This window comes from Nonomuraea sp. NPDC002799 (assembly GCF_053592075.1).
Genome location: NZ_JBSFVA010000039.1, coordinates 1 through 84,579, shown reverse-complemented (window position 1 = coordinate 84,579; position 84,579 = coordinate 1). Strand labels below are relative to the sequence as shown.

59 protein-coding genes are annotated in these 84,579 nt (G+C 70.5%); 28 read left to right on the top strand and 31 right to left on the bottom strand.

Annotated features, from left to right (window positions below):
* Window positions 1-1,319 (bottom strand): HAMP domain-containing protein (locus ACWD0F_RS43045; RefSeq protein WP_449887510.1); only part of this gene is annotated, 1,319 nt, incomplete at its 3' end.
* Between the two features lie 280 nt (window positions 1,320-1,599).
* Window positions 1,600-2,946 (bottom strand): PP2C family protein-serine/threonine phosphatase, encoded by a 1,347-nt coding sequence (locus tag ACWD0F_RS43040; RefSeq protein ID WP_449887508.1) that lies wholly within the window; start codon window positions 2,944-2,946, stop codon window positions 1,600-1,602.
* Between the two features lie 223 nt (window positions 2,947-3,169).
* Here ACWD0F_RS43040 and ACWD0F_RS43035 point away from each other — a divergent pair, with 223 nt between their 5' ends.
* The 4 genes from ACWD0F_RS43035 (at window position 3,170) to ACWD0F_RS43020 (ending at window position 11,085) form a co-directional block, all read left to right on the top strand.
* Window positions 3,170-4,405 carry an FUSC family protein gene (locus ACWD0F_RS43035; RefSeq protein ID WP_449887506.1) on the top strand — a complete coding sequence of 412 codons (1,236 nt, stop codon included), beginning with the start codon at window positions 3,170-3,172 and terminating at the stop codon, window positions 4,403-4,405.
* 166 nt (window positions 4,406-4,571) lie between these two features.
* Window positions 4,572-6,611 (top strand): hypothetical protein, encoded by a 2,040-nt coding sequence (locus ACWD0F_RS43030; protein ID WP_449887504.1) that lies wholly within the window; start codon window positions 4,572-4,574, stop codon window positions 6,609-6,611.
* Window positions 6,612-6,672: 61 nt separating this feature from the next.
* Complete coding sequence (locus tag ACWD0F_RS43025) at window positions 6,673-7,182, top strand: GNAT family N-acetyltransferase (RefSeq protein WP_449887502.1); 510 nt, start codon at window positions 6,673-6,675, stop codon at window positions 7,180-7,182.
* 261 nt (window positions 7,183-7,443) lie between these two features.
* The gene (locus tag ACWD0F_RS43020) at window positions 7,444-11,085 is read left to right on the top strand and encodes a CARDB domain-containing protein (protein WP_449887500.1); all 3,642 of its coding nucleotides are present in this window, start codon (window positions 7,444-7,446) and stop codon (window positions 11,083-11,085) included.
* A gap of 104 nt (window positions 11,086-11,189) precedes the next feature.
* Here ACWD0F_RS43020 and ACWD0F_RS43015 read toward each other — a convergent pair whose 3' ends face one another.
* Both ACWD0F_RS43015 and ACWD0F_RS43010 read right to left on the bottom strand, forming a co-directional pair.
* Window positions 11,190-11,387, bottom strand: coding sequence for a DUF397 domain-containing protein (locus ACWD0F_RS43015; RefSeq protein WP_449887498.1), 198 nt, complete (start codon window positions 11,385-11,387; stop codon window positions 11,190-11,192).
* Window positions 11,388-11,398: 11 nt separating this feature from the next.
* Entirely contained in the window at window positions 11,399-12,220 is an 822-nt protein-coding gene (locus ACWD0F_RS43010) for a helix-turn-helix domain-containing protein (protein ID WP_449887496.1), read from the bottom strand.
* Between the two features lie 151 nt (window positions 12,221-12,371).
* Here ACWD0F_RS43010 and ACWD0F_RS43005 point away from each other — a divergent pair, with 151 nt between their 5' ends.
* Window positions 12,372-12,962, top strand: coding sequence for an ATP-binding protein (locus tag ACWD0F_RS43005; RefSeq protein ID WP_449887494.1), 591 nt, complete (start codon window positions 12,372-12,374; stop codon window positions 12,960-12,962).
* Here ACWD0F_RS43005 and ACWD0F_RS43000 read toward each other — a convergent pair.
* The 4 genes from ACWD0F_RS43000 to ACWD0F_RS42985 are packed head-to-tail and all read right to left on the bottom strand — an operon-like array spanning window position 12,874 to window position 16,347.
* Window positions 12,874-13,296, bottom strand: coding sequence for a carboxymuconolactone decarboxylase family protein (locus ACWD0F_RS43000; RefSeq protein WP_449887492.1), 423 nt, complete (start codon window positions 13,294-13,296; stop codon window positions 12,874-12,876). The genes ACWD0F_RS43005 and ACWD0F_RS43000 overlap by 89 nt on opposite strands.
* A complete protein-coding gene (locus ACWD0F_RS42995) occupies window positions 13,293-14,129 on the bottom strand; it encodes an NAD(P)-dependent oxidoreductase (RefSeq protein ID WP_449887490.1) in 837 nt (278 codons plus the stop codon). Before ACWD0F_RS42995 ends, ACWD0F_RS43000 begins: the two co-directional genes overlap by 4 nt.
* Window positions 14,126-14,863, bottom strand: coding sequence for an SDR family oxidoreductase (locus tag ACWD0F_RS42990; protein ID WP_449887488.1), 738 nt, complete (start codon window positions 14,861-14,863; stop codon window positions 14,126-14,128). The genes ACWD0F_RS42995 and ACWD0F_RS42990 overlap by 4 nt, the downstream gene beginning before the upstream one ends.
* Window positions 14,860-16,347, bottom strand: a complete 1,488-nt coding sequence (locus ACWD0F_RS42985) for an aldehyde dehydrogenase (protein WP_449887486.1) — start codon at window positions 16,345-16,347, stop codon at window positions 14,860-14,862. Before ACWD0F_RS42985 ends, ACWD0F_RS42990 begins: the two co-directional genes overlap by 4 nt.
* A 69-nt stretch (window positions 16,348-16,416) precedes the next feature.
* On the opposite strand from ACWD0F_RS42985, the gene ACWD0F_RS42980 reads away from it, so the two are divergent.
* Window positions 16,417-17,106, top strand: a complete 690-nt coding sequence (locus ACWD0F_RS42980) for a hypothetical protein (protein ID WP_449887484.1) — start codon at window positions 16,417-16,419, stop codon at window positions 17,104-17,106.
* Here ACWD0F_RS42980 and ACWD0F_RS42975 read toward each other — a convergent pair.
* Genes ACWD0F_RS42975 through ACWD0F_RS42950 form a run of 6 tightly spaced genes read right to left on the bottom strand, consistent with a single transcriptional unit; the run spans window position 17,098 to window position 21,779 of the window.
* Window positions 17,098-17,643 (bottom strand): hypothetical protein, encoded by a 546-nt coding sequence (locus ACWD0F_RS42975; RefSeq protein WP_449887482.1) that lies wholly within the window; start codon window positions 17,641-17,643, stop codon window positions 17,098-17,100. The two genes, ACWD0F_RS42980 and ACWD0F_RS42975, sit on opposite strands and share 9 nt — an antisense overlap.
* A gap of 2 nt (window positions 17,644-17,645) precedes the next feature.
* Window positions 17,646-17,831 carry a ferredoxin gene (locus ACWD0F_RS42970; protein ID WP_449887480.1) on the bottom strand — a complete coding sequence of 62 codons (186 nt, stop codon included), beginning with the start codon at window positions 17,829-17,831 and terminating at the stop codon, window positions 17,646-17,648.
* A 2-nt stretch (window positions 17,832-17,833) separates the two neighbouring features.
* A complete protein-coding gene (locus ACWD0F_RS42965; protein WP_449887478.1) occupies window positions 17,834-19,171 on the bottom strand; it encodes a cytochrome P450 in 1,338 nt (445 codons plus the stop codon).
* On the bottom strand, window positions 19,168-19,959 hold the full coding sequence (locus ACWD0F_RS42960) for an SDR family oxidoreductase (protein ID WP_449887476.1): 792 nt from the start codon (window positions 19,957-19,959) through the stop codon (window positions 19,168-19,170). The genes ACWD0F_RS42965 and ACWD0F_RS42960 overlap by 4 nt, the downstream gene beginning before the upstream one ends.
* Before the next feature lie 13 nt (window positions 19,960-19,972).
* Window positions 19,973-21,178, bottom strand: coding sequence for a cytochrome P450 (locus tag ACWD0F_RS42955; protein WP_449887474.1), 1,206 nt, complete (start codon window positions 21,176-21,178; stop codon window positions 19,973-19,975).
* Window positions 21,179-21,188: 10 nt separating this feature from the next.
* Entirely contained in the window at window positions 21,189-21,779 is a 591-nt protein-coding gene (locus ACWD0F_RS42950) for a TetR/AcrR family transcriptional regulator (protein WP_449887472.1), read from the bottom strand.
* Window positions 21,780-21,945: 166 nt separating this feature from the next.
* On the opposite strand from ACWD0F_RS42950, the gene ACWD0F_RS42945 reads away from it, so the two are divergent.
* From ACWD0F_RS42945 to ACWD0F_RS42895, 11 genes are all read left to right on the top strand, one after another.
* Window positions 21,946-22,206 carry an SAV_915 family protein gene (locus tag ACWD0F_RS42945; protein WP_449887470.1) on the top strand — a complete coding sequence of 87 codons (261 nt, stop codon included), beginning with the start codon at window positions 21,946-21,948 and terminating at the stop codon, window positions 22,204-22,206.
* Window positions 22,206-23,534 carry a diaminopimelate decarboxylase gene (gene lysA / locus ACWD0F_RS42940; protein WP_449887468.1) on the top strand — a complete coding sequence of 443 codons (1,329 nt, stop codon included), beginning with the start codon at window positions 22,206-22,208 and terminating at the stop codon, window positions 23,532-23,534. Before ACWD0F_RS42945 ends, lysA begins: the two co-directional genes overlap by 1 nt.
* Before the next feature lie 155 nt (window positions 23,535-23,689).
* Window positions 23,690-25,561: an amino acid transporter gene (locus ACWD0F_RS42935; RefSeq protein ID WP_449887466.1), complete on the top strand. Its 1,872-nt coding sequence runs from the start codon at window positions 23,690-23,692 to the stop codon at window positions 25,559-25,561.
* A gap of 141 nt (window positions 25,562-25,702) precedes the next feature.
* Window positions 25,703-26,725: a helix-turn-helix transcriptional regulator gene (locus tag ACWD0F_RS42930; RefSeq protein ID WP_449887464.1), complete on the top strand. Its 1,023-nt coding sequence runs from the start codon at window positions 25,703-25,705 to the stop codon at window positions 26,723-26,725.
* 233 nt (window positions 26,726-26,958) lie between these two features.
* Window positions 26,959-27,048: a K(+)-transporting ATPase subunit F gene (kdpF, locus tag ACWD0F_RS42925; RefSeq protein WP_336203760.1), complete on the top strand. Its 90-nt coding sequence runs from the start codon at window positions 26,959-26,961 to the stop codon at window positions 27,046-27,048.
* A gap of 20 nt (window positions 27,049-27,068) precedes the next feature.
* Complete coding sequence (gene kdpA, locus ACWD0F_RS42920) at window positions 27,069-28,709, top strand: potassium-transporting ATPase subunit KdpA (RefSeq protein WP_449887461.1); 1,641 nt, start codon at window positions 27,069-27,071, stop codon at window positions 28,707-28,709.
* A 1-nt stretch (window position 28,710) separates the two neighbouring features.
* Window positions 28,711-30,810 (top strand): potassium-transporting ATPase subunit KdpB, encoded by a 2,100-nt coding sequence (kdpB, locus tag ACWD0F_RS42915; RefSeq protein WP_449887459.1) that lies wholly within the window; start codon window positions 28,711-28,713, stop codon window positions 30,808-30,810.
* A complete protein-coding gene (locus tag ACWD0F_RS42910) occupies window positions 30,811-31,662 on the top strand; it encodes a potassium-transporting ATPase subunit C (protein ID WP_449887457.1) in 852 nt (283 codons plus the stop codon).
* A complete protein-coding gene (locus ACWD0F_RS42905) occupies window positions 31,659-34,205 on the top strand; it encodes a DUF4118 domain-containing protein (RefSeq protein WP_449887455.1) in 2,547 nt (848 codons plus the stop codon). The genes ACWD0F_RS42910 and ACWD0F_RS42905 overlap by 4 nt, the downstream gene beginning before the upstream one ends.
* Complete coding sequence (locus ACWD0F_RS42900; protein WP_449887453.1) at window positions 34,202-34,870, top strand: response regulator; 669 nt, start codon at window positions 34,202-34,204, stop codon at window positions 34,868-34,870. Before ACWD0F_RS42905 ends, ACWD0F_RS42900 begins: the two co-directional genes overlap by 4 nt.
* A 118-nt stretch (window positions 34,871-34,988) precedes the next feature.
* Entirely contained in the window at window positions 34,989-35,387 is a 399-nt protein-coding gene (locus ACWD0F_RS42895) for an ATP-binding protein (protein ID WP_449887451.1), read from the top strand.
* Window positions 35,388-35,414: 27 nt separating this feature from the next.
* Here the strand turns inward: ACWD0F_RS42895 and ACWD0F_RS42890 are convergent, their stop codons facing one another.
* Genes ACWD0F_RS42890 through ACWD0F_RS42880 form a run of 3 tightly spaced genes read right to left on the bottom strand, consistent with a single transcriptional unit; the run spans window position 35,415 to window position 37,047 of the window.
* Window positions 35,415-35,843 (bottom strand): YbaB/EbfC family nucleoid-associated protein, encoded by a 429-nt coding sequence (locus ACWD0F_RS42890; RefSeq protein WP_449887449.1) that lies wholly within the window; start codon window positions 35,841-35,843, stop codon window positions 35,415-35,417.
* A gap of 2 nt (window positions 35,844-35,845) precedes the next feature.
* Window positions 35,846-36,727, bottom strand: coding sequence for a hypothetical protein (locus ACWD0F_RS42885; RefSeq protein ID WP_449887447.1), 882 nt, complete (start codon window positions 36,725-36,727; stop codon window positions 35,846-35,848).
* On the bottom strand, window positions 36,718-37,047 hold the full coding sequence (locus ACWD0F_RS42880) for a hypothetical protein (RefSeq protein WP_449887445.1): 330 nt from the start codon (window positions 37,045-37,047) through the stop codon (window positions 36,718-36,720). The genes ACWD0F_RS42885 and ACWD0F_RS42880 overlap by 10 nt, the downstream gene beginning before the upstream one ends.
* Window positions 37,048-37,333: 286 nt before the next feature.
* On the opposite strand from ACWD0F_RS42880, the gene ACWD0F_RS42875 reads away from it, so the two are divergent.
* The 5 genes from ACWD0F_RS42875 to ACWD0F_RS42855 all read left to right on the top strand — a co-directional run bounded on the left by ACWD0F_RS42875 (window position 37,334) and on the right by ACWD0F_RS42855 (window position 56,754).
* Window positions 37,334-39,841, top strand: coding sequence for a polysaccharide lyase family 8 super-sandwich domain-containing protein (locus tag ACWD0F_RS42875; RefSeq protein WP_449887443.1), 2,508 nt, complete (start codon window positions 37,334-37,336; stop codon window positions 39,839-39,841).
* A gap of 265 nt (window positions 39,842-40,106) precedes the next feature.
* Window positions 40,107-40,445, top strand: a complete 339-nt coding sequence (locus tag ACWD0F_RS42870; RefSeq protein WP_449887441.1) for a hypothetical protein — start codon at window positions 40,107-40,109, stop codon at window positions 40,443-40,445.
* 336 nt (window positions 40,446-40,781) lie between these two features.
* Window positions 40,782-53,600 carry a hemopexin repeat-containing protein gene (locus ACWD0F_RS42865; protein ID WP_449887439.1) on the top strand — a complete coding sequence of 4,273 codons (12,819 nt, stop codon included), beginning with the start codon at window positions 40,782-40,784 and terminating at the stop codon, window positions 53,598-53,600.
* Window positions 53,601-53,670: 70 nt separating this feature from the next.
* Window positions 53,671-55,434: a hypothetical protein gene (locus ACWD0F_RS42860; RefSeq protein WP_449887437.1), complete on the top strand. Its 1,764-nt coding sequence runs from the start codon at window positions 53,671-53,673 to the stop codon at window positions 55,432-55,434.
* Window positions 55,435-55,446: 12 nt separating this feature from the next.
* Window positions 55,447-56,754 carry a hypothetical protein gene (locus ACWD0F_RS42855; RefSeq protein WP_449887435.1) on the top strand — a complete coding sequence of 436 codons (1,308 nt, stop codon included), beginning with the start codon at window positions 55,447-55,449 and terminating at the stop codon, window positions 56,752-56,754.
* Between the two features lie 156 nt (window positions 56,755-56,910).
* Here the strand turns inward: ACWD0F_RS42855 and ACWD0F_RS42850 are convergent, their stop codons facing one another.
* From ACWD0F_RS42850 to ACWD0F_RS42840, 3 genes are all read right to left on the bottom strand, one after another.
* The gene (locus ACWD0F_RS42850; RefSeq protein ID WP_449887433.1) at window positions 56,911-60,762 is read right to left on the bottom strand and encodes a S8 family serine peptidase; all 3,852 of its coding nucleotides are present in this window, start codon (window positions 60,760-60,762) and stop codon (window positions 56,911-56,913) included.
* A gap of 204 nt (window positions 60,763-60,966) precedes the next feature.
* Entirely contained in the window at window positions 60,967-63,819 is a 2,853-nt protein-coding gene (locus ACWD0F_RS42845) for a helix-turn-helix transcriptional regulator (RefSeq protein ID WP_449887431.1), read from the bottom strand.
* A 98-nt stretch (window positions 63,820-63,917) separates the two neighbouring features.
* A complete protein-coding gene (locus tag ACWD0F_RS42840; protein WP_449887429.1) occupies window positions 63,918-64,802 on the bottom strand; it encodes a M23 family metallopeptidase in 885 nt (294 codons plus the stop codon).
* A 624-nt stretch (window positions 64,803-65,426) separates the two neighbouring features.
* On the opposite strand from ACWD0F_RS42840, the gene ACWD0F_RS42835 reads away from it, so the two are divergent.
* Both ACWD0F_RS42835 and ACWD0F_RS42830 read left to right on the top strand, forming a co-directional pair.
* A complete protein-coding gene (locus ACWD0F_RS42835) occupies window positions 65,427-66,383 on the top strand; it encodes a GAF domain-containing protein (protein WP_449887427.1) in 957 nt (318 codons plus the stop codon).
* 3 nt (window positions 66,384-66,386) lie between these two features.
* Window positions 66,387-66,767: a hypothetical protein gene (locus ACWD0F_RS42830; protein WP_449887425.1), complete on the top strand. Its 381-nt coding sequence runs from the start codon at window positions 66,387-66,389 to the stop codon at window positions 66,765-66,767.
* Between the two features lie 4 nt (window positions 66,768-66,771).
* Here the strand turns inward: ACWD0F_RS42830 and ACWD0F_RS42825 are convergent, their stop codons facing one another.
* The 5 genes from ACWD0F_RS42825 to ACWD0F_RS42805 are packed head-to-tail and all read right to left on the bottom strand — an operon-like array spanning window position 66,772 to window position 76,235.
* Window positions 66,772-69,456, bottom strand: coding sequence for a hypothetical protein (locus tag ACWD0F_RS42825; protein WP_449887423.1), 2,685 nt, complete (start codon window positions 69,454-69,456; stop codon window positions 66,772-66,774).
* Between the two features lie 18 nt (window positions 69,457-69,474).
* Window positions 69,475-70,623: a cutinase family protein gene (locus tag ACWD0F_RS42820; RefSeq protein WP_449887421.1), complete on the bottom strand. Its 1,149-nt coding sequence runs from the start codon at window positions 70,621-70,623 to the stop codon at window positions 69,475-69,477.
* On the bottom strand, window positions 70,620-73,934 hold the full coding sequence (locus ACWD0F_RS42815; protein ID WP_449887419.1) for a hypothetical protein: 3,315 nt from the start codon (window positions 73,932-73,934) through the stop codon (window positions 70,620-70,622). Before ACWD0F_RS42815 ends, ACWD0F_RS42820 begins: the two co-directional genes overlap by 4 nt.
* Window positions 73,931-75,232, bottom strand: coding sequence for a hypothetical protein (locus ACWD0F_RS42810; RefSeq protein ID WP_449887417.1), 1,302 nt, complete (start codon window positions 75,230-75,232; stop codon window positions 73,931-73,933). The genes ACWD0F_RS42815 and ACWD0F_RS42810 overlap by 4 nt, the downstream gene beginning before the upstream one ends.
* A complete protein-coding gene (locus ACWD0F_RS42805) occupies window positions 75,222-76,235 on the bottom strand; it encodes a hypothetical protein (protein ID WP_449887415.1) in 1,014 nt (337 codons plus the stop codon). Before ACWD0F_RS42805 ends, ACWD0F_RS42810 begins: the two co-directional genes overlap by 11 nt.
* A 291-nt stretch (window positions 76,236-76,526) precedes the next feature.
* On the opposite strand from ACWD0F_RS42805, the gene ACWD0F_RS42800 reads away from it, so the two are divergent.
* A complete protein-coding gene (locus ACWD0F_RS42800; RefSeq protein WP_449887413.1) occupies window positions 76,527-77,462 on the top strand; it encodes a hypothetical protein in 936 nt (311 codons plus the stop codon).
* Between the two features lie 91 nt (window positions 77,463-77,553).
* On the opposite strand, the gene ACWD0F_RS42795 is transcribed toward ACWD0F_RS42800, so the two are convergent.
* The 3 genes from ACWD0F_RS42795 to ACWD0F_RS42785 all read right to left on the bottom strand — a co-directional run bounded on the left by ACWD0F_RS42795 (window position 77,554) and on the right by ACWD0F_RS42785 (window position 79,857).
* The gene (locus tag ACWD0F_RS42795; RefSeq protein ID WP_449887411.1) at window positions 77,554-77,862 is read right to left on the bottom strand and encodes a hypothetical protein; all 309 of its coding nucleotides are present in this window, start codon (window positions 77,860-77,862) and stop codon (window positions 77,554-77,556) included.
* Window positions 77,863-78,102: 240 nt separating this feature from the next.
* The gene (locus tag ACWD0F_RS42790; protein WP_449887409.1) at window positions 78,103-78,744 is read right to left on the bottom strand and encodes a hypothetical protein; all 642 of its coding nucleotides are present in this window, start codon (window positions 78,742-78,744) and stop codon (window positions 78,103-78,105) included.
* A gap of 45 nt (window positions 78,745-78,789) precedes the next feature.
* Window positions 78,790-79,857, bottom strand: a complete 1,068-nt coding sequence (locus ACWD0F_RS42785) for a DNA polymerase III subunit beta family protein (RefSeq protein WP_449887407.1) — start codon at window positions 79,855-79,857, stop codon at window positions 78,790-78,792.
* A gap of 216 nt (window positions 79,858-80,073) precedes the next feature.
* On the opposite strand from ACWD0F_RS42785, the gene ACWD0F_RS42780 reads away from it, so the two are divergent.
* Complete coding sequence (locus tag ACWD0F_RS42780; RefSeq protein ID WP_449887405.1) at window positions 80,074-80,787, top strand: spermidine synthase; 714 nt, start codon at window positions 80,074-80,076, stop codon at window positions 80,785-80,787.
* A gap of 95 nt (window positions 80,788-80,882) precedes the next feature.
* Here ACWD0F_RS42780 and ACWD0F_RS42775 read toward each other — a convergent pair whose 3' ends face one another.
* Together ACWD0F_RS42775 and ACWD0F_RS42770 are read right to left on the bottom strand one after the other, a co-directional pair.
* A complete protein-coding gene (locus ACWD0F_RS42775; protein ID WP_449887403.1) occupies window positions 80,883-81,830 on the bottom strand; it encodes a phytanoyl-CoA dioxygenase family protein in 948 nt (315 codons plus the stop codon).
* Window positions 81,831-81,926: 96 nt separating this feature from the next.
* Window positions 81,927-82,739 (bottom strand): alpha/beta fold hydrolase, encoded by an 813-nt coding sequence (locus ACWD0F_RS42770; RefSeq protein WP_449887401.1) that lies wholly within the window; start codon window positions 82,737-82,739, stop codon window positions 81,927-81,929.
* On the opposite strand from ACWD0F_RS42770, the gene ACWD0F_RS42765 reads away from it, so the two are divergent.
* Window positions 82,738-82,878 (top strand): hypothetical protein, encoded by a 141-nt coding sequence (locus ACWD0F_RS42765; protein ID WP_449887399.1) that lies wholly within the window; start codon window positions 82,738-82,740, stop codon window positions 82,876-82,878. The two genes, ACWD0F_RS42770 and ACWD0F_RS42765, sit on opposite strands and share 2 nt — an antisense overlap.
* A gap of 242 nt (window positions 82,879-83,120) precedes the next feature.
* Window positions 83,121-83,528 (top strand): PPOX class F420-dependent oxidoreductase, encoded by a 408-nt coding sequence (locus ACWD0F_RS42760; protein WP_449887397.1) that lies wholly within the window; start codon window positions 83,121-83,123, stop codon window positions 83,526-83,528.
* Window positions 83,529-83,601: 73 nt separating this feature from the next.
* Here the strand turns inward: ACWD0F_RS42760 and ACWD0F_RS42755 are convergent, their stop codons facing one another.
* A complete protein-coding gene (locus ACWD0F_RS42755; RefSeq protein ID WP_449887395.1) occupies window positions 83,602-84,213 on the bottom strand; it encodes a TetR/AcrR family transcriptional regulator in 612 nt (203 codons plus the stop codon).
* Window positions 84,214-84,579: the final 366 nt, after the last annotated feature.

The window sequence follows — 84,579 nt, the reverse complement described above, 5'->3', positions numbered from 1 at the left end:
GCGAACGCGCTGAGCGTGTCGACCATCGTGTTGATGGTCTGCGCCAGCGCGGCGACCTCGCCCTTGGCCTCGACGGTGATCTTCTGCGACAGGTCGCCCCTGGCCACCGCCGTGGCCACCTGGGCGATGCTGCGGACCTGGCTGGTCAGGTTGGAGGCCATGACGTTGACGTTGTCGGTGAGGTCCTTCCAGGTGCCCGACACGCCCCGGACCGTGGCCTGGCCGCCCAGGTTGCCCTCGGTGCCGACCTCGCGGGCGACCCTGGTCACCTCGTCGGCGAACGCGGAGAGCTGGTCGACCATCGTGTTGATGGTCTCCTTCAGCTCCATGATCTCGCCACGGGCGTCGACCCGGATCTTCTGCGTCAGGTCGCCCTTGGCCACCGCGGTGGTCACCTGGGCGATGCTGCGTACCTGGGCGGTGAGGTTGTCGGCCATGACGTTCACCGACTCCGTCAGCGCCTTCCACGTGCCGGACACGCCCTTGACGTCGGCCTGGCCGCCGAGCCGGCCGTCGGTGCCGACCTCGCGGGCGACCCTGGTGACCTCGTCGGCGAAGGAGGAGAGCTGGTCGACCATCGTGTTGAGGGTGTTCTTCAGCTCCAGGATCTCGCCGCGCGCCGATACGGTGATCTTCTGCGACAGGTCGCCGCGCGCCACCGCGGTCGCCACCTGCGAGATGTTGCGGACCTGGTCGGTCAGGTTGTCGGCCATGAAGTTCACCGAGTCGGTCAGGTCACGCCAGGTGCCGGCCACGCCCTTGACGTCGGCCTGGCCGCCGAGCTGACCCTCGGTGCCGACCTCGCGGGCCACCCTGGTGACCTCGGCGGCGAAGGAGGAGAGCTGGTCGACCATCGTGTTGACGGTGTTCTTCAGCTCCAGGATCTCGCCCCGGGCGTCCACGGTGATCTTCTGCGACAGGTCGCCCTTGGCCACCGCGGTGGTCACCTGGGCGATGCTGCGGACCTGGTCGGTCAGGTTGCCCGCCATGGCGTTGACCGACTCGGTGAGGTCCTTCCACGTGCCCGACACCGCCGGCACGTCCGCCTGGCCGCCCAGCCTGCCCTCGGTGCCGACCTCGCGGGCCACCCGGGTGACCTCGGAGGTGAACAGCGAGAGCTGGTCCACCATGCCGTTGAACACCGAGGCGATCTCCCCGAGCAGCCCGTCGGCGTCGTCGGGCAGGCGGGTACGGAAGTCGCCGTCCCTGACCGCCGTCAGGCCGGCCAGCAGTTGGCGCAGTTCGGGCTCGCCCACCTCGTCGCCGCTGGTGGTGGCCCGTGAACCGCGAGACTTCGTGTCGTTCTTGTCCACCTTCATGGCTCCTGTCAGATGGACGGCCATCGCTGCACAGCGGAGATGGCGCACCAAGGTGAGACGATCCCGGCGAGCTCAATGATCATGGGATCGAGATTCGGACATTGAAGGACATTACCGCCCCAGATTGTCTCTGGAGAGTACTAGATCACGTGCGGTCATGGCCTCAGCCAGAGCAAGCGACAGCACTCAGCGCTGAAGACGTGTCTCAACCGTTGCCGTCCCTCAGGCGTTGCCGTACGGAGGGAGCTTCCACGCGGCGGCGCGAGGCGGTGGGGGCCCGTCAGGACGCGGGTGGGACACGCAGGGCGAGCAGCGCGATGTCGTCGGCGGGGTCGTGTTCGCAGAAGGCCATGACGGTGCTGCTGATGCGTTCGACGATGGCGTCGGCGTCCAGGCCGTCGCAGGCGGCGAGCAGGTCGCACAGCCGCTCTTCGCCGAACAGGCGCATCCGCGCCGGCGGATGCGCCTCGGTGACGCCGTCGGTGTAGAACAGCAGCGTCTGGCCCGGCCGCAGGGTGAAACGGGCGCTGGTCAGGCCGGCGTCGGAGAAGACGCCCAGGATCGCCCCTTCGGAGCGGATCTCCTCCACGCGCCCGTCGGCATGGCGGAGCAGCGCGGACGGGTGGCCGGCGGTGGTCAGCACCCCGGTGATGCCCGGCCCAGGATCGCCCTCACCGTCGTCCCGCTCGTCGCGGAAGATCGCGCAGATCGCGGTCAGGTAGCGCTGGGGACTGGCCTGCTGGGCCAGCAGCGCGTGGTTGAGCTGGTTCAGCACCCGGGCGGGGGAGATGTGGCGGGGAGCGTCGGCGCGTACGGTGTAGCGGGCCAGCGCGGTGAGCATGGCCGCTTCCACGCCGTGGCCCGAGACGTCGCCCAGCACCGCGCACCAGTGGGTGGGCCCGGCGGCGAACAGGTCGTAGAAGTCGCCCAGCACCCTGGTGCCCTGACCCGCGGGCAGGTAGCGGGCGGCGGTCTGCAGGCCGGGCGGGATGGGCAGCGTCGACGGCAGCAGGCTTTCCTGCAGGGTGCGGGCCAGCTCCGCCGACTGCTCGGTGGCGTCCTCCAGCGCCTGGATCCGGCTCGCCATCCGGCGCACCGTCGCGCGCAGCTCGATCTCGCTGGTGACGGAACGGGCGAGGATGGCCAGAGCCTTCATCTGCGCGCCGGTCCACGAGCGGGGGGCCGCGTCGATCACGCACAACGTGCCCAGCACCTGCCCGTCATCGCCGTGGATCGGGTAGCCGGCCCAGGCGCCGATGCCCAGTTGTTCCGCGACGGCGATCCCGGCCAGCCGCACGTCGTTGCGGGCGTCGTTCACGATCAGCGGCTCGCCGGTGGCCACGACCAGGTGGCAGGGGCTCTCATCGGCGGCGTTGTGCCGCTCACCCACCGGCAGCTCGCCCATCCCGATCGCGCTCTTCCAGGAGGAGCGCTCGTCGTCGAGCACGGTGATGAAGGCACGCGGCACGCCGGTGATGGAGGCGGCCAGCTCGGCCAGATCGTCGAAGGCGGGCTCCGGCGCGCTGCCGACCAGGCCGCTGGCGCGGACCGCGGCCAGACGGGCCGGATCGAACACCTGCGCCGGCAGGCTGGAGACGCTCTTGGGCCGTATCGCCGATCCGCTCACCGATGTCCTTACCTCGTCGCGAGACAACGTCGTGGTCGACGTCTGGATCTGGGACGAGCAACCAGGCGGTGTCGGCTGCTTCACCGCACGCCCTTACGTCCCAGTCTCCTCCATGCGGGAATCAAAGGCGATATCCCCGCTGGATCATCAACCCCTTCCGTCTGACGACTCTCGGCTGGACGCCTCGGTTGCGCCTGGCAGATAAATCATGAAATGTCGCAACATGAGCCATTCCTGGCGCGTCAGCCTCAGCCGTGCCGTGCGGCGTGAGCTCGCCTACATCCGTCGCAACCTGGCCGGGCTGGCCGTCAAGGACTCCGACCAGCGGTTGCAGGCCCGCCAGATCGCCAAGGCGACGCTGGCCGCCGTGCTGGCCTGGCTGCTGGCCAGCCGGCTGCTGCCGCACGAGAGCATCTGGATCGCCCCGGCGACCGCGGTGATCATGGTGCACGCCACCGTGTACCAGACGCTGACCAACGGGTTGCGCCGGGTCGCCGCCGTGGCCGCCGGCGTCATCCTGGCCGCCGGCATCGGATCGTTGCTCGGCCTCAACGCGTTCAGCCTCGTCCTCGTCATCCCCCCGGCCCTGCTGGCCGCGCGCTGGCACCGGATGGGCAAGCACGGCACCGACGTGGCCACCACCGCGGTGCTGCTGCTCTCCTTCGGCGCCGGCTCCCAGGAGCGTTACCTGCTGGCCTACATCGTCGCCACCGCCATGGGCGCCGTCTGCGGAGCCGCGGTCAACACCCTGCTGTGGCCGCCGCTCTATCACCGCCGCCCCGAGGCCGCCTTCCGGCACCTGGCCGATCGGGCCGCCGCCCTGCTCGGGAACGTGGCCGAGGGTCTGCGCCGAGGCTGGGACCTGTCCGGCCTGGCGGAGTGGCAACACCAGGACACTCAGATGCGGGGGCGCCTGGTCGCCGCGCAGAGCGCCGTGGCGGCCGGCGCGGAGAGCCGCCGCTACAACCTGCGCCGCCTCACCGGACCGCGCGCCCCCGACCATGCCCCGTACCTGCGGACGATGACCGCGGTCAGCGCCCACATCGGCGCCATCATCCAGGCTCTGGCCCACCTCGACCACGACCACACCCCGCAGTCCAGCACGGCCGACGTCAGCCACGACTTCGCCCGCGACTACGCCGACCTGCTCGACCAGCTCGCCGACATCCTGACCACCCGGACCCGCCACCGCGACGACCCCGCCCCGGCCCGGAAGATGCTGGCCCGCGCCCACGCCCAGGCCATCCGCATCCACGAGCGGATGAGCGCCAAGATCCAGGCCGGCCAGGTCGACCACCCCGACGGCTGGGCCATCAGCGGAAGCCTCCTCACCGACGCCCAGCGCATCATGACCCTGCTGGCCGACGGACACGACCCCGCCTCCGCCCCTGACGTCCGCTCCGCCACCGCGCGTTCGGCCACCCCCCGTGAGCCCGACCCGGCCGGTGAGACGGCGTGACGTCCGGAAACGAGTCCCCACCCTCGCGGTGAAACGCTCCCGCGCTGCCCGCCTCGCCATGAGCGAGCCGGACGGAGAGACCAGGCTGCGCCCCGGCGGACGGCAGGCATAGATTCGGCGAGCCGGCACAGTGCGGCGCACGAGCACGGAAGGGGATGGTGTGCGGGTGGAGGATCTGTCCGCGGCGGAGCGCCGGGTGCGGGAGGCCTTTCAGGAAGGCGAGGAGGCCGACTTCACCACCGGTGACGCCGACGGGGACCTTCCCGCGGGTGGCGCCGAATGGGGCGCGGAGCGCACCGTCCGGGCCAGGGTGATAGCCGAGCTGCTGCTGCGTGAGGAGTCGCCGCAAACGCACCGGACGGCGGCCATGCGCATCAAGGGCGCCAGAATCGTCGGGCAGCTCGACCTCGCGCATTCCACCATCCACCACTCGGCGCGCTTCCTGTCCTGCTTCTTCGAGCGGACGCCCACCTTCTATTGGGCGCGTACCCAGCAGTTGAGTTTCACCCGATCCTGTCTCCCCGGTCTGCTGGCCGCCAACGTTCAGGTCGCCGGACATCTGCGGCTTGAGGGGTGTGTGTTCAACGGCCTGGTCGAGTTACGCGGCGCGCACATCGCCGGCAGCCTGACGCTCGACCATGCCCACGCGGCCATGCCGGGGCTCGCGATCGACTGCGACCGCCTGCTGACCGACCGTGGCCTGGCCGCGATCGGCCTGCGGGCGGCCGGTCACGTCCGGCTCTCCAACATCAAGGTCGCCGGCACGCTGATCATGGACCGTGCTCGCCTCACCTCCGCCGACGGGCGGGCGCTGACGCTGGACGGGCTGGTCACCGAGGGCAACACGTTCTGCCGGGACATGGTGGTGACCGGCATGGTCAGTTGCCGCAATGCCCGCACCACGGGCCCGTTCTCCTTCACCGGCACCACGATCGACCATCCGGCCGCCATGGCGTTCCGTGGCTCGCGGATCACCGCCGCCGGCGGCCTCTACCTGGGCGGCGGCTTCTCCGCCAAGGGCACGGTCCGCCTCGCCGACTCCCGCGTGGAACGAGAGCTCAGCTTGAACGACGCCCGGCTCGACAACGACGGCGGAGACGCGCTGCAGGCCGGGGAGTTGCACGTCGAAGGCACCATCGAGGCGCGCGGACTCGTCGCCAGGGGCCGGATCGACCTGTCACTGGCCCGCATCACCGGCTCCCTCCGCCTGCCCGGCGCCGACCTGGCCGCGCCAGGGGAGGTCGCGCTGAACGGCGAGGGCGCCGCCATCGACGGCGCCCTGTCCTGCGTGGACGGGTTCCGTACCCGTGGAGCCGTCCGGCTGGCCGACGCCACCATCGGCACAGTCGCCGACTTCAGTGGCGCCACCCTGAGCGATCCGGCGGGCAAGGCCCTCGACCTGTCGGCGGCCACGATCGGCAGCGGGCTGCTCTGCGGGCGCGGCTTCACCGCCGAGGGCGAGGTCGCGTTGATCGGCACCCAGGTTCGCCGGCACGTCTACCTGAACGACGCCACGCTCTCCAACCCCGGCGGCCGCGCCCTGGCGGCCTGGCAACTGGAGGCCAACGAGCTGTACCTGCGTCCCCGGCAGCGGCCGCAGGGCCTGCTCGACCTGCGTCACGCACGCATCGGCGTCCTGCGTGACGATCCCGGCACCTGGTCCCCGCATCGGCAGGACGGCCTGACCTACAGCGCCCTGGACCCCATCCTGCCCGCCCGCCAGCGCCTGGAGTGGTTGCGGGGGGATCCGGAGGCATACGTGCCGCAACCGTACGAGCAACTGGCCGTGACCTACCGCCGGCTCGGGCACGACGAGGACGCCCGCACCGTGCTGCTGTTCAAGCACCGGCGGCGGCGGGCCACGCTGCCCAGGCGCCTGCGCGTCTGGGGCGTGGTTCAGGACGTCACGGTGGGCTACGGTTATCGGCCGATGCGCGCCGCGGCCTGGTTCGCCGCCCTGCTCGTGGTCGGCGCCACGGTGTTCGCGCTCGACCCGCCGCCGCGGGCGGAGGCCGGCAAAGGACCCGTGTTCAACGCCGTCGTGTACGCCCTGGACCTGCTGTTCCCGCTGATCGACTTCGGCCAGGAGAAGGCGTTCCAGCCGGTCGGCGGCGGTCAGTGGATCGCCTATGCCCTGGTGCTCGCCGGGTGGGTGCTGGTCACCACCATCGCCACCGGCATCACCCGTGCCCTGTCCCGGCAATGAGGTCCCGGCAATGAGGTCCCGGCAATGAGGTCCCGGCATCTGACCCCGTTATCCTCGCCGTATGCCCGAACTGGTCGCGCCCACCGTTCGCCTGCACGCCGCCCTGCTGGCGGCGCGCGAGGAGTGGGGTCCCGGCGTCCACGAGGACGGGTTCGGGCTGCGGCCGTCGGATGAGGTGGATTCGCCGGCCGGGTTCGCGGCCTGGGTGGCCCGGCTGGCCGACGAGGAGGATCCGGCGAAGCCGGTGGGGCCAGGCCGGACGCATTGCACCTACCGATGGATCGTCGAGGACGATCAGGTGCTCGGCGCGATCGCGCTGCGCCACGAATCCAACGACTTCGGTCATATCGGCTACGGCGTCCGGCCGTCCGCGCGCCGGCGCGGACTGGCCACCTGGGCGCTGGGCCGGATCCTCGACGAGGCGCGGGCGCTCGGCCTGGACCGGGTGATGATCGCCTGCGCGGCGGACAACATCGCCTCGGCGAAGACGATCGAACGGCGGGGCGGCGTCCTCAAGGACGTCCAGGACACCGAACACGGCCCCATGAGCCGTTACTGGATCACCCTTTAGCCCTGTTCCCCGTGATCTGCCGCGATCCCGCGCGCCGGAGCCGGGCGGCGCCGGGCCGGTCGGAAAGCTGTTCCGCAGGCGTTGACGCGCTCGTAGCACAAATGTAACATTCGGCCAAGTCCACGCAAGAACCGTGCAAAGCTCCGTTATTTTCTCGCTGCTCGTTGCAATTCTTCCGATCTGCCCTGCCTCCGTGCACCTGCCCCCCGTGGGCGCCGCCCCACCCCCCCGTCGTGCCGGACGAGAGATAGAAGAACGCGAATGAGAAAGCTGCCCCGACTGTTATGGCTGGTGACCGCCATGGTCGCCAGCGGCCTGCTCGTCGTGGGGCCGGTCGTCCCGGCCTCCGCCGCGGGCGGACCCAACCTGTCGCCGGGAAAGGCGACCCAGGCCAGCAGTTCCACGGCCCCCTACGGGGTGTCGGCCGTCAACGACGGCGACCAGGCCACCTACTGGGAGAGCGCCAACAACACCTTCCCGCAGTGGGCGCGGATCGACCTCGGCGCCGCCACGAGCGTCGACCAGATCGTCCTGAAGGTGCCCGCGCCGGCCGTCTGGCAGACCCGCACCCAGACGCTCTCCGTCCAGGGCGGCGCCGACGGTGCCGGCTACAGCACCGTCGTGGCCTCGGCGAACTACACCTTCAACCCGGCGACCGGCAACACGGTCACGATCAACTTCGGCGCCGCGACCCACCGGTACTGGCGCGTCGAGATCACCGCCAACACCGGCTGGCCCGCCGCGCAGCTCTCCGAGTTCGAGATCTACGCCACCGCCGCCGGCGGCGACACCGAGAAGCCGTCGGCCCCCGGCAACCTCGCCTTCACCCAGCCGGCCGCCGGCCAGATCAGGCTGGCCTGGACCGCCTCGACGGACAACGTCGGCGTCACCGGCTACGACGTCTACGCCGGTGGCCAACTGCGGGGCAGCGTCGGCAACGTGCTGACCTACACCGACAACCAGCCGGCGTCGGCGACCGTGACCTACTTCGTACGGGCCAAGGACGCGGCGGGCAACCAGTCCGCCAGCAGCAACTCCGTGACCCGCACCGGCACCGGCGACCCCGGCTCGAACCTGGCGATCGGCAAGGAGATGGCCGAGTCCGGGCACGTGCACACCTACGTCGCCGGCAACGCGAACGACAACAACCTGGCCACCTACTGGGAGGCTGACTCCGGCGCGTTCCCGAACACGCTGACCGTCAAACTCGGCGCGAACGCCGTGGTCAGCTCGGTCGTGGTGAAACTCAACCCCGACCCCTCGTGGGGCACCCGTACCCAGAACATCCAGGTCCTGGGCCGTGCGCAGAGCGGCACGGCGTACCAGAGCGTGGTGCCGGCGGCCACCTACACCTTCAACCCGGCCGTCGGCGGCAACGCCGTGCGGATCGACTTCGCCGCGACCCTCGCCGACGTGCAGCTCAAGTTCGCCGCCAACAGCGGCGCGCCGGGCGGGCAGGTCGCCGAGTTCCAGGTGTTCGGCGTCCCGGCGCCGAACCCCGATCTCACGGTCACGAGCCTGTCGTGGACCCCGGCCGCGCCGATCGAGACCAGCTCGATCACGCTTTCCGCCACCGTCAGGAACGCGGGCACCGCCGCCTCCGGCGCGGACAGCGTCAACCTCGACCTCGGCGGCACGCTCGCCGGCACCGTCGCCATCCCCGGCCTGCCCGCGGGCGGCACCGCCACGGTCACCCACACCATCGGCACCCGCCCGGCGGGCAGCTACCCCGTCAGCGCCAGGGTGGACGCGGACAACACGGTCGTCGAGCAGAACGAGGACAACAACACCCTCACCGCGACGTCGCCCCTGGTGGTCGCGGAGGCCCCCGGCCCCGACCTGCAGGTCCTGAGCATCACCGCCAACCCGCCCAATCCGGCCGTCGGAGCGGCGGTGACGTTCGCCGTGGCGGTGAAGAACCGCGGCACCACCGCGTCAGGCGCCACCACGGTCACCCGTCTGGTGGCAGGCGGCACCACGCTCAACACCAGCACCCCGTCGATCGCGGCGGGCGCGACGGTCAACGTGGCCGTCAGCGGCAGCTGGACCGCCACCAGCGGCGGCGCCACCCTCACCGCCACCGCCGACGCGACCAACGTCGTCACCGAGACCAACGAGACCAACAACACCTTCGCGCAGGCGATCGTGGTCGGGCGCGGGGCGGCGGTTCCGTGGGTCGAGTACGAGGCCGAAGCCGCCCGCTACCAGGGCACGCTGCTGGAGGCCGACCCGCTGCGCACCTTCGGGCACAACAACTTCGGCACCGAGTCCTCCGGCCGCAAGTCGGTGCGCCTGAACAGCACGGGCCAGTTCGTCGAGTTCACCTCCGCGAACCCCGCCAACTCGATCGTGGTGCGCAACTCCATCCCCGACGCGCCGAACGGCGGCGGCATCGAGGCCACCATCAGCCTGTACGTCAACGACAACTTCGCCCAGAAACTCACCCTCTCGTCACGTCATAGCTGGCTGTACGGGAACACCGACGGCCCCGAAGCGCTGACGAACACCCCGCAGGCCGACGCCCGGCGCCTGTTCGACGAGTCGCACGCGCTGCTCACGCAGTCGTACCCGGCGGGCACCAGGTTCCGGTTGCAGCGCGACGCGGCCGACACCGCCTCGTTCTACATCATCGACCTGATCGACCTGGAGCAGGTGGCCCCACCGGCGAGCCAGCCGGCCGGCTGCACCTCGATCACGACCTACGGCGCGGTGCCCAACGACGGGAACGACGACACGGCCGCCATCCAGCGGGCGGTGACGGATGACCAGAACGGCGTCATCGGCTGCGTGTGGATCCCGGCGGGGCAGTGGCGGCAGGAGAAGAAGATCCTCACCGACGACCCGCTGAACCGGGGTCAGTACAACCAGGTGGGCATCAGCGACGTCACGATCCGCGGCGCGGGCATGTGGCACTCCCAGCTCTACACCCTGACCGAGCCGCAGCTGGCGGCCGGCGGGATCAATCACCCGCACGAGGGCAACTTCGGCTTCGACATCGACGACAACACCCAGATCTCCGACCTTGCCATCTTCGGCTCGGGCCGGATCCGCGGTGGTGACGGCAACGCCGAAGGCGGGGTGGGGCTGAACGGGCGGTTCGGCCAGAACACCAAGATCACCAATGTGTGGATCGAGCACGCCAACGTGGGCGTCTGGGTCGGCCGCGACTACGACAACATCCCCGACCTGTGGGGGCCGGCGGACGGCCTGGAGTTCAGCGGCATGCGCATCCGCGACACCTACGCCGACGGCATCAACTTCAGCAACGGCACGCGCAACTCCAGGGTGTTCAACTCCTCCTTCCGCACCACCGGCGACGACTCCCTGGCGGTCTGGGCGAACCGGTACGTGAAAGACCCGGCAGTGGACATCGGGCACGACAACCGCTTCGTCAACAACACCATCCAGTTGCCCTGGCGGGCGAACGGCATCGCGATCTACGGCGGCTACGGCAACAGAATCGAGAACAACCTCATCTACGACACCATGAACTACCCGGGCATCATGCTGGCCACCGACCACGACCCCCTGCCCTTCTCGGGACAGACCCTGATAGCCAACAACGCGATCTACCGTGGCGGCGGCGTCTTCTGGAACGAGGATCAGCAGTTCGGAGCCATCACGCTCTTCGCGGCGACCCGGGACATCCCCGGCGTCACGATCCGGGACACCGACATCCAGGACTCGACCTACGACGGCATCCAGTTCAAGACGGGCGGCGGCGCCATGCCGGGCGTCGTGCTCACCAACGTGCGGATCGACAGGTCCAACCACGGCGCCGGCATCCTGGCCATGAGCGGGGCCCGCGGCAGCGCGACACTGACCAACGTGACCATCACGGGCTCGGCGACCGGCGACATCGTGAAGGAACCAGGGTCGAGCTTCGTGATCACGGGCGGGTGATCCGTCCGGCACGCATGCTCGCCTGACAGGTGCCCGGCCATGTGGCGTCCTCCTCAACGGGACACGCTCATGGCCGGGCGCGTGGATCGCCGGGGCCGTTGTTCTCAGTCGAACAGGCCGGTCTTCGCGCCGGTGATGAACTTGTCCCAGACGGCGCGGCGGAGAACCCATGGCTGGACGTCTGGCTGTTCGGTGTCGCGCAGGGCGACGCGGCCGTCGGACAGGTGCTTGGCCTCCAGGCAGTCACCACCTTGGCCGCTGGACGCGGTGATCCATCCGACCGGGTCCGCGATCTCTCTCATGATTCTGTCGTTCAGCTCCACGTCGCAACTCTTTCCTTGATCCGCTGTACTGACAGGTAATCGGGAAGCGCCGCGCTGCGTATGCGTTCGAATCGATCCACGATGCGCTTGATCTCGTCGGGCTTGTCCACAACGCGACCGAGGACGGCTGATTCGACGTACGCTGCGATCGGCACTCCATTCTCCTGTGCCAAGAGAGCCGAACCCACCAGGACTGCCGTGCATAGGGCTTCGTACGGGAGTAGCTGAATGGTGAACCACTCGTTCTCGGCCAGGGCGATCAGGTGTTCCAGTTGTCGTAGGGTCACGGACCCTTCTCCAACCGGACGGTACAGGATGCCCTCGTCCACCACCACGAGGAACTGTGGAGGTGTCGGCCTGTGGAATATGGCCTGCCTCTCCATGCGCGCCTGGACCGCTTCCTCTACCTGCTGCGGCGTGGAGTGAGGCTCGCCTTCGAAGATCGCGCGTGCATATTCCTCCGTCTGCACCAACCCGGGGACGATCAACGGTGCCGTGGTAATGAGTTGGTCGGCCTTCCGTTCGATCGGCGGCCATTGCCGGAACCAGTCGGGCATGCCGTTGCCGCTGATGGCCGGCCAGTGGGTGAGTAGCGCGCCCTCCAGGCCGAGGGCCTTTTCGCAGAGCTCGATCAATTCGCGGGTGGGGTTCTCCTCGCCGCGCTCCACATTGCCGATGCGGCTTTTGCTGTAGCCGATGCGGTCGGCGAGTTGTGACTGGGTCAGCTTTGCAGCGAGTCGGTATTTGCGTAGGTCTGCGCCGAAACGCGCTCGTGGACTGGCGGTCGGGTCGAGCTCTTTGAGTGGCGGCATCACTGCTCCCTGTGCCCAGTCAATTCCAGCCCTGCCGGGTTCGTGCCAGCAGAAGTCTGGGACCGCTCTGGGACTGTTTTCGCCCACAAGGTAGCTCGTGGCAAGCACTGTTGTGAAGTGATTTGCAGGAAGTGGTAAGCCACAATTCCGAATGGCAGTGGGCGACGGAATCTTTAGTGGCATATGTCAGATGCGCATGCATAGGACAAAGGTGGTGATAATGGCAGCACTCGACATGTGGCTGGTCGGCGAGATGAAGTTTCCCGGCCGTCCGGACATAATGAGTGATGTACGGATTTACGCGACTCGGTGGCTTGTTAATGAATGTCCTGAGTCCGCCGAAGACGAAGATCTCCTGGACAATCTGCGCCTGCTGGCCACCGAGCTTTCGGTCAATGCCATGAAGCACACGATCTCCGGCCGATGGAAACGCGGATCGTTCCGGGTCCGCATGTGGGTCGATGCCCGGCGGGTCCGGGTCGAGGTGCTGGACCAGGGGTGGTGGTCGGGACCATGCCTCCGCGACGACCCCGGCGGGACCAGCGGCCGAGGGCTGCGCATCGTGGCGGCCGTGGCCACGACGTGGGGCGTCAGGAGGCGGTGGTTCGGGCGCGCGGTGGGGTTCGAGCTGCCCATCGCCTCGCACGCCTCCGTCACATGCGTTCTTCAGGGGATACGCCGGAGGCCGGGTCATCCGCGTGCTCGGAGCCGGTTCTGGCGGCCTTCTCGTGCCGGGCGATGAGGGTGTCGATCTGGACGCTGAGTTTGGCGCCCAAGGGCCAGCCGATGTAGTGCGTGAGGAAGATGGCGATCTCACGGAGCTCGTCGGCGGTGAGCTCGGCGTTGGCGAGCGCCGCCGGGATCTGGATGTCGAGAACGTCGTTGAGGCCCTGGGCGGACAGGCTGCCGATCAGGAGGAGGCGGCGGTCCCGGATGGACAGGCCGGGACGGGCCCAGATGTCGCCGAACAGATGGTCCACGGTGACGCCGAAGAAGTCGCCGGGAGCGTCGCCGATCTCCCAGCCGTAGACCTGGCGCATCATCTCCAGGCCCCGCCGCCGTTGCTCGTCGGTCATGACGGTTCCTCCGGGGTGAGGCCGAGGCCGGCGGCCAGGCGCTGGTAGGAGAGTCGGGCCAGCGGGGTGTCGACGCCGAGTTCGCCGGCGAGTTCGAGGGCCAGGGACAGGTCCTTGTGGCCGAGTGCCCGGACGTGGCACATGATCTCGTGCAGCGGGTCCTCGGGGGACAGGGGAGCGGTGGAGCGGCGGATCATGATGGCGCCGGGGCCGCCGGTGACGGCGTCGGAGTGGCGGACGATCCGGCCGAGCCGGCCGAGCGGGACCCCGGCCGCCTCGGCCAGGCGCTGCGCCTCGGCGGCGGCGGCGAAGGAGGCGAAGTGCAGCAGGTTGCGGGCGAGCTTGGCGTGGGTGCCCGCGCCGACCGGGCCCATGTGCAGCACCAGGTCGGCCCAGAGGCCGAAGGGCTCCAGGACCTGCGCGAACGCGGCCTCGGTCGCGCCCACCATGACCGCGAGGGAGCCGGCCGCCGCGCCCATGAAGCCGCCGCTGACGGGGGCGTCGACGACCTCGACCCCGTACGGCCGGGCCGCGCCGGCCAGCCTGATCGCGGTCGCGGCGCGGATCGTGGAGTGGATGGCGATGATGGTGCCGGGGGCGGCCGCGGGGAGCAGTGCGGCGGCGACCTCGTCCACCTGGGCGTCGTCGCGGACCATGAGGGAGATGAGCGCGGCGCGGGCCACGCCGGCGACGCTCCCGGCCGCCCGTGCGCCCTTCTCGACGAGGGGCGCCATCGCCTCGGGACGGACGTCGTAGACGATCAGGTCGGGTCCCGCGAGGTGCCCGGCCATGGGAGCGCCCATCTGACCGAGCCCGACGAAGCCGTACTTCATGCCCGGAACACCTCGCCGCCGTCGACGTTGAAGATCTGTCCCGTGATCCAGGACGCCTCGTCCGACAGCAGGAACAGGCACATCCCGACGAGGTCGTCCGGGGTGCCCATCCGCTTGAGGGCGAGCTTGTCGCGCACGATCTTGGCCGACATCCCGCCGGGGACGACGGCCCGGTGGGCCGCGGTGTCGATCGGGCCTGGCGCGATGGCGTTGACCCGGATGCCGAGTGAGCCCAGTTCGTGCGCGAGCTGCTGGGTGAGGCCGTTCACGCCGGCCTTGGCCAGGCCGTAGAAGCCGGAGTACTGCCAGGCGGCGGTGGAGGACTGGTTGACGATCGCGCCGCCGCCGCGCTCGGCCATGCGGGCGTGACAGGCGCGGGCGCACAGCAGCGCGCCGTCCATGTTCACGGCCATGAACCTCCGGTAGTAGTCCCAGTCCACGGTGAAGAGGAAGTCGAGTCTCATGGTGCCGAAGATGGCGGCGTTGTTGACCAGGAAGTCGATCCCTCCGTACGCCGCCGTGGCCGCGGCGGCCATCGCCTCGGTGGACGCGGGATCGGACACGTCGGTGCGGACGAACAGGCCCTTGATGTCGTCGGCGACCACCGCGCCCTGCTCGGCGACGTCCGCGATGACCACGCTCGCGCCTTCGGCGGCCAGCGCCCGCGCGTACGCCTCCCCGATGCCCTGGGCCGCGCCCGTGACGATGGCCACCTTGCCGGCGAACCGTCTCATCCCGCCCCTTCCGCGATCGCCTTGGTCTCCAGGTACTCCTCGAAGCCGGCGACGCCCATCTCGCGGCCGACGCCCGACTGCTTGTAGCCGCCGAACGGCACGTCGGCCGCGTACCAGATGCCGCCGTTGACGCTGACCGTGCCGGTGCGCAACCGCCGCGCGACCCCGCGCGCCCGCTCCGGGTCCCCGCCGTGCACGGCGCCCGACAGCCCGTACGGCGAGTCGTTGGCGAGCCGTACGGCGTCGTCGTCGCCGTCGTGCGGCAGGATCACCAGCACCGGGCCGAAGATCTCCTCGCGGGCGGCTCTGGACCGGTTGGTGAGGCCGGTGATCAGCGTGGGCTCGATCCAGAAGCCCTTGTCCCGGTCGGGCCGGCCGCCCCCGGTGGCGAACGAGCCGCCCTCCCCGGCCGCGAGCTTCAGATAGCCCTCGATCCGGTCGCGCTGACGGGCGGAGATGACCGGCCCGCAGACGGTGCGGTCGTCGGACGGGTCCGCGGCGCCGATCCTGGCCATCGTGCGGGCGGTGATCTCCACGGCCTCGTCGTGGCGGGCGCGGGGGGCCAGCAGCCGGGTGGTGATCGCGCAGCCCTGCCCGGCGTGGGTGATGCCGGTGAACGCGGCGTACGAGCACGCCTGCTTGAGGTCGGCGTCGTCCAGCACGATGAAAGCCGACTTGCCGCCCAGCTCCAGGAACACCTTCTTGAGCGTCTCGGCCGCGCCGCGCATCACCGCGCGTCCTGTCGCCGTCGAGCCGGTGAAGGAGACCAGGTCGACGCGTGGATCGGCGCCCAGGCGCGCGCCCAAGGCGTGGTCGCGGCCGGTGATGATGTTGACCACGCCCGGCGGGATGTCGGTCTCCGCCACGAGCAGCAGGCCGAGCGCCGCCGCGCACCAGGGCGTGTCCGGGGCGGGCTTGAGCACCACCGTGTTGCCGGCGGCCAGCGCCGGGCCGAGCTTGGCCAGGTTGAGCTGGTGCGGGAAGTTCCACGGCGTGATCGCGCCGACCACGCCCGCCGGCTCACGCAGCACGCGGCGGTCGCTGGCCATCCCCATCGGCGCGGCTCTGCCCAGGTCGTGCTCCCAGGCGTACGTCTCGGCGAGCCGGGCCATCCAGCCGAGGTCGGCCACGGGCGCGTCGAACTGCGCGCCGTAGGTCAGGAACCGCGGCGCTCCGGCCTCCCTGACGGTCAGGTCGCGCAGCTCGTCGCCGTGCCGGACCAGGGCGTCCTGGAGCTGGCGCAGGCAGCGGACGCGCAGCGCGAGGTCGGTGGCCCAGCCGGACTCGTCGAACGCGCGGCGGGCGGCGGCGATGGCCTGGTCGAGGTGGCCGGGAGTGGCGTCGGCGGCCAGGCCGACGAGCTCCTCGGTGGCGGGGTCGATCGTCTCGAAGCGCTCGTCGCAGGTGACCAGCTCGCCGTCGATGAGGAGGGGAGAGCCGTGCTCCGCCCAGTCGTCGAGCAAGCGACCGGTTGTTATGGACACCTGTCCAGACTACAGTTCACGTGTGAACGCGCAAGGGGCTCGATCACGGCGGCGATGGAGGAGTGACCGGTGACCGGACAGCGCGGCGAGACCCGGGACGACTATTCCGGCACGTTCGACCCCGGCTTCCGTTTCGAGGACCTGTCGAAGGCCGCGCTGGTGCGCCTGGTCAGGGAGTACGCGCTCATCGCGCACCTGCTCGACCGCGCCTCGCTCATCGCGGTCGGCATGAAGTACGGCCAGCAGGTGGTGGAGGAGATCGCCATCCAGGAGTGGCGGGGCGCCAGCCCGGTCTACACCCAGCGGATCCGCGAGATCATGCGGATCGAGGGCGACGGGGTGTCGGCGATCTTCAAGTGCCTGCAGCTCGACCCCGGCTTCGCGCAGCACTACATGGACGTCGAGTATGAGCTGGTCGACGAGTCGCACGGCTTCTTCCAGCTCCGTACCTGCGGGGCCCTGCTCGACGTGGAGCCGTTCGGCGAGCGGGCGGTGCGCGGCATGTGCCATCACATCGAGGACGGCACGTTCGACTGGACCGCCCAGGCGGTGAACCCCAGGGCGCGCATCCGGCCGGTGCACCGGCCGCCGCGCCTCCCGGCGGGCAGGGTGCCGCACTGCCGCTGGGAGGTCGTCATCGACGACGAGACCGAGCCGGTCGGCGAGGCCCCGATCACCGCGATGACGCGCGACACCACCGCGGCGCGGTTCCGGTTCCCGCCGATGCGGGACGGCACGCCGCACGTGCCCTCACCATAGCGGGACGGGGGTCTGCGGCCTGGTGTAGTAGCCGGGGACCGGCGCGCCGGCCGCCGCGCGGTCCAGGCGTCCGCGCATCCCGTCCGACAACACCCCGGCCTTCATCATCTCGACGAACACCGAGGTGACGTTGCCGAGGTCGAACCAGTCGCGCTGCCAGGACCACTGGAAGCCGCCGCCGTAGCGGAACCAGCTTCCGCCGATCCCGGCGACCTCGTACGGGCTGCCGTCGGGGCGCCGGGCGTCGGCGATCTGCTTCCAGAAGCCGACCACGTGACCCTGGCGTTCATCGACCAGAATGCTCTGGTACGGGTAGGACCAGCCGTCCAGGCCGCCCATCTCCGAGCCGAGGGCGAGGTCGCGGATCTCGTCCCGGCCGACCGCCATGAAGTCCTGGCCGGGGCCGATGTTCCAGCCGTAGGTGGCGTCCTCGGTGTAGAGCTCCGCCAGCGGGCGCCAGTCTCCCCGCTCCTCGCAGCGCCGGTTCGACTCCAGCCAGCGACTCACCATCTCGTCCAGCTCGTCACGTGGAAACATGATCAACCTCCTAGCTTGAGCGCCTGGGTCGGGCAGTAGCGGACGGCCGCCTCGACCTGGGCGCGCATCGACTCCGCCGGCTCCTCGACGAGGATGCGGACCTTGCCCTTGCGCGGGACCTCGAAGACCTCCGGCGCCTCCAGCTCGCACATGGCGTGGCCCTGGCAGAGGTCCAGGTCGGCTGCCACCTTCACGACCTGCGCCGGCGGTAGCGGACCAGGCACGGCCTGGCGAGCTGGACGACCATCTTGGAGTGGTCGTTGCGGTAGGACTCCGGGGGCTGGGCGAGCTCGAACTCCCAGTCCCGCAGCAGCACCGAGAAGATCGCCTTGAGCTGGATCATCGCGAAGCCGGCGCCCACGCAGCGGTGCCGGCCGGCGCCGAACGGCACCCAGGTCCACCGGTTGAGCAGGTCCTCCTCGCGCGGCTTGGCGTAGCGGGAGGGGTCGAAGACGTCGGGCGCGGGGAAGTCCTCGGCGATCCGGTTCGAGATCGCCAGGCTGCACCCGACCAGGGTCTCGGCCGGGATGCGATGGCCGAGCACCTCGTGGTCGGACTTGGCCACCCGCAGCAGCAGGATCAGCGGCGGGTGCAGCCGCAGCGCCTCCTTGATCGCCGATTCCAGCAGCGGGATCTCCCGCAGCGCCTGGAAACTGATCTCCGAGCCGTCGGCGTACAAATCGTCCAGCTCGTGGACCACCCCGTCCAGGACGCCGGGATGGCGCAGCAGCTCGATCAGGGTCCAGGCGGCGGTGCCCGAGCTGGTGTGGTGCCCGGCGAACATCATCGAGATGAACATGCCGGTGATCTGGTCGGCGGAGAACTTCGGCGTGCCGTCGTCCGCCCGGATCGACACGAGCACGTCGAGCAGGTCCCGCTCCTCGCGCGGCGGGCGCGGCGCGGCGGCCCGGGCGTCCATGATGCCCTGGACCAGCGCCACGAGCTGGACCCGGGCGGCGTCGCGGCGGTGGAAGCTCTCGATGTCGGCGTACGGGTCGACGTAGGCGATCGCGTCGGTGCCCCGCTCCAGGTCGTGGTAGAGCTCGGCGAAGCGGTGGTCGAGCTGGTCGCGGAACCGCTTGCCGATCAGGCAGGAGGAGGAGGTGTAGATGGTGAGCTCGGCGAACCAGTCGAGCAGGTCGATCTCGCCCGCCTCGCCCCACGTGGCGACCATCGCGTCCACCTCGGCGGCGATCGTGGCGGCGTGGCCCTTGAGGAAGGAGCCCTTGAGCGCCTGGTTGTGCAGGGCCTCGCGGCGTTGTTCCGGGGTGGCGTCGAAGACCACGCCCGTGCCGAAGATCGGCGTCATGAAGGGGTACGCCTCGGCCTGGTCGAGCTCCTCGTCGGGAGCGCGGAAGAAGAACTCGTTGGCCTCGGCCCCGGACAGCAGCACCACCGGCCGTCCGGCCAGCCGGAACTCCCCGACGTCGCCGCATTCCTGGCGCACCCGGAGCATCAGGCCGATGGGGTCGGTGCGCAGCTCGGCGAGGTGGTCGGGGCCACCGGACACGATCGTGGGATTTTTCATGACTTATCGGCCTCTTCCGGCGTCGCGGCCTCGGGCTGGATCTCGACCAGCGTGAGGTGCACGCCGCGCGGCGCGGTCGCCACGGTCACGATCGCCTCGGCGACCTGCTCCGGCTTGAGGAAGTGCGGATGCCGGGCCAGACCCCACGTCACCCACTCCTCCAGCACGATGGTGGTGGTCTCGGCGTCCCAGGTCATGCCCATCCCCGTCATGGTCGGGCCCGGCCGGACCACGGACGCCCGTACGCCGGTGCCCTCCAGCTCCATCCGCATGGCGCGGACCATGCCCTCGACGCCGTTCTTCGCCGCGACATAGGCGCCCATCCGGGGCCGGGGGCTCGGCACCACGTCGGAGGAGACGAAGACGATGTCGCCGCGCGCCCTGGCGACCATGCCGGGCACCACGTGCGCCACCAGCCGGTGCGCGCCGACCAGGTGCACCTGGAGCTGCGCGGCGAAGGACTCGGAGTCGAGCTCGTGGATCAGCGTGGCGGTGAGGTCCCCGGCGCCCGAGACGACGATCTCCGGATCGCCGTGCGCGTCGGTGGCCGCCGCCACGAAGGTCTTGACCGAGTCGGAGTCGGAGACGTCCAGCGGGAGGGCGACCGCCTCCCCGCCGCGTCCGCGGATGGCCGCGGCGATCTGCTCGCACCGGTCCACCCGCCGGGCGCCGAGCGCCACCGGATGGCCCGCGGCCCCGAGCAGGGCGGCGGTGGCCGCGCCGATTCCGGACGAGGCCCCGGCGATCAGCGCGGGGCGGCGTTCTGGATGGGGGGCGAATCGGGACATGGAGGAGGCCCTCCTATCGGGGGGTGACGGTCATCGGTAAGGTGGCGAAGCCCCTGACGTTGACGGAGTGCACGCGGACGGCCCGATCCGCGTCGACGTCGTAGGCCCGGACCCGCCGGACGAACTCGGTCAGGGCCAGCCTCGCCTCCAGGCGGGCCAGGTTGGCGCCGAGGCAGAAGTGCCGGCCGCCGCCGAAGCTGATCAGCGCCGTGGCGTCCCGGTCCAGGTCGTAGACGTCCGGGTCGGGGAACACCCGCTCGTCGCGGTTGGCCGACCCGATGAGCAGCAGCAGCCGCTCGCCCGCCGGAACGACCCGGCCGTGCAGCTCGGCGTCCTCGGCGACCGTACGGGCGATCATCTGGCTGGAGGTGTCGTAGCGCAGGGTCTCCTCGACCCAGGCGGGCACCCGGCCGGGGTCGGCCAGCGGCTTGGCGAGCTGCCCGGGGTTGCGCCAGCCCCAGTACAGGGCGTTGGCGAGCAGCTTGGTGGTGGTCTCGTTGCCCGCCACCACCATGAGGAACAGGAACGCGATGACCTCCTCGTCGGTCATCCGGTCCTGGCCCTCCTGGGCGGACAACAACGCCGAGGTGAGGTCCGCGCCCGGCCGGCGGCGGCGTTCGGCGACCAGGTCCTGGTAGTAGCCGGCCAGCACCAGCGCGGCCTCCATGCCGGCCGGCGGCACGTCGTTGAGGCCCTCCTCGCGGTGCACCACGAGGTCGGCGAGCCGCCGCACCTCGTCGCGGTCGGCCTCCGGGACGCCCATCATCTCGGAGACGACGTCCATGGGGAGCTTGCCCGCGAAGTCGGCGACCGCGTCGAACCCGCCCGCGGCCACGGCCGGGCCGAGATGCCGGCGGGTCAGCCGCAGGATGTCGGCCTCCAGGTCGCGCACCCGGCGCGGCGTGAAGCCCTTGGAGACCAGGGTGCGCATCCGGGTGTGCGTGGGCGGGTCCATGGCCAGGAACGACATGGTCCGGTGCGCGGCCGGGCCCCACGCGCTCGGATCGAGGGAGACCCCGTTGACGCTGGAGTAGCGCGCGTGGTCCCGGAAGGCGGCCGACACGTCGTCGTGCCGGGAGATCGCCCAGAAGTCGAGCTCGTCGTTGCGGTAGAGCGGCGCCTGGTCGCGGAGCCGCCGGTAGGCGGGGTACGGGTCGTCGTGGATCGCGTAGTCGTAGGGATTGTAGGAGACGTCGTACGGGCTGGCGGAGACAGGCACGGCGATCACCTCACAGAAGCAGCTCGGCCACCTCGGCGAGCCGGTCGGCCATTTCGGCGTAAGAGCTGTAGCCCATGCCCGCGTGCACTAGGGCGCCCGCGTACGCGAACTCCAGGGCGTTGAGCACGCGGGCCTCCGACGGCGTCGGGCGCCCGGCGGTGCCGGGGTTCAGCGCGGTCAGCAGGCGGCTGCGGATGGTCCTGCCGATGCGCAGCCGCAACTCCTGGACGTCGGGATCGGTGCCGAGCAGCGCGGTCGTGCAGGCGGCGGCGAGCTCGGGCTCGTCGGAGACCAGCAGCGCGATCTCCCGCAACACCGCGATCACCCGCTCGCGCGGCCGCTCCGACGCGTGCTGGATCGGCGGCAGCGCGCTCAGCCGCCGCCAGAACACCTCGGTGATCAGGTGGTTCTTGGAGGTGAAGTACGTGTACGCGGTGGCCGGCGCCACCCCCGCGCGGCGGGCCACGTTGCGCACGGTGCACCTGTCGAAGCCGGTCGCCCGGACCTCCGCGACCGCCGCGTCGGTGAGGCGGCGCACCGTGTCGGCCTGCCGGTCGGACAGCCGGCGGCGGGTCGACTCCATCATCGCTTCACCGGACATGTGTCCAGACGGTAGTTCAGGTAGTGCGCGGGCGCAAGAGGCGGCCCGCCGTCAAGGCCGCGTCAGAATTTCCGGCCCCCGCGTCGAGATCGCGTAGGGATCGAGGAATGTGCCGGGCGACGGCTCTAGCGTCCCTGGTGTACGGATTTTTGCTGGAGGGAAGCAGATGTCAGAGCCCCGATTGTTCGTCCCCGTCAGGGTCGGCGCGTGCGCCACGGCCTTGCGCCTGTTCCGCACCCCCGCGGGCAAGCGGACGGCGGTCGCCTTCTCCTCGCCGCTCAAGCTCGCCAAGGTGCTCGGACCCGGCCAGCGGTGGCTGGTGCTCACGGCCCCCGCGCTGCGTGGCATGCTCGCCGAGCTGGACGTCGCCGGCATCGTCGTCGACCCGGCCGCCGCGATGACCCGGCCCGCGCAGCAGGTGGCCTGATGTGCGTCCTCCAGCAGGACCAGGCCGGTCCTGAGACGTCCGGCGCGGAGCCCTGGTCGGCCACCACCGGCTTCGACCCGGTGGCCCGCACCGGGGGAGTGCCGCTCATGGACATCGCCGAGCGCTACGGCACCCCCGCCTACGTGGTGGACGAGGCCGACGTGCGGGCGCGCTGCCGCGCCTTCCGCGCCGCGCTGCCGGACGCCGACGTCCTCTACGCGGCCAAGGCGTTCCTGTGCCGGGCGATGGCCACCTGGATCCGCCAGGAGGGGCTCGGGCTCGACGTCTGCTCCGGCGGCGAGCTGGCCATCGCCAGGTCCGTCGGCTTCCCGGCCGGGCGGATCGTCTTCCACGGCAACGCCAAGACGCCTCGTGAGCTGCACGAAGCCGTGGACTACGGGGTCGGCAGGATCGTCGTGGACAACCTCGCCGAGATCACCCGGCTGGCGGTGCTGGTCCCGCCGGGGCGGCGGCAGGACGTGCTGCTGCGGGTCGTCCCGGACATCGAGGCGGGCGCGCACGCGGCGATCCGCACCGGGGGCGAGGGGCAGAAGTTCGGCCTGTCCATCGTCTCGGGGGACGCCGCGGCGGCGGTGGTCAGGGTGTTGCGCCGGCCGGAGTTGCGGCTGGTGGGCCTGCACTGCCACCTGGGCTCGCAGATCTTCGCGGCGGAGCCGTACGAGCGGGCGGCACGCCTCATGGTGGAGCAGCTCGCGCACATCAGGGACACCTACGGGATCGTCCTGCCCCAGCTCGACCTGGGCGGTGGCCAGGGCATCGCCTACCTGGAGGCCGAGCACGGCCTGAGCCCCGGCGACTACGCCAGGACGGTCGTCAAGGCGATGGCGGAGCGCTGCGCGGCGCTCGGCCTGCCGGTGCCCCGGCTGACCATTGAGCCGGGCCGCTCGATCAGCGGCCCCGCCGGGCTCACCCTGTACCGGGTGATCGCGGTCAAGCGCACCCTGGCGCGCACGTTCGTCGCGGTGGACGGCGGGATGAGCGACAACCCCCGCCCGTCCCTGTACGGCGCCCGCTACACCGCCCGGCTGATCGGCCGCCGCTCCGCCCAGCCCGACCGGCAGGTCACCCTGGTCGGGCACCACTGCGAGGCGGGCGACGTCATCGCCGAGAGCGTGCCGCTGCCCGCCGACGTCCGGCCGGGCGACGTCGTCGCGGTGCCGGCCACCGGCGCCTACCACCACTCCATGGCCTCCACCTACAACTCCACCGGCCGCCCGCCGGTCATCGCGGTCGCCGGCGGAGCGGCCCGGGTGGTCGTGCGGCGTGAGGAGACCGACGACCTGCTCCGCCGGGACGTCGGGCTATGACGCCCCGGTGATACGCGTCCATACGTTTTCTTGACGCCCCCACCAGGCCAAACGCCCCCAAAGCCTCAGTAGGGTGCGATGCGTGTTTACGCGGTCTTGACGGAGGGGTGGCCGGGATGGTGCTGGCGAAACGGCCGGCCGCTACGGAGGGGACGGTGCGTTCCTGGTTGCTGGAGGGGCTGCAGACCGACCGCAAGCAGATCGAGCACGGCCCCGAGGCGAAGCATCCGTGGTGGCGGGTGATGTGCCTGACCGGCGTGGACTACTTCTCCACGCTGGGCTACCAGCCGGGCATCGCCGCGCTGGCCGCCGGGCTGCTCTCGCCGCTGGCCACGCTCTTCCTGGTGGCGCTGACGCTGCTGGGCGCGCTGCCGGTCTACCGCCGGGTGGCCGCCGAGAGCCCGCACGGGCAGGGCTCGATCGCGATGCTGGAGCGGCTGGCGCCGCAGTGGTGGGGCAAGTTCTTCGTGCTGGCGCTGCTCGGCTTCGCGGCGACCGACTTCGTGATCACGATGACGTTGTCGGCGGCCGACGCGACCGCGCACATCCTGGAGAACCCGTTCGTGCCCGACTTCCTGGCCGGGCAGCGGGTGATCGTCACGCTGGTCCTGCTGGCCGGGCTCGGCGGGGTGTTCCTGATGGGCTTCGGCGAGGCGATCGGCATCGCGGTGCTGCTCGTCTTCGTCTATCTGGGCCTGAACGCGGTCGTGGTCGCCACGGCTCTCGCGCACGTCATCACCGCGCCACAGGTCGTGGTGGACTGGCAGCGGGCGCTCAGCCTGGACTTCAGCAGCCCGCTGGCCATGATCGGCCTGTCGTTGCTGGTGATGCCGAAGCTGGCGCTGGGCATGTCGGGCTTCGAGACCGGGGTCGCGGTGATGCCGGTGGTCAAGGGCGACGTCCGGCAGCGGATCAAGGGCGCCCAGCGCATGCTCACCGTCGCCGCCCTCATCATGAGCGTGTTCCTGATCTGCTCCAGCTTCGTCACCACGGTGCTCATCCCGCACGCGGAGTTCGAGGAAGGGGGCAGGGCGAGCGGGCGGGCGCTGGCCTATCTGGCCCACGGTTACCTGGGTGACTGGTTCGGCACCGTGTACGACGTGTCCACGATCGCGATCCTGTGGTTCGCGGGGGCGTCGGCGATGGCGGGGCTGATCAATCTGGTGCCGCGTTATCTGCCCCGCTACGGCATGGCTCCGGAGTGGACGGGGGCGGTCCGGCCGCTGGTGCTGGTGTTCTCGCTGATCGCGTTCGCCATCACGATCATCTTCGACGCGGACGTGGAGGCGCAGGGCGGCGCGTACGCCACGGGTGTGCTGGTGCTCATGTTGTCGGCGGCGGTGGCGGTGACCCTGTCGGCCCGCAGGCAGGGCCAGCACCGGGCGATGGCCGGGTTCGCCATGATCACGGCGGTGCTGGCGTACACGCTGATCGACAACGTGATCGAGCGGCCGGACGGTGTGAAGATCGCCTCGTTCTTCATCGCGGCCATCATCGTCACGTCGCTGATCTCCCGCGCCACCCGCTCCACCGAGCTGCGCGTCACGGACGTGCGCCTGGATCCGCTGGCCGAGGCGTTCGTCAACGACGCCTGCGGCGACCTCCACGTGATCGCGAACGAGCCGGACCGGCGCGACCAGGACGAGTACCACGACAAGCTTCGTGAGACCTGGCTCAACCACCGGCTGCGCGGCTCCGAGCGGGTGCTGTTCGTGGAGGTGTCGGTGCCGGACGCCTCGGAGTTCGAGACGGAGCTGCACGTCAGGGGCGAGGAGCGGTACGGCCACAAGATCCTCACCATCGAGAGCTCCGCCGTCCCGAACTCGCTCGCGGCCCTGCTGCTCCACCTGCGCGACCGCACCGGCTCGGTGCCGCACATCTACTTCCACTGGACCGAGGGCAACCCGGTCGTGGCGATGTCGCGCTACCTGGTCTTCGGCGGCGGGGACGTGCCGCCGCTGACCCGCGAGGTGCTGCGCCAGGCCGAGCCGGACCTGGAACGCCGCCCGCACGTCCACGTCGGCTGACGATCTCGGACGGTCGACGCGCCGGCCCGCGCGATCGGCGGACGATCTCAGACGGTCATGCGCCGGCCCGCGCGATCGGCTGACGATCTCAGACGGTTAATCCGCTGGCCCGCGCCGTCCGGCGCGGTCCACACTGGGGTCATGGTTACGGTCGGTGATCGGTTGCATCGGGATCTGTGCGCGGCGCTGGTGCCCGGGGCCGGGCTGGAGGCGATCGCCGCGGAGTTGTCACGGGTGATCGCGCCGGTGGTGGCGCACGACGCGCTGCGCTGCGGCGCGATGAACCCGGCGACCGGTCTGGGCATGAGCTCGCTGGCGTTCTGGCATGGATACGCGCCCGATCTCGGTCGCGAGTTGCTGAGTGCGGACGGGGTGGGGGCGGACCTGCGGGAGTTCGATCACCTGGCCCGCCAGGCCCTCCCGGTGGTGGTGGCCGATCCCGGACTCCGCCCGGGCGCGTGCCACCGGGTGCTGGCCAGGCACGGAGCCGGTGCGGAGTTGTGCCTCGCGCTGCGGGACGCGCGCGGTGTGTGGGGAGGGCTCTTCCTGCTGCGGGAGGCGGGCGGGCGGCCGTTCGACGACGGTGACGCGCGGCGGATCGCCGGGGTCGGGCCCGCGCTGATCGCCGCGCTGCGCGGCTATGTGACGGCGGAGCCCGTCATGCCCTCGGCACACGAGCCGCCGCCGGGCATGCTGGTCGTCGGCGCCGACGGCCGGGTCACCGCGTCGACATCCCAGGTGCGGCCGTGGCTGGACGCGCTGACGGCGCAGCAGGCCATCCCGGACTGGCTGCTCGAATCCTCGTTCACCGCCATGGCGGGCGTGGCGCGCGCGCACCCGCGATCCACCCGGTTGTGCGTCCCCTCGGTGGGGTCGGGCTGGTGGACCGCGATCGAGGCGCAGCCGCTCGGCGACGCCGGTGACGTCGCGATCGTGATCCAGCGGGCGAACGGCGCGCTGCTGCTCCCCGCGTTCTGCGACTGGTATCGCGTCACCACCCGCGAACGCCAGATCATGCGGCACCTCTGCACCGGCTCCGCGCCCAAGCAGATCGCCCGCACGCTCGACCTGTCGGTCCACACCGTCAACGACCACCTCAAGGCGATCTTCCGCAAGACCGGCACCGGCGGGCGCGACCAGCTCACGGCGGCCATCAACACGTGACCCGCGGGTGGCGCGTATGAAGTGCGTCAAGAATCGGCCCCCGGCCGTAGGGAAGTCGTCAAGAACGGCAAAACGGCCTTTTTCTGGGGTTTTCCTTGGTCTGCAACCGCTCATTCCGGGCGGTAAGGATTGTTCCAGAGCTGAGGAGTCGGGATGGCTGACGTCATCTTCGTCGCCCTGACGATCGCGATCTTCGTGATCTTCGGGTACGTGGTGAAGGCGGTGGAGCGCCTGTGAGCGCGATCAACGCCACCGGTCTTGTGGTCGTCGTCGCACTGGTGATCTTCATGGTCGCCGCGCTGCTGTTCCCGGAGCGTTTCTGATGAGCCCCACCGTCGCAGGGATGATCTTCATCGCCTCCCTGATCGCCGTGCTGGCCCTGGTGCACAAGCCGCTGGGCGACTACATGTACCGGGTCTACACGACCACCAAGCACAACGTCGCCGAGCGGGGCGTCTACCGGCTGCTCGGGGTGCGGGCCGACGCCGAGCAGAGCTGGGGCGTCTACGCCCGCAGCCTGCTGGCGTTCTCGGTGATCTCCATCCTCGTCGTGTACGGCCTCCAGCGGCTGCAGGACAAGCTGCCGCTGAGCCTGGGCATGGCGCCGGTCACCGACCACATCGCCTGGAACACCGCGATCAGCTTCGTCACCAACACCAACTGGCAGAGCTACTCGGGCGAGTCCACGATGGGTCACCTGACCCAGATGGCCGCCCTGGCCGTGCAGAACTTCGTGTCGGCGTCGGTGGGCATGGCGGTGGCGATCGCGCTGGTGCGCGGCTTCGCCCGCCGCAGGTCCGAGACGATCGGCAACTTCTGGGTGGACCTGGTCCGCGGCTCGATCCGGATCCTGCTGCCGATCGCGTTCGTCGGCGCGCTCGTCCTGGTGGCCGGCGGCCTGATCCAGAACTTCTCCGGCCTGCACGAGGTGACCACGCTGACCGGCGGCACGCAGGCGATCACCGGCGGCCCGGTCGCCTCGCAGGAGGTCATCAAGGAGCTGGGCACCAACGGCGGCGGCTTCTACAACGCCAACTCCTCGCACCCGTTCGAGAACGCGGCGAGCTGGACCAACTGGTTCGAGATCTTCCTCATCCTGGTGATCCCGTTCGCGCTGCCGCGTACCTTCGGCAAGATGGTCGGCCAGGTCCGGCAGGGCTACGCCATCCTCGCCGTGATGGGCATCCTGGCGCTGGCCAGCGTGCTGCTCACCAACGTCTTCGAGCTGAGCGGGAACGCGACCGTGCCGCAGGCGGTGGGCGCGGCCATGGAGGGCAAGGAGCTGCGCTTCGGCGTCTCGAACTCGGCCACCTTCGGCGCCGCCACGACGCTGACGAGCACCGGCGCGGTGGACTCCTTCCACGACTCCTACACGCCGTTCGGCGGCATGATGACGATGTTCAACATGATGCTCGGCGAGGTCGCCCCCGGCGGCGTCGGCGCGGGTCTGTACGGCATGCTCATCCTCGCCGTCATCACCGTCTTCGTGGCGGGCCTGATGGTCGGCCGCACGCCCGAATACCTGGGCAAGAAGATCGGCGCCCGCGAGATCAAGCTCGCCTCGCTGTACTTCCTGGTCACCCCGACGCTCGTGCTGATCGGCACGGCGTTCGCGATGGGCTCCGCCGAGCAGCGCGCGAGCATGCTCAACTCGGGCCCGCACGGCCTGTCGGAGATCCTCTACGCCTTCACCAGCGCCTCCAACAACAACGGCTCCGCCTTCGCCGGCCTCACGGTCAACACCCCGTGGTACGACGTGGCGCTCGGCCTGTGCATGGTCTTCGGCCGCTTCCTGCCGATCATCCTGGTGCTGGCGCTGGCCGGCTCACTGGCCCGGCAGTCACCCGTGCCCGAGGGCGCCGGAACGTTGCCGACCCACCGGCCGCAGTTCGTCGGCATGGTCGTCGGCGTGACGATCATCCTGGTCGCCCTCACCTTCCTCCCGGCACTCGCGCTCGGCCCCATCGCAGAAGGACTGTCCTGATATGTCAACCCCCGTGCTGGAGAAGGCCGCGCAGCGGAACGGCCGCGTGGGCGGCGGCCTGCTGGATCCCCGGCAGATGCTCCAATCGTTGCCGGACGCGCTGAAGAAGCTCAACCCCGCCACACTGTGGCGTAACCCCGTCATGCTCATCGTGGAGATCGGCGCGGTGTTCAGCACCGTGCTGGCCGTCCTCGACCCGTCGTTCTTCGCCTGGGCCATCGTCGTGTGGCTCTGGCTGACCGTGATCTTCGCCAACCTGGCCGAGGCCGTGGCCGAGGGACGCGGCAAGGCGCAGGCGGCCACCCTGCGCAAGGCCAAGACCGACACCACCGCCCGCCGGCTGAAGAGCCGGACCTCGGCCGAGTGGGACACCGTCGGCGCGCCCGAGCTCAAGCAGGGCGACTTCGTCGTCGTCGAGGCCGGGGAGACCATCCCGGGCGACGGCGACGTGGTCGACGGCATCGCGAGCGTGGACGAGTCGGCCATCACCGGCGAGTCCGCCCCCGTCATCCGCGAGTCCGGCGGCGACCGGTCGGCGGTCACCGGCGGCACCAAGGTGCTGTCCGACAAGATCGTCGTGCAGATCACCCAGAAGCCCGGCGAGAGCTTCATCGACCGGATGATCGCCCTCGTCGAGGGCGCGAACCGGCAGAAGACGCCGAACGAGATCGCGCTCAACATCCTGCTCTCCGCCTTGACGATCATCTTCCTGATCGCCACCGTCACCATGCAGCCGCTGGCCGTCTACTCCAAGCTGATCAACCCGGGCGTGCCGGACTCGCTCGCGCTCGACGGGAACGGCGTCACCGGCGTCGTGCTGGTGTCGCTGCTGGTCTGCCTCATCCCGACCACCATCGGGGCGTTGTTGTCGGCGATCGGCATCGCGGGCATGGACCGCCTGGTGCAGCGCAACGTGCTGGCCATGTCGGGCCGCGCGGTCGAGGCGGCGGGCGACGTGTCCACGCTGCTGCTGGACAAGACCGGCACGATCACGCTGGGCAACCGGCAGGCGGCCGAGTTCGTCCCGGTCGCCGGGATCACCGAGCAGGAGCTGGCCGAGGCGGCGCAGTTGTCCAGCCTCGCCGACGCCACCCCCGAGGGCCGCTCGATCGTGGTGTTCGCCAAGGAGCGCTACGGCCTGCGCGAGCGGGAGATCCAGGGCGCCGAGTGGGTGCAGTTCACCGCGCAGACCCGCATGTCGGGGGTGAACCTGGAGGGCCGCGAGGTCCGCAAGGGCGCCGCCACGGCGGTGATGAAGTGGGTACGCGACGCCGGCGGTCACCCGACCGACGACATCGGCCACGTCGTGGACGGCATCTCGGCCTCCGGCGGCACCCCGCTGGTGGTGGCCGAGAAGGGCCGGGTCCTCGGGGTGATCCACCTCAAGGACGTGGTCAAGCAGGGCATGCGGGAGCGCTTCGACGAGATGCGCCGGATGGGCATCCGCACCGTCATGATCACCGGTGACAACCCGCTGACCGCCAAGGCCATCGCGGACGAGGCCGGGGTGGACGACTTCCTGGCCGAGGCCACGCCGGAGGACAAGCTGGCGCTGATCAAGAAGGAGCAGGAGGGCGGCCGGCTGGTCGCGATGACCGGCGACGGCACCAACGACGCCCCCGCCCTGGCCCAGTCGGACGTCGGCGTCGCCATGAACACCGGCACCAGCGCCGCCAAAGAGGCCGGCAACATGGTCGACCTCGACTCCAACCCGACCAAGCTCATCGAGATCGTCGAGATCGGCAAGCAGCTCCTCATCACGCGCGGCGCGCTGACCACGTTCTCGATCGCCAACGACATCGCGAAGTACTTCGCGATCATCCCGGCCATGTTCGCGGCCGTCTACCCGGGCCTGGACGCGCTCAACATCATGCGCCTGGCCAGCCCGCAGTCGGCCGTCCTGTCGGCGGTCATCTTCAACGCGATCATCATCGTCGCGCTGATCCCGCTGGCGCTGCGCGGGGTGCGCTACCGCCCCTCCAGCGCCTCCAAGCTCCTGTCGCGCAACCTGTACGTCTACGGCCTGGGCGGCATCGTCGCGCCGTTCGTCGGCATCAAGATCATCGACCTTCTGATCCAGTTCCTTCCGGGGATGAGCTAAATGGAACGTCTGCCCAGCTGGCTCCGCCAGCACCTCGCCGCGATCAGGGCGGTCGCCGTCCTGACCGTGCTGCTCGGCCTGATCTACCCCCTGGTCACCACCGGCGTCGCCCAGGCGCTGTTCAACGGCCACGCCAACGGCTCCATGGTCGAGGGTGGTCGCGGCAGCGCGCTCATCGGCCAGTCCTTCACCGACGCCGACGGCAACCCGGTCAAGAAGTACTTCCAGTCCCGGCCGTCGGCCGCCGGTGACGGCTACGACCCGACCTCGACCAGCGCCAGTAACCTGGGCCCCGAGGACGTCGTGGACACGTTGCCGGTGCCCGGCGCCAAGGACGAGGAGGGCAATCCGGATGAGGGCAAGCAGTCGCTGCTCACCCAGGTGTGCGCCCGGTCCAAGGCGGCCGGTGAGCTGGAGGGCGTCAGCGGCGCCCGCCCGTACTGCGCCCCCGACGGGGTCGGCGCGGTGCTGAAGGTCTTCGCGGACCGGGCCGTCAGCGTCAACCAGGCCTGCCCGGCCGCGCCCTTCGTCACCTCCTACCAGGGGCTGCCGGTGGCGTGCGGCAAGCCGGGCGAGGACTACGCGGCCGGCCGGACCGTGCCCGTGCGCGGGAACGTGACCACCGCGGAGGTCCCGGCCGACGCGGTCACCGCCAGCGGCTCCGGCCTCGACCCGCACATCTCCGTCGCCTACGCCGACCTCCAGGCGCCCCGCGTGGCCAAGGAACGCGGCATCGCCCTGGAGCGGGTCAAGACGCTGATCGGCGAGCACACCACCGGCCGGGCGCTCGGCTTCATGGGCGAACCCGCCGTCAACGTGCTCGAACTCAACCTGGCGCTCGACCGCTCATGACCAGGGGCCGCCTGCGGGTCTACCTCGGGGCGGCGCCCGGGGTGGGCAAGACGTACGCGATGCTCGGCGAGGGCCGGCGTGGGCTGGATCGCGGCCGGGACGTGGTCGTGGGGTTCGTCGAGACCCACGGCCGCGCCCGCACCGCCGCCCTGCTGGAGGACATGGAGGTGATCCCGCGCAAGACGATCGTCTACCGGGGCGCCACCTTCACCGAGCTGGACGTGGCCGCGGTCATCGACCGGGCGCCCAAGGTCGCGCTGATCGACGAGCTGGCCCACACCAACGTGCCCGGCTCGAAGAACGTCAAGCGCTGGCAGGACATCGACGAGCTCCTCGACGCCGGCATCGACGTCATCTCCACGGTGAACGTCCAGCACCTGGAGTCGGTCAACGACGTCGTCCAGGAGATCACCGGCGTGCCGCAGCGGGAGACCGTGCCGGATGAGGTGGTGCGCCGCGCCGACCAGGTCGAGCTGGTCGACATGGCGCCCGAGGCGCTGCGCCGCCGGATGGCGCACGGCAACGTCTACGCCCCGGCCAAGGTCGACGCCGCCCTGTCGAACTACTTCCGCGTCGGCAACCTGACCGCGCTGCGCGAGCTGGCGCTGTTGTGGGTGGCCGGCAAGGTGGACGACCAGCTCGACCGCTACCGCGCCGACCACGGCATCGCCAGCACGTGGGAGGCGCGCGAGCGGGTGGTGGTCGCGCTGACCGGCGGCCCCGAGGGCGACACCCTGGTACGCAGGGCCGCCCGCATCGCCGCCCGCACCAAGGGCGCCGACCTGCTCGCGGTCCACGTCACCAGCGCCGACGGGCTGGCCGGAGCCGATCCGGCCAGCCTGGCCCGCCAGCGCACCCTGGTCGAGGACATGGGCGGCACCTACCACCAGGTCGTCGGCGACGACATCCCGCGCGCGCTGCTCGACTTCGCCCGCGGCGTCAACGCCACCCAGCTCGTCCTCGGCGCCTCCCGCAGGGGCCGGTTCGCCCAGCTCTTCGCGCGTGGCGTCGGGGTCGAGACCACGGCCAGGTCGGGCTCGATCGACGTCCACATGATCACCCATGACGAGGCCAAGCGCGGCCGCCGCCGGCCGGTACGCTCGCGCGCCGCGCTGACCCGCACCCGGCGGCTGAGCGGCTGGGCGCTCGCGGTGGCCGGGATGCCGCTGCTGACCGCCGTGCTGACGCCCTTTCGCGACATGTTGTCGCTGCCGAGTGAGATCCTGTTCTTCCTCTGCCTGACCGTGGGGGTGGCACTCGCGGGCGGCATGTGGCCGGCCATCACCGCGGCCGTCGGCGGGTCGTTGCTGCTCAACTGGTTCTTCACGCCGCCGATCGGCGAGTTCACCATCTCCGATCCGGAGAGCCTGTTCGCGCTGCTGGTGTTCGTGCTGGTGGCGGCGGCGGTGAGCACGATCGTGGACATCGCCGCCCGCCGCGCCCGCGAGGCCGCCCGCGCCAGCGCCGACGCCGAGCTGCTGTCCACGCTGGCCGGGCACGTGCTGCGCGGCCAGGCCGCCGTGCCGTCGCTGCTGGAACGCATGCGCGAGACGTTCGGCCTGACCTCGGTCACCCTGCTGGAACGCCGCCCCGAAGCCGCGCGCACCCCGGACGACCAGTCCGACCCGGACGTCTGGCGGATCGTGGCCACCTCCGGCGGCGCGCCGTCGACGTGCCCGGGGCAGTCCGACACCGACGTGGTCATCGACGAGGACATGATCCTGGCCGCCCAGGGCGGGCCGCTGGACGCCGCCGACCGCACGGTGCTGGAGGCGTTCGCCGCCGAGGTCGCCGTCGCGCTGCGCCAGGAACGCCTGCAGGAGGCCGCCGAGCAGGCCAGGCCGCTGGCCGAGGCCGACAAGATGCGCACCGCGCTGCTCGCCGCCGTCAGCCACGACCTGCGCACCCCGCTCGCCTCGGCCAAGGCCGCCGTGGAGAGCCTCGGCAACACCGGCATCGCCTGGAGCGACCACGACCGCGCCGAGCTGCTGGCCACCGCCGGGGAGTCGCTCGACAAGCTGGCCCGGCTGGTGGCCAACCTGCTCGACATGAGCCGCCTGCAGGCCGGCGTGCTCGGCGCGACGCCGCAGCCGATCGCGCTGGAGGAGATCGTCCCGCGCGCCATCGACGACCTCGGCCCGCTGCGCGACCGGATCGAGGGCGACATCTCCATCGAGCTGCCCGACATCCTCGCCGACCCGGCCCTGCTGGAGCGCGTCCTGGTCAACCTCATGGCGAACGCGATCCGCTACAGCCCACCGGACAAGACGGTGCTGATCAGCGCGAGCTGGTACGGCGACCATGTGGACATCCGCGTCATGGACCGCGGCCCCGGCATCCCGCCGGAGGCGCACGACCGCGTCTTCCAGCCGTTCCAGCGGCTCGGCGACCGTGACAACCATTCGGGCGTCGGCCTGGGCCTGGCGCTCTCACGCGGTCTGACCGAGGCGATGGGCGGCACGCTCGTACCCGAAGAGACACCAGGGGGAGGTCTCACCATGATCCTGACACTGCCCATCTCCAGCCGAACGGGGACGTCGTGACGCGTATCCTCGTCGTCGACGACGAACCGCAGATCCTGCGCGCCCTGCGCATCAACCTGGCCGCCCGCCACTACGAGGTGGACGTCGCCGGCGACGGCGCCTCCGCGCTGCGCGCCGCCGTCGACAGCGCACCCGACCTGGTCATCCTCGATCTCGGGCTGCCCGATCTGGACGGCGTGGACGTCATCCACGGCCTGCGCGGCTGGACCTCCATCCCGATCATCGTGCTGTCCGGCCGGGCCGGCAACCAGGACAAGATCGACGCCCTGGACGCGGGGGCCGACGACTACGTCACCAAACCGTTCGGCATCGACGAACTGCTGGCCCGGGTGCGGGCGGTGACCCGGCGCGCCTCCATCCAGGAAGCCGAGCTGGCCAGCATCGCCATCGGCGAGCACGTCATCGACCTGACCAACAAAACCATCTCCAGCGACGTCCGCCTCACCCCGACCGAATGGCACATCCTGGAGCTGCTGCTGCGCCACCCCGGCAAGCTGATCAGCCAGCGGCAGATCCTGACCGAGGTATGGGGCTCCAAGTTCGTCAAGGAGACCCACTACCTGCGCCAGTACATGGCTCAGATCCGCCGCAAACTCGAACCCGACCCCGCCCACCCCGCACACCTGTTCACCGAACCCGGCATGGGCTACCGCTTCAAACCATGACCTCGCCCGGCCGGAAAGCGGCGGTGGTGTTTGCCGATCTGTCGGGGGGAAGCTGGGGAAGTCCGCGCACAACAGAACCGAACGTCCACCCGGGGCTGGCGATGAGACGATGGAATCCGTGTTGCGCTGTCCTATCAGCGCTGATCTTGACCGTATCCGCCACCAGATACGCCTCCACGCCCGCGACAGCGGGCTGAGCGGGGAGCGGTTAGACGATCTGGTGCTGGCGGTCAACGAAGCGGTCACCAACGTGCTCGACCACGGAGGCGCGGACGGCACCATCACCGCCCGGGGCGGTCCTCATGGGGTCACCGTGGAGGTGCTCGACCAGGCCGGCCGCCTGACGCGCGACCATCTGGCCGAGGCCAAAGTCGACCCGACCGGTTCGCACGGCTTCGGCCTGTGGACGATCCAGCATCTGTGCGACGAGGTCCACGTCGATCAGGAGAACGGCGGCTCGCGGCTGAGCCTGCACATGTGCCACCCGCAGCCGAGAAACGGCCGGAGACCCGCCTGACGGTCCGCGCACTCGATGATGCCCTGGTCAGGGGCGGAGCAGGGCGCGTACCCGGTCGATCGTGGCGCCGGCGCGCTCCAGGTTCTCCTGGAGCGTGCCGGTGGCGTCGCGGAGTTGCCCGGCGACCCGCCGCCGGTCGGCGAGGAGGCTGTTCTCCGCGCCCAGGAAGTCTTCGGCGGCCGCGCGTTCCTCGGCCTCGGCCCGCTCGCGCGCCTGGTGGATCAGATCGAGGATGGTCTCGGCGAGCCGCCTCGCGTCCATGCGCAGGGCGCGGGGGTCCAGGCGCAGGTCCTGTACGCCGGACGCGCAGCCGTACTCGACGCTCACCCAGCCGTCCCTGGACTCGGCGCGGGCCGTCGCGGCGGCGCGCGGCCACCGGCCGAGCCGGCTGTAAAGGTGGTCGGCGTCGGCGGCGAGCCGTTCGGGGTCGAGGCCGAGTGCCTGCTTGAAGTCCACGATCACTCCCAGGGGAAGGTGTAGGTGCCGTCGGCGGCCTGCTGCGGCACGTATCGGCCGGTGAGCGTCTGGCTGCCGCCGGTGACGTCGTTGACCGCCTTGGCGCCCGCCAGTTGCGGCAGGCCGGGCGGCAGCGGCGACCCCGGGCGGGCGGGGTGGCGGCCGCTGAGGCCGTGCGCCGTCAGGTCGCGCTCGATCCGGTTGGCGGTGCCCCAGACCAGCATGGGGCCCTGGGCGAAGGTCGCCGCGGCGAGGTCGTCCAGGGCGCGTTCGTCACCGCGGGCGACGGCCGCGCCCACGTCCACGGCGACGGTCGCGGTCAGCGCGGCGGCGCAGCCGTGCAACAGCGTGTCCATCGCCGACTCGATCGCCTGGTAACCCTCGAAGAGCTTGAGCAGGCACCGCGTGGCCAGGACGCGGGCGCCGGCCAGGCCGAGCGGCGTGACGGCGGCGGTCAGCACCCAGGCGGCCACCGCCGCCATGGCCGCCGCGGTCAGGAACTGGAACAGGATCATCGCCGCCAGCGCGGCCCCGGCGGTGTACAGGGTGAGGGCGGTGACGACGGCGCGGAGCTCGACGCCGCGCAGGCCGGCGAGGTAGGCGTCCATGCGGCGCTGGAAGGCCCGGCCGTCGTCGCTGCGCCAGCTCGTCGTGGCCACCCCGGCGACGAGGGTCTCGACGTTCAGCCGGGCTTCGGCCACGTCGTCCTGAACCGCCTGCCAGGTCCCGGCCGCGTCGAAGAAGGACTGCGGATCGTACTGGTGGATGTACATCCGGCCCACGAACGGCCATCCGGCCGGCACGCCGAGCGCCGACAACGTCAGCGCCGCGCCCGTGCCCACCATGAGGCCGCTGCGGCCCAGGCCGGCGAAGCTCAGCTCCATGTGAGGGAGCTCGCGTGCTCGGCGTGCCGCCACGTGGTGAGGGAGGCCGTCATGCCGTCCTGGATCCGGGCGATGTCGTCGGCGCGGTGGCGCGTCTCCGTCAACGTCAGCGCCTCGACCTCGCTGTACGCCAGCGCCAGCGAGTAGGTGAACGAGGTGAAGGCCGACTCCACCACCGTCAGAGCGACCAGGCGGGGCGGCACCCGGTCGAGCGGCCTGGCCGCCTCGGGCAGGCGGGCCCTGATCTCCGCAAGCCTGGAGCGCTCGATCTCCACTTCATCGGGGTCCTCTGGGCTCCATGGGCCCGGCTGCATCGGCATGTGTGGCCTTCGTTCGTGCTGGTGATCGTTCCAGCCTGGCTCGGGGCGGCCCCGGCCGGGCCGGTTCTGACGGAACCCCTACGCGAACACGGCGCCCGACCGCGCGTTCTTGACGCCGCCGGCCGTGCACGCGGTGCGCCGCCGGGGGCGGTCCGGCCCGGCGTGCGCTGGTCGTATCAGCCCCGCTGACCGATCGGCAGGATCGCGGCCTGGTGGACTTCCGGGCCGGAAAAGGTAGATCATGAAGGCTGCCCCCCGGCATATCCTTCGACGGCCTGGAGCCCGCGTGCCGCACTTGTCTCGTCGCCAGGTTCTCTCCCTGATCCCCGCCGCCGGTCTGCTGGCCGCAGCCGCTCCCTCGCGCGCCGCGGCGGGGATCGACCACGCACGGCTGCTCGCCAACACCGTGTCGATCTTCGCGGGCACCCCGGAGGTCAATGCCCGTCCCGAGGTCGCCGGAAAGATCGCGGCGATGGCCCGGACCGCCGGTCAGCGGCTCACGGCCATGGACCAGGCGGCCGGCGGCGAGCTGTTCGCCGGCCTCACGCTGGGCACCGACGACGTCAACCTGCGGCTGGCCTACCAGTACCTGTACGAGATCGTGCTGGCGACCCGCACACCGGGCGGCGAGCTCGACGGCGACACCGCGGCGCAGCGGCGGGCCCGCGACGGCCTGCTCTGGCTGCACGAGCGTTACTTCGCCGACCAGCCGGCGGGCTACTACGGCAACTGGCACAACTGGGAGATCGGCATCCCCACCCACGTGAGCAGGACGCTGGCCCTGCTGCCCGAGGGGTTACGGGAGGAACGACCCGGTCTGACGGCCACCTACATCGCCTCGATGGACGCCTACCTGCGCGCCGGCAAGGACGGCGACGTCGACCTCGACTCCCGCTTCCACACGGGTGCGAACCTGGCCGACATCACCGCGAACCGGATCCTGCAGGGCGCGCTCACCGGCGACGACGCCCGCGTCGCCAAGGCCATCGCCGACCAGGTCACCGTCTTCGCCACGATCGACCCCTACGACCTCCAGCACGGGGTCACCGACGGCTACTACCGCGACGGCTCCTTCATCCAGCACCACTCGGTCGCCTACACCGGCTCCTACGGGCGGGCGCTGCTGACCCGCGTCGTCCAGACCCTCAAGACGCTGGAGGGCGCGACGAGCGAGGCCGCGTCCGGGGAGCTGCCCGGCACGGTGTACCGCTGGATCGCCGACGGCTTCGCCCCGCTGGTCTTCGAGGGGTGGATGATGGAGATCGTCAAGGGACGGGCGGTCTCGCGCACCACCACCGGCTACGCCGACGTCGGGGTGATCGTGGAGGCCGTCGCCGACCTGGCCGACCACGTCGGAGCGGCCGGCGCGCTCGCGCTGAAGAAGTACGTCAGGTTCCTGCCGGCCGCCGACACGGCCGCCTTCGTCTCCCCGGTCAGCATCGCCCGCTACGCGGCCATCCGCGCCGACTCCGCCGTCCCGGCCGCCGATCTGAACCCGGCCGAGCGGTGCGTGGCGTTCAACGCCATGGATCGGACCGTGCACCGCCGCCCCGGTTACGCCTTCGCCCTGGCGCGCAGCTCCGACCGGATCAGCAAGTACGAGTACATGAACGGCGAGAACCTCATGCCCTGGTTCCAGGGCGACGGGGCGTACTACCTCTACCTCGCGGGCGAGGACCAGCGCGAGGTCTTCGGCGTCGACTACTACACGGCCGTCTCGCCGTACCGGCTGGCCGGAGTCACCGCGCCGGTGGAGGAGCGGCGGACGGTGCCCGAGTCGTACGGCCGGTTCTGGTACGAGAACCCCGGCCACCCGCTCAACTTCACCTCCTCCTCGGAGTCCCAGAACACCTACGTGTACTTCCCCCGCGCCGGGAACGCCTTCTCCGGCGGCGCGACGCTCGGCGCGTACGGCGCGGCCGGCCTGGTCCAGTCCGACGACGCCGCCTACACCGCCAAGCAGGCGGGCATCCTGCCGGACGACTTCGTCGCCTACCGCAACGCCCGCGCGACCAAGTCCTGGTTCATGCTCGACGACGAGATCGTGGTGCTGGCGGCGGGCGTCTCCGGTCAGGGCGGCCGCGCCGCGGTGACCACCGTGGACAGCCGCATCGCCGCGCCCGGTGACACGGTCGCGCTGACCGGCGAGCGCTGGACCGGCGGGGCCTGGCAGGCGGGCGACACCACGCCGCCGCGCTGGTTGCGCTACGCCAACGGCACCCGCCGCACCTCGGTCGGCTACGCCTTCCTCACCAGGCAGCCCGTCGCGGCCGGTCTGGAGACGGTGACCCGCAGCCGCAGAGTCGTGCGCACGGCCAACCCCGACACCAGCGTGACCAAGAACGTGTTCACCGCCTCGGTCGCCCACCCCGCCGCCGGGGACGCCCCGGCCCTGGCCTACGCCCTGCTCCCGAACGCGACCGAGGCCCGCCTGCGCGATTACGCGGACGGCCCGCTGACCGTCCTGGCCAACAACCGGCAGGTGCAGGCGATCAGGCACAGGGCCCTCGGTCTCGTCGCCGCGAACGTCTTCGCCGACGGCCCGCGCCACGTCGAGCGCCTGCTCATCGACGGCCCGGCCTCGGTCATCGTCCGGTCCGGCGAACGCACGGTCGTCGCCCTGTCCGACCCCACGACGCGACGCGACCGCGTCAGCGTCGTCCTGCTCGGCAGGTCTCTCAGGCTCGACACGGCCGACGACGGGGTGACCGTGCGACGCGTGCCGGGCGGCACCCTGATCCAGGCGACGACCCGCCACCTCCACGGCCGCACCCTCACCGCCACCCTGCGCTGACGCCCGTTGCCGTGGGTTCCGCGGTGCGTACTGTTATTCATGAGATCTATGGGCTTTGACGGGTTGTTTGGGTTTAAGGAGGTAACTGAGAATATGTGCATGGGTACGTCTGCTTAAGTCTGGCGCCCTTCAGCAAGAAGGGGGTGCCGGATTCCGGCCGAAATATCCATGAAGGAAACGAGAGCACGTGAATACTAAGATTCGGCAGACGCCGCGCCTTGGACGGCTCGCGGCGGTAGCCCTGACGGGCGCAGTCGCCAGTGTCATGCTCCTTCCCCTGGGCATGGGGGTGGCCAGCGCGAACGCCGGCTTCTCCACCGTCCAGGCCGGGGGCCCGCCGTCCGCGCCGGCGCGGCATGTCTCGAAGCCGACGTACGTTCACCACGAGAAGCCGATCCTGCGCAGCCCGCGCTGGCGCCCCCCGAACATCGACATCTTCGTGCACAACCGCAACCACTCCCGCAACGACCGGCACCACGTCGAGAAGCGGCACGAGGAGGTCAAGCCCGACCCGGTGAAGGAGGAGAAGGTCGAGGAGTACAAGGCTCCTGAGCAGGAGAAGTACGACGACGGCAAGTGGTGGTGGCCGGACGAGCTGCGCTGACCTCCGAAAGGAGCGCGCGCTCGCGGCGGCGAGTGAGATGTAGCCGCCGGTGCAGCCGCCCGCAGGACGGGCGATGTCGTGGGGCGGGGCCGCTTCTCGTCGATGGACGGGGCGGCCCTTCCTCATAACGGGGCGGCCGTTTCTCCTGGACGGCCGCGGCCTGACGACCGGGTGAACGGACTGTCACCGCCCCCCTCAGGTGCCCTGAACTGGAATCTTCGGCGGGAAACCAAATGGAGCAAAGGTGTCACCATCCGGGTAGATAGCCCTTCTTCTCCGGATCGGCGAGCATAAGGCGGCCGAATCGGGGGCTTACTCACGGAGGGGACCTTTCGCGTGCGCAGCGATGCCTCATTACCGAGCTATCAACGTCTTTTCGGACAACTCGACCTGCGGGCAGGAGATGAGGCCCGGTCGGTCTATTCGCCGGCGGCCTATCTCACCGACCTGCTCACCTTCCTTCGGGCGACCTTCCACGACGTCTCCCTGCTGCGGCGCCGGCCGGGCATCGGGAAGGTCAAACTCGACGCGGACGGCACCTTCACCGCGCTGCCCTACCTCGACATCGTCAACGAGGTGCTCGAAGCCCTGGTGGGCGAGCGGCCGTACGAGGAGATGAAGGCGCTCGGGCATCCGTACGACCTGTTCACCCTCGACGCCGCGCGGTTCACCACCTACCTGAAGTACCTGGGTGCCGACCCGGTCGAGTTCTACCGGCTGTTCGCCGCCACGGTCGACCGCGACCGGGTGACCCGCGACTACCTCGGGCTGACCACGGAGGACGTCGACCTCCTCTCCGTCCCGGGCCCCGACGCCCCCTCCCTGGCCAAGGCGTACGGCCTGGCCGAGGGGGAGCTGATCTCCGTGCTGTACGACGTCGACCGGTTCCTGACCGCGACCTCGCTGACCGGCGAGGAACTGCGCGAGCTGCTCTACCAGGACCCCGAGCTGAAGCGGTCCCGGAGCGGGTTCTGGGTGCACCAGGGCGCCGTCGTCGACGTCGGCGACGACGACCGCACGCTCGTGCTGCGTCCCGGCGGGCCGCCGCCCGACGAGTGGCTGGACCGCGCTCACCGCTTCATCCGGCTGGCCCGCAGGACGGGGTTGTCGTTCACCGACCTCGATCGGGTGACCGCCGCCGTCTCCACCGGGCTGCAGCCGGTCGCGCTGCGTGCCGTGGCCGCCGCGATCCACCTGCACCGCACCCACGACGTGCCGTTCGACCTGATCGAGGCGCTCATCACCGCGACGCTGCCCCACGAGATCAAGGACGGCCCGTTCCCCGCCGGGGACATTCTGGCGCCCCAGAACCGTCCGTATCGCCGTAATTTGGCACGTTCCATTGACTTGGCGGAGACAGAGATTGTCGAGGTGGTCCGTCGCCTCCGCGCGCGGTACGCGGGCCCGCTCGAAGAGAGCCCGTTCGACCGGGGCATCGGCCGGCCCGGCCTGGTCGTGCTGCACCGGGTGGCCCGGCTGACCGGCGCCCTCGGCATGTCCGTCGAGGAGCTGTTCACCGTGCTGGCCGCGCTGGAGGCCGACCCGGCCATCGAGCGCCACTCGACCTTCCCGGTGCTGCCGGTGCTCGACGGCCGGCCCGGCGTCCACCGCCTGCTCGAAAGCGACGAGGACCCGGCCGGCTCGCTCTGGCTGGCCCAGACGGTGTTCGAGGTCGTGGCCTGGATGCGGACGTGGGGGTTCGCCGGCGACGACCTCACCGCCATCCTCGGCGAGCCGGCCACGCCCGAGTCGGAGGAGGAGCAGGCCCAGGTCATCGCCGGGATCGCCGAGCAGTTCGCCGGCGTGGCGCTGATCCCCGAGGTGCTGATCTCCGACCGGTTCGACGAGCGGGCCGCGCACGTCCTGCACGGGGTGCTGACCACGTACACCGACGGCGTGGTGTCCCCGCACGACCCGCGCCTGCTGCGGATCGACCCCGCCACCGTGGTCACCGCCGCCTACCACGCGGTCGGCGACCTCGCCCTGCTGACCGAGGGCGACTTCCGCGGCCTGGGCCTGGGCGACCGGCTGGCCGGCAAGATCTACGCCAACCTCGTCATCCGGGGCGTCGTCCAGCCCGACGGGCTGCTCGCCACCGAAGAGCTGCCCATGGAGCTGACCCTGGCCGGCAGCTTCGGCATGTTCCGGGAGACCCTGTTCGGTCTCATCGCCGGGCTTGACGGCCTCTTCTACCCCTCCGACCTGGCCGCCGCCCTGCCGCAACTGTCCGACGCCGACCGCGCCGAGCTCTACGACAACCTGGTGCACAACGGCTACCTCACCGAGGACGGCGAGGTCCTCGACCCCGAGCTGTTCGCCGATCCCGAGCAGGCCGCCGGCTTCCGCGTGGACGCGCCGCTCGACGACGTCGAGCCCCCCGTGCTGGCCCTGTTCAAGGCGCGGGTCGAGGGCTACAGGACGGCCCGGATCCCGCTCGACCCGGCCGCCTTCGGCGAGCTGGAGCTGACCGCCGAGCGGTTCGCCGCGCTCACCGAGAGCCTGCGCTTCAACGGCGTCGTCGACGAGGCGGGCGTCTACCGCGACAAGGCCGCGGTGGCCGCGCTCGACCTCGCCGACCTCGGCCTCGCCCTGGAGTTCTACCCGGTACGGCGCATCGTGCTGGGCGCGATGCAGGCCCAGCTCGCGGCGGCCAAGGCCGAGGCGTACCTGTTCACCCCCGCCGACTTCACCGGCCTGGCCGACGACGCCATGGCCGCCCGGGTCGTCGGACGGCTGGCGGGCGAGGTCACCGACGACGGCCGCGTCAAGGAGGAGGTACGCCACGAGTTCGACGACGTCGAAGGCACCTTCGACCTGGGTGACGGCTTCACCGGCGAGGACGGGGAGCTGGTCTTCGCGCGCATCGCGGACATCACGCGGGGCCAGGCGCCCTACCGCCTCGACCTCGCCGCCGTCACCGAGCTCGGCTTCGACGACGACGAGCGCTCCCGCCTGGTCACGATGCTCATCGACGCCGGGCACCTGACCGAGACCCTGAGCGTGCCCGAGCGCCGGCTGGCCTACTTCCGCACCGTCACCAGCGCGGTCGACTTCACCCTGCCCGGCGTGGACGACTACGCCAAGGACGTCTTCTTCCTGCTGCACGCGGTGGCCAAGGAGCAGGTGGCCGCCATCGGCGAGCTGGCCGGCGTGCTCGGGGACCTGGCCACGATCCAGCACGACGCCCTGCTCACCCTGCTCCAGGACGTGTTCGGCGTGTCCGGCCCCGTCATCGAGGCGATCGGCGCGGCCGTGGCGCCCGGCGCGCTCGACGTGCTGGTGGCCCCCGCACTCGACGGCGGCACGGCCGGGCCCGACTTCCGGCGGGTCTACCGGCGCTTACGCCGCTTCGCCCGGCTGGCCGGCAAGCTCGGCCTGGACGCCGACGAGGTCACCGTGGCCTTCCACGATCAGGACCTGGTCGGCAAGTTCCCCGAGCCGCTGGTCCTGCCGCCCGGCCATGACCGCTTCGACGCGCTGCTGACCGGCCACGACGGCGTCATCTACCTGTTCCACGACAGCGTCTACTGGACCTACTCGGCCCGGACCCTGGCCCTGACCGACACCAGGGAGAAGCCGCTGACCGAGCTGTCACCCCACTTCGCCGGCCTGTCCGCGATCGACGCGGCCTTCACCCTGCCCGACGGCACCGAGTGGATCGTCGGCCGGGGTTACCCCGATGTCTCGTTGTGCTTCACCCGCGAGCCCGGCGGCACCCGCTGGGCGCCGAAGGAGCGGGTCTGGGGCAAGGTGCGCAACAACTTCGCCGACCCCAAGAAGATCGACGGCGCCTACGTGGACGCCGAGGGCCGCACCCACCTGTTCGCCGGCGACCAGTACCTGCGCTACTCCGGCGACGACTACGGCGACGCCGACGAGGGCTACCCGAGGGCGATCACCGAGTGGTGGCAGGGCGAGACCCCGCTGCCCGAGGCGTTCCGGGACGCGGTCGACGCCGTCTTCCACGGCCACGACGGCAGCACCTACGTCCTGTCCGGCGACCGCGCCTTCGACGGGGTCACCGAGCGGCCGCTCACCGAGCGGTGGGGCCGCGTGCTCAACGCCTTCGACGGCGCCGAGCGCATCGACGCGGCCTACGCCGACGGCGATGGCTACCTGCTGTTCGCCGGCAACCAGGTGGTGCGCTACACCGACAACCCGGAGAACGACGGCGTCCGGGTGGCCGAAGGTTACCCGCGGCGCATCGAGACGTGGCGGTCCGACGTGCCCGTCGAGTTCGAGGGCGCGGTCGAGGCGGCCTTCGAGGACGGCTCCGGGACCGTCCACCTGTTCAAGAACGGCAAGACCACCGCCCTCAGCGGGCCCGGCGAGTCCGGTGAGTCCGGCGTGCCCGAGGTGACGCCGACCGCCGAGAAGTGGGGGCTGCAGGCCGACGTGCTGCCCCGCGGCCGGGTGGACGCCGCGTTCGTCGGGCTCGACGGCAAGACCTACCTGTTCAGCGGCGACCGCTACATCCGTTACTCCAGCGCCGACTACTCCGTCGTCGACCTCGGCTATCCGCGCGCCGTCACCGGCGACTGGGGCGGGCTCGACCGGGTGGACGCCGCCTTCGTGATGGACGGCTCGGCCCACCTGTTCGGCCCGGTCGGGCTGATCCTCGATCTGCCCGCCGCCTTCGACGCCGGACTGGCCGACGGCGCCTGCTCGCCCGCGCTCCGCCGCCGCCTGCAGGACCACGGCGTGGCCGTCGGCCCGGCCGCCGCCGTGACCGGCGCCTCGCCCGAGTGGCGGGTGAGCGCCGAGGGCGGCATCGTGCTGACCCTGCGCCGCGCCGGTGACCGCCTCCGGGTCTACGGCGACGACACCCCGTTCTACGTGCGCTACTCCACCCGCGACTACACCAAGCCGGACGAGGGGTTCCCCAAGCCGCTGGCGGAGAACTGGCTGAACCTGCCCGACGCGTTCACCAGCGTGGACGCGGTCTTCACCGGGGGAGACAACCAGACCTGCCTGTTCAGCGGTGGCCAATTCGCCGTCTTCGACCACCGGCACCGCTGGTGGTCGGAGCCCAGGGACCTGCTCGCGCGCTGGGACAGCATTCCGTTCCGCCACGTGGACGCCGCGTTCGTCGGCAAGGACGGCAAGACCTACGTCTTCTCCGACGATCAGTACGTCCGCTACTCCACCGCCGACTACACCGAGATCGACGACCGCTATCCGGCGGACACCGCGCATTTCTGGGGCAACGTCGCCAACACGATCCAGCGCACCGGCCGGGTCGACGCCACCCTGGTCATGGACGTGACCGAGAAGATCGACGGCGCCGACGTCACCCACACCTACACCTACCTGTTCAGCGGCTCCCAGTACGTCCGCTACCGCGACCACGACTACCGGGCGATCGAGGACGGCTATCCGCGCGCCCTGTCGGCGCTGGCCAAGGAGCCCCGCCTGGGGGCGCTGAAGGTCACCCTCGACGGGGTGGACGCGGCGTTCGCCGACCGGCGCACCGTCTACCTGTTCAGGGACGGCCAGTGGCACGCCGTCTCCGACGGCCGCTACCGCTGCTATGAGCTGCCCGGCATCACGGCCGCCTACGCCGACCAGGGCTCGATCATGGTGCAGACCGACCAGGGCTGGCGGCGGCAGCACGCCCTGGAGGGGCCCGTGCGCGGCGAGCCGGTCCGGCCGCCGGCGCTGCGCGGCGTCCCCGAGGGTTACCGGGACGGCCTCGACGCCGTGCTGACCGGGGCCGACGGGAACACCTACCTGTTCAAGGGCACGATGTGCTTCAACACGGCCATCGGCAAGGACTATCCGCTCGACGAGGAGTGGGGCCGCCCGCGTAACACGATTTATCAGGACAATGCGGTGGACGCGGCGTTCATCGGGCGGGACGGCAGGACCTACCTGTTCAGCGGGGACCAGTTCGTCGTCTACGGCGACTCGGCGGCCGTCATCGACGGCGAGCCGAAGTCCATCGCCGAGCACTGGGGCGGGCTGACCAATGTCGCGCTGGCCTACCACCGTGGCGGCACGACGTACCTGTTCGAGCGGCCGGGCCCCGACGGCACGACGCGTTATCTGGTCTACACCGGCGAGGAGGGCCCCTACGAGCGTCCCGACCCCGGCTACCCGCTGATCACCGACGAGACGTTCTGGAAGGCGCCGGACGGGTTCCCCATGCCCGACGCGGTGTTGTTCGAGAACCAGACGATGGTGCTGCTCAGCGGCGAGCGCTGCGTGCAATTCAGCGAGGCCACCGGCCAGTGGTCCTACCCGCGGCCGATCGAGCGCGTCTGGCGCGGCTTCACCGTCGCGACCGGCGACCGGCTGCGGACGGCCTTCACCGGGTCCGACGGGGCGACCCACTTCTTCTTCACCGAGACCTTCACCACCTACGCCGGCCGCGCGTTCACCGCGCCGGTCCAGATCCGCGAGCGCTGGGGCCGCTCGGTCAACCCGTTCGGCTCGGCCGTGGACGCGGCGGTGGTCTTCGGCGGCCACACCTACCTCTTCGGCGGCAGCCGGTACGTCCGCTACACCGGTCCCGGCTACCGCTACGTGGACGCCGGCTACCCCAAGCCCGTCGTGCGCGAGCTCCGCAGGGAGGCGGCCTTCGCCGGGTTGCCCGAGTCCTTCGACGACGCCGTCGCCCAGCACGGCGTGGACGCGGCGGTGGCGGGCGGCCGCACCGCCTGCCTGGTCACCGGCCCCCTCGTGCACGCGGTCTCGACGTCGCCGGTGGCGACGTACCCGATCAGCCTGCTGGGCAAGGTGCGCAACACGATCGCCGACCGCAAGAAGGTCGACGCCGCGCTGGTACGCGACCGGCACACCTTCCTGTTCTCCGGCGACCAGTACGTCCGCTACACCGGCGCCGACTACCGCTACGTGGACGAGGGCTACCCCCGCACGATCGAGGGCGACTGGGGAGCTCTGCCGGCCGAGTTCGAGGACGGCGTGGACGCCGCGTTCCTGAAGGACGGCAAGGTCTACTTCTTCAAGGGCGCCCGCTTCACCGTGGACGGCGCCGCCGACCTCGTCAGCGCCCGGTTCGGCCGCATCCGCAACACGTTCGCGGCCACCCCGTTCATCGACGCCGCGTTCGTCGGCCGCAAGGGCGAGCTGTACGCCTTCGCCGGCGACCAGTACGTGCGCTACCTGCCCGGCAAGCTCGACCTCGCCGAGCCGGGCTACCCGCGCACCATCGACGACGACTGGGGCGATCTGCCGCAGCCGTTCGAGGAGGGCATCACCGGCGCCTTCACCCTGGGCGAAGCCGTCTACCTGGCCAAGAACGACCAGTACGTGCGCTATTCGGGCCGCCTGGACGTGCTCGACCGCACCTTCCCGCAACCGTTCAGGCACCGCTGGTCCGACGCGGCCGACTATCGCCTGACCGACATGCACACCATCGTCGCCTTCGCCGATCTCAGCCGGCGCCACCCCGGCCTGGCCGGGCTGCTGGCCAAGGGCGCGGCGGAGCCGTACGAGCGGCTGTGCGAGCTGTTCCCGTGGGACCTCGACGAGTTGCGCTGGGTCAAGCGCAACGCACGCCTGATCACCGAGTTCCCCGCCGAGGAGGACCGGTTCGAGATCGAGTTCCTGCTCAAGCTCACCCGCCTGTTCGCGGTCGCCGCCAGGATGGGCGCCGGCCCGTCGGCGCTGCACGGCGCCACCGCCGACACCCTTCTGGCCCTGCTGCCCGAGGCGGCGGTCCCGCTCGCGCACAACGACCTCAACGTGCGCAGGCGCGACGCGCTGGTCCCGGCGGTGCTGCACCTGCACCCCGATCTGGCCGACGCGGCCGAGATCTACGAGCACGCCCTCATCGACATCGAGATGGGGCGTGAGGGCACCACCTCGCGGGTGCGCGAGGCCATCGCGGCCACCCAGCTCTACCTGCACCGCTACCTCCTGGACCTGGAGGAGCTGAGCGCGGAGGAGGACGTCAAGCCGAAGCTGCGCACCTGGTGGCAGTGGCTGAAGAACTACCGGATCTGGGAGGCCAACCGGAAGGTCTTCCTCTACCCGGAGAACTACCTCCGCCCCGAGCTGCGCGACACCAAGACGCCCGCGTTCAAGGCGCTGGAGGACGACCTGCTGCAGGGCGAGATCACCGCCGACACGGTCCAGGGCGCCTACAAGCGCTACCTCGACGAGTACACCGAGGTCAGCCGCCTGGCCATCGCCGGGGCCTACGTCTACCGCGCCGACGAGGACACCGGCGGGACCCGCCGGCTCGTGCTCTTCGGCCGGACCCGCACCGATCCGCGTCGCTGGTACTTCCGGGAGGCCGCGTTCCACGACAGCGAGCGCCTGTCGGCGAGCTGGGAGCCGTGGGACCAGGTGGACGTGCAGATCGACGCCGAACGGGTCGAGCCCGTGCACGCCTTCGGCCGCGTCTTCGTCTTCTGGAGCCTGATGGAGGCGGTCGCGCCCGACACCGGGAAGACCGTCATCACCACCAGGACGGACGGCGACCACCAGAACGTCTCGGCGCCGCCGCCCCAGCACCGGGTGCGGATCTTCTACTCCTTCCAGAACCTCAACCGCGAGTGGGTCGCTCCGCAGGCGTTGCCGCCGGGGCCGCCGCACGACGGCGTCGTCACCGTCGAGTCCATGTTCGTGCAGGCCTCGGCCACCGTCCCGGGCGCGGACACGCACGACTCGATCGTGGTCTCCTGCGCGTACACGATCGGCGAGGAGAAGCACGACTCCTCGTTCGTGCTCACCCCCGAGCTGTACGCCCTGCCGATCGACAAGCCCACGCAGCCCGCCACGCCGATCGACGCCGGCAAGGTCTTCGCCGAGCCGGTCGGCGCGGTCGTCCCGTTCAACATGCCGGCCGGATCGTCCGACGGGCCCTGGTTCAGCGTCGACCACAAGGGCGGCAGCTTCCTGGTGCGCCCGGTCATCGCCGACCCCGGCGGAGACCCGCCGGTGCAGGACCTCAAGGACAACGGCAAGCGGCTGCCCGAATGGACGAGCATCGACGCCGCGTTCGAACTCGGGGACCGCTACTTCTTCACCAACGCCACCGAACCCGCCGAGTTCCTGGTCACCACCCAGCCCAGCACGGCGAAGACGAAGGCGAGGGCGAAGTCGAGGGCCAAGGCGAGCGCCGAGCCGGCCGCCGAGCCGACCGCGAGCCGCTGGGGCAACGTGCCCGACCGTGAGCTGGGCAAGAACGGCCGGGTCGACGCGGTGCTGGTACGCGGCGAGTTCACCTACGTGTTCACCGGCAACGAGTACTACCGCTACCAGGGAGCCCTGGTGGACGCGCGGATGGATCTGGGCTACCCCAAGCAGCTCAGCACCAACGACGAGAAGATCCCGCGCTGGACCACGATGGGCGCCGTGTTCACCTGGAAGGGCGCGGAATACTTCGTCAACGGCGACGACCACGTCCAGCGCGACGTGACGACCGGCAACCTGAGCACCGGCCGGCCGCGCGACAGGTGGCCGATCCCGGAGCGGGCCCGCGTGCGGGCCGCGCTGGTCAAGGGCGGCGCGCTGTTCCTGATCCACGGTGAGGCGTACACGAAGGTCACCTCCGGCCGCTCCGACGACGACTACACGCACGAGCTCAAGGACAATCCCGACCAACTGCCCACGACGCTCCGGGCGGCGGCCGACGTGAACGGGACGCCGTACTTCTTCGGCGAAGAGACCTACACCGTCGGCACCGACGCCACCCAGCACCAGAGCCGCGCGCTCGGCAAGATCGCCACGGCGCTCAACACGACCGGGGCGGTCGGCGCGGCCTGGGTGTCCGGCGACCACCTGTTCCTGACCAGCGGCCGGGAGTATTACCGCTACACCGTCGACGGCACCGACATCCCGGAGCTCACCGACCCCGGCTACCCGCAGGCGCTGCCGCGCGCCGTGGACGCCGTCTTCCAGCGCGGTGACCAGCGCTACATCCTCAGCGGCACGGAGTACTCCGTCATCCCCGCCGCCCAGGACCCCGCGAAGCTGGGCGACTTCATCCCGATCGAGGGCAACTGGCGCTCGCTGCCGCCCGACTTCACCACCGCCTACAGCGGCGCGCTGGACACCGCGTCGGAGCTGTACCTGTTCCTCGGCAGCCGGTACGCCGTCTATCCCAAGACCGGCGTGCTGCTGCGCCCCTACGAGTTCGTCACGCTGCCGCACGAGATCGTCCGGCTGACCTCCAGCACGGCGTTCGAGCTCAATCGCAGGCTCCTGGTCGGCGGCGTGCCCGCGCTGCTGGCCCCGGAGACCCAGGAGATCGACGAGCTGCCCGCCTTCAGCACCGAGACGGCGGGCTCCACCACGATCCTGGTGCAGCCCGAGGTCGCCGGCGTGCCGGTCAGCACACACCTGGACTTCCAGAGCGCGGGCGGCCGCTACTACTGGGAGATCTTCTTCCACGCGCCGCTGCTCATCGCCCAGGCGCTCAACGCCGCCCAGCGTTTCGCCGACGCCAAGACCTGGTACGAGTACGTCTTCGACCCCACCGAGGCGGACCGCTACTGGCGTTTCCTGCCCTTCCTCGCGATCGACCTGCGGGCGCTGGTCGCCGGCTGCCGGATCGACCTGGCGAACCTGCCCGCGGAGGTCGGCCAGGACCTGCGCCCGATCCTGGCCGACGTCGAGTCGCTGGCCCCGGTCTTCGAGCACGCCCGCGCGGCCACCACCGCCGACCTGGACCTGCTGGACGGCCTGGCCGACCGGGCCCGGCCGTTCGAGGTGCACGACCGGCTGCGCGAGAAGATGGGCATGATCGCCCGCCTGCGCCGCCAGTACGACCTGATGGGCGACCACGAGGCCCTGCTGCGGGCCTACCGGGACGACCCGTTCGACCCGCACGCCATCGCGGAGCTGCGCCCGGCCGCCTATCGCCGGGCCGTCGTGATGGCCTATCTCGACAACGTGCTCGACTGGGGCGACCTGCTGTTCCGCCAGTACACGATGGAGAGCCTCGACGAGGCCAGGATGCTCTACATCCTGGCCTACGACCTGCTCGGCCGGCGCCCGCAGAGTGTCGGCCCGCGTCACCTGTCCCAGGCGAAGACCTACGACGAGCTCGACCCGGCCGCGTCCGACGGCGTGGCCGCCGAGGTCGTCACCGCAGGCGGCACGCTGCTCGACGGCATGGGGGCCATCCACCGCGGCGTGGCCAACCCCTACTTCTTCATCCCCGGCAACACGATGCTGGGCGACTACTGGGACCGGGTCGAGGACCGGCTCCGCAAGATCAGGGCCTCACTCGACATCCTGGGCGTCAGCCGCCCGCTGCCCCTGTTCGAGCCGCCCGCCGACGTGATGGCCCTGGTCCGGGGCGCCGCGGCCGGGCTGACCCCCGACCAGGTCACGGCCGGGTTGTCGGCGCCGGTCCCGCACTACCGGTTCGGCTTCCTGTACCGCAAGGCGCAGGACCTGGTCGATCGGCTGCGCGGCTTCGGCGGCGAGCTCCTGGGCGTGCTCGAACGCCGTGACGCCGAGGAGCTGACCCTGCTGCAGACCCGGCAGGAGGGCAACATCCGGCAGATGACGCGGGCGGTCCGCGAGGCCCAGGTCGAGTCGGCCACCGAGTACCTCGCCCAGGTCGAGGCGTCCCGCCAGGCCGCCGCGGCCCGGCAGGAGTACTACGAGAAGCTCATCGAGGCGGGCCTCACCTCGCTGCAGCAGTCCCAGATCAGCGCGATGACCCACGGCGTCAACTCGCACTTCGCCGCCGCCGGGCTGAAGATCGGCGCCGCCATCGCCTACGCGGCCCCGCAGGTCCTGGCCGGTCCGTTCATCCTGGGCACCATGATCGGCGGCGAGCAGGTCGGCAAGGTGCTGGACACCGGCGCCGAGATCGCCGAAACCCTCGGCGAGGCCTTCAGCGTCCTCGGCGAGCTGTACGGCGCCCGCGTCGAACAGGAACGCCAGGAGGGCGACTGGAACTTCCAGGTCATGCTGGCCAAGGCCGACCAGCGCGAGCTGGGCCACCAGATCGCCGCCGCCGAGGCGAGCCTGCTGTCCGCCCGGCGCGAGCTGGAGATCACCGATCAGGAGATCACCGACCTGGAGGCCGTGGCCACGTTCCTGTCCGGCAAGTTCACCAGCGCCGAGCTCTACCAGTGGCAGGCCGGCCGCCTGGCGACGATGTACTTCGCCTCCTACGGCCTGGCCCACGAGATCGCCAAGGCGGCCGAGCGCGCCTACCAGTTCGAACGTGGCGCGTCGGAGTCGTACATCCAGCCGGTCTACTGGGAGAGCCGGCGGGGCGGCCTGCTGGCCGGGGAGGCCCTGGCGGTGGACGTCGAACGCCTCGGCCACGCCTACACCTCCTCCGACAACCGCGGCCTGGAGATCACCAAGCGGATCTCCCTGCTCCAGCTCGACCCGCTCGCGGTGCTCGCGCTGAAGAACGAGGGCCGCTGCGAGTTCACGCTGACCGAGGAGTTGTTCGACCGGGACTTCCCCGGGCACTACCGGCGGCGGGTCAAGACCGTCTCGGTCGTGTTCGCCGGGCCGGAAGGGCAGCTCGACGTCAACGCCGTGCTCACCCAGACCGGTCACAAGACGGTGCTCACCCCCGACGCCAAGGCAGTGCGTTACCTGCTCGACGCCAAGGGGGACGCGCCCGCGTCGGTCCGGTCGGACTGGCGGCCCAGCCAGCAGATCGCCCTGTCCGACACCGAGGAGCACCGCGACAACAACGGCCTGTTCGAGCTGCGCTTCGACGACGAGCGCTACCTGCCCTTCGAGGGCACGGGCGCGGTCTCGACGTGGCGCATGGAGATCACCGGCCGGCGTCCCTACGACCTGTTCGACGTGACCCTGCTGGTCAAGTACACCGCCGAGCAGGGCGGCGACGTGTTCGCCAACGCGGTGCGCGGGATGCGGCGGCCGTACGCGGCGGCCCGCTACATCGACGTGGCGGGCGAGTTCCCCGAGCAGTGGCAGGTCTTCGCCGACGGCGGCGATCTGGTGTTGCCGATCGTGCCGGAGATGTTCGCCGACATGATCGGGGACCAGATCACCGGCATGTACGCGCGCTACGACGTGGCCGACTGGGGCTCGGCCCGGCTGCGCCTGAACGGGCAGCTCATCGACGACGGCAAGGCGCTGCGCATCCCCGGCCTGCGGGCCGGGGAGTGGACGCTGACCGTGGACGGCGAGCGGGAGGCCCTGATCAACGTCGGCCTGGTCCTGACCTACCGCGCCGGCTGACATCGCGACATCGCCGGTCCGCCCCCGGGCGGACCGGCGGACCCGCTACCCGCCCTACCTGAGGTGAGCCATGAAGAAGGACAAGGTCAAGCCCAAGCTGAAGCTGCTGCCCAGTCTCTTCGGGAAAAAGAAGAAGACCGTCACGCCGATCAGCGACAACAACCACACGATCACCACACCGGTGCAGCGGCCCCCCTCGCCGCGGATCATCACGAACACGACGCCGCAGCAGACGGTCCCGCTGGTCCCCAACCGGCCGGCGCAGCAGCCGATCGTGGCCGGGCCCACCCGCCCGCGCGGCCGGGTGCTCGTTCCCCTCAGCCCGGAGATCATCATCCGCACCGACGACAAGCCCGCGGAGCAGAAGGAGACGAAGGAGCCGGTCCGGCGCCCCGATCAGGTCATCGAGCCGGATGACGACAACGCGGTCGAGCAGGTGATCAGAGAGGCTCTCGACGACGCGGTCCAGCAGATCGGGACCGGTGTGTCGTACGTGATGGACATGCACGGGATGCCGCTCATCGTGGACTACACCCCGATCGAGAACCTGAGAAAGGGCGAGGAGGCGAAGTTCATCGACCAGAGGGTGATGCAGATCCTGGGGCGGAACTTCCGGATGGGCGAGAAGTTCATGGCGGCGATCGGCAACCACGATCCCGCCATGGCGCAGTGGCTGATGCGGGCGCTCTGTCTCATCAGCGACAACTACGAGACCCTCCAGAAGCTGGGGGTGCGGCCCGAGGCCATCGTCCAGCGCCTGATCAAGATGACCAACAAGCAGATCAGGATGTCCATGGCCGCGCCCAACCGAGGGTTCGAGATGCAGGTCCTCCAGGTCGGCGGCCTGATGCGCGAGAAACTCCTGATGGACTGCGTCATGCCGGACCGGCGGACGAAGGAGTGGCTGATCACCATCTACAACCCCGGCGCGAATCCGCACAAGCCCATCGGGGAACTCGATCCGCATACCCTTCGCGACCGGATGCGGATAGAGCTGGTCAAGGTGGTCAGCTCCGAGTACAAGATGTGGCGGACCAACTCGGGAAAACTCACCGAACCGCACAAGCTCGAAGACATCGGGGTGATCGGGAACTTCATCCAGAAGTTCCTGAAGGACCGGTTCGGCGACTTCGCGCTCTCCGCCCTGGAGAGTCCTTACTACAAGGGCTGGGCCTACAGCAAAGAGCTGGTGAGCACGGAGAGCAAACCCGGCGACCGCCCGGAGCTGCTCGGCTGGCTCATGAACCGTGGCGAGCTGGTCGGCTGGGGCAAGAACTACGGCCGTCCCTTCGTGGCGGCGAACTTCGACCCGTCCCGGCGCGAGGACAAGCTCGTGCTCCAGGCCATCTACGACGAGTTGCTCACCGACCCGAGATTGGTGAAGTATCTCAAGGCGGTCAGCCAGCTCACCGCCTGCCACTCCAAGGGCCAGGGCAAGATCATGGTGCAGCCGTGGTACCAGAACACGGCGATGGTCAGCAAGGTCAACTTCCGCTGGCGGCGGGCTCGTACCCTGATCCACGAGTTCCTGCACGCCCTCACCCACGAGAAGCTCTATGCGGTCGTGGCCGGCCGCAAGCAGATCCTCACCGAGGGCTTCACCGAGCTGATCACCGTGGAGATCTTCACCGAGCTCATCGCCGTAGTGCGGCAGGACGAGGCCACCCGCAAGATCATCCTTGGTGACGAGGAGTTCGCCGAGCCGAACCCCTCCTACCTGACCCTCGGCTATGCCGACGCGGGAACGAACGCCCAGTTGATCGCCGACAGCCTGTCCATGAACAACATCAAGGCCGCCTACTTCCTGGGCGAGACCAAGCTCATCGGCCTGTAGGGAGCGGAGCCCATGTCCCTCGTCAAGACCAAACGCGACGCCGTGCTCACCGGGCCCGACTCGATCACCAGCGCCGAACCCGGGCTGGACGACCTGATCGCCGAGCAGGGCGCCGAACAGTCCTTCCGCTCCCTGGAGACGGAGCTGCGGGGGGAGGTGGCCGCGGACTACCCGTCCCGCTGGATCGACGTCGCCGCGTACGACCCGGCCGACCAGCGATGGGTCATGCACGGCCTGAACCTGCTGGTCCGCAACGCCGCCGGAGCCGGACCCGAGTTCGACGGCCTGCGGGCCTCGTCCCTGCTCGTCGATCTGGCCCGCGAGCACCGCTTCGACCCCGGCACCTCCGGCGAGCCCTACGCCTACGAGATCCTCACGCTGAGCGGCTGGCTGGAGAGCGCCCTGCCCGCGAGCCTGACGACGCCCACCGCCCCGGCGCTGGCGCGGCTGGCCGAGATCTACGGGCCGGCGGCCGCCGGCCCGTTCGACCCGGCGGCGCTGACCTCGGCCGTGCTGCCCGCGCTGACCGGCCGGCTGGCCGAGCAGCGCACCTGGTGGGCGGCCGAACCGGCGGAGCCGGAAGACCTGACGTGGATGGAGCGCACCGCCCGGTCCGTGCAGTCCTTCGTGCGCGACAACACCGGCCTGTTCACCGGCGCCCGCGCCGACGGCCCGCTCAACGACGGTTTCGCCCTCGACGAGAGCGTCATCGGCGCGGCCGCCCGGCTCGACGACGACACCAACCGCCTGGACTTCCTCCGCGCCCAGGTGCACCTGATCGGCCGTGATCCGGCCTACGGCGCCGCCCTGGACGCCCTCGGCTACGACCACACCCAGGACGGCGAGGCGCTGGACGACCTGCTGCGGACGTGGCTGGCCGACGACGCCGAGCTGGCCGCGCTGGTGGGCGACCTGATCGGCCGCACCCCGGCGCACCGCAACGGGGCCACCGGCTGGATCTACCTGCCGGACCTGCTGCCCGGCGCGGAATGGGGGCCGCGGGCGGCCTGGCGGCCCTCCCTCTACCGGGCCATGCTGCACGAGCTGCTGCACGGCCTGGCCCATCCCGGCTACGTGGCGGCGGCGAGCCGGGTGGCCGACCCGCAGATCCTCGACGAGGGCTTCGTCGACCTGCTCACCACCGACTTCCTGGAGCTCTCCAGGACCGACCCCGACCTGGGCGGGCTGGTCCCCGACGACGTCTCGGCCGGCTACGGGAACTCGGGCCGGGCCGCGATCGAGATCCAGGACCTGGTCGGCCCCGACAACGTGCGGGCGGCGTTCTTCCTCGGCCGGACCGAGTTCATCGGCCTCGTCTAACGCCCTCGGCCTCGTCTAACGCCCTCGGCCTCGTCTAACGCCCTCGGCCTCGCCTGACACCCTGGGCCGAGTTCATCGGCCTCGCTTGGGCACCCCGGCCGAAACGACGATGCCGGGAGCGTGGCGCGCTCCCGGCATCGTCCTACTTCAGGGTGTTCACCTCAGCGTGAACGCCCGGGTGGTGGTCTGCTCGACCTTGTTGCCGTCGTTGTCCCACGCCTCGGCCTTGAGGCTGACGGCGCCCTTGGTCTGGGCGAGCGCCGGGTAGGTGAGCGTGGTGGTGTACACGCCGTCCCTGCCCTTCTTGACCGACGCGTTCTTCCAGGTCTGGCCGTCATCGGTGCTGTAGGAGAGCTTCAGCCCGGCGATGGCCGGCAACTTCTCGATGGACGGCGCGTGGTTCACGTCGATGTCGAACGTGTGCTTGCGCCCGGCCTGGACGCTGTTGTCCAGCGCCTGGGTGTCCCCGAGGTCGTAGCCGACGAACACCAGCGGCTGGGGCCCGCACGGTCCGGTCAGCTGCGGCAGGAGCGCGCAGGTGTGGGTGCCGGTAGCGGTGTCCTTCGCCCGGGCCTTGGACCGGAACGTCCACACGTTGCTGTTGCTGCGGGCGATCTGCTCGAGCCGGTAGACGCCTTCCTCCTTCGGCAGCTGGTACATCGGGTAGATGCTGCCCTGGTAGCGCGGGAGCGCCTGGCCGTCCTTGGACAACTTCGCGAGGGCGCTGAAGTAGACGTCCTCTCGTCCCTGCCGGCCGTCGCCGTTCACGAGGCTGAAATTGGCCAGGAAAATATCGCCGGCCCGGCACATCGGGCATTCCAGCCGGTATTGCTGCCCGGGCAGCGAGGGCATGATCAGGCTTCCGGGGGTGAGCACGCCCGCCCCCCAGTTCCGCGTCTCCTTGCCGGGCTTCTCGATCGTCGTGACGATCTTGAGGGCCTCGCCGCCGCCGGTGTTCACGATGCCCAACCGGAGCGTGTCCGCGGAGAACCCGCTGAAGTACTCGGGCCGCTGGGCAGGTCCGGTGAAGCCGAAGGCCACCGAGAACGACGTCGTCTCCAGGGGCTTGAAGCTGTGCCAGGTCTCGGTCTGCACGCCAGGACCGTCCGGAGTGTGGAAGTCGGTGTCCACGGTCCGCAGCCGGTTCTGGGAGTAGCGGTAGGTGAGGTCGCTGGGGATCTTGCCTTCCTCGTACTCCTGCAGCTGGTAGGTGTAGTCGATGTCGGGAGTGCTGGTGATCTCAAGGGTGACGGGGCCGCGGGCCATCTGGGTACGCAGCTTCTCCGCGGCGGTCCTGGTGATCTGCACCACCGGGAGCTCCGTCTTGCCGGCTCCATGGTTCGAGACGGGGGTCTGGCAGGGGGTGACCGAGCTGTCGGCGAAGAGCACGATGCCCACGGCGCCGGCGGCCTTCAGCTGCTGGACGCGGTCGATGGGGATCTCGCAGTACCCGGTCGGGCCGACGACGAGCAGCGCGAGCTTCCCGCGAAGGTCGGTGGCGGCGATCTCCTCGGGACCGGCGGCGCCGACGTAGGCCAGCTTGTGGCGGCTCAGCCCCGCCGGGAAGGGGACCTCCTCCGGACCCAGGCTCTGCCCCTTGTCGAAGTACTCGTTGGTCATGGATGCGATGGAGTACTTCTGCGGGGCCACGGCGCGCACGGCCACCTGCTCGTTGGTCGCGGTGAGCCGGGTCGAGAACAGGAACTTCCCCTTGGTGACCTTCTGGGTGGGGGAGACGTACCGGTCTCCGATCCCGAGCAGGCCCATCTCCCCCGAGGTCACCGGGCTGCCGTCCCATGCCGTGCGCACAGTGGTGATGGCGCCGACAGCGTGCCTCAGGTCGATCGGCTTCGGGGTGTCGTAGCGCAGGAGAACGGCCTTGCGGGCGTCCAGGGTGACCTCGGCCCCGCTCTCCGGGACGACGACCTCGGGATTCAGCAGCGTGGCGACCGGGCCGGGCCCGCCGTCGGACGACTGGTGCACGATGCCGGCCGAGACGGAGTAGGTGCCGGGCTCGACCAGGTACTGGTAGGCGCCGTCCCCCAGGTAGGAAGCCCCGCGAACGCCGTAGACGTCGGGGACGTCGACCGAGCTCGCCCCGGTGAAGAACTCCATGGCCCCCGGGGCCTGGCCGTTCCTGTTGATGGCGTGGACGGTCAGCGGGACCCGCTTGGGCCCGCGCACCAGGCCGATCGGGGTGGTGACGTGCACCCCCGCGGCGTCGGCGGCCACCAGGGCGCCGGTGTAGCTGCCCTTGACGAGACCGTCCGGGTGCAGGGTGACGGTGACCTCGGCGGTTCCGCCCGCCGGGACGGTCACCGTCGGGGCGCTGGTCGTCAGCGTGCCCGTCGTGTCCTTCATGGTGGCGTCGAGCGTCAGGGTCACCTCGGCGTCGCCGTCGTTGGCGTAGGTGACGGTCCTGTCCACGGTCTCGTTGTGGTCGACCGGGATGTAACCGAAGTCGGCGTTGGGGGTGGTGGCGGTCACCTTCTGGGAGACGGCCCGGGCCACGTCGACCCGGCCGGCGCCCTGCTGGTAGACGGTGTGCCCGGCGTCCTTGGCGGTCGACATGAGCGCCGCCTTGAGCCGTTCGCCGCGCCAGTCGGGGTGCACCTGGGCGAGGATGGCCGCGGCCCCGGAGATGTGCGGGGTGGCCATCGAGGTGCCCGAGGCCGAGGTGTAGAGGTCGTCGACGGGGGTGCCCATGGTGGTGCCGGCCGCGCGGGCGGCGATGATGTCCACGCCCGGTGCGGCGATGTCCGGCTTGAGCGCGCCGTCGTTGACGCGCGGCCCCCGGCTGGAGAACTCCGCGAGTGCGTCGGCCTTGTCGGTGGCGGCCACGGTCAGCGCCGACGCCGCCGAGCCGGGCATGCCGACGGTCTCCTTGTCGGGCCCGGCGTTGCCGGCGGCGATGACGAACAGCGCGCCGGTCGACTCGCTGAGCTCGTTGACGGCCTGCGAGAGCACGTCCGTGCCGTCGCTGGGGTCACCGCCGATGCTCATCGAGACGATCTTCGCCTTGGCCTCGCCGACGGCCCACTCCATGCCGGCGATGATGGCGGAGCTTTCACCGGATCCCGCGTTGCTGAGGACCTTGCCGATGGCGAGCCTGGCGCCGGGCGCGACGCCCTTCCGGGAGCCGTCGGAGGCGGCACCGGATCCGGCGACGGTGGCGGCGACATGGGTGCCGTGGCCGTGGCCGTCGGTTTCCTCACCGGGGACGAAGCTGCGGCTGGCGACGATCTTCCCGGCCAGGTCGGGGTGGGCGGCGTCGACACCGGTGTCGAGGACGGCGACGGTGGTGCCGGAGCCGTCGTACCCGGCCTTCCACGCCTCGGGCGCGCCGATCAGCGGCACGCTCTCCGCGAGGTCGACCTTGACCTTTCTGTCCAGCCAGACTTTCCCGATGCCGCCGGTCAGCGACTTGAGCTGCTTGCCGGGCGTCGCGGCGCTCTGGCCGCGCAGGGTGGACCAGAAGGTCGGCGCGCTGTCCTTGTCCACGGCCACTGCGGCGCCGTGGATGCTGGGCAGCGACCGCTCGGCGGTGCTCGCGGGCAGGGCCTGCGCGGTGGCCGCGACCGAGGCCTGCGGCGCGTTGCCCTGGTACTGCACGATCAGCGGCAGTTGCTGGTCAGCGTCGTCGGCGAAGCCGTTGGCCGCCAGGTATCGCACGTCGAACAGGCGGCGCTCCAGCAGCCCCGCCTCGACGGCGGGCTGCGCGTCGTCCGGGATCACGAAGATCCCTTCCGGGCTCGCCTCGCTCCGGAAGTTCGGGGTGCTGCCGTCCGGGCGGCGGAGGGCCTCGGGGGTCGCGGTGTAGCGGCCGCTGCCGTCCTGGGTGAGGTGGACGGTGTCCCCGGTGATCAGGGTGACGGTCCACTGATGGGCGCTGGAGCCCTTCAGTGCGGTGACGTCGTTCTCACCCTTGGGGGCGGCGTTCGCGGCCCCGGGAGCGAGCAGGCCGGCGACCAGCGCCGTGACGGCGGCCCCGACTAACACTCTGGACATGATGCGTTCCTGTCTTCTTGCTGAACGGGGGACGGGGCGGCGCCTGCGGCGCGCCTCAGGCGTCGACCCAACTGTCATCGAGCTCGGGCGCCGGTGCGCTCTCGGCATCCTGCTCGTGGTCGTCCTTGTCTTCGGGAGCACGCTCGGGCATGTGACAAGAGTCAAGGATGTGACAGGGAGTTATCTATGGGGTGAATGACCCATTTATTGCAGGTCGGCCAGGCGGTGCGCGATCGCGGCACGCGTGTGCAGGCCCAGCTTGCGCATCGCGGCGGCCAGATGTTTCTCGACGGTCTTCGCCGACACGAAGAGCTCCTTGGCGATCTCCTTGTTGGTCAGGCCGGTCGCCGCCAGCCTGGCCACCTCGCTCTCCCTTGGTGACAACTCCGAGCCGTAACCGCGGGGGCCGCCCCGATGGCGGGCCGGCGCGGACAGGCCCCACTGCCTGCCCAGCTTGGTGGCGCGATCGAGATCCCCGTGGGCGCCGAGCTCGCCGTACACCTCGACGGCGGCCGCCAGCAGGCCGGCGGCCCGCTCGTCACCGACGCCGAACAGCCGCAGGGCGGCCTGCTCGCGCGCCTGCGCCGCCTCGTAGGGAGCGGGGAGCCGGTCGTATGCGGCGGCGGCGGCCGTGAACCGTCCGGCGTCGCCCGTCAGGAAGCCTCTGGCGTGATCGAGCGCCGCCGCCGCGAGCGGGGCGTCCAGCGGGGCGAGCTCCCGATCGAGGCGCGTCACCAGCTCGGCGGCTTCCTCGGCGCGCCCCACACTGACCAGGGCCTCGGCCAGAGCCGGGACCGCCCGCACGCCGACCGGCCACAAGCCCTTCTCCGCCCACAGGGCGAACGCCTTGGCGGTGCTCGCCATCGCCGCGTTCACCCGGCCCTGCTCGGTGGCGAGCCTGAGCAGGGCGCTCGCCACCAGCGGCACCATGTCCCCGGAGCCCCCTTCGAGTCCCTCCCGCACCAGGTCGTCGAAGCGGAGGCCGTCGAGCCGGCCCTGCGCGAGCGCCAGGCAGGCCCCGACCATCTCGGTCCTGACCCGGTAGTAGCGCTGCTCGGCGAACCGATCCAGCAGGAACGCGACCTCTTCGTCCAGCCCGTGCCACGAGCCGCTGCAGTAGGCCTGGACCGCGAGGTTCACCCGGCATCTGTACTCGGTCAGGCGGGTGACGTCGTGCCTGGCCGCCTCCGCGAGCGCGGTGAGCAGCAACTCCTTCGCGGCGTCATGGTGGCCGGCGAGTACGGCGACCTCACCGAGGGAGTTGTAGGCCACCACCTCCCACCGATTGGCCGGGCGGCGCCCGGTCTGCTCCAGCATCTGCTCGGTCAGCGCGGCCCGGCGCGGGTCGCCGACAGAGGTGAGGACCATGGCGGCCTTGCCGAGGACGGAGACCCGCCGCTCGGGCTCGGCGATCGCCGGGATCAGGTCGAGTGCCCGGTCGAGCCAGGACAGATGCTCGGCGAGCGTGATGCCGTCGGGGCCGTTCGGGATGCTCAGCCCCACCATCGCCGCGGCCGCCAGGGCGGGATTGTCCGCCAGCTCGGGGACGGCGTCGGCGATCCGGCGGGATCGTTCCCGCAGCGCGCCCGACCTTTCGAACTCCAGGCCGATGAGGAAGTTCAGCTCGCCGCGCACCAGACCGGCCGGCTGCCGTGCCGCGGCCCCGCCCAGCAGGTCGATGACCTCGCCGGGAGGGAGCGTGTGGCCGGCCGCCCAGCCCAGCCGCACCGCGAGCCGGCCCTCCCTGGCCGGGTCGAGGGGCGCGTGCCGGAGTACCGCTTCCAGCAGGCGCTCCGCCTCGGCGTCGTTGGCCAGGGCGACCGCCTGGGTCGCGGCCTTCTCCGCGGCGTCGACCCAGGCGTCATGGTCGCCGGCGAGGCGGAGATGGTGCGCGATCTGCCCCAGAGGCTCGGGACGCTGCCGCGACACGGCCGCGACCGCGCGCGTGTGCAGCGACTGCCGTCTGGGCAGCGGGATGCTCTCGTACACCGCTTGAACGGCCAGGGCGTGCCGGAACGCCGCGGTGCCCGCCCGCTCGATGAACAGGCCGCGCTCCAGCAGCTCGTCCAGGCCCGCGCGGGCGTCCTCCGGCCGCGCGTGGCAGGTGGCCACGAGCACGGACACCGGCACGGGCACCTGCAGCACGGCCGCGGCCTCCGCCACCGCCTGGGCGTCCCCGCTCAAGCCGCGCACGCGCTCCAGCACGGAGTCGCGCACCCCGGCGGGGACGTCCAGCTCGTCGATGGTCTTCCGGGCCCACCCGGTGCCGTGCTGGATCAGCATCCCGCGGCCGCGCAGCAGCGCGACCAGCTCCTGGATGGCGTACGGCAGGCCGGAGGTGCGCTCGCACAGATAGGCGGCGAACTCCTCCGACACCTTCGCGGTGCCCAGGATCGAGGCGGTCAGCTCGTTGGTCTCGCTCACGTTCAGCGGTGAGAGGACGATGTGGGCCGGTGTCACCTCGGCGCGCCGCCGGGTCATGAGCGCCCTGATGCCCGGCCCGACCTCCTCGCCGCGGAAGGTGAGCACGAGGGCGAGCTCGGCCGGCGGATCGGCCAGCAGGTAACCGAGGAAGTCGACCGTCTGCTCTTCGGCCCAGTGCAGGTCCTCCAGCACGAGCACCACCCGGCCGAGCGCCCTGAGCAGCTCCGCCAGCCCGCGGAACACCCGATGCCGGCGGCCGGCGGGGTCGTCGAGCGGCTCGGGCGCGGGCGGCAGGAAGGGAGCCAGCTCGGGCAGCAGCGGATGCAGGGCGCCGGTCACCGGTGACAGGAGAGCCTGGTCCAGGTGCGCGCCGGCGCCGCGCAGCGCGTCGAGGAGGGGACCGAGCGGGAACGGCTCGCGGATCTGCACGCAGGCACCGACGAGCAGCAGGCGACCCTCGCGCTCCGAGGCCAGCTCACCGACGAGCCGGGTCTTGCCGATCCCCGCCTCGCCCTCGATCAGGACGACGGCCGGGGCGCGCGCCACCACCGACAGCAGGCGCCGCAGCTCCGCGGCTCGGCCCACCAGGACCGGTGAGATCACCCGGTCTGCGATCACATCAGCGTTGTTCATGGTCAGTGCCCATTGAAGCGCCCATTATGGCGGTTTGTCACCCCGGGTGCGCTCCTGCTGCCCCCACCCTGGCGGCGGCGTGGGGGCAGGGGTTTCACCTAGCCGCAGTGTTCGAAGGGGCTGGTGTACGAACTGCTGCCGATGGAGCCGCCCCATTTGACGCATTGTCCGGCCGCGACCCGGATGACGGGCCCCGCGTAGTAGCTGAAGCTCCCCGAGTTCGTCGTTCTGCTCTCCCCTTGGGGTTCGAGGAAGGCCGACATGGACGACGCCGATCCGACGTTCGTGGTCTTCAGCGTCGTGACGCAGTTGCCGCCGTTGCCCGAGTTGTAGAGCAGATAGGTGCGACCGCCGGTGAGGGCGGCCGAGTCGATGACCGCGTAACCGCTGCCGCAGACCTCTTCGGGCGTGTAGGGGTTGCCGCCGCAGGAGTTGGTGCTCGTGATGGCCTTCTTCTGACCCAGGGACACGGTCACGCCGTCCACGGTGGGACTGGTGTCCACCACTCCGCCGGAGCTCCGCTGCTCGTAGTGCAGGTGCGGGGCGGTGGAGCCGCCGGTGGAGCCGACGGTGCCGATCGTGGTGCCCTGGCTGACGCTCATCGAGCCGCCGGCCGCCCGCGCCATGGTCGCGAGGTGGGCATAGCGGGTTCTGGTGTTGTCGCTGTGATAGACCTCCACCCATTTGCCATAGCTCGTGCTGCCCGCGTCGTAGAAGTACGCGGTGCCCGCGGCGGTGGCACGGACGGTTTCACCGTTGACGTCATCGCTCCCGTAGTCCTGCCAGTCGAGGGAACCCGATGGGCTGTGGCCGGGGGACCAGTTGTTGGCGTTGAAAGTCTTTCCGCAGGTGAACGGGCTCTTGTGGGAGGTGGCCAGGATGTCGACGGGGTCCGCGGCGGCGGCCTGGGGAAGCAGCGTCGTCGTGAGGGCGGCCAGCAGGGCGAGGGGCGCGAATCTGAGGGCCGTCGGTCTTGCGGTCATGCTCACCTCTTGACAGGGGAGGGACACGGTTGAACGCGCAGGTCCTTGATGTCGATGAGCCCATGGGTGACGGCATGGTCGAAGACGGTGCTCACGGAGAGAGCGGGGCTGCCGTGGGGGACATGTCGGCATCTCACCGTCCCGGAAGAGGGGCGGAATGATCGTGAAGATATCCTCGAAAGATCTCTTCATCAATCCCTGGTGCCGTGAAATTTTTCGGCTCTTCAGGTGCGGAGCCTCAAACATGTGGCTTCACTGGGGTTGGAGCGTCGATGAGGGAAGCCTATCCTCAAGCTGTAGCCGGGTGAACGCTATGCGTGAGCACTGCTCCGGTCTGCGCGAGCGCCCGCCAGGGTCGGGGGAGGGGCAGAGACCATGCCAGCCGCTTCTCCCGGACTCCCCGTTGCCGGCGGCCGATGTGAGCCATTCCATCGGTCGAAAGCGAACAACTCTTGCGTTGATGAGAGGCGAGGTCGTCACCTTTTCTGGCCGATGCGGACGCGTTACAGAGAATGGGTGAGTGATGTTGTCATCGCTGCTATAGGAGAATGTCCCAAGAAGGGCGATGGGACCAGCTCGCACCTGTATGGTTTGGGGGCGCCTCTAGATAGCGAGGAGGGCTCTGTGGCAGGTGCGAAAAGTCTCACAAACCAGACAGGTGGGAAAAGGCTCGCCAAAAGCGGAACATTTCGTTACGGCCTGCCTTTTGTGCTCACCGTGGCAACGGCGGTTTGCACGGCCATGGCGACATTGAGCTCGATGCCGACGCGCGTCTACTGGATCCTTGGTGTCATCGCCACCATCGCCGCCAACGCGTTCATCAATCTCTACAAGGAACGTGCGGCGGAGAATGCCAAGAGTCTCGCGATCAAGGCCAAGGCGAGCCTCGTGGACGTGCTCCTCAATCAGTGGCAGCCCGTGATCACGGCCGTCCAGAACGTCGCCGCCGCCGAGTCGCTGACCCGTAAGGAGAAGGCGCTCAGCGGATTGACGCAGGTGACGGTGGGGCTGGCCAGCAAGATCTTCACCGAGAAGACCGACAGCATCTTCAAGACCCGCGCCACCCTCTACCTCTTCGACGACGCCCGGCATGAGCTCCTGCGCGAGGCCTACCAAGGCCGGCCGAGCGGCCGCATGCCCGCCGCGAAGATCAATCCCGATCACGACGGCCGGCGCTCCGCACTGGTCGAAAGAGACGCGGCCGCGATCGACATCGCCCTCGGTGAGAACGCCGTGCTCGTCAACTCCGCCGCCGACCATGATGCGACGAAGAACAACGAAGAGGGATATCAATCGTGTGTCGCCGTGCCGGTCCAAGCCAATGGTGCGAAATTCGGGCTCTTCATCGTGGACTCCGACCAGGACGCGTCCTTCAGCGATGAGGACAAGGGCCTTGTCATCATGATGGCGCACCTTCTGGCGACAGGCTTGGCCGACGTGCACACCTACCGTTCGCTCGCCGAGAAGTCACCGCGGGAAGGCGTCGGCGGTTCCGTCCCTCCTCATATCAACAATGTCGTCCCGACGGCACGTGACAGCGACGAGGCCACCACGCCCATCGGCAAAGCCACTCAGGAGTAGCCCATGGCATTTTCGCGTGATCGGAGCAATCAAGGCACGCAGGCCGATGATGCGGCCTACCGCCGTCCGCCGGCGATCATCACGCCGCTGTTCACCGAAGAAGCGCGAGAACTGGTGGCGGGCAACATCGACGTCGGCCGTTATCTGGAGACGGCGTCCCTGCATGCCCGTGAACAGGCCGAACGCGAGATCGACGCCAGTTACACCCGGCGCGTCGCCCCGGTGACGCGCTGGCTGGCCTACTTCCTCATCCTGACGGGACTTCTTTACGGGGCGATGGGCACCTATTTCTTGATAGAGGGCCCTGCCACGCTCGGGGTCGTCGCCATCGTCACGGCCGTGCCCTTCGTGGCCGGGGTGTGGTTGTCCGCACGACGCAGATGATCGGTCAGCCATCAGGCCGGGCTTGGCCGCCACCGCCGACGAAGTCGAGCAGCCGCCCGTACGACACCAGGTCGGCGCAGCCGATCGGATAGCCGAAGCGGCCGGTCCCCGTGCCGAGGCCGGGGAGCAGCCGCAGGTCGTCGTCGCGGCGCACCGCCGTCGACGAGGGGACGGTGACGCCTTCCAGCACGGCCAGGCGGGTCAGGGAGGTGGCGGGAGAGACGAGGATCACGATGGCGTTCGTCAGCAGCTCGTCGCGGTCGAGGTAGGCGGCGACGCCGCCCAGGTCGTTGACGAGCTCGATGAGGCCGGGAGTGACCCGGGTGGGCCGGTAGGCGTAGTCCGCGGCCAGCCGGATCAGCAGCTCCTCCAGCGGGGACACGCCCTCCGCGTCGGTGGCGTCCGCGGTGGGCGGCGGCGTGGAGCCGTTCGTCAGGGCCCCCGCGGGGGGAGCCTGGCCGAGCCCGGACGGCGGGGGGCGGTCGCGGCCGTAGACGACGAGGCGGCGCTGGCGGCGGGCCTTCTCCTGGGCGATCCAGTCGCGTCCCTCGGCGGCGACCGCCTCCAGGATGCGCAGCGCGCCGCGGATGCCGGAGGTGTCCAGGGCCAGCTCGTACAACTGCTGCGGGCGTTCGAGCATCCGGTCGATCAGGCCGCGGTCGAAGTTCTCCACGACCACGTCGATGGTCTGGCCGCTGACCAGCGAGAGCTGGAACGCGTGGCTCATGATGAGCGACTTGAGGTCCACCTCGTGTTCCTCGTCGTTCTCGGCCGGCAACACGACCTTCCGGCGGCCCTGGTCGAGCCGGATGCCGACCTCGCTGACCCGGGCCGAGGCGATGGCGTCGTAGCGGAAGTGGGTCCGCTGCTCGTTGCCGGTGATGCCGGTCTCGAAGTCGAGGTGTGTGCTCACCTGCCGGACACCGCTCTCGTTCAGCAGGAACATCGTGACGACATAGGCGTTGTAGCGGGGCGGTCCGTACAGGACGCGGGCGCGCAGGCAGCCGAACTCGGCCTCGGTGAGCGTGGCGTGCGCGATCACGTCGCGGTTGGCCATCGTGTAGTGCTTCAGGGCCTCGGCCTTGATGTGGATGAGGTCGTAGTCGAGCCAGCGCGCCATCTCCGCGTCCGTCGGCCGGTCGGCGAGCACCTTCCGCCACTGGTCGTACGCCTGCCGCTCCTGGTCCAGCCGCTCGCGGGCCGTCTGCGCGCGCAGCTGGTGGGCGCGCAGGTCCACCCAGTGGCGGTGCAGGCCGTTGATGGTGGCGATCCACAGCGCCACGAGGGGCAGGACGGCCACTTCCACCGCGCGCTGGGGGCTCACCTCCAGCGCGACCAGCAGCGCCCCGCCGCTGCCCAGCAGCAGCGCGGCCCAGCCGGCGAGGTATCCGGCCGCCGTGGCCGCGGGGACGGCCAGCCGCTCGCGGTCCTGGTGGAGCTTGCCGTCCCGCCAGGCCCTGGCGATCGTCTCGACCCGGAAGCGGATCAGCCAGCGGAGCGCGCCGGGCGCGGGCGGCGGGGTGCCGTACCGGCCGATCACCTCCTCGATGATCGACGCCTTGATGGCGGCCGTCTCCTCCTCCCAGCGGCGGCGGCGGTCGTCGCCGTCTCTGCCGGACCCGCGTCGCGGGCGGTGCCGGTGAAACCGGTAGGCCGTGTAGTCGCGGACCTCGGCGCGGAACTCCTCCTTGCGGCGGGTGCGCTCCACGCGCCGCTGCTCTTCGCGGTCGTCGTGCTCGTCCTGCTCGTCGGGCAGGGAGTCGTCCTCGTCCTCTTCTTCCTCCTCCTGCTCGGGGGACGCGGGGAGGGCGCGGCCGTACGCCAGGTCGTGCTCCTTCAGGACGAGGACGCGGGCGTTCCGCTCGACGCCGAAGCGGGCCAGCGCGTACAGGCCGCCGGCGAGGAGCAGCAGGACCAGCAGCAGGGTGCCCGGCGCCGACCCGATCCCGGCGGCGAGCAAGAGGAGCAGCGCGACGACGGCCGGCAGCGCCGCGATCACGGCCTGGACGCGGCCCGAGCGTTTCAGCACCGGTTCCACCAGGTCGGGCCCCCGGGGCGGCGCCGGCTCCGGCTCGAAGAACTTCCAGACCCGCTCCGTCCGGTCGCCGCCCATCCGCTGCTCGGCGGCCTGCGCGGCGTAGACCGCGTCGATGCGGTCCTGGACGCCGCCGGTGAGGATCATGTCGAGGTGCCGCCTGATCTCCTCCTTGCGGTCCTCGTCGAGCCGCTCGAACGCCGCCAGCACCTCGTCGAACTCGGCCGGGTCCCAGATCTGCGCCTGCTCCTGCGTGGTCAGGCAGTTGATCAGCCGGAACACGACCTCCATGGGAGTGCTCCAGGCGCCGGACGGGTGCTCGCCGGCCAGCTTCAGCGCCTCCTGGAGACCGGTGAACTCGGCCTGGCCGAGATGGTCGAACGAGCGCCCGCTGAGGATCGCCAGGGTCCAGTGGTAGGCGATGTCGACCGACTGGTGACCGGCGGCGACGACCTGCCGGATGAGCTCCTCGGCCCGGCGCGGCATGTTGCCGCGCAGGCAGTTGAGCGCGACCTCGTACTTCTTCTCCGGCGGGTCCTCGCCGGACACCTCGTAGACGGTCACGTTGCCGTTGACCACGCCGACCTGCGTCCCCACAGTGGCGCCGGACTCGGCGGTGTTGACGTAGGAGGTGCCTTCATGGTTCTCGGTCACGTCGGTCCCCCTCGCGGGTCAGTCGTAGAGCACGGTGTCCAGCCACGCCGCGCCTCGCTTGGTGGCTTTCTTGGTGTACTGCTGATGCACGCAGGTCGGCGTCGAGTGGATGCAGGCGTAGAGCGCCTTCGCATCGACGATCAGCGCCTTGCGGCCCCGATCACAGATGACGTCGCCCTTGAGGCAGAAGCTCTGGAACGGAAGGACGTCCTGCTCGTACGGGCTGGCAGAGAGCCTGAACTCGGGATACCCCTTGGCCAGGAAGAAGGCCTGCCCAGGACCCACCGCGTACTTGTCCGGCCACTGCGGGTCCCCGTACACCTGGACACCGCGCACGAGGTCGTAGACCGTCTTCCAGCCGTCCTCATCCGCCCGCTGGGAAAGGTACGCGTCGATGACCCACGCGCCTTCGGAGTACCCCACGAGCCCGAACTTCGTGGTGGAGCAGTAGCGCTGCCATTTCTCGATCTCGTCCTCGAGACGTGTGACCCCTACTTTCACGGCGGCGGCCATCTTGCGCATCGGCTGGAGCGGCCCGCCACGTCCGGAGAACAGACTTTGCGGTGTGGTCGTCGGATAGCGCAGCATGACCGTTTCCACCGCCGGCCTCCGGTGGTCAGAAGCGAGCTTCCGCACCCGGCTCAGGGTGTCGAGAACACTCTTCGAATCGAACCCGTAGCCGTGGTCATCGGGCCCTTCTCCCATCCCGTGCACGCCGATCACCTTGACGGCGCAACGCGCTTTCTTGCCGGCCGGCTTCTTGCCGGCCGCCTGCCCGACGGTGAACCAGGCGTCCGCGCTGCCGCCGTTGCCGATCACCGCCCAGATCCGCAGTGGTCCGGCGGGAGCGCGGTCGGGGATCGTCAGCTTGACGGTGAACTCGCCTTGCGCGTCGGAACGGCCGGTGACCAGGGCGCCGGGGGACACGGCCGTCCCGATGGGCACCGTCCAGTCGCCGGGCCAGCCCTCGCCGGTCACCGTGACCTGCGTGCCGGGAGGGCCGCTCGCCGGGTTGACGGAGATGGTCTCGATCGCCGCGCTCGCCGGCCACGGCGTGAGGAATGTCGCGCATAACGCGAGACAGGAAGCGAGAACGGTGGCCAGGACATAAGGACGTCGGCAATTCATTTCAGCACCTTCCCTTGTCGATGTGATGCGTCCGGTCACGTTCGGTGCGGGCACAGCTCTTCGAACGGTGCTCCCGGCACGTACGTGCGCCATTCCTCCGGAGTGAGCGAACGACCCGCGATGGCGCACACCGCAGGGAAGGGATCCGCGGGCAGGGCGACGTTCCACAGCCGGGTGATCCCGTCGGCTCCCGAGGCGGCGAGGGTGGTGCCGTCCGGGCTGAAGGCGACGAGGGTCGTTCCCTCGGGGCCGGCGAGGGCACCGCCCAGGGCCCGGTGGGTGGCCACGTCCCAGAGGCGGGCGGTGCCGTCCTCCGCTCCGGTGGCCAGGGTGCGGCCATCGGGGCTGAAGGCCACTCCGTCCACGACGCCGCCCGGGACGGTGATGGGATCGCCGATGCTCTGATGGGTGGCCATGTTCCAGAACAGGACGGAGCCGCCGCGCGTGACGCTGGCGAGGGTCGTGCCGTCCGGGCTGATCGCCAGGTTCCATACGGCGTCACCCTGAAACAGCGGATCACCTATCTGCAGGCCGGTGGCGACCTCCCACAACCGGACGGTCACATCGACGCCGCCGGTGGCCAGGGTCCGCCCGTCCGGGCTGAACGCGACGGCTTGGACGTAGTTGGCGGGGCCCTCGTGACCTCGAAGCGGGCTCTGGACGGCCTGCCGGCCGGTCGCCACGTCCCACAGCCGGGCGGTGCCGTCGTCCCCGGTCGAGGCCAGCAGCCGGCCGTCCGGGCTGAACGCGACCGCGAGGACGGCGCCGTCGTGCGCCTTGGGCAGCGTGCGGACCGGCCGGTGCGTGGCCACGTCCCACAGGCGGACGCTTCGATCCTCGCCGCCGGTGGCCAGGGTCTTCCCGTCCGCGCTGAAGGCCACCGTGTTGACCTGGCCGTGGTGTCCCACGAGCGGGCCTCCGTCGGGCAGTCGCGTGTGGGGATCCCAGAGCCGGGTGGTGCCGTCCCGGCTGCTGGTGACGAACAGGCCGCCGTCCGGGCGGTACGCCGCGTCCGAGATGGCGCCGGCGTGCCGTCCGAATGGCTGGCGGGGGTGCCGTCCGAGCGGCTGGCCGGTGGGCCGGAGCAGGTCGAGGTTCCACAGCCGGGTGGTGCCGTCGGACCCGGCCGAGGCGAGGGTCGCCCGGCGTGGATCGAAGGCCAGTGCCGTGACCGAACTCGTGTGCCCCGGCAACGCGTTGCCGGCCGCTCTGCCGGTGGCGACGTCCCAGAGCCGGATGGGGCCGTTGATGGCGCCGGTGGCCAGCGTCGCGCCGTCCGGGCTGAACGTCACCGCCGTCGTGACGCCGGGCACCTTGAAGGCCCTGCCGAGCGGACGGCGGGTCTTCACCTCCCACACCCGCGTACCCTCGTCGCCGGCGACGCCCAGCAGCCTGCCGTCGCGGCTGAACTCGGCCACGCCGGCGTCGCCGGCGAGCGGAGCACCGAGGCGCCGGCCGGTGGTGAGGTCCCACAGTTGAACGGCGGCCCTGCCGTCCACCCTGGTCACCAGGGTCGTGCCGTCGGGGCTCAGCGCTGTCGGGGGGGAGCCGGCGTTGTGCTGGAACGGCTCGCCGATGGGACGGCGGGTGCCCACGTCCCATCTCCGCACGGTGCCGTCCCAGCTCGCGGTGACCAGGACGGCTCCATCGCGCTCGAAGGCCAGCAACTCCACGTGGTCGGTGCCGTGCCTCAGCGGCTCGCCGATCGCCTTCCGGGCCGGCACGTTCCACAGTTGCACGTAGCCGTCGTTGTCGCTGGTGGCCAGGAGGTCGCCGCGCGGGCTGAAGGCCAGCCCGGCGTTCGCGTCCGAGTGGCTGCTGTGCAGAGTGCCGAGCGGGCGGCCGGTGGCCGCGTCCCACAGCCGTACGACGCGGTCCCCGCTGATGGCCGCCAGCGTCGCACCGTCCGGGCTGTAGGCCGTCCCGAGTACGGACAAGGAATTCCCTTGCAGGACGGCTGCGGCGGAGGTGGCGATCAGCGCGAGCATGCCGTACCGGGCCTCGGGGGTGTGGTCGAAATGCCACGCGGTGGCGGAGAGCAGTCCTGAGACGACGGGGTTCTTCGTGAGCAGTTCGTCGCTCCGCTGGAAGGTCTGCCGGGAGATGGCCTCCCTCTGCCGTTGGCCGACGGCGAACTGCCGGTTCACCACGATGCCCGCGGTGATGAGCACCGTCACCAGGAGGGGGATGAGGGCCCAGCGGGAGATGGGCCCCAGGTCCGGCCGGCGCGCCTGGTGCGCGGCGGCACGCCAGGTCGGCGCCGGAACGATGACGACGCCCTGGTCGGCCTGGTTGGCCCGCTGCTCGTCCGGGGTGGGGACGATCACCCTGGCGTTCTTGCCCGCGGCCTCCAGCTTCTGGCCGTACCCTTCGACCGGCTGCAGATTGCCCCAGTCGTCGATCTCGCCGATGACGATGTTCGGGGCGGCCAGCCGGAAGAGCGCAGGTTTGCGGTAGAACGGGCGGTGCCGTCGCCGCAGTTCGTCCAGCAGCACGGCGAACGCGGCGCCGATCGACGCGCCGGCGACGGTGCCGACCGGCCCGTCCGTGCTCTCGATGGACCAGAGCACGGTCCCGTCGAGTGACCTGCCCGCCTGATCCCAGGCTCGGGCCAGGGCGAGCTGGAAGTCCTGGTCGGCGGTGAACAGGATCATGCGGCCGGGGTCGGCCACCAGGCCTCGGGGCCACGCGGGGACCAAGGTTCCCGTCAGCCGCGCCTTCAGGCCACGGTCACCGAGACTGAACAGCACGTGCAGGCTCGCGCTCGGCCCTTTCGGGACCGGCTGGCCGGTGAGGCTCAGCAAGGTGACGGCGACCGGCAGGGCGGCCCCGGAAAGCCGTGGGTGTTCCTCGGCGATGGCGGACAGGGCGGCGAGCCGCCGGGTCAGCGGTTCACCGTGGTCGCCGAGACCGCCGGGCGCCCCGGGCCATGCGAGTGACGAAGGCGAGGTGCGCGCCACCGTGCACCACTCCAGGCCCGTCCGCAGGCAGTCGTCGCCCGTCTCCGCTTCGACCAGGCTCCGCGCCAGGCCGGCCACGCTCCGCACCGCGTGCACCGCCGAGGTGTCTTTGGCCGCGAACGGCGGGCCGAGCCCGGCGACGACGTCCTCGGGGAGCGTCGGATACTCGGTGGGCAGCAAGTTGTTGAGGAGGTCGTGCAGCGGCGTGGTCTCCGTCTGAAGGCGTCGCAGCGACGCGGAGTCGCCGGCCGCCACCGACTCTCTGAGCAGGCCGGCCAGTGGCTGGGCCGGGCCGACCAGGTCGCCGCAGATCCGCTGGATCTCCGTGAGCCCGGCCGGGGCGTAGCCGTCTACCAGGTCCTTGACGGGACGGTCGTCGTCGGGGGTCACCGGGTTCGCCCGATCGCGTCGTCCACCATCGAACGCAGCACATGACCGGCGGGAAGAGCGTCGGCCAGGTCCTGCCAGGGCCGCAGACCCATACGTGTCCTGACAGCCCGCAGCGAGCGCCGCACGTCCTCCGGGGCGAGCAGCCGCGCCTCCGTCACGCCGATCGGCGGCCCCGTCAGCCCGACGTCGTACTCGATCTCGGTCTCGCCGGTGCGGAGGGGGACGGTGATGGCGCCCGCCAGAGCGCCGGGCAGGCGTTGCAGGGGGATGACGTAGGTCTGCCCGGCGTCGCCGGTCCGTACCTCCAGCCGCAGCACCATCACCTGGTAGGTCGCGGCCACCGCTGCGGCGTGGCCCGCCGTCAGACCGGCCTCCACACCGACCTCCAGCCGGCCCGTGCCGGTGACGGTGAGATCGACGACGAACGGATCCCGGCGAAGCCGCCGGGAGTGTCGGCGGACGCCTCGCTGACTCTCGGCGGCGGCCGGCAGGCTGGTGCGCAGACGTAGCGCGGGCTCATCCGCGCCGGCCTCGCCCTCACCCAGGAGCGAGGCGGACGCTCGCTCCGCCCAGTACGTCAGGAAGTGATCGCGCGCGACGAGCTCGCGCAGCAACCGGCGCAGGACCCGGCGCGTCGACCGGGGCACGCGCCGCACGTCCAGCTCCAGCAGGCGTGCGCACAGGGCGGTTCCGCCGGCTCTGACGACCGCGGCGTTGCGCGCCCGTAAGCCGGCGCCGAGCTGGTCGAGAGCCGCGGTGAAGCGTGATCCGGCCGGGGTGAACCAGTGCCGCAGCCGTACGTCGGGACCGGCCGAGGAGCCGCGGAGGGCGGCGATCACCTGGCCGGCGAGTTCGGAGACCAGGTGCCACGGCAGCAGGTGGAACAGCTCCGCCCGGGGATGGCCCTCGTCGGCGAGACGCGACAGGAGCAGATGGCGCAGCGGGAGGTCCTCGTTGCCGAGCACGTCCAGGTCGCCGGAGTCGAGGTCGGCCTCGGGCCAGTGCTCCTCGATCCGGTCGATGAGCGCCACCCCCGCCGGGGTGACCGCGATCGGCCGGCTCGTCTCGCTCAGCTCGACCACGGCCTGACCGGTCCGCCGGTGGATGAGGCCGAGGGCGCCGTAGCCGAGGTCGAGGGCGAAACGGCGTCGCTGCCAGCCGTCGGTGAACGTCGTGAGGTGGCGCGCGTCGGCGCGCTCGTCGCCGTCGTTGACGTCCGCGACGGGCTCCCACGTCACGGTGGGCAGCTCCGGCCCGCGCACCGAGGCGACCCAGTTGCTGAGCGGTCTATGCGTCATCGGAGCCCCCGTTCTCCAGGACGCGGATCAGGCGGTCCGCGGCCGGCCCCAGCTCTCCGGCGGTCTTCGCGGCCGCGGCCCGGTGCTCTCGCGGGACGCACCGGCGCCACATGCCGCGCAACGCCCGCCACCGGTCCTCGGGCACCTGCCCGGCGAGATCGCCGGGCAGGGCCCTGACCCACGCGGCCAGCGCGGTGACGTCGGCCTCGGGCCAGCGCGTCTTGAACTTCAGGCCACGCAGGATGACCTGCGCCTGCTCCACGACGTCGTCCCCGGCGAACAGCGGCACGATTCTGACGGGAACGGCATTCAGGTGCTCGATGCCGTTCCCCGCCGGGTCGATGATCAGTTGGTGGCGGGGATCGTAGTAAAGGCCGTTGACGGTCAGGTCGCGGGTGCGGACGTCATCGAGCAGATCTCCGCCCGAGGCGGGGAACCGGAAACCCGTCAGGCTCAACGACTTGTATTCCAGGATCCGCCGCGCGGCCACGGCCGGAGCTATCGAGAACACCCGCCCTGGCGAAACGCTCCTGCGGTGATCGCCGAGCCCGGCGAGCGCCAGTGATTCGTCGGCGACCTCGCACAACGTGCCGAGCAACATCGTCCCGCAGAAGTCGAGATCGTTCACCGGCTCGCCGGCGTTCGCGATCAGGTCACGCACGGCGCCCCCCACGAGCCAGATCGAGTGCTCCTCGGCGACGATCGTCTCGATCAGCGATCGGATGAAGTCGCCCACCGGCGACCAGCGCGGAATCGCCGTGTCGACGGCGACGGGAAATCCGGGCTCGACCGTCCCTGCCGGCAGCAGGGTCGCCGGCCGGAGCCGATGTGCGGCATGGTCGCCGGATCGCTCGACCTGAACGCCGTTCTCCTCGTCGGAGCAGGACGGCAGGGTCCGCTTCGGCGGGTGCTCAAGGTCCTCGTCCCCCTGGAGCAGAAGCCGGTCGTTGTCCTTACCGAACGGCTCGGGCAGCAGAGCGAATCCGAAGCCGAGAACGCGCACTCCATTGACGTGATCGCCTTTTGTGAGAGGCCCGATGCCTGAACGCTCATACAGCGTGCGTAGATCAATGATCTGTGAAGATCCATCCGGCGACATCATTGTCATCCACCTAATCGAGCAAATGAGTAGATATCCGACATAGATATCTATTACGACACTCAGCCCCCCGCTGAGGATCGCCCCCGCCCCGGCGAAACAGGGCGACCTGCGGCTGTTCCGCTGGTTCGCCTCAGATGTAAGCTAAGCAGCGGTCTGTCGCTGATGTGTCGCATAAGACTGGGAGGCGCGACCATGCTCGACGATCACGTGCCGGACGGCACCAGGGCGGCGGGGCGGGTCCTTCGCCACCTGCTTCTGCAACGCCGGGAATATCGCACGCAGTGGCAGCGGTATCAGCAGCGAAGATCGCCGGCGGATGTCATCAACAAGCACGCCATCGCGATGGTGATCACCCATTATCTGATGGACTCAGGTCTGTTTCCCGAGTCGGAGACAAGGCTGGACCGCAAGCTGAAGGACCGGGTCGGGCGCGCGCTGGAAGGAAAGGTGCTGAGCCCGGAAACGCTCAACTGGTTCATCGAGGCGTTCTGCCTCACCCCGGAGGACGAGCAGATGTTGCGGGAGTCGTACACCACGGCGAGAATCATCGCCCATGGTCCGGTCGCGAACACCCTGCGGGTCCGGCAGAACCTTCCCGTGCCGCAACGGCACCGGACCGTCATGCTTTTCGAGCGGCGGATCATCGGCGTGACCGGGCGTGCCGTCACGCACCACTCCGCGCACACCATCGTCGCGTGCGAGGACGACGTCGGCCATTATCCGTGTTTCCGATCCGCCAGGACGACCGACATCGTCATGGTGCACGGTGGATATATCTCGCCCGTTCCCGACCTCGCGGTCGATCCGTCGATCGTCAACATCAGACTTTCCGCATTCCTGCGCGAGGGAGAGAGCACCTCATTCGAATACCGAAGGGACTTTCATCGCGAAGGAGGCGTGGACACGGAGTATCGGCGCGCTGCCAACGCACGTACCCAGAATATCGATATCGTCGTCCAATTCCATCCGCGCCGCCTGCCGGACAAAGTCTGGTGGGCCGCCTGGGACGACTACCGCGACGGTAACGTGGTGGAGCGCGAGGCGGTGGCGCTGGATTCGGAGAATCGTGCGCATCGCTTTCTGCCGTACCTGGAGAATGCCGTCGCGGGTTTCTGCTGGGCATGGTGACGGACGACCGCGCGCCGGCCCCGCCGGTGTCACGGCCGGCGCCCGGCATCGCCGGCTGGAGGAGCCCCCATCCTCACGCCGGCCCGCGTCGTCAGTGCCGCGGACCTGCCGAAGCCGCCCACGCGACCTTGGCGTCCGAAACCTTCCAGGTGTTGCAGGTATTGGGGCCGCCCGCCTTGTACCCCTGCTCGAACCAGTAGCGTTCGTTGCCCTTCAGGGAGGAGTTCTTCGCCGGTCGCCCGAGCGCCTTGGCCGCGGCGCCGGCCAGGCAGTCCTTCTGGTAGGCGTAGCGGCGCTCCTGCTGCTTGAGCAGCTTCTCGTCCCCGTCGTAGTCCAGCGTGTGGGCGGCCTGGGCGATCCCGGTCCGCAACAGGACCACCTCTCCGTAGACAGAGGCCATCTCGTGGAAGATCCGCCGGTCGTTCCCGGCCTTGACCCAGTCGTCCGCGAGACCGACATGGATGCCGTCACGGGTGAGGAAGGACCACGACTTGTACTTCTTCTTGCCGTCGGGCGAGTAGGTGATCTTGAGCTTCGCCTTGTCCCCGCCCCAGGCCTTGCCCAGGCAGCCGACCAGGGTCCGGAGGTACTTCTCGGTGGCGGCCCGGCCCGGTGCGCCCGCAGCTTCGCCGCGAACGACCTAAGCGGCGGACCGTAGCTTGATCGCGTGGCTGAGGGCGGCCTGCTCCGGATCGGGAAGGCGGCGCTCGGCGTGGAGCATGCGCAGGGCGTTCGTGATGCGCTCCTCGTCCTGCGGCCTGCCGAGACTGCCCATGTAGGCGGGCAGCAGCAGACTCAGCGATTCGAGATCGGCACGTTCGCACAGCCGCAGGAGGAGCGCGTGAACCGGATCCTCATCCGCGGCTGTGTCGGTGGCCCGCAGCCCGGCGGCGATGCGAAGACCGAGCCATTCTCCGTACGGGCCCGCCGGAACGTCGGCCAGATGCCCGGCCGCCGACTCGAAATGCGCACGGGCCGGGCCGGTCTGACCGAGGTCCAGGTGCGCGCGGCCCATGTTGCCGTGGAGTGAGGCGTAGAAGCCGCGGACGCGGTCGTCGCCGACCCGGTCGGCACGGGTCAGGCATTCCTGGTTCCAGCGCAACGTCTCCTGCGGCGTCGGCTGGTGCCGGGCGAGGTAATGCGCGGCGATGCAGGCGTCGTAGTCGTTCTCGGCGGCTTCCCAGGCCCGCAGGAACAGGTCGCGCGCGTCGGCCTCCCGGCCTTCGCCCTCGGCTTGCATGCCCTGCGTGCACAACCGCACGACGACGTTCTCGGGGTCCATCTCTGCTCCTCGGAAGGTTGGGTTTCGGAAGGTGTCGCGGAAAGGTCAGGCGTCGACGATGATCGGCATGACCAAGGTGGTGAAGCTGCCTTGGTCCGCGGAACGCACGACGACCGGTTGGGTCACGGTGGAGATCTCCAGCAGGACGTCGGGGCCGACGCCGGCTTCCAGGGCCGGTGCCAGGACGGCCGGGTCGAAGCCGATCCTCAGGGGCTCGTCCTCCCGGCCGATGGCAGGCAGGGCCGTGGCGCAGGAACGATCAGGCAACGAGACGACGACTTCGTCCTCGCCCAGCCTCAGGACGATCCCCGGCACGTCGCCGCAGTCGTAGACGGCGGCGAGCAGCGCCGGCCGGTCCACGATCACGCGGCGCTCGGGGGGAGCAAGGGCGGAGAACATGTCACGGTAGGCAGGGAACCGGCCGTCGGCCACCGGGATGGTGCGGGACCCGGACGTAGTGCGTGCTCTGCCTCCGTCCGGTCCGATCTCGATGGTCACCTCGGCGGAACGGGCGGCCCATGCCCCGAGGTCGATCAGAGCGGCCGCGTCCACCAGAAAACGGCAGGAAGGCCCCTCCATCGCCGCCGGTCGCAGGATGCGCATCGACAACCGGTAGCGATCGGTGGCCACCAGCCGGACCTCGGCATCGTCGAACTCGACGAGGACGCATCCGAGCTCCGGATGTTGCTCGTCGTGGCCGACGGCCGGCACGACCTGACGGGCCGCGCTGGCCAGCTCCACCCCGCCGACTCGTACCCAGGCCGGAGAGCCGGCCTCGGAGAAGGAGCGCAGAACCGCCGTGATCACGGCATCGGCCGCCTGGATCCGATTCCGCATCCTGCTCCGGTGCCGCTCCAGCACAACGCGGGCGTCTTCAGCGGCGCCGTCGAGCACCGCGGTGACGTCGGCCAGCGGCAGGTCCGCCTTCCGCAGATCTCGCACCAGGCGGGCCCGAGACTCCTGGTCGGGCCGGTAATAGCGGTAACCGGTCAACCCGTCGACGTGGGCAGGTCGCAGAACGTGGCAGTCGTCATAAAAACGCAGCGCGCTCGGGGCGAGACCGACGCGCCGCGCGAAGGCGCTGATGCTCAACAGGTCCGTGGTGCCGTCCATGGCGACGATTGTGGAGGTTCATCCCACTTGAAAGTCCAACCGGGCAGTCCGGCCACCTCGCTGGGCCCTTGGCGGGCGGGCCTGCGTATTTCCGTGTTGATGGGCCTGGGTGCACGCGCCGGTCGCGTAAGGTGACCGGATATTCGGCACCGACCGGCCGAGGCGAGCCGCTCCGCAGCGTTCTCACCACGTGCGGCGAGCAGACGGGAGAACGCGATGGGCATCCGGTTCGAGGAGCTCGACTTCAGGCCCACCCCCATGGGCGATCTCTGCTTGCGCCGACGGCAGGAGCCGTCGCTCGGCGTCGAGGTGTACGAGATCAAGCTCGATGACGATTTCCTGATGTCGAGCCTGTTCACCGAGGCCGAGATCCAGCTCGCCAAGCTCGGCCTCGCGGCCTCGGACCACGACGAGCTCGACGTCGTGATCGGCGGGCTGGGCCTGGGCTACACCGCACGGTCGGCTCTGGAGGACCCGCGCGTACGGTCTCTCCTGGTGGTCGACGCGTTGGCGGAGGTCATCGAATGGCATCAGCGGGAGTTGTTGCCGCTGGGCGCGGGCCTCACGGCCGATCCCCGGTGCACTCTTCTGCACGACGACTTCTTCGCGATGGCGGCCGCACCGGCCGGCTTCGATCCCGCGAGCCCGGGGCGGCGCTTCCACGCCATCTTGGTCGACATCGACCACGCGCCGGATCATGTGCTCCATCCCAGCCACGCCGGCTTCTACCAGCCGGATGGCCTGCGTCGGCTGGCCCGGCACCTGCATCCCGGTGGCGTCTTCGCGCTGTGGTCGAACGATCCGCCGCATGAAGGCTTCCTCGACACCCTCCGCCAGGTCTTCGCCACCGTCGAGGCCCACGTGGTCGCTTTCGACAACCCGCTCCAGGGTCGGCCGGCGACCAACGCCGTCTATGTCGCCACCCGATAGCGGTCGGGTCGGTCGGCTGTGCCGGGACGGGCTCATCCAGCGGTAGCGGTCGGGTCGGCCGGCTGCGCGGGGACGGGCTCGTTCAGCGGTAGCGGTCAGATCGCCTGGCTGCGCGGGGACGGGCTCATCCAGGGCGAGAGATCGAGGCCCGGATACCGAAGCGCCATGGCGGCCAGCGTGCCGGGCGTCCAGAAGGCGTGCCCGGGCGGCGGGAACCCGAAGAGCTCAAGCTGGCGCCGCGTGGCTCGCTGGACGAACCGGTACCAGGCGGGTTCGTGGCTGCGATCGGCCCAGGATTGACGCTGGCCCCATTCGACGGCGGCCGGCCGGTAGTTCAGATGCATGCTGTAGCGGACACCGCGCGCGGCGGTCAGCGCGGTGCCTCGGTGGAAGGTGCCGAGCTGGAAGGCGACGACCGTCCCGGCCGGTCCGGCGGCTGACACCTCCGCCTCATACAGCTCCGGGCTGCCACTGGTGGAGACGAAGCCGCTCTCGCCGTCGGTGACATCGGCCCGCGGATACCAGTTGGGCTTGGCCGGCAGGCCCGCCGTGCGGGTCCGGGAGACGAGATGAGGCGGCCCGAGATCGTCGGGAACGTCCACCAGGTAGACGAACATCTCCACCTGCTGAAAGCCGGGGGCGTCGGTGGGCACGAGGATCGTGTGGTTGAGATAGTCCCGGTGCATGACCTGGTCGTAGTCGGCGGCACCGGTGTACTTCGCCCACGCCTCGGCAGAGTAGAGCCGAATGTCCTGGACTTGGTCCTGGTTCGTCAGTAAGGCGGCGGCCAGCCGTGACAGACGCGGGTGCACCGCCAGCAGGCTGAGCTCGACGCTGGAGAAGGGGAAGGTGTCGATTCCGGCGAACTCGTCGCCCAGGAAACGTTCACGACGTGGGTCACCGCCGTCGTGGAACCCTTCGGCGGACGGAAAGAGCAGTCCCAGCTCGCCGACGGCCGGCGCCAGCTCATCGGCCGGAATGAAGCCGGGAAGGACGACGAACCCGTGGGTCCGCCAGGTGTGCGCCGCGTCGGTGAGATCCACTGACACACCATGCACAGATGCGGCCATCTCGTGCACGTCATTTTCCCGGCGCCGGACCGGCGGCCACGTCCCCGCGTGGCTCGGCCTGGTCTCGCGTCATCGGCCGGGCCGCACAGAGAGCCGGTCGAGAATGGCGGCCACCTCCGCCGCTCTGAACAGGAACCCGGCGTGTGTCGTGTCCAGGGTGTGAACGTCATAGGGATTGCCGGGAGTCAGCGCGTCCGCTTCGGCGATCAGCCTGTCCTGCATGGCGATGGGAAGCGACCGGTCGCCGGTGAGACGGATGTAGGTGCGGGCGATCGTGCCCCAGGTCCCGGCGTGGACGCGGGCGTCGGACGTCATCACGGCGATGGACTCGTCCGGCTGCAGGATGTTGAGGTACGCGCGGAACTGCTGGTCGGTGACATCCGCCATGACCGCCGCCTGCAGAGCGGCGAGCAGAGCCGGGTCGGCGGTGCGGTAGTTGGCCCGGCCGGCACCGAGCCGAGCCGGGTCTCCCACGTTCAACGCGGCCAGGGGGGCCAGCAGGCTGTCACCGAACTCGGGGCTTTGCATGTACTCGATGGGGCTGGCCAGTTCCACACAGGACCACGCGGAGACGTACACGAGCCGATCTACCAGCTCGGGCACCGTGTTGCCCACCCCGCTGATGGTCGTCCCGCCGAGGCTGGCGCCCACCAGCACCACCGGCCCGTGCCCGGCCACGCGGCGGACGACGTCGACCACCATGTCGACGTTGTCCCGCAGGGTGACCCCGGCCAGCGTCGACGGCTCGTCCGCCCAGGCGGCGAGGTCCTGCGGGGCCTGGTAGGCGACCGGGTACTGCGCGTCGAGGCCATGCCCCGGCAGGTCGACGGCGAAGCTGCGGTGGCCGAGCAACGCTAGTTCGCGCTGGATGGGGGCCCACATGAACGAGCTGGAGCAGGAACCGTGGACCAGTACGAAGGTGGGGGCGGCAGCCGACGCGGGGCTCGGGCTGGAGGGGCTGGCCGAGAGGGATGACACGTGGATCCGTCCGTTCGCCTGGAGACGCGGTGACCACGCGTGATGCCGGCACCGGCGTGTTGAGCCGCTGATGAAGAGGATGGTGAACATACCCACCGGTGAGCTCGCCGAAATTCGTGCTGACACAGCGATCGCAGACGCGGTGGCACCGCCGGCCCTGCCCATGACTAGGGCGGTGGCAGCGCCGACTCAGCCCACGGCAGAGCGCCGTGGTCGGAGCGCAGGTAGCGGCGTCAGACAAGTTCGCCTGGGTGCGGGCAGGGGCCCGCCCCTATGCTGCCGATCATGAGTGTCCCTTTCAGCGACTCGGCCCGGAAGATCCTCAACGCCCCCAACATCGGCATCCTCGCCACCCTCAACCCCGACGGCAGCCCGCAGACCTCGGTCGTCTGGGTCGGCACCGAGGGCGACGACGTGGTCATCTCCTCCCAGGCCGGAAGGCGCAAGGTCCTGAACCTGGAACGTGACCCGCGCGCCAGCCTCAGCGTGTTCGACCTCGCGGACCCCGAGAGATACGTCGAGGTCCGAGGGGTGGCAACAGTCGCCGAGGACGAGGGAAGGCGGCTGGCGGTGCGGCTGGCGGAGAAGTACGCGGGCGCAGGGGCCGGTGAGGAGTACCTTCGGCTCCCTCCGGAGGCGGTGCGCGTGGCGATCCGGATCACGCCGCAACGGGTGGTGGGCAACGCGGCGTGACAGGCCGTTCCGGCGACGCGGCGTGACCCCAACCGCTGCGCCGTCCCGGCGTCCCACGGCGGCCTGCCGCCCGTCACACCTGCGGGCCTTCGGGAGGCGCGGTGAGGACGATGCAGGACAGGGCGCGGCGCAGGACGGTGGCAAAGGATTCGGTGTTGCCGGGGCCGAGCCAGTGGCGCCCCGCCACGCGGATGGCGCCCGCGATCGCGGCGGCTGTGACGGCGGGGAACAGCTCGCGTCCGGAGTCGGCGCCGGTGTGTGCCGCGATGGCCTCGGCGAGCGAGCCCTCGGCCATGCTGAACGCCTTCAGCGCCTCGCCCTCCAACTCGGGCGTCGACATGATCATGCGCAGGCCGGCCCGGTCGGGCTCAGGGCTGGTGTAGAGCTCGACCAGCGCCTCGATGACGGCCTGGCCGAGCGGCTCGCCGGCGGGGCGAGCGCGCAACGCCGCACCGGCGCGCGCCGACTGGTCGGCCTGGAAGGCGCAGATCGCCTCCGCGCGGCTGGAGAAGTAGTTGTTGTAGGTGCGTGAGGAGACGCCCGCGGCCTCGGCGATGTCGTGGACGCGGACCAGGGCCAGCCCGTGGGGGCCCTGCTCGATGGCCAGGCGCAGCGCGGCATGGCTGATCGCCTCCCTGGTGGCCTGCTTGTTGCGCGCCCGCAGATCCATGGCGTCGTCGTTCATGAAGGAACTATATCCGATGCTGCGCGCCGCGCACCATGTGCGCGCCACGCAAATTGTAGGTAGGGTGCGGGAGAACGCCTGGCACCCTTCGAAGAGTGCCAACCACCGGGCGTACGCCGGGCCGGCGAGGTCCGCGGCAGGTCGTTCACCTGCCTGCGGGCCGTCCGTCGCGGGCGCCGTTCCGGCGAAACCCCCTCAAGAGCAGGAGCGAACGATGGCAGCCAAGATGATCGCGTTCGACGAGGACGCCCGGCGCGGTCTCGAGCGTGGGATGAACCAGCTCGCCGACGCCGTCAAGGTGACCTTGGGCCCCAAGGGCCGCAACGTCGTGCTGGAGAAGAAGTGGGGCGCTCCCACGATCACCAA

Bases quoted from the DNA above. Each gene is read 5' to 3' on its own strand.
- ACWD0F_RS42760 (WP_449887397.1), top strand. From the start codon at position 83,121: ATGAGTGTCCCTTTCAGCGACTCGGCCCGGAAGATCCTCAACGCCCCC.
- ACWD0F_RS42910 (WP_449887457.1), top strand. From the start codon at position 30,811: ATGGAACGTCTGCCCAGCTGGCTCCGCCAGCACCTCGCCGCGATCAGG.
- ACWD0F_RS43020 (WP_449887500.1), top strand. From the start codon at position 7,444: ATGAGAAAGCTGCCCCGACTGTTATGGCTGGTGACCGCCATGGTCGCC.
- ACWD0F_RS43000 (WP_449887492.1), bottom strand. From the start codon at position 13,296: ATGACCGACGAGCAACGGCGGCGGGGCCTGGAGATGATGCGCCAGGTC.
- ACWD0F_RS42995 (WP_449887490.1), bottom strand. From the start codon at position 14,129: ATGAAGTACGGCTTCGTCGGGCTCGGTCAGATGGGCGCTCCCATGGCC.
- ACWD0F_RS42880 (WP_449887445.1), bottom strand. From the start codon at position 37,047: ATGCCGATGCAGCCGGGCCCATGGAGCCCAGAGGACCCCGATGAAGTG.
- ACWD0F_RS42950 (WP_449887472.1), bottom strand. From the start codon at position 21,779: ATGTCCGGTGAAGCGATGATGGAGTCGACCCGCCGCCGGCTGTCCGAC.
- ACWD0F_RS43010 (WP_449887496.1), bottom strand. From the start codon at position 12,220: ATGCCGCCACTCAAAGAGCTCGACCCGACCGCCAGTCCACGAGCGCGT.
- kdpB (WP_449887459.1), top strand. From the start codon at position 28,711: ATGTCAACCCCCGTGCTGGAGAAGGCCGCGCAGCGGAACGGCCGCGTG.
- ACWD0F_RS43005 (WP_449887494.1), top strand. From the start codon at position 12,372: ATGGCAGTGGGCGACGGAATCTTTAGTGGCATATGTCAGATGCGCATG.
- ACWD0F_RS42990 (WP_449887488.1), bottom strand. From the start codon at position 14,863: ATGAGACGGTTCGCCGGCAAGGTGGCCATCGTCACGGGCGCGGCCCAG.
- lysA (WP_449887468.1), top strand. From the start codon at position 22,206: ATGTGCGTCCTCCAGCAGGACCAGGCCGGTCCTGAGACGTCCGGCGCG.
- ACWD0F_RS42870 (WP_449887441.1), top strand. From the start codon at position 40,107: ATGCTCCTTCCCCTGGGCATGGGGGTGGCCAGCGCGAACGCCGGCTTC.
- ACWD0F_RS43015 (WP_449887498.1), bottom strand. From the start codon at position 11,387: ATGAGAGAGATCGCGGACCCGGTCGGATGGATCACCGCGTCCAGCGGC.
- ACWD0F_RS43035 (WP_449887506.1), top strand. From the start codon at position 3,170: ATGAGCCATTCCTGGCGCGTCAGCCTCAGCCGTGCCGTGCGGCGTGAG.
- ACWD0F_RS42905 (WP_449887455.1), top strand. From the start codon at position 31,659: ATGACCAGGGGCCGCCTGCGGGTCTACCTCGGGGCGGCGCCCGGGGTG.
- ACWD0F_RS42785 (WP_449887407.1), bottom strand. From the start codon at position 79,857: ATGGACGGCACCACGGACCTGTTGAGCATCAGCGCCTTCGCGCGGCGC.
- ACWD0F_RS42800 (WP_449887413.1), top strand. From the start codon at position 76,527: ATGCTCGACGATCACGTGCCGGACGGCACCAGGGCGGCGGGGCGGGTC.
- ACWD0F_RS42850 (WP_449887433.1), bottom strand. From the start codon at position 60,762: ATGTCCAGAGTGTTAGTCGGGGCCGCCGTCACGGCGCTGGTCGCCGGC.
- ACWD0F_RS43025 (WP_449887502.1), top strand. From the start codon at position 6,673: ATGCCCGAACTGGTCGCGCCCACCGTTCGCCTGCACGCCGCCCTGCTG.
- ACWD0F_RS42795 (WP_449887411.1), bottom strand. From the start codon at position 77,862: ATGGCCTCTGTCTACGGAGAGGTGGTCCTGTTGCGGACCGGGATCGCC.
- ACWD0F_RS42960 (WP_449887476.1), bottom strand. From the start codon at position 19,959: ATGTCCCGATTCGCCCCCCATCCAGAACGCCGCCCCGCGCTGATCGCC.
- ACWD0F_RS42765 (WP_449887399.1), top strand. From the start codon at position 82,738: ATGAACGAGCTGGAGCAGGAACCGTGGACCAGTACGAAGGTGGGGGCG.
- ACWD0F_RS42965 (WP_449887478.1), bottom strand. From the start codon at position 19,171: ATGAAAAATCCCACGATCGTGTCCGGTGGCCCCGACCACCTCGCCGAG.
- ACWD0F_RS42790 (WP_449887409.1), bottom strand. From the start codon at position 78,744: ATGGACCCCGAGAACGTCGTCGTGCGGTTGTGCACGCAGGGCATGCAA.
- ACWD0F_RS42770 (WP_449887401.1), bottom strand. From the start codon at position 82,739: ATGTGGGCCCCCATCCAGCGCGAACTAGCGTTGCTCGGCCACCGCAGC.
- ACWD0F_RS42755 (WP_449887395.1), bottom strand. From the start codon at position 84,213: ATGAACGACGACGCCATGGATCTGCGGGCGCGCAACAAGCAGGCCACC.
- ACWD0F_RS42885 (WP_449887447.1), bottom strand. From the start codon at position 36,727: ATGGAGCTGAGCTTCGCCGGCCTGGGCCGCAGCGGCCTCATGGTGGGC.
- ACWD0F_RS42975 (WP_449887482.1), bottom strand. From the start codon at position 17,643: ATGTTTCCACGTGACGAGCTGGACGAGATGGTGAGTCGCTGGCTGGAG.
- kdpA (WP_449887461.1), top strand. From the start codon at position 27,069: ATGATCTTCATCGCCTCCCTGATCGCCGTGCTGGCCCTGGTGCACAAG.
- ACWD0F_RS42830 (WP_449887425.1), top strand. From the start codon at position 66,387: ATGGCATTTTCGCGTGATCGGAGCAATCAAGGCACGCAGGCCGATGAT.
- ACWD0F_RS42860 (WP_449887437.1), top strand. From the start codon at position 53,671: ATGAAGAAGGACAAGGTCAAGCCCAAGCTGAAGCTGCTGCCCAGTCTC.
- ACWD0F_RS42855 (WP_449887435.1), top strand. From the start codon at position 55,447: ATGTCCCTCGTCAAGACCAAACGCGACGCCGTGCTCACCGGGCCCGAC.
- ACWD0F_RS42845 (WP_449887431.1), bottom strand. From the start codon at position 63,819: ATGAACAACGCTGATGTGATCGCAGACCGGGTGATCTCACCGGTCCTG.
- ACWD0F_RS42930 (WP_449887464.1), top strand. From the start codon at position 25,703: ATGGTTACGGTCGGTGATCGGTTGCATCGGGATCTGTGCGCGGCGCTG.
- ACWD0F_RS42945 (WP_449887470.1), top strand. From the start codon at position 21,946: ATGTCAGAGCCCCGATTGTTCGTCCCCGTCAGGGTCGGCGCGTGCGCC.
- ACWD0F_RS42780 (WP_449887405.1), top strand. From the start codon at position 80,074: ATGGGCATCCGGTTCGAGGAGCTCGACTTCAGGCCCACCCCCATGGGC.
- ACWD0F_RS42810 (WP_449887417.1), bottom strand. From the start codon at position 75,232: ATGACGCATAGACCGCTCAGCAACTGGGTCGCCTCGGTGCGCGGGCCG.
- ACWD0F_RS42840 (WP_449887429.1), bottom strand. From the start codon at position 64,802: ATGACCGCAAGACCGACGGCCCTCAGATTCGCGCCCCTCGCCCTGCTG.